Source organism: Ligilactobacillus sp. MP3 (assembly GCF_024436335.1).
GTDB lineage: Bacteria > Bacillota > Bacilli > Lactobacillales > Lactobacillaceae > Ligilactobacillus > Ligilactobacillus salivarius.
The window spans coordinates 57,672-173,014 of record NZ_JANFQI010000002.1 but is presented as its reverse complement, the minus strand read 5'-3'; the positions used below and the strand labels follow the sequence as shown (position 1 = coordinate 173,014).

The 115,343-nt window shown below is 31.6% G+C and carries 125 protein-coding genes, 2 tRNA genes and 1 other annotated feature (2 of these 128 cut by a window edge); of the genes, 10 read left to right on the top strand and 117 right to left on the bottom strand.

Features of this window, described 5'->3' with window-relative positions:
* The 29 genes from pknB to NOU10_RS02355 form a co-directional block, all read right to left on the bottom strand.
* Window positions 1–932: the 5' portion of a Stk1 family PASTA domain-containing Ser/Thr kinase gene (gene pknB / locus NOU10_RS02495; RefSeq protein ID WP_255905905.1), read on the bottom strand. The gene continues 772 nt to the left of window position 1, outside the view; 932 of the gene's 1,704 nt are visible here — the first part of the coding sequence; its start codon is at window positions 930–932; the stop codon falls past the left edge of the window.
* Window positions 932–1,675, bottom strand: a complete 744-nt coding sequence (locus NOU10_RS02490; RefSeq protein WP_003705984.1) for a Stp1/IreP family PP2C-type Ser/Thr phosphatase — start codon at window positions 1,673–1,675, stop codon at window positions 932–934. Before NOU10_RS02490 ends, pknB begins: the two co-directional genes overlap by 1 nt.
* A 12-nt stretch (window positions 1,676–1,687) precedes the next feature.
* On the bottom strand, window positions 1,688–3,025 hold the full coding sequence (gene rsmB / locus NOU10_RS02485; RefSeq protein WP_255905904.1) for a 16S rRNA (cytosine(967)-C(5))-methyltransferase RsmB: 1,338 nt from the start codon (window positions 3,023–3,025) through the stop codon (window positions 1,688–1,690).
* Window positions 3,015–3,971, bottom strand: a complete 957-nt coding sequence (gene fmt / locus NOU10_RS02480; RefSeq protein WP_255905903.1) for a methionyl-tRNA formyltransferase — start codon at window positions 3,969–3,971, stop codon at window positions 3,015–3,017. Before fmt ends, rsmB begins: the two co-directional genes overlap by 11 nt.
* Before the next feature lie 17 nt (window positions 3,972–3,988).
* Entirely contained in the window at window positions 3,989–6,409 is a 2,421-nt protein-coding gene (priA, locus tag NOU10_RS02475) for a primosomal protein N' (protein WP_255905942.1), read from the bottom strand.
* A gap of 6 nt (window positions 6,410–6,415) precedes the next feature.
* Entirely contained in the window at window positions 6,416–7,615 is a 1,200-nt protein-coding gene (gene coaBC, locus NOU10_RS02470) for a bifunctional phosphopantothenoylcysteine decarboxylase/phosphopantothenate--cysteine ligase CoaBC (RefSeq protein ID WP_255905902.1), read from the bottom strand.
* Between the two features lie 144 nt (window positions 7,616–7,759).
* A complete protein-coding gene (rpoZ, locus tag NOU10_RS02465; protein ID WP_003699958.1) occupies window positions 7,760–7,957 on the bottom strand; it encodes a DNA-directed RNA polymerase subunit omega in 198 nt (65 codons plus the stop codon).
* Between the two features lies 1 nt (window position 7,958).
* Window positions 7,959–8,576 (bottom strand): guanylate kinase, encoded by a 618-nt coding sequence (gene gmk, locus NOU10_RS02460; protein ID WP_003699957.1) that lies wholly within the window; start codon window positions 8,574–8,576, stop codon window positions 7,959–7,961.
* Between the two features lie 121 nt (window positions 8,577–8,697).
* A complete protein-coding gene (locus tag NOU10_RS02455) occupies window positions 8,698–9,552 on the bottom strand; it encodes a phosphotransferase (protein WP_255905901.1) in 855 nt (284 codons plus the stop codon).
* Between the two features lie 155 nt (window positions 9,553–9,707).
* Window positions 9,708–10,061, bottom strand: a complete 354-nt coding sequence (locus tag NOU10_RS02450) for a Spx/MgsR family RNA polymerase-binding regulatory protein (RefSeq protein ID WP_003701717.1) — start codon at window positions 10,059–10,061, stop codon at window positions 9,708–9,710.
* Window positions 10,062–10,085: 24 nt separating this feature from the next.
* Complete coding sequence (locus tag NOU10_RS02445; RefSeq protein WP_003699953.1) at window positions 10,086–11,288, bottom strand: FtsW/RodA/SpoVE family cell cycle protein; 1,203 nt, start codon at window positions 11,286–11,288, stop codon at window positions 10,086–10,088.
* A gap of 71 nt (window positions 11,289–11,359) precedes the next feature.
* On the bottom strand, window positions 11,360–11,581 hold the full coding sequence (locus NOU10_RS02440; RefSeq protein ID WP_003699952.1) for a DUF2969 domain-containing protein: 222 nt from the start codon (window positions 11,579–11,581) through the stop codon (window positions 11,360–11,362).
* Window positions 11,582–11,592: 11 nt separating this feature from the next.
* Window positions 11,593–11,856 (bottom strand): membrane protein insertion efficiency factor YidD, encoded by a 264-nt coding sequence (gene yidD, locus NOU10_RS02435; protein ID WP_034983417.1) that lies wholly within the window; start codon window positions 11,854–11,856, stop codon window positions 11,593–11,595.
* Entirely contained in the window at window positions 11,831–12,817 is a 987-nt protein-coding gene (locus NOU10_RS02430; protein ID WP_003701754.1) for a rod shape-determining protein, read from the bottom strand. The genes yidD and NOU10_RS02430 overlap by 26 nt, the downstream gene beginning before the upstream one ends.
* Window positions 12,818–12,974: 157 nt before the next feature.
* Window positions 12,975–14,300, bottom strand: a complete 1,326-nt coding sequence (murA, locus tag NOU10_RS02425) for a UDP-N-acetylglucosamine 1-carboxyvinyltransferase (RefSeq protein WP_255905900.1) — start codon at window positions 14,298–14,300, stop codon at window positions 12,975–12,977.
* A 19-nt stretch (window positions 14,301–14,319) separates the two neighbouring features.
* The gene (locus tag NOU10_RS02420) at window positions 14,320–14,535 is read right to left on the bottom strand and encodes a DUF1146 family protein (protein ID WP_223656965.1); all 216 of its coding nucleotides are present in this window, start codon (window positions 14,533–14,535) and stop codon (window positions 14,320–14,322) included.
* A 151-nt stretch (window positions 14,536–14,686) separates the two neighbouring features.
* A complete protein-coding gene (locus tag NOU10_RS02415) occupies window positions 14,687–15,106 on the bottom strand; it encodes a F0F1 ATP synthase subunit epsilon (RefSeq protein WP_003699947.1) in 420 nt (139 codons plus the stop codon).
* Window positions 15,107–15,120: 14 nt separating this feature from the next.
* Entirely contained in the window at window positions 15,121–16,527 is a 1,407-nt protein-coding gene (gene atpD / locus NOU10_RS02410; protein WP_003699945.1) for a F0F1 ATP synthase subunit beta, read from the bottom strand.
* Window positions 16,528–16,551: 24 nt separating this feature from the next.
* Window positions 16,552–17,481 (bottom strand): F0F1 ATP synthase subunit gamma, encoded by a 930-nt coding sequence (locus NOU10_RS02405; protein WP_003699944.1) that lies wholly within the window; start codon window positions 17,479–17,481, stop codon window positions 16,552–16,554.
* 19 nt (window positions 17,482–17,500) lie between these two features.
* Window positions 17,501–19,012, bottom strand: a complete 1,512-nt coding sequence (gene atpA / locus NOU10_RS02400; RefSeq protein ID WP_255905899.1) for a F0F1 ATP synthase subunit alpha — start codon at window positions 19,010–19,012, stop codon at window positions 17,501–17,503.
* Between the two features lie 20 nt (window positions 19,013–19,032).
* Entirely contained in the window at window positions 19,033–19,575 is a 543-nt protein-coding gene (atpH, locus tag NOU10_RS02395; protein WP_003705975.1) for an ATP synthase F1 subunit delta, read from the bottom strand.
* Window positions 19,562–20,089 carry a F0F1 ATP synthase subunit B gene (atpF, locus tag NOU10_RS02390; protein ID WP_003699938.1) on the bottom strand — a complete coding sequence of 176 codons (528 nt, stop codon included), beginning with the start codon at window positions 20,087–20,089 and terminating at the stop codon, window positions 19,562–19,564. Before atpF ends, atpH begins: the two co-directional genes overlap by 14 nt.
* Before the next feature lie 52 nt (window positions 20,090–20,141).
* On the bottom strand, window positions 20,142–20,366 hold the full coding sequence (atpE, locus tag NOU10_RS02385; RefSeq protein ID WP_049165030.1) for a F0F1 ATP synthase subunit C: 225 nt from the start codon (window positions 20,364–20,366) through the stop codon (window positions 20,142–20,144).
* Between the two features lie 18 nt (window positions 20,367–20,384).
* On the bottom strand, window positions 20,385–21,098 hold the full coding sequence (gene atpB / locus NOU10_RS02380) for a F0F1 ATP synthase subunit A (RefSeq protein WP_003705974.1): 714 nt from the start codon (window positions 21,096–21,098) through the stop codon (window positions 20,385–20,387).
* A gap of 230 nt (window positions 21,099–21,328) precedes the next feature.
* A complete protein-coding gene (upp, locus tag NOU10_RS02375; RefSeq protein ID WP_003699935.1) occupies window positions 21,329–21,958 on the bottom strand; it encodes a uracil phosphoribosyltransferase in 630 nt (209 codons plus the stop codon).
* 93 nt (window positions 21,959–22,051) lie between these two features.
* Complete coding sequence (locus NOU10_RS02370) at window positions 22,052–23,062, bottom strand: L-threonylcarbamoyladenylate synthase (protein WP_034983413.1); 1,011 nt, start codon at window positions 23,060–23,062, stop codon at window positions 22,052–22,054.
* Window positions 23,063–23,079: 17 nt separating this feature from the next.
* On the bottom strand, window positions 23,080–23,919 hold the full coding sequence (gene prmC, locus NOU10_RS02365; protein ID WP_255905898.1) for a peptide chain release factor N(5)-glutamine methyltransferase: 840 nt from the start codon (window positions 23,917–23,919) through the stop codon (window positions 23,080–23,082).
* Window positions 23,912–24,994: a peptide chain release factor 1 gene (prfA, locus tag NOU10_RS02360; protein ID WP_003699930.1), complete on the bottom strand. Its 1,083-nt coding sequence runs from the start codon at window positions 24,992–24,994 to the stop codon at window positions 23,912–23,914. The genes prmC and prfA overlap by 8 nt, the downstream gene beginning before the upstream one ends.
* Entirely contained in the window at window positions 24,987–25,592 is a 606-nt protein-coding gene (locus NOU10_RS02355; RefSeq protein ID WP_003699928.1) for a thymidine kinase, read from the bottom strand. Before NOU10_RS02355 ends, prfA begins: the two co-directional genes overlap by 8 nt.
* A 272-nt stretch (window positions 25,593–25,864) precedes the next feature.
* On the opposite strand from NOU10_RS02355, the gene NOU10_RS02350 reads away from it, so the two are divergent.
* Together NOU10_RS02350 and NOU10_RS02345 are read left to right on the top strand one after the other, a co-directional pair.
* Window positions 25,865–27,214, top strand: a complete 1,350-nt coding sequence (locus NOU10_RS02350) for a Mur ligase family protein (protein ID WP_255905897.1) — start codon at window positions 25,865–25,867, stop codon at window positions 27,212–27,214.
* A gap of 2 nt (window positions 27,215–27,216) precedes the next feature.
* Complete coding sequence (locus tag NOU10_RS02345; RefSeq protein ID WP_255905896.1) at window positions 27,217–27,921, top strand: type 1 glutamine amidotransferase; 705 nt, start codon at window positions 27,217–27,219, stop codon at window positions 27,919–27,921.
* A gap of 53 nt (window positions 27,922–27,974) precedes the next feature.
* Here NOU10_RS02345 and NOU10_RS02340 read toward each other — a convergent pair whose 3' ends face one another.
* Window positions 27,975–28,976, bottom strand: a complete 1,002-nt coding sequence (locus NOU10_RS02340) for a serine hydrolase domain-containing protein (RefSeq protein WP_161022101.1) — start codon at window positions 28,974–28,976, stop codon at window positions 27,975–27,977.
* Between the two features lie 92 nt (window positions 28,977–29,068).
* On the opposite strand from NOU10_RS02340, the gene NOU10_RS02335 reads away from it, so the two are divergent.
* Window positions 29,069–29,398, top strand: coding sequence for a hypothetical protein (locus NOU10_RS02335; protein ID WP_250200943.1), 330 nt, complete (start codon window positions 29,069–29,071; stop codon window positions 29,396–29,398).
* A gap of 80 nt (window positions 29,399–29,478) precedes the next feature.
* On the opposite strand, the gene NOU10_RS02330 is transcribed toward NOU10_RS02335, so the two are convergent.
* From NOU10_RS02330 to miaA, 29 genes are all read right to left on the bottom strand, one after another.
* Entirely contained in the window at window positions 29,479–30,219 is a 741-nt protein-coding gene (locus NOU10_RS02330) for an amino acid ABC transporter ATP-binding protein (RefSeq protein WP_003699922.1), read from the bottom strand.
* Window positions 30,219–31,676 carry an amino acid ABC transporter substrate-binding protein/permease gene (locus NOU10_RS02325; protein WP_255905895.1) on the bottom strand — a complete coding sequence of 486 codons (1,458 nt, stop codon included), beginning with the start codon at window positions 31,674–31,676 and terminating at the stop codon, window positions 30,219–30,221. The genes NOU10_RS02330 and NOU10_RS02325 overlap by 1 nt, the downstream gene beginning before the upstream one ends.
* 363 nt (window positions 31,677–32,039) lie before the next feature.
* Window positions 32,040–32,112 (bottom strand) — tRNA-Gln (locus NOU10_RS02320).
* A gap of 170 nt (window positions 32,113–32,282) precedes the next feature.
* A complete protein-coding gene (gene lepA, locus NOU10_RS02315; RefSeq protein WP_255905894.1) occupies window positions 32,283–34,112 on the bottom strand; it encodes a translation elongation factor 4 in 1,830 nt (609 codons plus the stop codon).
* 144 nt (window positions 34,113–34,256) lie between these two features.
* Window positions 34,257–35,390, bottom strand: a complete 1,134-nt coding sequence (dnaJ, locus tag NOU10_RS02310) for a molecular chaperone DnaJ (protein ID WP_003705966.1) — start codon at window positions 35,388–35,390, stop codon at window positions 34,257–34,259.
* Between the two features lie 140 nt (window positions 35,391–35,530).
* Window positions 35,531–37,378: a molecular chaperone DnaK gene (gene dnaK, locus NOU10_RS02305; protein ID WP_003703157.1), complete on the bottom strand. Its 1,848-nt coding sequence runs from the start codon at window positions 37,376–37,378 to the stop codon at window positions 35,531–35,533.
* Window positions 37,379–37,420: 42 nt separating this feature from the next.
* Entirely contained in the window at window positions 37,421–37,993 is a 573-nt protein-coding gene (grpE, locus tag NOU10_RS02300; protein WP_069469454.1) for a nucleotide exchange factor GrpE, read from the bottom strand.
* A 20-nt stretch (window positions 37,994–38,013) separates the two neighbouring features.
* Window positions 38,014–39,066: a heat-inducible transcriptional repressor HrcA gene (hrcA, locus tag NOU10_RS02295; protein ID WP_250200941.1), complete on the bottom strand. Its 1,053-nt coding sequence runs from the start codon at window positions 39,064–39,066 to the stop codon at window positions 38,014–38,016.
* Between the two features lie 120 nt (window positions 39,067–39,186).
* On the bottom strand, window positions 39,187–40,143 hold the full coding sequence (gene ribF, locus NOU10_RS02290) for a riboflavin biosynthesis protein RibF (RefSeq protein ID WP_255905893.1): 957 nt from the start codon (window positions 40,141–40,143) through the stop codon (window positions 39,187–39,189).
* A gap of 12 nt (window positions 40,144–40,155) precedes the next feature.
* Window positions 40,156–41,064: a tRNA pseudouridine(55) synthase TruB gene (gene truB, locus NOU10_RS02285; RefSeq protein ID WP_255905892.1), complete on the bottom strand. Its 909-nt coding sequence runs from the start codon at window positions 41,062–41,064 to the stop codon at window positions 40,156–40,158.
* Window positions 41,065–41,134: 70 nt separating this feature from the next.
* Window positions 41,135–41,494, bottom strand: a complete 360-nt coding sequence (gene rbfA, locus NOU10_RS02280; RefSeq protein ID WP_255905891.1) for a 30S ribosome-binding factor RbfA — start codon at window positions 41,492–41,494, stop codon at window positions 41,135–41,137.
* A 23-nt stretch (window positions 41,495–41,517) separates the two neighbouring features.
* The gene (gene infB / locus NOU10_RS02275) at window positions 41,518–43,731 is read right to left on the bottom strand and encodes a translation initiation factor IF-2 (RefSeq protein ID WP_255905890.1); all 2,214 of its coding nucleotides are present in this window, start codon (window positions 43,729–43,731) and stop codon (window positions 41,518–41,520) included.
* A 71-nt stretch (window positions 43,732–43,802) separates the two neighbouring features.
* Entirely contained in the window at window positions 43,803–44,108 is a 306-nt protein-coding gene (locus NOU10_RS02270; protein ID WP_255905941.1) for a ribosomal L7Ae/L30e/S12e/Gadd45 family protein, read from the bottom strand.
* Window positions 44,098–44,397, bottom strand: coding sequence for an RNase P modulator RnpM (rnpM, locus tag NOU10_RS02265; RefSeq protein ID WP_003699903.1), 300 nt, complete (start codon window positions 44,395–44,397; stop codon window positions 44,098–44,100). Before rnpM ends, NOU10_RS02270 begins: the two co-directional genes overlap by 11 nt.
* Window positions 44,398–44,399: 2 nt before the next feature.
* Window positions 44,400–45,527 carry a transcription termination factor NusA gene (gene nusA, locus NOU10_RS02260; protein WP_003705956.1) on the bottom strand — a complete coding sequence of 376 codons (1,128 nt, stop codon included), beginning with the start codon at window positions 45,525–45,527 and terminating at the stop codon, window positions 44,400–44,402.
* Between the two features lie 22 nt (window positions 45,528–45,549).
* On the bottom strand, window positions 45,550–46,023 hold the full coding sequence (gene rimP, locus NOU10_RS02255; protein WP_003699900.1) for a ribosome maturation factor RimP: 474 nt from the start codon (window positions 46,021–46,023) through the stop codon (window positions 45,550–45,552).
* 208 nt (window positions 46,024–46,231) lie between these two features.
* Window positions 46,232–50,566, bottom strand: coding sequence for a PolC-type DNA polymerase III (locus NOU10_RS02250; RefSeq protein ID WP_255905889.1), 4,335 nt, complete (start codon window positions 50,564–50,566; stop codon window positions 46,232–46,234).
* A gap of 97 nt (window positions 50,567–50,663) precedes the next feature.
* A complete protein-coding gene (locus NOU10_RS02245) occupies window positions 50,664–52,379 on the bottom strand; it encodes a proline--tRNA ligase (protein ID WP_255905888.1) in 1,716 nt (571 codons plus the stop codon).
* Between the two features lie 48 nt (window positions 52,380–52,427).
* Window positions 52,428–53,705, bottom strand: a complete 1,278-nt coding sequence (rseP, locus tag NOU10_RS02240; RefSeq protein WP_255905887.1) for an RIP metalloprotease RseP — start codon at window positions 53,703–53,705, stop codon at window positions 52,428–52,430.
* Window positions 53,706–53,729: 24 nt separating this feature from the next.
* On the bottom strand, window positions 53,730–54,518 hold the full coding sequence (locus NOU10_RS02235) for a phosphatidate cytidylyltransferase (protein WP_003705952.1): 789 nt from the start codon (window positions 54,516–54,518) through the stop codon (window positions 53,730–53,732).
* Between the two features lie 2 nt (window positions 54,519–54,520).
* On the bottom strand, window positions 54,521–55,303 hold the full coding sequence (locus tag NOU10_RS02230; protein ID WP_160944565.1) for an isoprenyl transferase: 783 nt from the start codon (window positions 55,301–55,303) through the stop codon (window positions 54,521–54,523).
* A 134-nt stretch (window positions 55,304–55,437) separates the two neighbouring features.
* Window positions 55,438–56,001 (bottom strand): ribosome recycling factor, encoded by a 564-nt coding sequence (gene frr / locus NOU10_RS02225; RefSeq protein ID WP_003705950.1) that lies wholly within the window; start codon window positions 55,999–56,001, stop codon window positions 55,438–55,440.
* 2 nt (window positions 56,002–56,003) lie between these two features.
* Entirely contained in the window at window positions 56,004–56,726 is a 723-nt protein-coding gene (gene pyrH / locus NOU10_RS02220) for a UMP kinase (RefSeq protein WP_003703168.1), read from the bottom strand.
* Window positions 56,727–56,838: 112 nt separating this feature from the next.
* Window positions 56,839–57,216 carry a DUF956 family protein gene (locus tag NOU10_RS02215; RefSeq protein ID WP_255905886.1) on the bottom strand — a complete coding sequence of 126 codons (378 nt, stop codon included), beginning with the start codon at window positions 57,214–57,216 and terminating at the stop codon, window positions 56,839–56,841.
* Between the two features lie 86 nt (window positions 57,217–57,302).
* Window positions 57,303–57,764 (bottom strand): methylated-DNA--[protein]-cysteine S-methyltransferase, encoded by a 462-nt coding sequence (locus tag NOU10_RS02210; RefSeq protein ID WP_003705947.1) that lies wholly within the window; start codon window positions 57,762–57,764, stop codon window positions 57,303–57,305.
* Window positions 57,765–58,177: 413 nt separating this feature from the next.
* Window positions 58,178–59,521, bottom strand: a complete 1,344-nt coding sequence (gene glnA / locus NOU10_RS02205; RefSeq protein ID WP_255905885.1) for a type I glutamate--ammonia ligase — start codon at window positions 59,519–59,521, stop codon at window positions 58,178–58,180.
* Between the two features lie 29 nt (window positions 59,522–59,550).
* On the bottom strand, window positions 59,551–59,937 hold the full coding sequence (locus tag NOU10_RS02200) for a MerR family transcriptional regulator (protein WP_003699881.1): 387 nt from the start codon (window positions 59,935–59,937) through the stop codon (window positions 59,551–59,553).
* A 90-nt stretch (window positions 59,938–60,027) separates the two neighbouring features.
* Window positions 60,028–61,290: a methionine gamma-lyase family protein gene (locus NOU10_RS02195; protein WP_003705944.1), complete on the bottom strand. Its 1,263-nt coding sequence runs from the start codon at window positions 61,288–61,290 to the stop codon at window positions 60,028–60,030.
* 21 nt (window positions 61,291–61,311) lie between these two features.
* Entirely contained in the window at window positions 61,312–62,235 is a 924-nt protein-coding gene (gene miaA, locus NOU10_RS02190; RefSeq protein ID WP_014568273.1) for a tRNA (adenosine(37)-N6)-dimethylallyltransferase MiaA, read from the bottom strand.
* Between the two features lie 131 nt (window positions 62,236–62,366).
* Between miaA and NOU10_RS02185 the strand changes: the two genes are divergently transcribed.
* Window positions 62,367–62,543, top strand: a complete 177-nt coding sequence (locus NOU10_RS02185) for a DUF3042 family protein (protein ID WP_003705942.1) — start codon at window positions 62,367–62,369, stop codon at window positions 62,541–62,543.
* Between the two features lie 69 nt (window positions 62,544–62,612).
* Here NOU10_RS02185 and NOU10_RS02180 read toward each other — a convergent pair whose 3' ends face one another.
* The 12 genes from NOU10_RS02180 to NOU10_RS02125 form a co-directional block, all read right to left on the bottom strand.
* Window positions 62,613–63,026: a rhodanese-like domain-containing protein gene (locus NOU10_RS02180; RefSeq protein ID WP_003705941.1), complete on the bottom strand. Its 414-nt coding sequence runs from the start codon at window positions 63,024–63,026 to the stop codon at window positions 62,613–62,615.
* Between the two features lie 42 nt (window positions 63,027–63,068).
* A complete protein-coding gene (locus NOU10_RS02175) occupies window positions 63,069–64,031 on the bottom strand; it encodes an ROK family glucokinase (RefSeq protein ID WP_081540676.1) in 963 nt (320 codons plus the stop codon).
* Window positions 64,028–64,267: a YqgQ family protein gene (locus NOU10_RS02170; protein ID WP_003699873.1), complete on the bottom strand. Its 240-nt coding sequence runs from the start codon at window positions 64,265–64,267 to the stop codon at window positions 64,028–64,030. Before NOU10_RS02170 ends, NOU10_RS02175 begins: the two co-directional genes overlap by 4 nt.
* A 39-nt stretch (window positions 64,268–64,306) precedes the next feature.
* A complete protein-coding gene (locus tag NOU10_RS02165; protein WP_255905884.1) occupies window positions 64,307–64,969 on the bottom strand; it encodes a rhomboid family intramembrane serine protease in 663 nt (220 codons plus the stop codon).
* A gap of 13 nt (window positions 64,970–64,982) precedes the next feature.
* On the bottom strand, window positions 64,983–65,531 hold the full coding sequence (locus NOU10_RS02160) for a 5-formyltetrahydrofolate cyclo-ligase (RefSeq protein WP_255905883.1): 549 nt from the start codon (window positions 65,529–65,531) through the stop codon (window positions 64,983–64,985).
* A 54-nt stretch (window positions 65,532–65,585) separates the two neighbouring features.
* Window positions 65,586–65,735: a 50S ribosomal protein L33 gene (gene rpmG / locus NOU10_RS02155; RefSeq protein WP_003699868.1), complete on the bottom strand. Its 150-nt coding sequence runs from the start codon at window positions 65,733–65,735 to the stop codon at window positions 65,586–65,588.
* 147 nt (window positions 65,736–65,882) lie between these two features.
* Window positions 65,883–68,021 carry an SEC10/PgrA surface exclusion domain-containing protein gene (locus tag NOU10_RS02150; protein WP_255905882.1) on the bottom strand — a complete coding sequence of 713 codons (2,139 nt, stop codon included), beginning with the start codon at window positions 68,019–68,021 and terminating at the stop codon, window positions 65,883–65,885.
* Between the two features lie 156 nt (window positions 68,022–68,177).
* On the bottom strand, window positions 68,178–69,992 hold the full coding sequence (locus NOU10_RS02145) for a DUF2207 domain-containing protein (RefSeq protein WP_255905881.1): 1,815 nt from the start codon (window positions 69,990–69,992) through the stop codon (window positions 68,178–68,180).
* A gap of 105 nt (window positions 69,993–70,097) precedes the next feature.
* Window positions 70,098–70,397, bottom strand: a complete 300-nt coding sequence (locus NOU10_RS02140; RefSeq protein ID WP_255905880.1) for a nucleoside triphosphate pyrophosphohydrolase family protein — start codon at window positions 70,395–70,397, stop codon at window positions 70,098–70,100.
* A 17-nt stretch (window positions 70,398–70,414) separates the two neighbouring features.
* Complete coding sequence (gene yihA / locus NOU10_RS02135; RefSeq protein WP_003699861.1) at window positions 70,415–71,005, bottom strand: ribosome biogenesis GTP-binding protein YihA/YsxC; 591 nt, start codon at window positions 71,003–71,005, stop codon at window positions 70,415–70,417.
* An 82-nt stretch (window positions 71,006–71,087) separates the two neighbouring features.
* Complete coding sequence (locus NOU10_RS02130; protein ID WP_003705934.1) at window positions 71,088–71,312, bottom strand: YneF family protein; 225 nt, start codon at window positions 71,310–71,312, stop codon at window positions 71,088–71,090.
* A gap of 126 nt (window positions 71,313–71,438) precedes the next feature.
* On the bottom strand, window positions 71,439–71,729 hold the full coding sequence (locus tag NOU10_RS02125) for a DUF896 domain-containing protein (protein WP_003699858.1): 291 nt from the start codon (window positions 71,727–71,729) through the stop codon (window positions 71,439–71,441).
* A gap of 110 nt (window positions 71,730–71,839) precedes the next feature.
* On the opposite strand from NOU10_RS02125, the gene lexA reads away from it, so the two are divergent.
* On the top strand, window positions 71,840–72,460 hold the full coding sequence (lexA, locus tag NOU10_RS02120; RefSeq protein ID WP_003705933.1) for a transcriptional repressor LexA: 621 nt from the start codon (window positions 71,840–71,842) through the stop codon (window positions 72,458–72,460).
* Between the two features lie 63 nt (window positions 72,461–72,523).
* Here lexA and recN read toward each other — a convergent pair whose 3' ends face one another.
* The 14 genes from recN to NOU10_RS02050 all read right to left on the bottom strand — a co-directional run bounded on the left by recN (window position 72,524) and on the right by NOU10_RS02050 (window position 84,114).
* On the bottom strand, window positions 72,524–74,191 hold the full coding sequence (recN, locus tag NOU10_RS02115) for a DNA repair protein RecN (RefSeq protein WP_255905879.1): 1,668 nt from the start codon (window positions 74,189–74,191) through the stop codon (window positions 72,524–72,526).
* 4 nt (window positions 74,192–74,195) lie between these two features.
* Window positions 74,196–74,654, bottom strand: coding sequence for an arginine repressor (locus tag NOU10_RS02110; RefSeq protein WP_003699854.1), 459 nt, complete (start codon window positions 74,652–74,654; stop codon window positions 74,196–74,198).
* Between the two features lie 24 nt (window positions 74,655–74,678).
* Window positions 74,679–75,506, bottom strand: coding sequence for a TlyA family rRNA (cytidine-2'-O)-methyltransferase (locus tag NOU10_RS02105; protein ID WP_003704070.1), 828 nt, complete (start codon window positions 75,504–75,506; stop codon window positions 74,679–74,681).
* Window positions 75,507–75,508: 2 nt separating this feature from the next.
* Entirely contained in the window at window positions 75,509–76,426 is a 918-nt protein-coding gene (locus NOU10_RS02100; RefSeq protein WP_370687287.1) for a polyprenyl synthetase family protein, read from the bottom strand.
* Window positions 76,392–76,619 (bottom strand): exodeoxyribonuclease VII small subunit, encoded by a 228-nt coding sequence (locus NOU10_RS02095; RefSeq protein WP_255905876.1) that lies wholly within the window; start codon window positions 76,617–76,619, stop codon window positions 76,392–76,394. The genes NOU10_RS02100 and NOU10_RS02095 overlap by 35 nt, the downstream gene beginning before the upstream one ends.
* A complete protein-coding gene (xseA, locus tag NOU10_RS02090; RefSeq protein ID WP_255905875.1) occupies window positions 76,619–77,959 on the bottom strand; it encodes an exodeoxyribonuclease VII large subunit in 1,341 nt (446 codons plus the stop codon). Before xseA ends, NOU10_RS02095 begins: the two co-directional genes overlap by 1 nt.
* Window positions 77,952–78,809, bottom strand: coding sequence for a bifunctional methylenetetrahydrofolate dehydrogenase/methenyltetrahydrofolate cyclohydrolase FolD (gene folD / locus NOU10_RS02085; RefSeq protein ID WP_003705927.1), 858 nt, complete (start codon window positions 78,807–78,809; stop codon window positions 77,952–77,954). Before folD ends, xseA begins: the two co-directional genes overlap by 8 nt.
* Window positions 78,810–78,953: 144 nt before the next feature.
* Window positions 78,954–79,349, bottom strand: coding sequence for a transcription antitermination factor NusB (nusB, locus tag NOU10_RS02080; RefSeq protein WP_003704084.1), 396 nt, complete (start codon window positions 79,347–79,349; stop codon window positions 78,954–78,956).
* Window positions 79,349–79,771: an Asp23/Gls24 family envelope stress response protein gene (locus NOU10_RS02075; RefSeq protein ID WP_003699841.1), complete on the bottom strand. Its 423-nt coding sequence runs from the start codon at window positions 79,769–79,771 to the stop codon at window positions 79,349–79,351. Before NOU10_RS02075 ends, nusB begins: the two co-directional genes overlap by 1 nt.
* Window positions 79,772–79,787: 16 nt before the next feature.
* On the bottom strand, window positions 79,788–80,345 hold the full coding sequence (efp, locus tag NOU10_RS02070) for an elongation factor P (RefSeq protein WP_003699839.1): 558 nt from the start codon (window positions 80,343–80,345) through the stop codon (window positions 79,788–79,790).
* Between the two features lie 133 nt (window positions 80,346–80,478).
* The gene (locus NOU10_RS02065) at window positions 80,479–80,931 is read right to left on the bottom strand and encodes a dUTPase (protein WP_250200930.1); all 453 of its coding nucleotides are present in this window, start codon (window positions 80,929–80,931) and stop codon (window positions 80,479–80,481) included.
* A 30-nt stretch (window positions 80,932–80,961) separates the two neighbouring features.
* The gene (locus NOU10_RS02060) at window positions 80,962–81,957 is read right to left on the bottom strand and encodes a hypothetical protein (RefSeq protein WP_003704088.1); all 996 of its coding nucleotides are present in this window, start codon (window positions 81,955–81,957) and stop codon (window positions 80,962–80,964) included.
* A gap of 1 nt (window position 81,958) precedes the next feature.
* Complete coding sequence (locus tag NOU10_RS02055; RefSeq protein WP_003699835.1) at window positions 81,959–82,840, bottom strand: hypothetical protein; 882 nt, start codon at window positions 82,838–82,840, stop codon at window positions 81,959–81,961.
* 110 nt (window positions 82,841–82,950) lie between these two features.
* Complete coding sequence (locus NOU10_RS02050; RefSeq protein ID WP_081537889.1) at window positions 82,951–84,114, bottom strand: hydroxymethylglutaryl-CoA synthase; 1,164 nt, start codon at window positions 84,112–84,114, stop codon at window positions 82,951–82,953.
* 111 nt (window positions 84,115–84,225) lie between these two features.
* On the opposite strand from NOU10_RS02050, the gene NOU10_RS02045 reads away from it, so the two are divergent.
* The gene (locus NOU10_RS02045) at window positions 84,226–84,498 is read left to right on the top strand and encodes an acylphosphatase (protein WP_109241649.1); all 273 of its coding nucleotides are present in this window, start codon (window positions 84,226–84,228) and stop codon (window positions 84,496–84,498) included.
* Between the two features lie 106 nt (window positions 84,499–84,604).
* Window positions 84,605–85,531, top strand: coding sequence for a membrane protein insertase YidC (yidC, locus tag NOU10_RS02040; protein WP_160944579.1), 927 nt, complete (start codon window positions 84,605–84,607; stop codon window positions 85,529–85,531).
* A 200-nt stretch (window positions 85,532–85,731) separates the two neighbouring features.
* On the opposite strand, the gene NOU10_RS02035 is transcribed toward yidC, so the two are convergent.
* A complete protein-coding gene (locus tag NOU10_RS02035; protein WP_161022081.1) occupies window positions 85,732–87,222 on the bottom strand; it encodes a HAMP domain-containing histidine kinase in 1,491 nt (496 codons plus the stop codon).
* 19 nt (window positions 87,223–87,241) lie between these two features.
* Window positions 87,242–87,928: a response regulator transcription factor gene (locus NOU10_RS02030; RefSeq protein ID WP_003699827.1), complete on the bottom strand. Its 687-nt coding sequence runs from the start codon at window positions 87,926–87,928 to the stop codon at window positions 87,242–87,244.
* 232 nt (window positions 87,929–88,160) lie between these two features.
* On the opposite strand from NOU10_RS02030, the gene NOU10_RS02025 reads away from it, so the two are divergent.
* Window positions 88,161–88,234: transfer RNA gene (locus NOU10_RS02025), tRNA-Arg, on the top strand.
* A 79-nt stretch (window positions 88,235–88,313) separates the two neighbouring features.
* Here NOU10_RS02025 and NOU10_RS02020 read toward each other — a convergent pair.
* The 4 genes from NOU10_RS02020 to purE form a co-directional block, all read right to left on the bottom strand.
* Window positions 88,314–89,291: a choloylglycine hydrolase family protein gene (locus tag NOU10_RS02020; protein WP_161022080.1), complete on the bottom strand. Its 978-nt coding sequence runs from the start codon at window positions 89,289–89,291 to the stop codon at window positions 88,314–88,316.
* A 113-nt stretch (window positions 89,292–89,404) separates the two neighbouring features.
* Window positions 89,405–90,700 (bottom strand): adenylosuccinate lyase, encoded by a 1,296-nt coding sequence (purB, locus tag NOU10_RS02015; protein WP_003708065.1) that lies wholly within the window; start codon window positions 90,698–90,700, stop codon window positions 89,405–89,407.
* Between the two features lie 11 nt (window positions 90,701–90,711).
* On the bottom strand, window positions 90,712–91,824 hold the full coding sequence (gene purK, locus NOU10_RS02010; protein WP_255905940.1) for a 5-(carboxyamino)imidazole ribonucleotide synthase: 1,113 nt from the start codon (window positions 91,822–91,824) through the stop codon (window positions 90,712–90,714).
* A 1-nt stretch (window position 91,825) separates the two neighbouring features.
* Window positions 91,826–92,314, bottom strand: a complete 489-nt coding sequence (gene purE, locus NOU10_RS02005; RefSeq protein ID WP_003708069.1) for a 5-(carboxyamino)imidazole ribonucleotide mutase — start codon at window positions 92,312–92,314, stop codon at window positions 91,826–91,828.
* A gap of 204 nt (window positions 92,315–92,518) precedes the next feature.
* Here purE and NOU10_RS02000 point away from each other — a divergent pair, with 204 nt between their 5' ends.
* Window positions 92,519–93,241 (top strand): deoxynucleoside kinase, encoded by a 723-nt coding sequence (locus tag NOU10_RS02000; RefSeq protein ID WP_255905874.1) that lies wholly within the window; start codon window positions 92,519–92,521, stop codon window positions 93,239–93,241.
* 63 nt (window positions 93,242–93,304) lie between these two features.
* On the opposite strand, the gene NOU10_RS01995 is transcribed toward NOU10_RS02000, so the two are convergent.
* The 5 genes from NOU10_RS01995 to NOU10_RS01975 form a co-directional block, all read right to left on the bottom strand.
* Window positions 93,305–93,625 (bottom strand): hypothetical protein, encoded by a 321-nt coding sequence (locus NOU10_RS01995; protein WP_003699818.1) that lies wholly within the window; start codon window positions 93,623–93,625, stop codon window positions 93,305–93,307.
* A 281-nt stretch (window positions 93,626–93,906) separates the two neighbouring features.
* Window positions 93,907–94,782: a translation elongation factor Ts gene (gene tsf / locus NOU10_RS01990; RefSeq protein WP_003699817.1), complete on the bottom strand. Its 876-nt coding sequence runs from the start codon at window positions 94,780–94,782 to the stop codon at window positions 93,907–93,909.
* A 93-nt stretch (window positions 94,783–94,875) separates the two neighbouring features.
* Window positions 94,876–95,673 carry a 30S ribosomal protein S2 gene (gene rpsB / locus NOU10_RS01985; protein ID WP_255905873.1) on the bottom strand — a complete coding sequence of 266 codons (798 nt, stop codon included), beginning with the start codon at window positions 95,671–95,673 and terminating at the stop codon, window positions 94,876–94,878.
* Between the two features lie 163 nt (window positions 95,674–95,836).
* Complete coding sequence (locus tag NOU10_RS01980) at window positions 95,837–96,124, bottom strand: GIY-YIG nuclease family protein (RefSeq protein ID WP_003699814.1); 288 nt, start codon at window positions 96,122–96,124, stop codon at window positions 95,837–95,839.
* The gene (locus tag NOU10_RS01975) at window positions 96,108–96,866 is read right to left on the bottom strand and encodes a tRNA1(Val) (adenine(37)-N6)-methyltransferase (RefSeq protein ID WP_003699813.1); all 759 of its coding nucleotides are present in this window, start codon (window positions 96,864–96,866) and stop codon (window positions 96,108–96,110) included. The genes NOU10_RS01980 and NOU10_RS01975 overlap by 17 nt, the downstream gene beginning before the upstream one ends.
* Before the next feature lie 89 nt (window positions 96,867–96,955).
* Here NOU10_RS01975 and NOU10_RS01970 point away from each other — a divergent pair, with 89 nt between their 5' ends.
* Window positions 96,956–97,579: a 1-acyl-sn-glycerol-3-phosphate acyltransferase gene (locus NOU10_RS01970; protein ID WP_255905872.1), complete on the top strand. Its 624-nt coding sequence runs from the start codon at window positions 96,956–96,958 to the stop codon at window positions 97,577–97,579.
* 159 nt (window positions 97,580–97,738) lie between these two features.
* Here NOU10_RS01970 and rpmF read toward each other — a convergent pair whose 3' ends face one another.
* From rpmF to NOU10_RS01865, 21 genes are all read right to left on the bottom strand, one after another.
* Window positions 97,739–97,915, bottom strand: coding sequence for a 50S ribosomal protein L32 (gene rpmF, locus NOU10_RS01965; RefSeq protein ID WP_003699811.1), 177 nt, complete (start codon window positions 97,913–97,915; stop codon window positions 97,739–97,741).
* An 82-nt stretch (window positions 97,916–97,997) separates the two neighbouring features.
* Window positions 97,998–98,543 (bottom strand): DUF177 domain-containing protein, encoded by a 546-nt coding sequence (locus NOU10_RS01960; protein ID WP_069469474.1) that lies wholly within the window; start codon window positions 98,541–98,543, stop codon window positions 97,998–98,000.
* A 76-nt stretch (window positions 98,544–98,619) separates the two neighbouring features.
* Window positions 98,620–99,762 (bottom strand): nucleotidyltransferase, encoded by a 1,143-nt coding sequence (locus NOU10_RS01955; protein WP_255905871.1) that lies wholly within the window; start codon window positions 99,760–99,762, stop codon window positions 98,620–98,622.
* 15 nt (window positions 99,763–99,777) lie between these two features.
* On the bottom strand, window positions 99,778–100,512 hold the full coding sequence (locus NOU10_RS01950) for a class I SAM-dependent methyltransferase (protein ID WP_255905870.1): 735 nt from the start codon (window positions 100,510–100,512) through the stop codon (window positions 99,778–99,780).
* A 1-nt stretch (window position 100,513) separates the two neighbouring features.
* Window positions 100,514–100,867: a ribosome silencing factor gene (gene rsfS, locus NOU10_RS01945; protein WP_255905869.1), complete on the bottom strand. Its 354-nt coding sequence runs from the start codon at window positions 100,865–100,867 to the stop codon at window positions 100,514–100,516.
* A 22-nt stretch (window positions 100,868–100,889) separates the two neighbouring features.
* Window positions 100,890–101,489: a bis(5'-nucleosyl)-tetraphosphatase (symmetrical) YqeK gene (gene yqeK, locus NOU10_RS01940; protein ID WP_081325473.1), complete on the bottom strand. Its 600-nt coding sequence runs from the start codon at window positions 101,487–101,489 to the stop codon at window positions 100,890–100,892.
* Window positions 101,482–102,114, bottom strand: a complete 633-nt coding sequence (locus tag NOU10_RS01935) for a nicotinate-nucleotide adenylyltransferase (RefSeq protein ID WP_003699801.1) — start codon at window positions 102,112–102,114, stop codon at window positions 101,482–101,484. Before NOU10_RS01935 ends, yqeK begins: the two co-directional genes overlap by 8 nt.
* An 18-nt stretch (window positions 102,115–102,132) precedes the next feature.
* Window positions 102,133–102,444: a ribosome assembly RNA-binding protein YhbY gene (gene yhbY / locus NOU10_RS01930; RefSeq protein ID WP_003699799.1), complete on the bottom strand. Its 312-nt coding sequence runs from the start codon at window positions 102,442–102,444 to the stop codon at window positions 102,133–102,135.
* A 21-nt stretch (window positions 102,445–102,465) separates the two neighbouring features.
* Window positions 102,466–103,587, bottom strand: coding sequence for a ribosome biogenesis GTPase YqeH (gene yqeH, locus NOU10_RS01925; RefSeq protein ID WP_003709843.1), 1,122 nt, complete (start codon window positions 103,585–103,587; stop codon window positions 102,466–102,468).
* Window positions 103,574–104,113, bottom strand: coding sequence for a YqeG family HAD IIIA-type phosphatase (locus NOU10_RS01920; RefSeq protein WP_255905868.1), 540 nt, complete (start codon window positions 104,111–104,113; stop codon window positions 103,574–103,576). The genes yqeH and NOU10_RS01920 overlap by 14 nt, the downstream gene beginning before the upstream one ends.
* A 142-nt stretch (window positions 104,114–104,255) precedes the next feature.
* Window positions 104,256–104,618, bottom strand: a complete 363-nt coding sequence (gene rplT, locus NOU10_RS01915; RefSeq protein WP_003699795.1) for a 50S ribosomal protein L20 — start codon at window positions 104,616–104,618, stop codon at window positions 104,256–104,258.
* 92 nt (window positions 104,619–104,710) lie between these two features.
* The gene (gene rpmI / locus NOU10_RS01910) at window positions 104,711–104,911 is read right to left on the bottom strand and encodes a 50S ribosomal protein L35 (RefSeq protein WP_003699793.1); all 201 of its coding nucleotides are present in this window, start codon (window positions 104,909–104,911) and stop codon (window positions 104,711–104,713) included.
* A 36-nt stretch (window positions 104,912–104,947) separates the two neighbouring features.
* Window positions 104,948–105,448, bottom strand: coding sequence for a translation initiation factor IF-3 (gene infC, locus NOU10_RS01905; RefSeq protein ID WP_003705897.1), 501 nt, complete (start codon window positions 105,446–105,448; stop codon window positions 104,948–104,950).
* A 43-nt stretch (window positions 105,449–105,491) separates the two neighbouring features.
* Window positions 105,492–105,627 (bottom strand) — a sequence feature (ribosomal protein L20 leader region).
* Window positions 105,628–105,680: 53 nt separating this feature from the next.
* Window positions 105,681–107,630, bottom strand: a complete 1,950-nt coding sequence (gene thrS, locus NOU10_RS01900; RefSeq protein WP_255905867.1) for a threonine--tRNA ligase — start codon at window positions 107,628–107,630, stop codon at window positions 105,681–105,683.
* 307 nt (window positions 107,631–107,937) lie between these two features.
* Complete coding sequence (dnaI, locus tag NOU10_RS01895; RefSeq protein ID WP_255905866.1) at window positions 107,938–108,867, bottom strand: primosomal protein DnaI; 930 nt, start codon at window positions 108,865–108,867, stop codon at window positions 107,938–107,940.
* Between the two features lie 9 nt (window positions 108,868–108,876).
* Window positions 108,877–110,223 (bottom strand): DnaD domain protein, encoded by a 1,347-nt coding sequence (locus tag NOU10_RS01890; protein WP_255905865.1) that lies wholly within the window; start codon window positions 110,221–110,223, stop codon window positions 108,877–108,879.
* Window positions 110,224–110,232: 9 nt separating this feature from the next.
* Window positions 110,233–110,706: a transcriptional regulator NrdR gene (nrdR, locus tag NOU10_RS01885; protein WP_003699785.1), complete on the bottom strand. Its 474-nt coding sequence runs from the start codon at window positions 110,704–110,706 to the stop codon at window positions 110,233–110,235.
* A gap of 14 nt (window positions 110,707–110,720) precedes the next feature.
* Window positions 110,721–111,326 carry a dephospho-CoA kinase gene (gene coaE, locus NOU10_RS01880; RefSeq protein WP_003705892.1) on the bottom strand — a complete coding sequence of 202 codons (606 nt, stop codon included), beginning with the start codon at window positions 111,324–111,326 and terminating at the stop codon, window positions 110,721–110,723.
* Window positions 111,323–112,153: a DNA-formamidopyrimidine glycosylase gene (mutM, locus tag NOU10_RS01875; RefSeq protein WP_069468567.1), complete on the bottom strand. Its 831-nt coding sequence runs from the start codon at window positions 112,151–112,153 to the stop codon at window positions 111,323–111,325. The genes coaE and mutM overlap by 4 nt, the downstream gene beginning before the upstream one ends.
* Window positions 112,154–112,165: 12 nt before the next feature.
* Window positions 112,166–114,844 carry a DNA polymerase I gene (gene polA / locus NOU10_RS01870; RefSeq protein ID WP_255905864.1) on the bottom strand — a complete coding sequence of 893 codons (2,679 nt, stop codon included), beginning with the start codon at window positions 114,842–114,844 and terminating at the stop codon, window positions 112,166–112,168.
* Between the two features lie 120 nt (window positions 114,845–114,964).
* Window positions 114,965–115,343: the 3' portion of a Bax inhibitor-1/YccA family protein gene (locus tag NOU10_RS01865; RefSeq protein ID WP_255905863.1), read on the bottom strand. 323 nt of this gene lie beyond the right edge of the window; 379 of the gene's 702 nt are visible here — the last part of the coding sequence; the start codon falls outside the window, past its right edge — the gene reads right to left on this strand; its stop codon occupies window positions 114,965–114,967.

Sequence of the window (115,343 nt, the reverse complement as noted above, 5' to 3'; positions counted from 1 at the left end):
TTAGTTTCATCTAAATTTTCGTCAATAAAACTGTCTTTTATTTGAGGTAATATCTTTGTTTCTTCATCAACAAAATTTTGCGGTCTCCATACTTTTTCGTTTTTTCTATCTTCATCTAAAACTGTTCTTAAATCATCCGCCATTTCTGCCACTGTTTTATATCGGTCATTTAAATTTTTAGCAGTCGCATGCAATATGACATTCTCTAGGGATTGTGGAATATTATTATCATAATTACGAACAGATGGCATATCATTACGATAATGCTTTAAAGCTACAGAGATAGCTGTCTCTCCTTGGTACGGAACTTCACCAGTTAACATTTCAAACAAAATTATTCCTAAAGAATAAATATCGGATTGCTTAGTTACCATACTTCCTCTTGCTTGTTCAGGTGAAATATAATGTACTGAACCAACTAATGTATTAGTCTGAGTCATTGTAAATTCCGCAACTGCAACAGCAATTCCAAAATCAGTAATCTTAACTGTCCCATTCTTATCAATTAAAATATTTTTCGGCTTTAAATCTCTATGAATTATATTGTGTGCATGCGCATCCTCTACAGCCGATAAGATTTGCTCCATAATTTCTATTACACGTTCGTATGGAAGTTTATGATTTTTCTTTATGTATGCTTTTAAATCCATACCATCTACATATTCCATAACTAGATACTGCATACCATCATCTGTTTGATCAATGTCATAAATGTTAACTATATTAGGATTAGTTAATTCTGTTAATGACATCGCTTCTCTATGAAATCTCCTCAAAGAAGCAGGATCATTTTGTAAATCTAGTCTTAAAACTTTCACCGTAACTGGTCGATTTAAAATTAAATCATCAGCTAAATAAACATTAGCCATTCCACCTTCACCTAGAACACGTCGAATCTTATAACGGCCATTCAAAACGTATCCTGGTCCCATTAATATTTCACCTCTTCATCAAACGACACAAGTAATACAGAAATATTATCATTTCCTCCTGCTCTATTAGCCTCATCAACCAATCTTTGACATTTATCAGGTAAAGATTCAGATATATTTAATAAACGTTCTAACTTCGTATCTTCAACCATATTAGTTAAGCCATCTGTACATAACATCAAAATGCTATTTTTAGTAATTTGAAAAAATTCTTCATCTAATTCTGAATTTTCCGATATTCCTAAAGATCGTGTGATGATATTCTTTTTAGGATGATGCTCAGCCTCTTCTGGACTTAATTCACCCTCTTTTATTAATTCATTGACTAGAGAATGATCTTCTGTAACCCTAGTAAGATTTCCTTTTTCTAAAATATATCCCCTACTGTCACCTATATGTGCTAGTAAAAATTCTTGTTCAAATATGATAGCTACTACTAATGTTGTTCCCATACCACGTAAATCTTTATAATGAAGAGAATTTTTTAAAATTAAACTATTTTCTTCATCTACTTTTTTAGAAAGCCAAGTACTTGCTTGAGAAATAGAAAAAAAACTTGTTTCACTAAAGTAATAGCCTAGATGGGATACTGCCATTTCTGAAGCTACTTCTCCCCCGTTATGGCCACCTAATCCATCAGCCACAATTACCATTACTGCTCCAGCTTTATTGACAAATTTTCCAACATAGTCTTCATTATTTTTTCTCATTTTTCCTAAATCACTTAAATATGCAATCTCCATACTCATCAACTCCTATTTTTTACGTAGCGTTGCTATAAAGAAACCATCCGACATGTAATCATCTGGATATATGGTTAAAGAAAGTGTATCTCTTTCATCTTTTAATTTATTTTTTGTATAAGTCTTTTCTTGAACAAACTCTGGATGCTTTTTAAGAAAATCATCAATAACTTTTTGATTTTCAATATTTAAAATTGTACATGTACTATAAGTCAAGTATCCACCTTTTTTTAATAAAGGTGCTATTTTTTCTAAAATATTAACTTGAATATCATGTAGACTATATGAGTCAGCCAACTTTTTTTCATATTTTACTTCTGGTTTTCTTCTCATTAAGCCTAATCCAGAACAAGGTGCATCTACTAAAATTTTATCAAATTTTTCCGAATCAAATTCTGTTATCGCCTTTCTCGCATCTAATTGTTTAGCTGATACTTTAGATATTAATCCTAATTTATTAGCATTTTCTTCTATCAATTTCACCTTATGTTTGTGAATATCTAAAGCCCAAACTTTTCCTTCACCTGTCATTAATTTTTCAGCTATTTGTGTTGTTTTACCACCAGGAGCAGCACAAGCATCTAGAACTATATCATCTTCTTGAATATCCATACTTTCAACAGCTAACATTGCACTTTCATCTTGAATTATCATCTTTCCATTTCGAAATTCTGAACTCTTTGGTAAGAAACCCCCATCTACTATTAAAGCATCTGGTGTAACTTCACTTTCTCTAATCGTATAGCCATCATTCTTTAGTTCATTTACTAAAATTTGCTTGTTAACTTTATGAGTATTGATTCTTACACTATGCTTTGGAGAAGTATTTATTGTATCTAATATCGACTCGACTTTAGTAATTCCTAATTCCTTAATTAATTCTTCCACTAGCCACTCAGGGGTACTAGTCCCTATACTCAACCTTGTAATATCGTTATCAATTTCATTAACTTCTCTCAAACCATTTCTTCTGATTGAATGCAGCACACCTGTAACAAATTTTCTAATACCGGTATGTCCCTTGATTTTTGCTATTTCAATAGATTCATTAAATACAGCTCGGTCTGGAATTTTATCTAAATAAACTATTTGATACAATGATACTAATAATAATTCCTTAACCCATAATTGTAACCTATTTGCCTTCTTAATAAATGGTTCTAACCAATATTCTAAAGTTAACTTATGTTGTATTACTCCATAAACAATTGTTGTTAATAATTTTGTATCTTTAACAGAAAGGTTATTTTCTTCTATCACTTTATTTAATGCTAGATTTGAATATGTACCTTGACTTTCAACTCTAGTTAGTAATTCAACTGCTAGTAATCTAACTGTCTTATTCTTCATCTTCAATTATCCTTTGTCCAATTTTTAATCCTTGTCCAACTCCATTTAAATATGAAGTTATATCCATTTTTTGTTTACCTGCCGGTTGTAATTCAATAATTGAATAAACAGTCCCATTATATGCAGATACTTTTAACTCATGCTTATCAACATTCACAACATATCCTGGAGCGAATTCTGTTTTTTCTTCAAGTGGTTTAATACCCCATAACTTCGTTCTCTTTCCTTTGAAATTTTTAAAATAAGCTCCAGGTGCTGGGCGTAATGCTCTCGTCTTCCAATCAATTTCTTTAGCTTCTAAATTTAAGTGTAAAATTTCTTCTTCTGGTTTGATATTAGGTGAAAAAACAACTTTATTTTCATCTTGTTTTACAGCTTCAACATTACCAGAAATAATTTTAGGTAATGTTTCTAGAAGCACATCTCTTCCTAAAATACTCATTTTTTCAAAAATAGTTCCAGTATCATCTGTAGATTCTATTTTTAATTCAGCTTGAGCTAGCATATCCCCAGCATCCATTTTCTTAACCATATAAATAATAGTTACACCTGTCTTATCATCACCATTCATAATTGAATATTGTACAGGAGCACCGCCTCTATATTTAGGCAATAATGATCCATGAACATTAATTGCAGCAATTTTTGCACTTTCAATTAATTTTGTTGGTAAAAATTGACCGTATGCTGCTGTTACTATTAAATCTGGTTGTAAGTCTATTATTTCCTGCATTTCATCACTGCCACTTAATTTTACCGGTTGAAATACTTTTATACCGTACTTCAAAGCAACTTCTTTTACAGGTGAGGCATGTAGTACTCTCTTTCTTCCAACAGGTCTATCAGGTTGTGTGACCACAGCTAAAACATTATAACCATTTTCAATAATTCCTTCTAAAATTGGTGCAGCAAAAGCTGGTGTTCCCATAAATACAATATTTGTCATAATATCACGTCCTTAACTTAGTTAAATTTCAATGGTTCTCTATCTATCACAATTTGTATACCTTCTCTTTCAATTCTTTGACTTGAAAGAAGTAAATCTTGTAAATAGTTAATTAATTTTGTTTCTTTTTTATATTTAATAACAATTTGATAATAATAACGATTATTTATTTTAGTAACCGTCTGTGGAGTTGGACCCAATATAATAGTTCCTTTAGAGACATTCATCCTTACTTCATTGTTTATTTTAAAAATAGTTCTAGCCGTCAATGACTCTGAATTAGAACTTACTGTTATCTTTAATGTATAGTAATACGGTGGATAATTTAAATTATGTCTAAGTTCCATTTCTTTATAGAAAAAATTTTCATAATCGTGATTCTGAGCTAGTCTTATAGCATAATGATCAGGATTAAAAGTTTGAATAATAACCTCTCCATCTTTATCAGCACGTCCAGCACGTCCACTAACTTGTGTTAAAAGTTGAAAAGTTCTCTCACTTGCTCTAAAATCCGATATCCCAAGTGATGTATCTGCATTTAAAACTCCAACAAAAGTCACATTTGGAAAATCTAGTCCTTTAGCTATCATTTGCGTTCCAAGTAAAATATCAGCCTTTCCATCTCCAAATGTTCTTAATAGTTTCTCATGTGCTCCTTTTTTTCTAGTTGTATCTACATCCATTCTTAAAATTCGGGCTTGTGGAAATAGACCTTTTAGCTCTTTTTCAATTTTTTGTGTCCCAGTACCATAATATCTTATTTTTTTGCTACTACAACTAGGACATTCATATGGTATTCTCGTTTCATATCCACAATAATGACACTTTAAAGATCTGCTATCTAAATGAACTGTCAAAGAAATATCACAGTTAGGACACTTTATTACATAACCACACTCTCTACACATCATAAACGTCGAATACCCTCTACGATTTAATAGAAGCACTATTTGTTCCTTTTTATCTAGTTTTTCCTGAATTGAATTAACCATTTTAAGAGAAAAATCTGGAATTGGAGAGGTTTTTACTGCCTCTCTCATATCAACAATTTGTACTTTAGGTAGCTTTTGATCGTTAACTCTTTTAGTTAATCTTAACCAATCATATACTCCTTTTTGTGCCCTAGCTCTAGACTCTAGTGATGGGGTTGCACTCCCGAAAATAACAGGACATGAGTGATATATTCCACGCCATTTAGCAACATCTTTTGCATTATATCTAGGCATTTCATCTTGCTTGTAACTAGATTCATGTTCCTCATCCACTATTATGACTCCTAAATTTTTCAAAGGAGCAAAAATAGCAGATCGCGCTCCTACAACTACCTGTGCTTCTTCTCTCTCTATTCTTCTCCATTCATCGTATTTTTCTCCTATAGAAAGCCCACTATGCAAAACTGCAACTTTGGTGCCAAACCTAGCTCTAAATCTTTTTACCATTTGCGGTGTTAACGATATTTCAGGAACCAATACAATAGCTGTTTTCCCTTGATTAAGAGCAGTATCTATTACTTGTAAATATACCTCTGTTTTTCCACTTCCTGTTACCCCTTGAAGCAAAGATACTCGCGCTTTATCGTTTTCGATATCATTATCTAATTTTTTCACAACTTTACTTTGTTCTTGTGTAAGCTTATGCTTTTTTTCATAATAACTCTTATAGTTAGCAAATGGATCGCGATATTTTTCAACTTTTACTACATCTATCCATCCTTTTTCACTAGCATTTTTTATATCAGCATTAGTAAAATTGTATTTTTCCCTCAATTCACTTTGCCGTATTTTTGACCCCACAGGAAACTCTTTTAATGTATTTAGTAACTTTTTTTGTTTGCTGGCATTAGGGGAAATACTTCCTAACTCATTCTCATACTCTTGTAAAGATAATTTTGTCTTAACCACTGAAACTAACTTTGCTTTAGCCTTATTTTTTACAATGTAGTCTACTTTTATTTTTCCTTGCTTTCTTAACTGTAATAATTTATTTATCGTACTAGAATTTACTTTTTTATCACTATCTAATAAATCAGATTTGCCTGAAAATAGCTCTTTAACTTTTTCATCTTGCTCTCCAATATAAGTAAACTTTCGCTCATATTTAGCTTTCATAATACTTGGAAGCATTACTTGAAGGCACCTAATTTTGAATGAAAAAGTATACTTTGACAACCAATCTGCAATTTCCAACATTTCTTCATTCAATACAGGTTCCAAATCTAATACACTATCAATTTCTTTTATATTATCTATATTTTCACTACTAGACTTAAAATTTATAATAAATCCCTGAATCAATCTATTTCCCTTTCCAAAGGGAACTACTACCCTCATTCCTTTTTCTAGTTGTCCCTGCAAATTTTCAGGTATTTTATAAGTAAATGGTTTATTAGTTTGCATTGTAGGTACATCTACAATAACTTCAGCAAAATTTTTTAAAATTTTAAATCACTCCTTAGACATAAGTTTTTCAACAATTACATCCAAAATTTTATGACTTAATTCTTTTTTATTAGTCTTAAGTAACTTAATAGGACTATTTTTCAAAGTAAATAGTGTTACTTCATTATCATCATTTCCAAATCCTATATCTTTTCTAGATACGTCATTTCCAACAATCATGTCCGCATGTTTGGAAAGTAACTTATTTTGAGCATTTTCATATAAATTATTCGTCTCAGCAGCAAATCCTACTAATATTTGTTTTTCCTTAACTGAGCCCAGTTCTTTTAAAATATCAGGATTTTGTACCAATTCTAATGTTAACTTTTCTCCAGTTTTTTTAATCTTGTTATTTGCTACTTTAGCAACATGATAGTCAGAAACAGCTGCTGCCATTATTGCAATATCAGCAGTTTTAAATTCTTCATTCATTTTTCTTTCTAATTCTTTAGTTGTTTTAATTCTGTTGATTTTTACACCTGGAGTTGCCAATAAATTAGTAGGACCACTTACTAATGTAACGCTTGCTCCACGTTCGAATGCTGCTTCCGCTAAAGCGTAGCCCATTTTCCCACTCGAATAGTTAGATATATACCTGACAGGATCAATTGGTTCGATTGTACTTCCAGCAGAAATAACGACTTTTTTACCAACTAAATCTTTCTTTGAATTTATTTTACTAATAATCCACTCAATGATCTCTTCTTCTTTAGGCAATCTTCCCTTACCAGTATATCCTTCAGCTAACATACCTGTATCTGGAGACATTATTTTTACACCATCATTTATCAAAGTTTGCATATTTCTTTTGGTAGCATTGTTCAATAACATTTTCTCATTCATCGCTGGAACAACAAATTTCGGCATATCTATTGCTAACAGTGTCGTAGTAATAAAATCATCAGCTATACCATTAGCCATTTTTGCTATTATGTTTGCTGTAGCTGGTATAATCAAAGCAAAATCAGCCCAATCAGCTAATTCAATATGTGGTATTGGGTTATCATCCGTTATCTCAAATAAATCAGTATAGACTTTTTCATGTGTTAAAGCTTGGAATGTATATGGAGTTATAAATTTTTGAGAAGCTTCACTCATAGCTACTTTTACTTTAAATCCTTTTTTAATTAAGCCTCTAACAACATTTGCTGCTTTATAAACAGCAATTCCACCTGTTAAAAATACAGCAATATTTTTTCTCTCCATAAAGACTTCATCCCTTCAAATTTCTATCAATATCATAGAATAAATCTCATATACTATATTATACCAAGTGACATACAATTTCATTATAAAAAAGCCGTGGAGAACAATCTCTACGGCTTTAATATAGCTACTAATTATATATAATTAGTCTTCCTTAATTTTAACTTTACCAGCTGCTATTTCTTCTAATGCATGTCCAATATTTTTTGGTGATTCATAGTTGGATAATAATTCTGGGGAACCAGCATCTAAATCGTGTGCACGCTTAGCAGCTAACATAATTAAAGAATATCTAGAATCAACTTGTTCTAATAAATCATCTACTGATGGGTATAAAATCATTTTAATTCAACTCTCCTAACTGTTTTCGATAGTCTGGCAAGAAACGCTTTACTCTCCAGCGCTCTGCTCTAATTATTGTTTTAATTTTTTCGGCTGCCTTCTCAACTTCGTCATTTACAACAGCATAATCATAATTTTGCATCATTTCTATCTCATCTACTGCTTTTTTCATACGTTTATTAATAGTATCAATATCATCAGTACCTCGATTAATAATGCGCTGTCTCAACTCCATCAAATCTGGTGGTGTAAGGAAAATAAATAAGCCATCAGGAGCCTTTTCTCTAACTTGCATAGCACCTTTAACTTCAATCTCTAAAAATACATCCTTACCACTATCAAGCATCTCATTAACATACTTCAATGGAGTACCATAATAATTATCTACGTATTGTGCATACTCTAGCATTTGTCCAGCAGCAATTTCTTGTTCAAATTCTTCCTTTGATACAAAATAGTAATCTTTACCGTTTACTTCTCCAGGACGCATTTCTCTTGTTGTCATAGAAACAGAATAATGAAACTTATTACCTGGTTGTGAAAATATCTCTTTTCTGACAGTTCCTTTTCCAACACCTGAAGGGCCAGAAAGAACAATCAACATACCTCTTTTAGCCATGAATTAAAAAACTCCTATTTAATATGTACTAAAATTAATAATGCACTATCTTCATTATAAATGCAAGTAAACTTATCAAATTTTTATTAATATATAAATTACCAGTCATAAAGTAGCCGTATTACAATTCTAAAAAGCTCTTATCTTCCTTAATAGCTACTAACATATCATCAGCCATTCTCCCAAATTTTTTCTCAGGATGTGATAGATGAAAATTCAATATCTCTAATGCTGTTTTAAATAATAATACACTTTGAAGAGTTTCACTAGGAATTTCAAATGGTCTATTTTCTCTATAGCCCTTCAAGAAAGCATTTCTTAAATTCAAATCTTTTACTTCATTAAAAAAGAACTTCACAAAATCTTGATATGCTACTCCAATACGAGAACGTTCGAAATCAATTAATATCACTTGATCTTGATATTTTTTTATATTTCTAATACTAAAGTCACCATGCAACACTACTCTTGGTAATAATTCATACTCCAATTGTGCTTTTTCAAGACGTTCTTTAATAATTTTATTTACATCATTAATATTATCTATATATTCTGTGTTTTGCAGCGTTTTTACTAAAGTATCTATTTGTTCACCTAATGAACTTTTATCTTCATAAACAGATACATTTCCTGTTAATTTATTATGGAAATCTGCTAATAAATTACCATATAAATAGGCTTGTTCTTTAGAGATTTTTTTCTTATCCGTGTCCTCTAATTGTCTATCCTTAAGAACTACTACATAATTATCTTCAAAAATCACACTATCTAGATAAATCTCAGGATAATATACTTGATTTACATGTTGTTCAGCGTAAAACATATCTTTATTACTAAAAATCTTAACAAATAAGTCTTTTTTATATAATTCACTATATCCAGATAAATGGACATTACCAGCAATATCATGAATATTTTTTAATTTTGCCTTATAATAATCATTTAAAAATTCTATCAAAAAATCTATTCCATCCATCGTGCCTACCTCCCCATAATTTCCTTCTGTCATTATTGTATTAAAAATTAGATTGCACCACAAGTAAATTATCATATTAATCTAATAAAAAAATTCGAACCATAATTATTAGATTAATAAATTATAGTTCGAATTTTCAATTTTAGAATTACTTTTTATAAAAATTCTTTGTACTTTTCTTCTTTAAAGCCGCAAAGCACACTACCATCGTCTTTTATTACTAAAGGTCTTTTGATTAACATTCCATTGTCAGCTAACAATTTTGCTTTTTCTTCAATTGATAACTCCTTCAATTTATCTTTTAGATTCATTGTTCTATATAAGTTACCACTAGTATTAAAGAAATATGTTGCCTTTTTTTCTGTATCTTGTAACCATAATTTGAATAAATCTTCCTGAGGTCTTTCTTCAGTAATCTCATAATATTTATAATCAATACTATGATTATCTAGCCATTTAATTGCTTTTTTACATGTACTACATTTTTTATAACAATAAACCTTTAACATAATTTATTCTCACCTCAGTATGTATTAACGAAATTCCTTACTGCTGCTAAACATATAGCTCTTATTATGGTATCTCATGGACATTATTAATCCTATACCTATCATGTTTGCAATTAAAGCAGATCCACCTTGGCTTATAAATGGTAGAGGAATACCTGTTAATGGTAATAATCCAATACTCATACCAATATTTTCAAAAACGTGGAATAAGATCATCATAATAACACCTGTAGAAATATACGCATAAAATTCATTTCTAGTATCAAAGGTAACCTGAATCATTTGGAAAATAAGTAATAGATATATAAAAATCAAAATGCATCCACCAATGAATCCAAAATTTTCACCTATAACAGAAAATATCATATCCGATTCTCTAACAGGAACATATACATTAGAATGATTAAATCCAGTACCAAATAACTGTCCTGATCCAATAGCTTTCATACTTTGCCATAATTGATAACTATTACCCGTAGTGGATGCAGATGGGTTTAACCAAGCTTCAATTCTAGCAAATTGATAAGCTTTAAAACCTATTGCCATTAATAAATTTCTCCCATAAACAGCTAATAAAATACCAGCGGTTCCTAAGAAAGCAGCACCTCCAAAAAGAGGTGCTAGTATCTTCCAAGAAACACCTGAAACTAAAATCACACCACTAAGAATAGCAAAGAAAACTAACATTGTACCGAAGTCATTTTGTAATTTCAACAATACAGCAACCGGTAATGTCCATAGAGCCAACTTTCCTATCAAATTCCAATCTGTTTTAATAGTATGCTCATAAAACTCTGCATTATGCTGTGCAACCACCCTACCTAACATTAAAATATAGGCAGGTTTCATCACTTCAGACGGTTGAAAAGTCAAAGGTCCAAAAGCTAACCAACTCTTAGCCCCAGTCTTTAAAGCATACGCTCTACTATAAAAAATCAAAACCAAAACTAACAAAGTAATACCTAAACCATACGCAATAGGAGCTACTTTCCACAATTGTTCAGCATCAAACTGCATAATAAATATAATTGCACCTATCCCTATTGCATACCACATAGCTTGAGAAATAAGTGTTCTTGGTACACTCATTGTACTAGTGTCATGACTTGCAGCAACATAAATTGAAAGCATTCCTATTATTGCAAGAACCATAACAGATAGAATGATTCCCCAATCTATTCGTGCGTCTTCTTCTTCACGACGTTCTCGCGACTGTCTATCCTGCACTACTATCCTTCTCCTTTGTCTAACAAATTAGTTATATTGGTACACTATTAACTTTTACTGTTCGTAGCTTATTATCTATGTAAATGATATTCTCTTAATAAAATTTCCATTGCTTCAGCTTGTGAACTGACTCTAAAAGTTTCACCATTTTTCAATTCTGCAATATATCTTTTCCCATCTTGCAAAATTCTACCGATCACTTCTTGATCCTTAGTAGTTAGTTCTGTAATTGTATTATTATCAACAATTTTTTCGACTTCAAGTATTTCAATATTCTTTTCTCGTTTCGACACAAAAAATCCTCCTACTTATCATCATTTCTAAAAATTGTAAACTTCTCCGGAACAACATCTACTCCACCCTCTACAAATGGATTACATCTCAAAATCCTAAAAATCCCCATTATAATTCCTTTAACAACACCATGCTTTTTTATTGCATCTATTGCGTAGTTAGAACAAGTTGGATAATATCTACACGTTGGTGGAAACATAGGAGAAATATACTTTTGATAACATCTTATTAAGAATATTATTCCCTTATTAATTTGATTTTTCAATATGGTCAAGTAATTTTCCTGTTCCTAAAGCAACATCATCCAATGGAGTTTCTGAAATCATAACTGGTACCTTCAAATGCTCTGAGAACAACATGTCTATTCCATCTAACAACGCACCACCACCAGTAATAACAATTCCTCTATCAATGATATCTGAAGCTAATTCTGGAGGAGTCGTACTTAATAGATCCTTAGCAGCAGAAATCATAGCTTGCATCGTATCATGCATTGCTTCTTCCGTTTCATCAGAAGTCATCGTAATAGTCTTAGGTAATCCATCAACTACATTTCTACCACGTACACTAAATGTTTCATCTCTGTGTCCTTTTAGTACAGAACCTATTTCCATTTTTACTTTTTCAGCAGTTCTTTCACCTATAATTAAGTTATGTTTATTTCTTACGTAATTTGCGATATCACTATTTAATTTATCTCCAGCTGCACGTAATGAACGACTTACAACAATATCTCCTAGTGATAGTACTGCTATATCACTAGTCCCACCACCGATATCAATTACCATATTTCCATGTGGTTGGAAAACATCTAAACCTGCACCAATTGCTGCAACTTTAGGTTCTTCTTCCAAGTATACCTTACTACCACCACCAGATTTTTCTGCTGCTTGTCTAATTGCTTTTCTTTCAATATCTGTAGTGTTAGTAGGACAACAAATTAAAATGTTAGGACGAGACATGAAACCTTTAACGTTTAATTTTTTTATAAAGTAGGACAACATTTGCTCAGTCATATCAAAATCAGCAATTACTCCATCTTTTAAAGGACGAATTGCACGAATATTACTAGGTGTTCTACCAACCATTTGATATGCTTCAGATCCAACAGAAAGAACCCTGCCACTCTTAGTATCTATAGCAACAACTGATGGCTCATTAAGGACAATACCTCTACCTTTAACATTTATTAAAACATTAGCAGTACCCAAGTCGATACCTATATCCTTCACCATAAGAGAAATCTCCTTTTACTAAATTTTATTTATCAAATTAATAATATATCTAGCTTATTATACCATAGACAAGATTAAATTTTAATTTTAATTCCTATTTAAAAACACTAAAATACCGTTAAACCATCTTATTTGATTTAACGGATTAAGAACTTAGTTATTGTAAGTTATTGACGTTTTTTAATTTTTCCTTTTTTATTTCAAATGATCTATCAGTAATATCATCAATTCTCTTAATATCAGCACCTAAAGAAGCTAATTTTTGATGGAAATGATAATATCCTCTATCAAGATACTTTAGATTAGTAACTTGAGTAATATTTTTCGCAACTAATCCTGCCAAAACTAACGCAGCTGCAGCTCTTAAATCAGTAGCAGCTACCTCGGCACCATTGAAATCAGTTGGCCCATGAAGAACCACCGAATTTCCTTCTACTTTAAAATCAGCATTCATTCTTCTTAATTCTTCTAAATGCATGAATCTATTTTCAAACACAGTTTCAGTTAAAATACTTGTTCCCTCAGCAGCTAGTTGCAAAATTGAAATTTGTGGTTGCATATCCGTAGGAAAACCCGGATGAGGTAAAGTTTTAACTGTAGTTGGTTTTAATTTTTCAGGTCCTATTATTCGAATGCCTTCATTTTCTTCGATAACTTTTACACCCATTTCCTCTAGTTTAGAAATCAATGGGATATTATGTTCTGCAATTGCTTCTTTAATTAAAACATTTCCTTGGGTTAAAGCACTAGCAACCATAAATGTTCCAGCTTCTATTCTATCTTGAATAATAGCATGTTCAGTTCCGTGTAAACTTTCTACACCTATAATTTTGATTTTTTCAGTACCCGCTCCGTAAACTTTAGCTCCCATCTTATTTAAAACATTAGCTAAATCTACAATTTCTGGCTCTCTTGCAACATTTTCAATAATAGTTGTGCCCTTAGCTAGAGTAGCAGCCATCATAATATTTTGAGTAGCACCAACACTTGGAAAATCTAAATAAATATTTGCTCCCACCAATCTTCCATCGGTATGTGCATCTATGTAACCATTATGTTGCTCAATTTTAGCTCCTAACAATTCTAATCCTTTTAAATGTAAGTCTATTGGACGAGAACCTATAGCACATCCTCCAGGCATTGCTACTCTAGCTTTGCCTAATCGTGCTAATAATGGTCCTAACACAACAATCGATGCTCTCATTTTAGAAACATACTTGAATGGTGCATCATATGATAATTTACCAGTTGCGTCTATTTCAACTGATTTTTCATTTTCATCAAAGCCAACCTTAACGTTTAAAAATCTGATTACATTATTCATAGTATATACATCAGATAGAATTGGAACATTAGTTAGAATCGTTCTTCCTTCGCTGGGCAAGATTGCTGCAGCTAAGATAGGAAGAACTGCATTTTTAGCTCCTTCAATTTCTACTTCTCCTTCTAACTTATTTCCACCACGAACTACAATTTTTTCCATTACAATTCCTCACTCTGCATTACTTAATTAAAAATAGCAAATTGCGAATACTATCGATAAAACTTAAGAAGAATTCACTTGCTAAATACCCGATAGCTACAGAAAAAAGTACAAGTGCTAATCGGAATTTTCCTTGTTTTTCCTTACTAAAAAAATAATCTAGTCTTAATCCCTGAAAACTTATAAAAACGAGTGTTATGAAGAAAAAATGACTAATAATTGTAACTACTGCCATTAATCCTAAATACATATTAATATTATTCCTTTCTAAACTAATCGAACTCATAATAGCATAATTTATAAATTAAGTCATGATTTTTATAAAATTTTAAATTTTTCTACATAAAAAAAGACAGTATCCAAAAAATACTGTCTTTCTATTATGCTTAGTGTTTTGAAATGTTCAATCGATTTATAGCTCTACGTAGGGAAACTTCAGCTCTACGTAAATCAATGTCATTATTTTCGTTCTTAGCTTCTTCAATACGCTTTTCAGCACGTTGCTTAGCACGTTCCGCACGAGAAACATCAATAGTTTCTTTTCTTTCGGCAGCTGAAGCAACAACAGATAAAGTATTGTCTGAAAATTCCACAAATCCGCCACTAACAGCAATTTCATCAAAATTTTCATCATCAACTTTTACTCGAACTTCATCAATAGCTAAAGAAGCCAGCAATGGTAAGTGATTAGGCATTATACCTATTTCACCTACAGTAGTTTTACAAATAACTAAATCCGTAGTATTTTCATAAACACTTCCATCAGGAGTAACGACATTTATCGTCAATATAGATTTTTCATCCATCAGACGTTACCTCCTTAATTATTGCCAGCAAGTTTCTTAGCTTTTTCAACTACATCTTCGATTCCACCAACTAATCTGAAGGCTTCTTCAGGGAGATTATCATACTTACCTTCTAAAATTTCTTTAAATCCTTTTACTGTTTCTTCAACAGGAACATAAGAACCAGGGTTACCTGTAAATTGTTCAGCAACATGGAAATTTTGTGATAAGAAGAATTGTATACGACGTGCACGTGCAACAATAATCTTTTCTTCATCAGATAATTCATCCATACCTAAAATAGAAATGATATCTTGTAATTCACGATAACGTTGTAATACATGTTGCACTTCTGTAGCAACCTCATAATGTTCTTCACCAACAATTTCAGGTGTTAAAGCACTTGAAGTAGATGCCAATGGATCCACAGCCGGATAAATACCTTGTTGTGTTAAAGAACGTTCCAAGTTAGTTGTAGCATCCAAGTGAGCAAATGTTGTTGCAGGTGCAGGGTCAGTATAGTCATCAGCTGGAACATAAACAGCTTGAATAGAAGTTACAGAACCTTTCTTAGTAGAAGTAATACGTTCTTGTAATTGACCCATTTCAGTTGCAAGTGTTGGTTGATAACCAACGGCAGAAGGTATACGTCCCAACAAAGCTGAAACTTCAGAACCAGCTTGTGTGAAGCGGAAAATGTTATCAATAAATAATAACACATCTTGACCTTCAACATCACGGAAATATTCAGCTAATGTTAACCCTGTAAGAGCCACACGCATACGAGCTCCAGGTGGCTCATTCATTTGTCCGAATACCATGGCTGTTTTTTCCAAAACGCCAGATTCTTTCATTTCAAAGTATAAATCGTTACCTTCACGAGTACGTTCACCAACACCAGTAAATACTGAAATACCGTTATGTTCTTGAGCAATATTATGAATTAACTCTTGAATCAAAACAGTCTTACCAACACCGGCACCACCGAACAAACCAATTTTACCACCTTTAATATAAGGTGCTAAAAGGTCAATAACTTTTATACCTGTTTCAAGGATTTCAATCCCTGTACTCAATTGATCATATTTAGGAGCATCACGATGAATAGGATTACGTGGATGATCCTCATCAAATTCAGGCCCATTATCAATGGTATTTCCTAAAACGTTAAATACACGTCCAAGTGTATCTTTACCAACAGGAACACTAATAGATGCCCCTGTACCTTCAACTTCAGCTCCACGCTTTAAACCATCAGTGGAGTCCATAGCAACAGTACGCATAATACCGTCACCAAGCTCAAGTGCAACTTCGATAACTAATTCTGTACCGTCTTCACGTTTCACTTTCAAAGCATCGTCAATATCTGGTAATGATTCACTTAGAGGAAATTGAACATCAACAACGGGTCCGATAACTTGAACTACTTTACCAGAACTCATTAGTTTATTCCTCCCAATTTTTTACTATTCTAAGGCAGCCTGAGCACCTGTAATTTCTGTGATTTCAGTAGTAATAGCACTTTGACGAGCACGATTATACTGCAATTCTAATGAAGAAATAATATCCTTAGCATTATCAGATGCAGATTTCATTGCAGTAGAACTTGATGCATGTTCAGATGTTTTAGCATCAAGAATTGCACCATATACCAAAGATTCAGCATACTGTGGCAAAACTACTTCTAATATTGCATCTTCAGAAGGCTCAGTTTCGTATTCAATACTGTAGCCTTCATCGTTACTTGTTAAGTCATCATGTCCCATGTTTTCAGCTGAAACTGGCAACATTTTTTCAGCTCTAAATTCTGATGTTAATGTATTTACAAAATGACTGTAACAAACGAATAATTCATCATATACTTCTTTATCATACATACTTACAATTGCCTCTACTAAAGGTCTAGCATCTTTGTAAGTAGGAATATCACTTATTCCTCGGTACTCATAAGCAACGTTATAACCTCTCTTCTTAAAGAAATCTGCTCCAGTACCTCCAATAGCTATAATAGCTACATCTTCAGTACTATGATGATTATTTTCTATAAGTTCGAGAGTTTCTTTAATAACATTACTATTGTAACTTCCAACTAAACCACGGTCAGAAGTAATGACAACAATCCCTGTAGTTTTTACTGGACGCTGCCTTAACATTCCTAGAGTGTTTACCTTTCCATCACTATTTTTACTAGTAGTATTTACTGAATCTAGTAAATGTGATTTAGAAAGATGTGTTATAACACTGCGAATTTTGGTGGCATAAACTTGATAACTAGTCGCATGCTTTTGAATTTGACTAAGCTTAGCAGTTGAAACCATCTGCATCGCACTGGTAATTTGACTAGTTTTTTTAGTCGATTCAATTCGACGTTTAACTTCTTGTAGAGAAGCTGGCATTAGTTTTCACCAACCTTTCTTATTTTTCGCTAGCTTGGAATGTAGCTGCATATTCTTTGATTGCAGCATCTAATTTTTCAGTTTCAGGTAGTTTACCTGTATTTGCTATTTCGTCAAGTAAATCTTTATGATTTGCATCAAAATAATCAAATAACCCATCTTGATATGGTAAAATATCATCAACTTTAACTGGATCTAAGAATCCGTGTGTTAATGCGTATAATATCAATACTTGTTTTTCAACAGGAAGTGGTTTATGAAGTGGTTGTTTTAGTACTTCAACTGTACGACGTCCACGATTCAATTTTGCTTGTGTTGCTTCATCTAAATCAGAACCAAATTGAGCAAATGACTCTAATTCACTATAAGATGCCAAGTCTGTACGTAAAGTACCAGCAACTTTCTTCATAGCTTTAACTTGTGCGTTACCACCAACACGTGAAACAGATGTACCAGCATCAATAGCTGGACGAATACCTGAATAGAAACGATCACTGTCTAAGAAAATCTGACCATCTGTGATAGAAATAACATTAGTTGGAATATAAGCAGAAACGTCCCCTGCTTTTGTTTCAATAAACGGCAATGCCGTCATTGATCCTCCACCTAATTCGTCACTTAACTTAGCAGCACGCTCTAATAAACGTGAATGTAAGTAGAAAACATCACCAGGATAAGCTTCACGACCAGGTGGTCTTCTTAGAATCAAAGATAATTCACGGTAAGCATCAGCTTGCTTTGAAAGATCATCATATACTATCAAAACATGCTTACCATTGAACATAAATTCTTCACCCATAGCAGCACCAGCATAAGGAGCTAGGTACAATAATGGTGCTGGTGATGATGGACCAGCAGAAACAACAATTGTATAATCCATAGCACCAAATTTACGTAAAGTTTCTACAGACGTACGAACTGTTGAGTCCTTTTGACCAATAGCTACATAAATACAGATCATATCTTGATCTTTTTGATTTATGATTGTATCGATAGCAACTGATGTCTTACCAGTCTTTCTATCACCAATAACTAATTCACGTTGTCCACGACCAATTGGAACTAATGCATCAATAGCTTTCAAACCTGTTTGTAATGGTTCTGTAACTGATTGACGTTCCATAACACCTGGAGCTTTTCTTTCAACTGGACGTGTTTTACTTGTTTTAATTTCACCTAAACCATCAATAGGTTGTCCTAATGGGTTTACAACTCGACCAATTAGCTCTTCACCAACTGGAACTTCCATGATTCGACCTGTACGTTTAACAGTATCTCCTTCACGAATTCCCTTAAAAGAACCTAAAATAATGATACCTACATCATTAGATTCAAGGTTTTGAGCCATACCGTAAGTACCATCATCAAATTCAACCAATTCGCCAGCAAGCGCATTGTCTAAACCATTAGCACGAGCAATTCCGTCACCAACATAAGTAACAGTACCAACTTCATCAACAGTAAGCTCATCTTGATAATTTGCTAATTGTTGTTTAATCAGAGCACTGATTTCCTCAGCCTTAATGCTCATAAAAGTCTCACCTCTTTAAATCATTTTAATAATAGACGTTTAATGCGTGCAATTTTTGTTTTAATAGATCCATCATAGATATAGCTTTCAGATTTTAAAATAACTCCACCTATAATCCCAGGATCGACAATAGGGTCAATAATGACTTTTTTTGCACCAACAACATTAGCAAATGAAGATGCTAGTTTTTGTTTGCGTTCTTCATCTAATTCGATAGCAGTTATGACTGATGCACGCACTGTCTTTTCGAATTCGTCATTTAATCTGTCAAATTCATCAATAATGCCTTCTAAATTAGTAATTCTACCATAGTCATAGAGCATATCTAAAAGATTAGTCATTAATTTTGAAGAATCTTTCTTCAGAATTTCCATAATCTTCAATTTAGCTTCAGGACTAATTTGATTACTACTCATAAAGACTTTTAACTGTGGTTCATTCTGGAGTACCTTCTTATATTCTTGCAATTCAGAATGAAATTCATTTCTTATTTTCATTTCTTCAGCAAGCTCAAATAAGGCTTTTCCATAACGATGTACTATCGTTTCATTATCTAGTTTCATTTTGCTTTCCCAACCCTTCGATATATGAATCAACTAAGGCCTTTTGGTCATCAGCAGTTAGTTCTTTACGAATAATCTTCGAAGCAATTTCAATAGATAACTCTGCCACATCATTTTTTACACTATCTAATGCTTCTTGGCGTTCTTGTTGAATATCCTTCTTAGCATTAGCTTTCATTGTCTGAACTTCTTCATGTGCTGAACTTACAATATTAGCCTTTTGTTGTTCTCCATTTTTCTTTGCACGATCAATAATTTGAGAAGCTTCTGAACGAGAGTTTTTCAAAGCAAGATCTCGTTTTTCAACTAACTCTTCTGCTTTTTGACGCGCTTGTTCAGCAGAATCAATATCATTAGAGATTTTTGTTGCACGTTTTTCCATCATATCCGTGATAGGAGTCCATGCAAACTTTTTAACTAGAGCAAGCAAAATCAAGAACGTTACAATGTAGAAAATAAAATCTCCCCATGCAACACCTTGTTCAGTAGCACTTAGTAAAAATGTTGTGTTCATTACTATTGACACCTCCTCAATCCAATATTTGTTAAATTAATTAAATTGAGAATTATCCTTTTGCAACAAGCAAGAAAGAAACAACAATAGCTAAGATAGGTGTAGCTTCAACCAAACCAATACCAATGAACATATTACTACGTAATTGATTTGAAAGTTCTGGTTGACGAGCCATACCTTCCAACATTTTAGAAATAACAAGACCGTTACCAATAGCACCACCAATAGCAGCACCTGCAGCAGCTAAACCTGCACCAATTAATGCTAAAGCACTCATAATTAAAATCCTCCTCGATTACTCTTTTTCAACTTTTTGAGAGATGTATACCATTGTCAATGTGACAAAGACATAGGCTTGGATACTTCCGATAAAGACAGAGAATCCCTGCCATATAATTTCCAATGGAATTGCAGGTATATATGTTAATACACCTTTAGAGTTTGCCATATTGTAAATTAATTTTAGCAAAACTTCACCGGCATAAATATTACCATATAAACGCAATGCCAATGTTATAAAATTAGTAAATTGTTCAAAAATACTAATAGGTAATAATGCTGGCATTGGACTAAGGAATGTATTTTTAAAATATCCCTTAAAACCAAATTTCTTTACTCCTAAATAATGGGATAACACTAGTATCATAAATGCTAGAGTTAACGTTGTTAATGGAGAAGATGTGGGACTTTTCACATATTCAACTCCATTAAACGTAAGCTCTATTATTAATCCCAACTGATTAGAGATAAAGATGAAAACAAATAAGGTAAAGGCTAACAAACCAAACTGCTTTCCTTCTTCATCTGGTAAAGCATTCTTTATAATACCATTTGTAAAATCTACAACCCATTCTAAAACATTTTGTCTACCAACAGGTTTCATTTGAATTTTACGAGATAACCAAAATAATACTAAGAATACTATTACCGCTGAAACTAATCCAGAAACAATATTACCAACATTAAAAGGAATTCCAAAAAACTCTACAATTTGAGTTCCTTCATTCACCAAGTCTCACCTCTTTTCAAATTTTGTCCAGTGAGCTTAAAACAACTGGTATGCATTCAAAGACGGGATAAATCTTCGAATACTAAAAAGATAATACCACCATTTTGATAAAATTACAAAAGTCAATTTGAGAAAAATAATACAAAAATGATGATTTATCGCATTTAAATTCAATAAATCATCATTTTAAAAGTAATTATTAATAATTAAAATACTAACAAACTAATTATTTACTTAGTACCAAATAATCTATCACCTGCGTCACCTAATCCAGGAACAATATATCCGTCTTCATTTAGATATTCATCTAATGAAGCTGAATAAATATCTACATCTGGATGTGCTTCGCGAAATGCTTTAACACCTTCTGGAGCAGCAACTAAGCAAACAAATTTTATAGATTTTGCACCACGCTTTTTGAGTGCATCAACAGCCATGATTGCTGAACCACCAGTTGCTAACATTGGATCAACAATTATCATTTCACGATTTTCTAAGTCATCTGGCATTTTCACAAAATATTCATGTGGTTGTAGTGTCTCTTCATCACGATACATGCCTATATGACCTACTTTAGCAGCTGGGATTAATTCCAAGATACCATCTACCATTCCAATACCAGCACGTAAAATTGGAACTACTACCACTTTTTTACCAGCTAGTCGTTTAGTAGTTGCTTTTGTAATTGGTGTTTCTACTTCTACATCTTCTAAAGGCATATCTCTAGAAACTTCATAAACCATTAATTCAGCTATTTCATTTACACATTGTCTAAATTCTCTTGTTCCACAATTTTTATCTCTAATAATTGATAATTTGTGTTGAATTAATGGATGATCTAATACTTGAAATTTTCCCATGTTTAACGCTCCCTTGATTTAATTAATATAATTTTCTCTACTAATTTTATATGATATCACATCTAATTTCTACCATATTAATAAATAATTACTCTATTTATTATAAAATTGATTACCGGCTGATTTTTTTAAACGATTCATATATGCTAAACCGACACCTTCTTCAGGAAACGCTTCGGCTAAAATATACTTAATCTGATTGTCATCATCAAAATATCTAAGCCCTGCAAAAAGATTCTTAGCTGCACTTTCTACATTTTTTCCCAATGAATAAGTTTTATTTTCTAAGGCTTTACTCAATACTTCATCATCAGCTAATATTCCTACTTGATTTTTATTTTCATTTGCCCACTGTAGTGCACTATTCCAATTATCTTTATTAACTATTAACACTTGTGCTGATGGAGCATAGTGCTTATATTTCATTCCCGGAGCTTTAGGTATTTCATTTTCTTTAACTTTATGTTTATCACTATATACTTCTTTACCTATGACTTTTTCAATTTCTTCTGCTGTTACTGCTCCTGGTCTTAAAATTGTTGGTATTTCTGTACTCATATCAATAATTGTTGACTCTACACCGACATCAGTAGGTCCATCATCTAAAATACCTGCAATTCTTCCCTCTAAATCATGATAAACGTGCTGAGCAGTCGTGGGACTTGGCTTTCCCGAAGAATTTGCTGAAGGGCCTACAATAGGATTACCTAATGCTGTTATCAAGTTTAATGTAGTTTCATTTTTAGGCATTCTAAACGCAGCAGTTTTCAAACCACCTGTTACTGTCTTAGATAAACTACCATCTTTTATTTTTAGTACAATTGTCAATGAACCCGGCCAGAATTTTTCTATTATCTTTTCTACCTCTTTACTTAACGATGGAACAAATCTTTTTACCATCTCTAGTGATGATACAGTCACAATCAAAGGATTATCTGATGGTCTTCCTTTAGCCAAATAAACCCTCTTTACTGCTTGCTCATTAGTAGCATCTGCTCCTAATCCATATACTGTTTCTGTTGGAAAAGCTACAAGTTCTCCTAGACGTAATTCTTTTGCAGCTTCATTAAACTCACTTGGTTTATAAATTTTTGTGATTAACAAAAAATCTCCTTCTTCCTCTAAATTTTTACACAGATCATTCTATCATTACCATTGATATCTTTCTTTAAAGTAATTTCCGAATTTGGAAAACTATCTTTAAAGATTTTTTTTACTGCCTTTCCCTGTAAAAATCCTATCTCCATATAGATTTTGCTACCTTGTTTAAGAAGTTTACCACTTTCATTTGCAATTCTTTCATATATTTCTAGTCCATTATTTTTTGCAAATAAAGCTTGATGAGGTTCATAATTCAAAACACTCTTGTCCATATAAATTTTTTCGTTTTCCGAAATATATGGTGGATTAGAAACAATGATATCTTTTTTTCCTTCAATTTTTTCAAATAAATCACTTGTAGAAAATGATACATCTAAATTTAAATTTTGAGCATTCTCTTTAGCTACTTTTAATGCAGGTTCAGAAATGTCAGATAAAAAAATATTCCAGTTACTTCGTATAGATTTTAGTGCTAATCCTATCGCTCCAGTTCCTGTACCAACATCTAAGACATCGTAGTTCTCATTTTTTGAATTATCATTTAAAATCCAATCCACAAGTTCTTCAGTTTCTGGGCGTGGTATTAATGTATCCTTCGTAACTTTTAGTCTCAAACCATAAAAATCCTGATAACCTATTAAATACTGTAGGGGATAATCTTGATTATACAATTCTATCTTTTCTTGTAGTTCTTGGTAATTTTTATCATCAATACGTATTCGGTAATTCATCAATAATTGTGTTTTATTCCAACCCATTTGACCACATATTAAGTAATCTACATCTTCTAATGTACCACCATTTCCCTTTATACAAGAAAAAGCCCATTTCTGGACTTCAAAAAATGTTGGATTATTCATTTTCCAACTTCTCCATTGCTTTAGTTTGCTCAAATAAAATTAAAGCATCAATAACATCCTCTAACTCACCATTCATGATGCGGTCTAATTTATTTAATGATAAACCTATACGATGATCTGTAACTCTATTTTGAGGATAGTTATAAGTTCTAATTCTTTCAGATCTATCCCCTGTACCAACTGCAGATTTACGATTTGCATCATATTCACTTTGTTCTTGTTGAGCGTAGTAGTCGTATACACGAGCCTTTAATATTTTCATTGCTTTTTCTCTGTTTTGTTGTTGAGAACGTTGATCTTGCATAGCAACAACTATACCTGTAGGTAAGTGAGTCATACGTACAGCAGAAGATGTTTTATTAATATGCTGTCCACCAGCACCAGATGAACGATAAACATCTACTCGGATATCTTTAGGATCTAGCTCAATTTCTACATCTTCTTCTTCAGGCATAACAACAACTGTCGCAGTTGATGTATGTACTCGTCCTGCAGATTCTGTTACTGGTATTCTTTGAACTCGGTGGGCACCACTCTCATATTTTAACTTAGACCATACACTATTACCGTTAATTATAAGTGCTATTTCCTTAAAGCCACCAACTTCTGTTACATTCTTATCAATAACTTCAATTGACCATCCTTGACGTTCAGCATACTTGCTATACATAGAAAATAAATCTGCAGCAAATAAACTAGCTTCGTCGCCACCAGCAGCACCTCTAATTTCCATAATAATATTCTTGTCATCATTAGGATCTTTAGGTAGTAATAAAATTTTAATTTCTTCCTCTAGCTTTACCTTCTCATCCTTAGCATTTGACAATTCTTCTTTCACTAAAGATGCCATTTCATCATCTAATCCATCACTTAGCATCTCTTCATCATCAGAAATTTGTTGTGTTACTTCTTTATATTTATTATATTTTTCAACAGTTTCTCTTAAGTCAGCCATTTCTTTAGATAACTTTGTAAAACGCTTTGTATCTGAAATTACATCGGGATCTGATAGAAGTTCACCTAATTCTTCATATCTATCTTCTAACATCTGCAATCTATCAAATAACTTATCCATTTATTTCTCCTTCATCTTTTTCTAAATTATTAATAGGTGGATTAAAATAATGTTTTCTACATACTGGATAATAAGATTCATTACCACCAATCATTATCTGTTCACCACTATATACCGGTTTAGAATCATGCATTCTTAAATTCATAATAGCCTTTTTATTACAAAACCAACAAATGGTCTTCATTTCTTCTATTTTGTCAGCATATAATAAAAGATATTTAGATCCTTCAAACAACTCATTCATAAAATCATTTTTTAACCCAAAAGTCATTACAGGAATATTCAGTTCATCTACAATCTGAGTTAATTCCAATACATGATGTTTTTCTAAAAATTGTGCCTCATCAACTAAAATACAGGCAGGCTCTAAAGAAGATTGTTCTACTAGATCTTTAATATTAGTTTCACTAACAACTGGAATAGCTTTTCTTTTCAAACCTATACGACTAGAAACATAACCATAACCATCGCGATTATCCAAACCACTTGTCATGATAATAACATTTTTCCCTTGTTCTTCATAATTATGTGCAACTTTAAGGATTTCGATTGTCTTACCACTATTCATCGCTCCATAGCGAAAAAAAAGTTGAGCCACAAAAAATCACTCCATTGAATAAAATTTCCTAGTCTAGTATAGATTATTTCATAGACTAAAAACAAGCCTATATCATGCTTTTTTATAATTAATAATTATGATCAACAACACTTTTTAATTTTAAACTTTCAACATTCTTTAAATTTACAATATCTCTGCCTTTCAATATAGTCCTTTTGATATGCACAACCACAAATTTATGCTATCATATCTTTTAGTATTATTAAATTCTTATGTTTTTTTATCAAACATATATCTGGAGGAACTTTAAAATGAGTTTGAAAAGTTCAGTTGCCATTACGGCAGGAAAAACTTCACATTGGTTTTTACACAAATTTACAAATGGTGGTACTTCTTTACCTGGAAAGATTACTTTAGCTATTGATCCTGATGTTTTAAAAAGTCTAGCAAAAGATTATGAAATAGTTATCATCACAGGTACTAATGGCAAGACGTTAACTACTGCTTTAACTGTTAAAGTTTTAGGTGAAAAATACTCCAACATTTTAACTAACCCTAGTGGATCTAATATGAAACAAGGTATTGTATCCGCCTTTTTAACCGCTCAAAAAACAAAGAGTGGAAAAAAACTTGCAGTATTAGAAACTGATGAAGCCAATGTTCCAATTATATCTCAATATATATCCCCTTCTATCTATGTCATGACAAACTTATTCCGTGATCAAATGGATAGATATGGTGAAATATATACCACTTACGATAAAATATTAAAAGGTATTAATATGCATCCCGATGCACTCGTTATTGCTAACGGTGACGCTCCTATCTTCAATAGTAGAGAATTAAAAAATAAAGTTATTTATTACGGATTTGATGATGAAGCAGATAGAGAACAAATGGCACCGGCTAACACAGACAGTTTATTATGTCCTAAATGCCAACATATTCTACACTATAAGAATAGAAGTTACAGTAATTTGGGGAAATATTATTGTCCTAACTGCGATTTCAAACGTCCAAAACTTTCTTATCAAATGAACCGTATTCTAAGTCAAAGTCCTCAAAGCTCGACTTTTGAAATCGATAATACTAACATCTCACTTCATATAGGTGGAACATATAATATTTATAATGCTTTAGCAGCATATGCTGTCGGAAATGAATTAGGCGTTTCACCTCAACAGATAGCACATGCTTTAAGCAGTAACGATGAAAAAGTCTTTGGAAGACAAGAAGTTATCAAGATAGGTGATAAAGAACTAACATTGGTCTTGATTAAAAATCCAGTTGGTCTAGATCAAGTACTTGATATGATAAAAACCGATACAGAACCATTTTCTTTAGCAGTGTTATTAAATGCTAACTATGCTGACGGTATCGATACTAGCTGGATTTGGGATGGAAGTTTTGAATCTCTTCCATTTGATAAGATACCAGCTATTTTAACTGGTGGTGAAAGATACCGCGATATTACTTTTAGATTGAGAGTCGCTGGTGTACCTGAAGAAAATTTCTCTCAAGAAGAAAAACTTCCTGACGTGCTTGAAAATATTAAAAAAATGCCAACTAAGCATGTTTATGTTTTAGCAACTTATACCGCTGTGTTACAGTTACGTAAATTATTGTCTGAACAAGGTTATATTAAAGGAGGCATGGATTAATTATGAAATATTCACTAAATTTAGCCCATCTATACGGTGACTTATTGAATACTTATGGTGATATCGGAAATATCCTTGCTTTACGCTATTATGCTAAACAAATGGACACTGATTTAAAAGTTGATATTATCTCCTTAAATCAAGAATTTAATCCTAAAAAGTATGATATTGCCTTTTTTGGTGGTGGCCAAGATTACGAGCAGATGATTGTTTCAAAAGATATTCAATCAAAAAAAGAAGCATTGACTAAATATATACATGATGGCGGGCCAATGCTTGCTATTTGTGGTGGGTATCAATTACTAGGTCAATACTATATTGGGGCTGACGGTCAAAAAATTAAAGGTATTCATGCCTTAGACCATTATACTGAAAGTCAAGATAATAATCGTTTCATCGGAGATATTGTTATTAAGAACGAAGAAACCAACCAAGAATATCATGGTTTCGAAAATCATAATGGTGTCACATATTTAGGAAAAAATGAGCGACCTCTAGGTACTGTTGTAAGTGGACATGGAAATAATGGAAAAGACAAAACTGAAGGTGCTATTTTTAAAAATACGTATTGTTCTTACTTCCATGGACCTATCTTAGCTAGAAATGGTGAATTAGCTAAACGTATATTAATTACTGCTTTACAAAGAAAATATCCAGATGCTGATTTATCAAAGCAACAAGCTCTAGAAATAAAACCTACCTACTAAAAGCAAATAGAGTGAGAAAATAGTTTCTACTATTACCTCACTCTATTATTTTTTTAATTAATAATTTCATCAAGAAAAGTAGATATAATTATATCTCTTCTATCTAAAAAGATTTGATTATTAGAACTTGGATGAACCCTATTACTCAATACTATTAATCCACATCCACTATCTCTATCTATTAAAATGAATGTACCAGTATATCCTGTATGATAAATACATGGAACTCCATCATTTCTATATCTTAAATCCCAGCCTAGCGATCGCCCCAAAGTTCCATTAGGAGTCCAATCATTAAACAATTTAGATATTGTCTTGTCTTTTAATACTCTATTTTTTGAATTATGTATAATCCAATTAGAAAACTTAATCAAATCATTTAGCGACATAAATAGACCAGCTGATCCACAATATTTACCTAAAATTCTAGCTTTAGGATCATGTACAATTCCTTTCAAGACTTTACCATTTTTTTGAACTTCAGTAGGTACACACAATCCCGGATCTGGATTAAACGTACTTTCAAATAACTGCAATGGTTTCAACACTTCTTGCGTTATAACTGTCTGTACAGGTTTATTGTATATTTTTTGAATTATTTCTCCTAATAATATTAATCCTGTATCTGTATATACCACTTTTTTTCCTAACCAGTCTCCCACTTTTAGAGTATACATTGCCTCAATTAATTCTTGTGCATTTAACTCATTTCGATGCGGTATATACCCATTCAATGCTGAAGTATGGGTTAATAAATGTCTAATTGTAACTCTATCATCTTTAAATAAAGGTAAATAATCCTTCACTTTGTCATCAATTAATATCTTATTATCTTCAACTAACTTTAAAATTACTGTCGTAGTTCCTACAACTTTAGTTAAAGAAGCCATATCATATAACATGCCTGCTTTTAGTTTTTCTACTTTAGGAATCAACTGACTATTCCCTATAACTTTAGTTAATACTTCTCCAGGCTTTATTACAGCATATGATACACCAGGAACAATGTTGTCTTTATATAAATTTTCTATTAAATCACAAGTTCTTTCAAACATCCTATTCTCTCTTTTCTTTATTTTATATACTAAGTGTACTCTAAAAATGATACAATGAATATTAAATGATTGTGTAAAGGAGTTTTTGTGTTTTGGCAAGTAATTCAGATTCTCTATTCTTCATCTTATCTTATATTAAAAGACATCCTGATGATTTAGTAAAGGCCATTCCCGCTTACGATAATGTTATTAGATTATTTATTTCTGATAAAGTTAAGGTTTCAGATGCAGAAATATATTTCCCTGATAATAGCCTTATGGTTAATAGATTAAAGCTTGACTTCATTTCTCAACATGGAAAATTATTAGACGATTTCTTTCAAATGACTGGTCGCCAATTACGTGGATACAATGAAGTTTGGGCTAGTACGGCTCATTTAACTGATAGAAATGTATATCTTGTCGAATTATCTTATGAATAATAAAATAAAAATCGCTAAAGATCGCCATTATTAAAATAATGCAATCTTTAGCGATTATTTAATTCCAATCTTTTTATACTCTAGACATTAATTACTTTGTCTAAAAATGCTTTAGTTCTTTCATTTTGAGGATTATCAAATACCTCTTCAGGAGTACCCTCTTCCATCACATGGCCATCAGCCATAAAAACAACTCTATCTGCAACTTCTTTAGCAAATCCCATTTCATGTGTTACAACAACCATAGTCATTCCATCTTTAGCTAATTCTTTCATTACTTCAAGAACATCTCCAACCATTTCAGGGTCTAGAGCCGAAGTGGGTTCATCAAATAGCATAATATCTGGTTTCATTGCTAATGCTCTTGCTATAGCAACTCTTTGCTTTTGACCACCAGACAATGAAGCAGGCATTGCATCATATTTATCAGCTAAGCCTACTGTTTCTAGTAAATTCTTAGCTACAAATTCAGCTTGTTCCTTTTCTAACTTTCCAAGCTCTACTGGTGCCAAAGTAATATTTTCACCTACTGTTAAGTTATTAAATAGATTAAAGTGTTGGAAAACCATACCTATATTTTCACGTGCTTTATCTATATCAGTCTTAGGATCACTTATATCATGTCCGTCAATGATAATTGAACCACTCGTAGGTTCTTCTAATTTATTTAGACATCTCAACAACGTACTTTTCCCTGAACCAGATGGTCCAATTAAAACTACAACTTCATTATTTTTTACTTTAAAATTGATTCCCTTTAATACATGATTACTACCATAATTCTTTTTTAAATCTGTAACATCTACTTTTAAATCTGTCATTAGTTATTTATCCTCCGTTCAATCCATTTGGATAATAAAGTTAAAATTGTAATTATTAACAGGTACATTATTGCTATAATGCCCCAAATTCTAAAACCTTCTAAGTTTCTAGCAATAATGATTTTACCAGTTTGAGTTAATTCTAATATACCTATAATAGATAAAATTGAAGTATCCTTTAATGTAATTATAAACTGATTAATGAAAGATGGAATCATAATTTTAACACCTTGAGGTAAGATAACTTTTCTCATGGATTTGCCAAACGAAAGTCCCAAACTTCTAGCTGCTTCCATTTGACCTTTATCTACGGCCTCGATTCCACCCTTCACAAAGGCTGCAGTATATGCACCTTCGTTTAAAGTTAATGTAATAATTCCGGCGATAAATGCTGGAATTTTTGATCCTGTTAAACTAGGAATACCATTGTAAATAAACAAAGCTAGAACTAATAATGGAAGTCCTCTAAAAATATAAATTATTGTTGTAGAAATACCTTGAGCAAATTTGTTTGGCACAACACCTAACATTCCTATTAGAATCCCAAAAATAGTTGCACCTATAATTCCAACTACTGTCAATTTTAAAGTTTCTACTATTCCGTCTAAAAAGGCCTTTTTATTTTGTTTTAATAGTCCTAAGACAGTATGACTATCTTTACTTTTCTTTTCATTAGCCTCTTTAGTAGCTGAAATTGCACTTTTACCTGTATATTTTTCAATTATCTTTTGGTATTTTCCATTTTTCTTAAGTTTATCTAAACCATCATTGAATTTATTCATCAATTCCTGGTGTGTTCCTTTTTTTACAGCAAAACCAAAATTACCAGAATTAGCTGGTTTAGTTACTATTTTTAATCCTAAACCTGTGCTAATACCATATTCTAAAACAGCACTATCTTCAAAGCATGCAACAGAATTACCATTTTTTACATCATTATACATATTATCTGAATCATCAAAAGTTACAGTCTTGAATCCATATTTATCTTTTATAGAATTAGCATAATCCGCACCTGAAGTCCCCGTTTTTATAGCTACTTTCTTTCCGCGTAGCTGTTTCAAACTTTTAATACTACTGTCAGGTTTTACAGCCATAACAATACCAGATGAATAATATGGTTTCGAAAAATCAAATTTTTGCTTACGTTCATCTGTAATTGTCATTCCTGCGATCATTCCATCAACTTGTCCAGCACTAACGGATTGCAAAGCAGCGTTAAAACCAATTGGCTTCAGGTCCACTTTAAATCCTTCTTCTTTAGCTATAGCATTCATCAAGTCAATATCAATGCCGACATATTTATTACTATCATTTGCATATTCAAATGGTGGAAATGTTACATCAGTAGCTATTGTATATGTTTTTTCATCCGCATGAACTAACTGTGGTTTAATAAAAAATGAAATAAAGATTAAACTACTAATAATACTTAAAAATGTAATAAACTTTTTCATGTTCGTTCTCCTTATTCTGATTTATGAAAATATTATACCACAATATTGTCACAAAATGATACATGATATTTTATTTCATAGATAAATTCAATATAAAAACATTAAAATTATATATTATTTCGTGAACACCCAAATTTAATGTTATATAAAGTAACAATAGATATTGATAAACTATGAACTAATCTAACTGTTATATTAGAAATATATTCCTATTTTTCTCATTGCTTTGTGTACGTTACTTTTAAATATTACATGTAACTTATTAATTTCCAATCTATTTATAAACTTATTTTCAATAAAAAATAAAAGGATAAACCTATGTAAGATTTATCCTTAAAATATAGTATTCAATTAACAAAAAGATTGGGCATACAGGGTTCGAACCTGTAAATTATGGATTCAGAGTCCACTGCCTTACCAATTTGGCGAATGCCCAAAATTATTCAACTATTATATTTTAGTTCTCCATTTTTTCTTTGTCAAGAGTATTCAAAAATATATTTAATATAAATTATATATTACCTACTTCATAACTTAATATAATTTTTCTATAAAAAAGAGTACTGGAATTGTTATTAACTCATCCAGTACTCTAAAAAAATATATTTACTTTATTTCTTCATCTGTCTTCAATACAGCCATAAATGCAGCTTGAGGTACATCTACTGTACCTACTGCTTTCATTCTCTTTTTACCACGTTTTTGTTTATCTAGTAATTTAGCACGTCTATCTGGATCACCAGTATGAATTCTTGCTGTTACATCTTTACGATAAGCTTTTATATTAGTTCTAGCTATTATTTTAGCTCCAATAGCAGCTTGAATAGGAATTTCAAAGTTTTGACGTGGTATGATAGTCTTAAGTTTATCAACTATTACTCTACCTCTCGCTTGAGCAAATTGTCTATGAGAAATAAAACTTAGAGCATCTACTTTATCACCATTAAGAAGTATGTCTATTTTCACCAAATCACTTGGTCTAGTTCCATCTAACTCGTAATCTAATGACGCATAACCACGTGTGCTAGATTTCAACTTGTCAAAAAAGTCAAAAATTATTTCAGATAATGGTATTTCATAAATAACATTAACACGATAATCGTCTAGATAATCCATAGTTACAAAAGTACCACGTTTTCGTTGGCATAACTCCATTACAGCGCCAACATAGTCATTTGGTACCATTATCTCTGCTTTAACGTATGGTTCATTAATTTGCTTGATTAGTGGTGTTTCTGGCATTTCAGATGGGTTAGATACATTAATATGTGTACCATCTGTTAATTCAACATCATATGTTACAGAAGGAGCCGTTGTTATTAAGTCCATATTAAATTCTCGCTCTAATCTTTCTTGAACAACATCCATATGCAACAAACCTAAAAAACCACATCTGAAACCAAAGCCTAAAGCTTGTGAAGTTTCTGGTTCAAACTCTAAAGCAGCATCATTTAATTGCAATTTTTCTAACGCTTCTCGTAAATCATTATATTTAGCGTTATCTGTTGGGTACAATCCTGAATATACCATAGGATTCATTTCACGATATCCCTCGAGTGGCTTTGCTGTCGGATTATTAGCATTTGTTACAGTATCACCTACTCGTGTATCTTGAATATCTTTTATACTTGCAGTAAGATATCCCACGTCTCCAGCCATTAAAAAATCTCTCTTTAATGGTTTAGGTGAATTCACACCAACTTCAACTACTTCATATTCGGCGCCACTATTCATCAAACGAATTTTATCACCAGGCTTTACAGTTCCTTCAACAACTCTAATACTTAGAACTACACCTCGATAATCATCATAAACAGAATCAAAAATTAAAGCTTTCAACGGTGCCTCTAAATCCCCGTCAGGAGCGGGAACATTCTGCACTATTTGTTCTAACATTTCTTCAATTCCAATTCCCTTTTTAGCACTAGCCAAAACAGCTTCAGAAGCATCTAGTCCTATCACATCCTCAATTTCTTGACAAACACGTTCTGGATCTGCTGAAGGTAAATCTATCTTATTAATAACCGGTACAATCTCTAAATCATCATCTAAAGCTAGATATACATTTGCTAAAGTCTGCGCTTCTACCCCTTGTGCAGCGTCAACAACTAATACAGCTCCTTCGCAAGCTGCTAAAGATCTAGAAACTTCATATGAAAAATCAACATGTCCCGGTGTATCAATCAAGTGAAAAATATACGTCTCGCCGTCTTTTGCATGATAATGCAATTCAACAGCATTTAATTTAATTGTAATGCCTCGTTCTCTCTCTAATTCCATTGAATCTAAAAGTTGATCTTGCATCTCTCTTTTGGTTACTGTATCAGTCATTTCTAAAATTCGATCAGCTAGAGTTGATTTTCCGTGATCAATATGTGCCACAATGGAAAAATTCCGAATATGCTTCTGACGAACTTTCATTTGTTCTAAATCCATGAGAACACTCCTACCTTTTCTAAATATCTAATTACTAATTATACCTTTTTTTTACATATAGGGTCAATTCATTTAATAATTCACCTTTAAACAAATATACCTTTGACTAACGAAGTCAAAGGTATATTTTATCAATTTATCTAATTATTTTTTTCGTTTAGTTTTCTTATTCTTAGACCAACGTTCAAAGAAACTGTCATCCCCACTAGGATCTTCACCCATAGAGTCAGCAAAAGCCTTTAATGCCTCTCTTTGTTTCTTATTTAAATTCTTAGGTGTTTCTATTTTGACTGTAACACGTTGATCACCGTTTCCACCAGCTCTTAAATGAGGTGCACCTTTCCCACGAAGTCTAAATGTTGTTCCTGTTTGAGTTCCAGCTGGAATTTTCATTTTAACCTTACCATGAACTGTATCCACTTCAACTTCATCACCAAGTGCAGCTTGGACAAAACTAATAGGCAAACTCAAGTATATATCTGCCCCATCACGTTTAAACTTATCACTAGGTGCAACTGAGAAATAAATATATAAATCACCATATGGCCCACCATTAACTCCGGCTTCACCTTGGCCACTCAAACGCATCTGATTACCATCTTCAACACCAGCAGGCACTGTAACTTCGATAGCATGTTGTTCATTTACATGTCCACTTCCGTGACAAGTGGAGCATTTTTCTTTTATCTCTTTACCAGTACCGTGGCACACATCACATTCTTGTTGAGACATCATTCTACCCAAAGGTGTTTGTCGTTGAACCTGAATAAATCCTCTACCATGACATTTAGAACATGTTACTGGCGATGTTCCTGGCTTAGCACCTGTCCCACTACAAGTTTTACAATTTTCTTCTCTGGTATATTTAATTTCTGTCTTCTTTCCAAAGATTGCTTCTTCAAAAGTTAGATGCATTTCATATTGAAGATCTCTCCCTTGACGAGGGCCATTATTATTTCTGCTTTGACCACCACCAAAGAATGAACTGAATATGTCTTCAAAGCCGCCTGCTCCAGATCCACCAAAATCAAAGCCACCAAAACCTTGGCCACCACCGAAGCCTTGTTGTCCACCTGTTGTACCAAATTGATCATATTGTGCCTTTTTTTGAGGATCACTTAAAATTTCATATGCTTCATTTACTTCTTTGAATTTTTCTTCAGCACCAGGTTCATGATTTAAATCTGGATGATATTTTTTTGATAACTTACGATATGCACGTTTTATTTCTTGATCAGAAGCATCTTTAGAAACTCCTAAAACATCATATGGATTCATTTTTTTCTCTCCAATTTCCAAAGTACAAAATGACTTTCATTTTGCCAAATTTACACAACTAATTATAACTTAAATAGTTAATAAAGATAAAGCCACATGCATAAAAGCATATGGCTCAATCCTATTTTACAAGATAGACACTACTTATTTTCATCAGGATCTACTTCTTTAAAGTCTCCATCAACCGTATTATCATCGTTTGTAGAGTTATTAGCTGAAGTATCACCTTGTGCACCACTAGCTTGTTGAGCCTGTTGTGCTTGTTGATACAATTTTACAGACATATCTTGAATTAACTTAGTTAACTCATCTTTCTTAGCTTTCATTTCATTGATATCATTTTGTTCTTGAGCTTTCTTTAGAGCATCACGTGCATCTTCAACACTCTTAACTTCATCTGCAGAAACTTTATCTTTAACTTCTTTCAAAGTCTTGTCTGTTTGGAATAATAATTGATCTACTTCATTACGCAAGTCAACTTCTTCCTTGCGTTTCTTATCAGCTGCTTCATTTTCTTTAGCTTCCTTAACCATACGATCAATTTCTTCGTCAGACAAACCAGATGAACTCTTAATAGTAATCTTTTGTTCTTTATTTGTTCCTAAGTCCTTAGCAGAAACATTAACAATACCATTTTTATCAATATCAAACTTAACTTCAATTTGTGGCACACCACGAGGAGCAGCAGGAATATCTGTTAATTGGAAACGACCCAATGTCTTATTATCTGCAGCCATTGGACGTTCACCTTGAAGAACATGAATATCCACTGCTGGTTGATTATCAGCTGCTGTAGAAAATACTTGAGACTTAGATGTTGGAATAGTTGTATTACGATCAATTAACTTAGTAAATACACCACCCATTGTTTCAATACCTAATGATAGAGGTGTAACGTCTAATAAAACAACATCCTTAACATCACCTGTAATAACACCACCTTGAATTGCAGCACCCAAAGCAACAGCTTCATCTGGGTTAACTGATTCATTAGGAGTATGTCCTGTTTCAGCCTTAACAGCTTCCTTAACTGCAGGAATACGTGTGGAACCACCAACTAAAATAACTTCATCAATATCAGCATTTGTTAATCCTGCATCAGCTAAAGCGTTACGTACAGGAATCTTTGTTCTTTCAACCAAATCTTCAGTTAATTCATTAAACTTAGCACGTGATAATGATGTTTCTAAGTGTAAAGGACCAGCTTCACCAGCAGCAATAAATGGTAGTGAAATTTGTGCTTCTGTTGTACCAGACAAGTCCTTCTTAGCCTTTTCAGCAGCATCTTTCAAACGTTGCATAGCCATTTTATCTTGAGATAGATCAATTCCATTGTCAGCTTTAAAGTTTTCAACTAACCAATCAATGATCTTATTATCAAAATCATCACCACCAAGATGTGTATCACCATTAGTTGATAGAACTTCAAATACCCCATCACCTAATTCAAGGATAGAAACGTCAAAAGTACCACCACCAAGGTCAAATACTAAAATACGTTCATCTTTATCTAATTTATCAAGACCATAAGCTAAAGCTGCAGCTGTAGGTTCATTAACAATTCTTTCAACTTTCAAACCAGCAATCTTACCTGCGTCTTTAGTTGCTTGACGTTGTGAATCGTTAAAGTATGCAGGAACTGTAATAACAGCTTGTGACACTTCTTCACCTAAGTAGCTTTCAGCATAATCTTTAATGTATTGTAAAATCATTGCTGAAATTTCTTGTGGAGTATATTCTTTATCTTCAATCTTTACCTTATAGTTTGCATCTCCCATATGACGCTTTATAGAAGATACTGTATTTGGATTTGTAATAGCTTGACGCTTAGCTACTTCACCAACTTGTGTCTCACCATTTTTGAATGATACAACTGATGGAGTTGTTCTATTACCTTCTGGATTTGTTATAATTTTAGGATCTTTACCTTCTAGTACAGCAACAGCTGAGTTTGTTGTACCTAAATCAATACCAATGATTTTTGACATAAATGTATTACCTCTTTTATAAATATATTAATTAAATACTACTTATTGAGCTACAACAACCATCGCTGGTCGTAATACTCTATCTTTTAGCATGTATCCGTCTTGGAAAACTTGTACTATAGTTTCTGGTTCTTGTCCTTCTTCAACAGGAACTGTCTTTACAGCTTGGTGTAAAGTAGGGTCAAACACCTTTCCTAAAGAATCTATTTTAGTAACATTATTGTTTTTCAAGGCTTTTTCCATATCACGAGCAACCATTTCTATACCCTTTTTCAGTTGCTGTGATGCATCATTATCTACTTCAATTTCTAAAGCACGGTTTAAATTATCAATAACTGGTAAAATATCACGAGCTAAATCTTGACCCTCATATTTCAACAACATTTCTTGTTCTTTTTTAAAACGTTGTGTCATGTTAGCCATTTCAGCCTCAGCTCGTAAATACTTATCCTCAATATCATCGTACTTCTTTTGAAGTTCATCTAATGCTTTTGAAGAATCATCTGTCTCCTCTACTGATTTTTCGTTCTCAACAGATGAAGCTTTATCATCTTCTTTAATTTCTTTTTCACTGTCATCATTTTGCTCAGAAACTTTTACTTCTTCTTCAGACACATCGCCACCCCTTTCAATTATCACTCATCAAAATTTCGGTAATAATCAATTAATTTTTTAGTTAGCTCTTTTTGGAAAACTTCAACCAATCCTATCATCTTAGAATAAGGCATGTTAGTAGGTCCTAAAATAGCAATCATGCCACGACCATGACTCCCAACATTGTAAGTCGCCGATACGAGACTGTAATCTAACAATAACCTATCAGACATCTCATCACCTATTTTAATCGAAATTCCATGATGATCATGTGGATTAGTCGTATTATCTACTAACCCACCAATCTTATCTGATTCATCATCAATTAATGAATACAGGGATTTGATCTGTTCTAAATTATTACCATTAGCAAAATTTAACAAATTTCGCCTTCCACCAATATAAAACTGCTCTTTGATAGCTTTATCTAAGATTCCACCAAATACATCGATAAATCCATCAGATTTTTCAATATATTTAGTAAGTAACGGCTGCAATTCTTGTAGTTTAGAAGTGACTTCACTAAGGGAAGAACCTACCAATTTATCATTAATTAACCTAATAACAGCTTCTAGAGACTCTCCATCTATGTTATTAGGTAAATTATAAATTTGGCTTTCAACTGATCCATCACTGGCAACGAGAATAACCATTACTTGGCCATTTCCTAATGGTACCATCCTGAATCCTTCGAGTTTTAAATCACTAGCTTCTGGTCTCAAAGTTATCGCCGTATAATTAGTTAAATCAGACAATATCTTTGCAGACATTTCTATTATTTCATCAACTCTACGATATTCATTTCCAAATAGAGATTGAATACTTCTTACAGATTTAGAATCTATTTTAACGGGTTTAACTAAATTATCAACATAATAACGATATCCCTTAAGGGAAGGAATTCGACCAGAACTAGAGTGCTCTTTAGTTATAAAACCTTGTTTTTCAAGAACTGCCATTTCATTTCGAATAGTAGCTGAACTAACACGTATAGGTAATTGTTCTTGCAAAGTTTTAGAACCAATAGGCTGTCCTAAATCAGTATAATCTCGGATTATTGTTTCCAAAATCAACAACTGTCTTTCAGTTAGCAAACCAACCACCTCTTTTAGCACTTAACACATTAGAGTGCTAAGTCAATTATTAATATAACCTAGTTAATGGGATTAGTCAAGAGTTTTAGCCAAAAAATTAGCAGAGTAACCCTATAAGTGCTAATTTTTTTTCAAGTCTTCAAAAAAGACCTCAGTATCTCTTTTATCTTTATTTAATTGATCTATTAGTTCCTCAACACTATCAAATTTCACCATTTCTCTTAAAAATTTATACCATTTAACAATAACTTTTTCTCCATAAACACTTTTATCAAAATTAAATAAGTTTATCTCAACTGTTTTTTCTAAATCATCACCAAATGTTTCATTATGCCCTATAGATGCCATTCCTTCATACCATGAATTATCTTTACCTACTCTCACTTTAACAGCATATACACCTTCGCATAAAATACGTTCATTCTTAGGGATAGAAACATTTAAAGTTGGGAATCCTATTTTTCTTCCCCTCTTAAAACCATGTTCAACAGTTCCATGATTTTCATATTGGTATCCTAATAGTAAGTTAGCAGCTTCTACATTCCCACTATCTAAGTCTTTTCTTATCTGAGTAGAACTAATTTTTTGATCATTGCGTTGTAAGTGATCTACAGTTATTATTTCAAATCTTCCTTTTGCAAAATTCGAAATAGTATCCATATTAGCAATGTCATGTTTTCCATAAGTGTAGTCTTGGCCTGCAACAACACATATTGCGTGTAATCCCACTACATACTTATCTATAAAATCTTGTGGTGAAAGATAAGCTAAATTTTCATCAAACTTAACAACATAAGCTATATCTACACCTAAATTCTTAAAATGTTCCAGTTTTTCATCCAACATTGTTAAATATTTAAACTTTTCACCATCAATATTTTGAAAGATGATTTTTGGATGTCTGTCAAAAGTCATTACTGCAACTTTTACACCTAAACTTTTTCCTTTTTCTATAGCTCTTTTTATTACTTCTTGATGTCCACGATGAACTCCATCAAAAAAACCTAAAGCCAATACAATTGGGGAATCAACAATTGCATTTTTATCATAAGGTTCCTTCAATTTTACGATTTTCATCTATATCCCTTCCTAACTTAAATCTATCATTCTCTCAGATTGATATCTATTTTTCTCTTCATTATACTGATAAATACATCTAATTCTATCGTCATAGAAAAGATTAACCCTATCATAATTTTCTTTAAAAGTACTTACAGATAAAAAGCCTCCATTTTTCACTATCTTCCATTGTTCTAATTTCAAATCATATCTTGGTAAATCTTTAACCGCATAGTCAATAGGATATAATGATTCAGACAATTTATTTTCATGTGCTAATTTTTCTAATTGTGACAATGATTTAGCCATTCCTATTTGAAAGCCACCACTTTTAAGCCTTGTCAAATCACTCATAACAGCTGGTACACCTAATTTTTTCCCAACATCTACTGCTAAAGTTCTAACATATGTACCTTTACCACAACCGACTTCAAAATATATAGTTTGCTGTCCTTTTTCTTTATCAAATTTTGAAGGAAAAATTTGTTTAAAATATTCTATATGAACTCTTCTTTCTGGAATATCTACTTTTTCACCAGCTCTAGCATACTCATATAATTTTTTACCGTTAACTTTTATAGCAGAATATATAGGCGGAACCTGTATTATATCACCAATAAAACTAGACAAAATTTCATTTATTTTCTCATCTGAAAAAGGTTTAGAAAGTTTGGTTTCTGAAATTACTTCACCTTCTAAATCTTCAGTAGTAGTAGCAAACCCCAATGTTATTTCGCCTTTATATACTTTACCTGAATCCATTAAATAATTAACTACTTTTGTAGCTTTTCCTACACAAATCGGTAAAACACCATCGACTTCAGGATCTAAAGTTCCACTATGTCCTATTTTTCTAGTCTTAAAAATTTTTCTACATTTTATGACAGCATCATTACTAGTCATTCCACGTTCTTTATACAAAGGTAGAATTCCATCCATTAAAAAAATCCCTCCAAAAAAAAGAGTACGATTTGACAACCATACCCTCTTAAATACTTTCTTAAAAATACTAAAATTTATCTGTACTGTGAAGTTTTCTAAGAAGCTCATCGATATGATCTCCATATTGAACAGATTTATCACGTTCAAATTTAATTTCAGGAGTTACATAAATACTTAAACGATGACCAAGTTCGCCTCTAATTAAACTAGTTGCTTTATTCAAACCAGTTTGCACTTTTTTCTCATCAGAAGCCTTATCTGATAAAATACTATAATAGATAGTAGCATGTTGTAAATCACCAGAAACTTCTACACCTGTAATAGTTACATCTTTAACTCTTGGATCTCGCACTCGTTTAAGTAAGATATCATTTACTTCTCGTTGAATTTCTTGAGATAATCTTCCTACACGAAAATGTTGTGCCATAATTTCCTCCTGTATAATAAAGATTAATCAACTGGAACTTCTTCCATAATGTATGCTTCAATTTGATCTCCAACTTTTATGTCATTATATTTTTCAATCATCAATCCACATTCATATCCTTGTTTAACTTCTTTAACGTCATCCTTGAAGCGTTTCAAAGAAGCTAATTTACCTTCATAAATAACAATTCCATCACGAATTACACGTACACCACTATCGCGGCGAATATACCCATCAATAACATATCCACCACCAATTGTACCTAATTTTGAAACTTTGTATGTTTGGCGTATCTCTACTTGTCCTGTAATCTTTTCTTGATATTCAGGTTCTAACATACCTTTCATAGCTGTTTCAATTTCATCAATAGCTTTATAAATAACTCGGTGTAAACGTATATCAACATTATCTGATTCTGCTTGTTGTTTAGCTAATGGTGTAGGACGTACATTAAAACCAACAATGATAGCGTTAGATGCTTCTGCTAATGTAACATCACTTTCATTTATGGCACCTACTGCTTGGTGAATAATATTTACACGTACACCTTCAACATCAATCTTCTTAAAACTTTGTGCTAAAGCTTCAACAGATCCTTGAACATCAGCTTTTATAATAACTCCAACTTCTTTTAATTCTCCTTCTTTAAGAGTATCAAATAAGTTATCTAGAGTAACATGATTTGTTTGACTACGTTCTTTCAATAAAGCTCTTTCGGCACGTTTTTCACCTGCAGCTCTAGCGGTCTTTTCATCCTCAAATGTAATAAATCTATCACCAGAATCCGGTACTTCATTCAACCCTGTAATTTCTACAGGTGTCGCTGGTGTAGCTTTTTTAATATCATGTCCACGAGCATCCACCATTGTACGTACACGTCCAAATGTATTACCCACAACAATTGGATCACCAACATGTAACGTACCTTGTTGAACTAACAATGAAGCTACTGAACCTTTCCCTTTATCCAAACGGGCTTCAATAACAGAACCTGCCCCTCTTTGATTTGGATTAGCATGTAATTCTAACATTTCTGCTTCTAAAAGAATCATATCTAATAATTCATCTAAGTTCTTACCAAATTTTGCAGATATCTCTACAAAAATTGTGTCTCCACCCCAGCTTTCAGGAATTAATTCATATTCCGTCAATTGTTCCATTACATGGTTAGGATTTGCACCTGGTTTATCAATCTTGTTAACAGCTACAATTATAGGTACACCTGCAGCTTTAGCATGATTAATAGCTTCAATAGTTTGAGGCATAACACCATCATCAGCAGCTACAACTAAAACAGTAATATCTGTAATATCAGCACCTCTAGCACGCATATTAGTAAATGCAGCATGTCCTGGTGTATCTAAGAAAGTTATAATCTTATCATCATGTCTTACTTGATAAGCACCAATATGTTGTGTAATACCACCAGCTTCGCCTTCAGTAACATGCGTATGACGTAATTTATCAAGTAAAGTTGTCTTACCATGGTCAACATGTCCCATAATAGTAACTACTGGAGGACGTTTTTCTAAATGCTCAGTGTTGTTTTGTTCTTCTTCAAAGAACTTATCAATATCAGACACATCCACTTCAACTTTTTCTTCTGCATTAATACCATAATCAGCAGCTAAAAGTTCAATTGTATCTTTATCTAGGGATTGGTTCTGGTTTACCATTACCCCCATCATAAATAGCTTCTTAATAATTTCTGCAGGTTCTCTATGAATTTTTTTAGCAATATCAGCTACATTCATCCCTACAGTATAAACCAATGTTTCTGGCAATGGCTTATTTTTTCTTGGTGGAACAGGATTTCCCTTCTTAAAATTATTATTACGTTTATTATTGTTATTATGTTTATTTTTAAATTTATTATTAGAACGATTATTTCTATTATTACGTTGTCCGTTCTTTGCATTATTATTTTCTTTCATACTACTACCAGATCGCTTTCTATTATTTTTATGCACATTCTTATGATTATTTTCGTCTTTACTCCCTGTACTACTTTTTTGTACCTTTTTGGAATGAAAATTATCTTTATTTTTATTATGTTGTATGTGCTCTTTTTTCTTTGCTTTTAGACTTATACTTCCACGAATTTTATTCTGTTCATTTTCATCTAATGCTGACATATGGTTTGTAACTTTAAAATCATATTTTTTAGCAATTTCTATTACTCTCTCACTACTTATACCTAACTCTTTAGCCAATTCATAAATACGTTTTTTTACCATATTATCACGCTCCTAATTTAGTACCCTAACTTCAGAAGCCCTATCGCATTAAAATAAGAATGAACAATAAATTAATCAGATAATAGTTCTTTCATTCTATTTGCAAACCCAATATCATTTACAGCAATAACGGAACGTTTTTGTCCAATAGCTGAACTTAACTCTTCTTTTGTGAAAGACTTACATAAAAATACATTGTAACTCTTACACTTATCAGTAAATTTTTTCAATGAATTTTTTCCGCTATCACTAGCAACAAAAACAATACTAACTTTGTTGCTTCTAATTCGCGATAAGACTAATTCTTGCCCTGTTACTAATTTACTAGCTCTTCTAGCTAAACCTAATAAATTTAATACCTTTATCCTATTTTCCATTACCAAATAATTTTGCTCTTTCTACTTGATGATCTACATATGCAATCAATTCATCATAAAAATCATCAGAAATACTAATCCCAAAAGTTTTATCAAAAGTCTTATCAACTTTTGCCTTTTTTGCTACATCAACATTTAGATGGATATATGCACCTCTACCAGATTTTTTCCCAGAAGGGTCTATGCTTACCTCGCCTTCCTTATTTTTAACAACACGGACTAATTCCTTTTTAGGTACCATCTCACCTGTAACAATGTCTTTTCTCATAGGAATTTTACGTTGTGCCATAATTATTCCTCCTCAATCATATTGGAAGAAGAGTCTGACATCAATTGATCTTCATCATCAATATCATTATTATCAGCTTCCACGTTACTTAAATCAGCAGCATCGCTTTCTGATTTAATATCAATTTTATAACCTGTCAATCTTGCAGCTAATCTTGCATTTTGTCCACGTTTACCAATTGCTAAAGACAATTGATCATCTGGTACAACAACTGTACAAGCATGCTCGTTTTCATCATCAAAACGAACGTCTAATACTTTAGCAGGATTCAAAGCATTAGCAATATATTCAGCTGGATCTTCACGCCATTCAACAATATCCATGTTTTCACCTTTTAGTTCATTTACGATAGCCTGTACACGTTCACCTCTTGGTCCTACACATGTTCCAACAGGATCTACACCATCTTCATTAGAACGAACAGCTACTTTAGCACGGTCACCGGCTTCTCTAGAAATTGAAACTATTTCTACAGTACCATCAAAAATTTCTGGAATTTCTTGTTCAAATAAACGTCTTAACAAATCCGGATGAGAACGGCTTACAAATACTTGAGGTCCTTTTGATGTGTTTTCAACTTTATAAATGTACACCTTAATTTTATCATGTGACTTGTATTCTTCACCTGGAATTTGATCTTGACGTGATAAAACAGCTTCAATTCTACCTAAATTAACGTAAACAAATTTATTATCTCTACGCTCTACTTCACCTGTAACAATTTCTTGTTCATATTGAACATATTCATTATAAATAACTTCTCTTTCTTCTTTACGAACACGTTGCATGATTACTTGTTTAGCAGTTTGCGCTGCTATACGTCCAAAATCTTTTGGTGTAACTTCCTCACGGATAGTATCACCAATTTCATAAGCTCTATTAATTTCAAGAGCAGATTTCAAACTAATTTCTAACTGAGAATCATACACTTCATTTACTACTTCTTTAACAGCATAAACATGGATATTACCTGCAATCTTATCAAATTCAACTTCCACATTTTGAGCTTGACCATAATTACGCTTATAAGCTGAGACCAAAGCTGCTTCTAATGCTTCAATCACAATTTCTTTCTTTACACCTTTTTCAACTTCTAAGGCATTTAATGCGTTTAGTAATTCCTTACTCATTGTTCTATCTCCTTAATAATTATTAAAATTTAATTGCCAAACGAGCTTTTGCGATTTTATTTCGATCAAAAGTCTTAGTTACTGTTCTTGTTTTTACTCTATATTCCAATGTCAAAGTTTCTTTGTTTAAATCAACCATAGTACCTTCATAAACTTTTTGTCCATCAATAGCTTGATAAAGAGAAATATGAATATACTTATTTAATGCACGTTCATAGTCTTTCTCTTTCTTTAAAGGCCTTTCAGCACCTGGTGATGAAACTTCTAGATAATAAGCTTGTGGTATTGGATCTGGGTCACAACTATCTAATTTTTCACTGAGTTTATCACTCACCAAGGCACATTCTTCAATGTTAATTCCATTAGGTTTATCAATATAAACTCTTAAATACCAACTTTTTCCTTCTTTTACAAATTCTACATCAACTAATTCAAAATGATTTTCATCTAGAATAGGGGTTACCAGATTAGTTACTGTTTCAACAACACTACTCACTTATGAGCCTCCTTCAACTAAATTAAAGCAATACTTCAGCAGAAATAGAACCAAAGTAAACTATTCCAACAAAAAGAGTGAGCATTTCTGCTCACTCTTTACGAGTTATCTAATATAACTTAGTTTAACATAGCTAAAATTAGAATACAAGAATTAACATTGCTCTGTTTTTCTTATTATACTGAGAATTTCTAAGTTTATTTAGTAGTTAAAATAAGCTTAATTGATTTTCATCTGGTAAATCATCCAACACATGATTTTCTGTCATAAAATCAATCAATGATTGAGATACTTTTCCCCTCTTACTTAGATCTTCTTTTGAAATAAATTCTTGTTCCTCTCTTGCCGCAACAATTTGCTTAGCTACGTTTAATCCTAAACCAGGGATTGCTGTGAAAGGTGCCAATAATGTTCTTCCGTCTTCTTGAATAGTCCAGTTCTGAGCATCAGACTTATTAATATCTACCATACTAAAATCGAAACCTCTTTCTATCATTTCGTTAGCAATTTCTAATACTGTTAAAAGATTTTTCTCTTTAGTTGTTGCTTCATTTCCTTTTGAATTTATGAGTCCCATTGCATTTTTTACAGCTTCTTTTCCTCTAGACATTGAAACTAAATCAAAATCATCTGCACGTACTGAGAAATATGCTGCATAATAAACAAGGGGATAATAAACTTTAAAATATGCAATTCTTAGTGCCATCAAGACATACGCAGCAGCATGGGCTTTCGGAAACATATACTTAATTTTTAAACATGCTCCGATATACCACTCAGGAACATCTGCTGCTCTCATATCAGCTTGCCATTCATCTGGTATTCCTCTGCCCTTTCGTACATGTTCCATAATCTTGAATGCTTTATCAGACTCAACACCCATATGAATTAGATCCATCATAATATCGTCACGACATCCTATAACGTCTGGCATTGTTACAGTTCCATTTTTTATTAATTCTTCTGCATTCCCCAACCAGACATCTGTACCATGTGATAGTCCTGAAATTTTTAATAACTCTGCAAATGTTTTTGGATGGGTCTCTTCTAACATTCCTCTAACAAAGCGAGTACCAAATTCCGGAACACCTAATGTCCCTGTCGAAGATTGAATCTCTTCAGGAGTTACACCCAAAATATCTGTTCCTGAGAATAATGCCATAACTCCAGGATCATCTGTAGGAATAGTTTTAGGATCTATTCCAGACAAATCTTGTAACATTCTTATCATCGTAGGATCATCATGACCTAAAATATCTAATTTCAAGATGTTATCATGAATCGAATGAAAATCAAAGTGAGTTGTACGCCAAGCAGCTGTTAGGTCATCTGCTGGATATTGTATTGGAGTAAAGTCATAAATGTCCATATAATCAGGAACAACCAGAATTCCTGCAGGATGTTGCCCAGTAGTTCGCTTTACTCCAGTAGCTCCCTTAGCTAGTCTATCTATTTCAGCACCTCTGAAATTTTGTTCAGTATCTCTCTCATAGGCCTTAACATATCCATAAGCTGTTTTATCAGCTACTGTACCAATTGTTCCAGCACGATAAACATTATTCTCACCAAATAGAACTTTTGTATAATTGTGTGCAATAGGTTGATAATCCCCAGAGAAATTTAAATCTATATCTGGAACTTTATTTCCCTTAAAACCTAAGAAAGTTTCAAAAGGTATATCTTGTCCATCTTTTATTAATTCTGTACCACAATTAGGACAGTCTTTATCTGGTAAGTCGTAACCAGAACCATACTCACCTTTTTCATAAAAATGCGTCCACTTGCATTTGGGGCATCGGTAATGTGGTGGCAATGGATTAACCTCTGTAATACCTGTCATTGTTGCAACTAAGCTTGACCCAACAGATCCTCGAGAACCTACTAAATATCCATCTTTATTAGATTTATACACTAATTTTTGTGAAATTAGATAAATTACCGAAAATCCATTACCAATAACAGATTTCAATTCCTTATCCAACCTCTTTTGAACTATTTCTGGTAAAGTATCACCATACCAGGCATGTGCTCTATTCATAGTAAGATCATGTATGTCTTGCTCTGCACCTTCCATTTTAGGTGTATAAAGTTTATCTTTAACAGGTGTGATTTCTGAAATTTCATCTACTAACTTATTAGGATTGGTTACCACGATTTCTTTTGCTATATCTTCTCCTAAAAAGCTGAATTCTTCTAACATTTCATCTGTAGTTCTAAAATGTGCATCTGGTAATTTTTTTAATCTATTTAATGGGTTAGCCCCTGCTTGAGAATGAATTAATATCTTTCGATAAATTGCATCCTCTTTATTCATAAAATGAACATCTCCAGTAGCAACTATTGGTTTATCTAGTTCGTGGGCTAATTTAACCATATTTGTAATAATTTCTTCAAGATTATCATTATCTTTAACTAATTCTTGTTCCAATAATGGTTCATACAATGGCTTTGGTTGAACTTCTAAATAGTCATAAAATTCTGCTTTTTGCTTAGCAATTGTATATCCCTTCTGCATCATTGCTGTAAATACTTCACCATCAGCACAAGCAGACCCTACTATAAGTCCTTCACGATATTTTTCTAAAATTGAACGTGGTACTCTTGGAACTCTATAGAAATACTTAACCATAGATTCTGAAGTTAATTTAAAGAGATTTTTTAGGCCTTCTTGTGTTTTTGCTAAAATTATTGCATGCGATGGATGCTCGTGTTTATACGCATCATTTTCTCCAACATGCTTATTAAAATCATCATGATATAATATTTGTTTTTCTTCAGCATCTTTTAACATAGCATAATATATAAAACCAGTAGCTTCAGCATCATATATAGCTCGATGATGATGCTCTAATTTTATATTCAATTTTTTAGCTAATGTATTAAGCCTAAATCCTTTCATTTCAGGATATAAATATCTTGCTAACGGTAATGTATCAATCCAAGGTTCCTGTATCATTTCCATATTATGACGTTCGTATCCTGTATTCATGAAATCTACGTCAAAAGTAGCATTGTGTCCTACAATAATGCAATCTTTACAAAATTCTTTGAATAACCTAAAAACTTCTTCCTCGCTTTTAGAACCTCTTACCATGTCATCAGTAATACTTGTTAAATTAATTGTAGTCTGTGAAAGAGAATGACCGGGATCAATAAATTCTTCAAACGTATCAATAACATTTCCCTTTTCCATTTTTACAGCAGCAAGTTCTATTACTTTATCATATTGTGCTGACAAACCTGTTGTTTCAGTATCAAAAATAACATATGTTGCATCTCTCAAGTTTTTGTGTTGCTCATTATACGCAATAGGAACCCCATCATCTACAATATTTGCCTCAACACCATAGAGAATCTTGACATTATTTTTTTGCCCAGCAGCATGTGCTTCAGGAAATGCCTGTAATGTCCCATGGTCTGTAATTGCAATAGCTTTATGTCCCCACTCCGCAGCTTTAGATACGTATTCTGTAATGCTATTAGTAGCATCCATCATACTCATATTAGAGTGAAGGTGTAATTCAACTCGCTTTTCATTTTCAGGGGCCGTATCTTTTCTACTCTCATGTTTTATTTCATTCAAATCATATGCATTAATAACTAGGTCCCTCATATAATTATCTTCTTGAACACTTCCACGCACCTTAATCCAGACACCAGAATTTATAGCATCGAACATCGCTTCATCTTCTTCAGTTCGCGAAAACTTCTTAACGACAAATGATGAGGTGTAATCTGTAACTTCCAGGATTAATAATTTTCTACCTGAACGTAACTCTCTAACTTCTTTGTTGAAGACATAGCCTTGAACTGTAACTGAACGTTCTTCTTCAGTTATATTAATCATTTGCGTAATTTCTTGATCAGATGAAATTTTCTTTCCTAGTTGGACCGGTCCTTCTATACTAGGAACTTCTGCTTTAGATTTTTCTCTTTGTTCACTTTGTTTCTTTATGGCTTCTACAGCTTTTTGAGCCAATTCGGCATCGCTCTTAGCTTTCTGTTCTTTAATATTCTCAATTATCTCCTGAGCCTTAGTTTCATCAACTAGAGTATTAACTGAAAATTTAGGAAACCCTATCTTGTGATATGTTGATTCTAATGGTCCTAAAGCTTGATCTACTAAAAAACGTTTTACAATTTCATTTTCTGCCAGTAAAATTACTCTATTATTATCTAAATATGGTACTTTACTTCTGGAAAGTTCTTGTATAAATGATGATTGAATACCACTATTAAACACAACCCATTTCCAATAATCTCCTAACTTTTGATTCGTTATAATGGGATTTTTTGTATGCAAAGTGATGTCAACTTTGGCAATATCTTTAAACGCTAACTGTAGTTGCTGATAAAATTGGTAAAATACTTCATATGGCAGTATATCTTCTATTTGCAAATGAAAATTCCAAACTTTACTCTCTACATGGACTTCAACTTTTTGAATTTCTGCATTCGTAAATACCTCTTCAAACCCATGTTTATTTTCCCAATTAATCTGTCTTAATAATTTCTTAAATAGATCTTGTTTATTGGTTTCCAAAGAAGTAGCTCCTTTCCCCAAATTCTTCATTTCAAAAAAAATAGTAACTGAGAAAAATCTAACACTTAATCTCAGTCACTTCAAATAAAAATATTAACTAATCAGTAATTGTTTCATTAAAAAGTATTTTTACAGAGTTTAATAACTCTTCTAACTTAACTTCAATCTTTTCTCCATTTTGACGAAGTTTAATTTCAACAATTCCTTCATCTGCTTTCTTACCAACAGTTATACGAATTGGAAGTCCAATTAGATCTGAATCTGCAAATTTTACTCCTGCGCGTTCTTTTCTATCATCAACTAACACTTGATATCCTGCATCTTCTAACATTGCAGTAACTTTTTCACTTAGTTCTCTTTGTGTATCATTTTTTACATTAACAGGAACAACGTGAATATCGAATGGAGCAATTTCGCGAGGCCAAGCAATACCATTTTCATCATTATGTTGTTCAACTATTGCTGATAATAAGCGTGAAACACCAATTCCATAGCAACCCATTCTCATAGGAACTTGACGTCCATTTTCATCTAATACATCTGCACCCAAACTCTCAGAATAACGAGTTCCTAATTGGAAAATATGACCAATTTCAATTCCACGTGTAAATTTCAATACACCTTCGCCATCTGGTGATAGTTCTCCTTCTCTAACTTCACGCAAATCTAAAAATTCATCAACATGATAATCTCTATCAATATTAACGTTTATATAGTGGTAACCATCTTCATTGGCACCTACACTAGCATTTATCATTCCTTCAACATCTAAATCTGCTAATACTTTTAGATTTTCATCAATTCCTACAGGTCCTAGAGAGCCGAAGTTTGCACCTAAGAATTTTACAGCTTCTTCTTCTTCAGCTGGACGTAAATCAATAGCTCCTAAATGATTTTTTAATTTAACTTCGTTTACTTCGTCAATACCTCTCATTAAAACAACAACAGGTTCGTCATCAGCTACAAATAATAGAGTCTTAATTTCATTTTGAGTATCTGTTCCCAAAAACTCAGCTACTTCAACAATTGTTTTGGCATTAGGTGTAGCAACTTTTTCCAAATCTTTTGGAGTTTCATGAGATTGTTTAGGTATTCTCAAATTCTTTGCCATCTCAATATTAGCTGCATAATCCGACGAATCAGAATATGCAATTGTATCTTCTCCAACTTCAGCGATGGCTTGGAATTCTTTTGATCTATTTCCTCCCATTGCGCCTGAATCAGCAATAATTCCTCTAAAATCTAGCCCACAACGTTCAAAAATTCTTTGATATGCTTTGTCAGTATCATTAAAAACTTTTTCCATACTTGTATCATCAACATGGAATGAATAACCATCTAACATCAAAAATTCACGACCACGTAATAAACCAAATCTAGGTCTATTTTCATCGCGATACTTCATTTGAATTTGATATAAATATAGTGGCAATTTTTTGTAAGATTTTATTGCATCTCTTACAATTGTTGTGAAAGTTTCTTCATGAGTTGGTCCTAAAATAAAATCTCGTTCATGACGATCTTTTAATTTAAACAAAGTAGGACCGTAAGTTTCATAACGTCCTGACTCTTGCCATAACTCTGCTGGTACAACTGCAGGGACTAGCATTTCTACTGCATCAATCCTATCCATTTCTTCACGAATAATATTTTCGATTTTCTTCATTACTCGATATGCAAGAGGTAAATAAGCATACATACCTGCTGTTATTTGTTTGATATATCCCCCTCTTAGCATCAATTGATGACTGACAACTTCAGCATCACTTGGAATTTCTTTTAATGTTGGAATTAACATTTGTGATTGTTTCATTTTTTTACTCCTCTCTGAGAACAATACTCATCTTAAACCATTAATTATCTAATGTAAAAAATATCTTTGAATATCATTCCAGGTTACTAAAATCATTAAAATCATTAAAAAACCAAACCCTATCAAAGTAATTATACCCTCTTTTTCCGGATCTAAAGGCTTTCTTCTGATTGCTTCTACTATATTTAATAACAATTTTCCACCATCTAACGCGGGTATTGGTAATAAATTGACAATACCTAAATTTATAGACAAAACTGCCATTAAATTCATAATACTCAAGATACCATAATGAGCAGCTTCACTCGTATAAGAGTACATTGCTACAGGTCCACCCAAATCATTCAAACTGAATCCCTGTGTAAACATTTTACCTAAAACTCCTATGATACTTGTTATTATATACCAGGTTTGAGTAAATCCATATGACAAAATTGCAACAATTGACTTATCATAATGGACTTTTGCCATAACTCCTATCATTCCAACTTTTTTACCATTCTCGATTTGAACTTTAGGTGTTATCCTTATTTTAATAATTTTATTTTTTCTATCAATTTTTAAAATAATTTTTTTATTCCCATTTTTTTGGATTTGAGTGGAAGCTTCTTGCCAAGTAGTGGTCTTTATATTATCAACAGCTATTATTCGATCATTGGGCTTTATTCCTGCTTTCTGTGCAACCGAATTTTCTTGAACCTTTCCTATTTGATTATCTGTAAAAGCTACTCCACCTTGCACAAGTGCGATCACTAAAAAAGCTACAATTGCTAAAATAAAATTATTCATAGGACCTGCAAAGTTTGTAAGCATTCTTTGAATAATTTTAGCTGATTGAAATTGAACATCTTTAGGTGCAATTTGTACTTCCGTTCCATCATTTTCAATTATGCATGCATCATGATCTACTTCATATACTTTTAGTTCTGAATCATCGCCATTCTCGTATCCTTCGATCCACAGCTTATCTTCCAAATCCCAATCAGAAATTTGAACAGGAACACCTGAAATTAAAGTTTTTTTGTTACTTGTATTAATTTTTACTACTTTATTTTCATCATTTATTAACAGATTAACTGTCATTCCCTTTTTCAAGGGAACATCGTCTTCCTCAGCACCTGCCATACGCACATATCCACCTATAGGCAATAGTCTGATTGTATATGTAGTACTATTCTTTCGATAGAACCATAGTTTAGGCCCCATGCCAATGGAAAATTCTCTTACTAAAATTCCTGCCTTTTTTGCAAAAAAGTAATGTCCAAATTCATGTACAAAAACGAGGACTCCAAAAACAATAATAAATGCAATTATTGTGATAATCATTTAACCATCCTCTCTTAAACCTTACTAAATTAAACCAACGAAATGCATTAAAGGTAAAACTAACAAAATTGAATCAAATCTATCTAATATTCCACCGTGTCCTGGTAAAATTTTTCCAGAATCTTTTACTCCATAATGTCTCTTAAATGCTGATTCAATTAAATCACCAAATTGAGCACCAATTGATAGAAATACTGTTATTCCCAACATAGTTAAAAAGCCATATGGAAAAGCACTTTGCTTAAAGAAAAGATAAATTCCTACGATAATGACAGCACTCACTGTACCCCCAATTGATCCTTCCCATGTTTTGTTAGGACTAATATGAGGAGCTAACTTAGTACGCCCAATTTGACGCCCGATTAAGTATGCGCCACTATCTGTAATCCAAGTAATCAAGAATGCGTATAAAATCATCCATAAACTTTCTTGGCGAGCATAAATCATATAGTGAAATCCTAATCCTGAATAAATAGCTCCTAAAATTATAGCTCCCACATCATCAAAGGAAAATCTATTACGACTAACAACTGTATATCCTAGTAATACTAGCGTGAAGAAATAGAATCCACTATAAAAAATTCCATTTGGGAAAAAATTGATCCAATTACTTGGTACCAATAGGCAAGCCACTGCCATAAAAGCTATTATTGCCTCAGGTGAAATTAAAAGTTTTCTTTTCATAGTTAAGAATTCTGACATTCCCACTAATCCCATTGCTACTACTAATATACTAAATAAATTTCCTCCCACTACTAGTAAAGGAATAAAAATCAGCAATGCTACGACTGCTGTAATAACTCTTTGTTTCATCTTTATTTTTTCTCCTCTTTTAATCCGCCAAATCTTCTATCTCTTGTTTGAAAAGCATAAATATTAGCCAATAAATCTTCTTCTGAATAATCTGGCCATAATGTATCAGTAAATACAAATTCACTGTATGCCAATTGCCATAATAGAAAATTTGATATTCTTTCTTCTCCACTCGTTCTAATTAATAAGTCAGGATCATTGTATGGAGCAAGCTTCCCAGTCATTAAATTAGCATCTACTACTTTTTCAGTTATCTTTTCTATCTCTAATTTATTTTCACTTACTTCACTAGCAATACTTTGAATAGCAGATACTAATTCAGCACGACCACCATAATTTAACGCAAAATTTAAGATCATTCCTGTACAATTTGAAGTTTGTTTAATTGCATCATAAACAGCTTTTTGAGTTTTTTTCGGTAGCATATCTATATATCCCATAACATTTACTCTTACATTATTTTCAATTAATTCAGGAACAAAAGTATTGAAAAACTTGACCGGTAAATCCATAAGAAAATCCACTTCTTTATCAGGACGTTTCCAATTTTCTGTAGAAAAAGCATATAACGTTAGGACTTTAACACCTAAATTACTCGCTACCTTAGTTATATTTTTTACAGTTTCCATTCCTTGTTTATGTCCTGCTATTCGCGGTAAGTGTCTTTTCTTAGCCCAACGTCCATTTCCATCCATGATAATAGCTATATGATTAGGAATTAATTCTCTTTTTAATTTATTCCTTTTTTCATCCATATTTTCTTTTTTATTAAAAAAATCCAACATCCAAATTCACCTCCATAATGGAAATACGCCTCTAAATTACTATAGCAGCTTTTTTTTAAACAATAAAGTTAATATACAATAAAAAAAGGGTAAAGTAACAAATCTTTACCCTCGTGATACAATAGTTTATTGCATTATCCTTCGAGAACTTCTTTTTCTTTGTCCTCTGTAATTTTATCAATATTTTTAATAGATTCATCTGTCACTTTTTGTGCTTGATTTTCTAAATCTCTTAAATCATCTTCTGTTAAGTCACCATTCTTTTGAGCTTTCTTCAAAGCATCCATCATATCACGACGAATGTTTCTAACAGCAACTTTTCCAGTTTCAGAAACAGCCTTTACTTGCTTTGCTAGCTCTTTACGACGTTCTTCAGTTAATTGTGGAATAACTAAACGAATTGCCGTTCCATCATTCATTGGTGCAATTCCTAAATCTGATGCCATAATAGCATGTTCAATGTTCTTTAAAGAGGTCTTATCATATGGTGTGACCAATAATACACGTGCTTCAGGAACTGAAATTTGTGCCATTTGATTTAAAGGAGTAGGAGCCCCATAGTATTCTACATTAATTCTATTCAATAAACTGGCATTAGCACGTCCTGCACGAATATTCCCTAATTCTCTTCGTAAAGAATCTTCTGCCTTCGTCATTTTTTCTTGTGCTTCTTTAATAATAGGTTCTGTTATTTTCATAATTATTTTCCTTCCACTGTTGTACCAATTTCTTCGCCTTCAACAACCTTCTTAATATTTCCTCGGTTGTTCATGTTGAAGACTACTAAAGCAATATTGTTGTCCATTGATAATGATGAAGCTGTAGTATCCATAACACGTAATCCCTTATTAATAATATCCATATGTGTTAACTTAGTATACTTTTTAGCTGTAGGATCAACTTTAGGATCCGCGTTGTAAATTCCATCTACTCCATTTTTAGCCATTAAGATTACTTCTGCATTAAGCTCGGATGCTCTTAATGCAGCTGTAGTATCTGTTGAGAAATATGGAGAGCCTGTACCTGCTGCAAAAATAACAATTCTTCCTTTTTCTAGATGACGAATTGCTTTTCTACGAATATATGGTTCCGCTACTTGTCTCATTTCAATAGCTGTTTGAACTCTTGTAGGAACTCCAACTGACTCTAGACTATCTTGAAGTGCTAAAGCGTTCATAACGGTTCCTAACATACCTATGTAATCGGCTTGTGCTCTTTCCATTCCTATTTCAGCACCAGCTTCACCACGCCACATATTTCCGCCACCTACAACGATAGCAATTTGTACACCTAAATCATGAACTTCTTTTATTTCTTCTGCAACTTTTAAAATTTCGGGCGGATTAATTCCTTTTCCTTGATCACCAGCAAGTGCTTCACCACTCAACTTTAGTAATACACGTTTATACTTGATGTCAGACATGTAAAATTCCTCCCAATATTTATCATAATTCATTCTATAAAATTTTATCTCTTCTAAAATTTCATTTTACCATATTTATCATGATGATAGTAGGTCCAAAAATAATTGCTAATTATTTTTTATTTTTAAATAAGTTCTTTAAATTTCTTTTTATAACCTGGAAGAAAGTTAATGAACGAACCATTCTATCTGCAGGGACATGTTCTCTAATTGCTCGCAATACTTCTTTAGAATTTTTAGCAGAAAAAGTAAACATACCATTTTTTTTAGTTCTTAAAGCAAAGCGTGGTATCCATTTTCCTTTAAACATCACAGAAGCTATAACTACATCCACTTCTTCCCATGGAATTTGGATATATTTTCTAACATCTCTATCATTAAAAAATTCAAATCCCTTATCACCTATCATTATCTTTCCATAATCAGATAATCCCATATAAGACGTACCTGCCATTGTTAAATCTACTTTTGTATTAATTGACTGAACCATAATTAAATTCAACTCCACTTTTTACATTATTGTATTTATTATATCAGAAAACACCTCGTAAATGCTTACAATAATGGAATTATTACTTATTTTTCATGATCCAACAAATATTTCTTTCTATCTATTCCTCCAGCATACCCCACTAAATCTCCTCTACTACCTATCACTCTGTGACATGGAACTATTACTAATAATTTATTTTTTGAAACTGCTCTTCCAATTGCTTGTGACGAAAGATTCTTTTCACCAAAAATTATTTTGCCTAATTCTTTATATGATATGGTAGATCCATAGGGTATTTTTAATAATTCATTCCATACTTTCAATTGAAATTCAGTCCCTTTAAATTTAATTGGTAGATCTTTAATTAATGGCTTATTTCCTTTAAAGTAGTCATCCAACCATTGTACTGTTTCTTCTAACACCACATTACCAATATTTTTTTCTTCATTTTCTTTCTCATCACTAAAATAACATTCTACTAAAGAATATCCATCAGATTTTAAAACTATATTTCCGATTGGTGAATCATAATTCATTTTATACATGCATATCACTCCTAAAAAAAGCAACACTAGTTGGCGATAAGATAGCTACCTATACTATCTTATTATCCGCTTAGTGTTGCTAAAACTATTATTATAAATAAACACCTATTTACTTAATTTTAATTACTGGCTTATGCTTCTTTTTTCTATCTATACTTAATTTATCAATTACCGGTTTATTATTTACTATAGTAACTTCTACTGTATCTTTTTTTATTGAAATCATAGGCTTACTCCTCTCTTTCATATAAAAAACTAGCTTACTAACTGTAAATATATAGTACTCAATAAATTAGACTATTTTATTAAGCAAATATTAAGAAATGATTAATTTTTCAATCCTACACTAATTTAAATAACATATATAAAAAAGATGAATAAGTCCACAAATGACTTATTCATCTTAAAGTTCACTAATACATTTCTAAATATTGATCTCTTTCCCACTGTGAAACTTCTTGACGATAAGCATCCCATTCTAAACGCTTTGCTTCTAAGAAGTTTTGATATAAATGTGGTCCCATAGCATCTTGAACAACCTTATCTGTCTTCAATGCCTTTAATGCATTATGCAATGTTGATGGTAAATCTTGAATGTTATTTGCCTCACGTTCTTCATCATCCATTGCATAAATATTTCTATCAACAGGAGCTGCTGGTTTAATTTTATTACGTAATCCATCTAAACCTGCTTCTAGTAATGCAGCTACTGCTAAATATGGATTAGCAGATGGATCTACTGAACGTAATTCTAAACGAGTTGAATTTCCTCTTGCAATTGGAACACGAACCAGTGGTGAACGATTATGTCCTGACCAAGCCACATAAACAGGAGCTTCATATCCAGGTACTAAACGTTTATAAGAATTTACAGTAGGATTCATAATAGCAGTAAAGTTACGTGCATGTTTTAATACGCCACCCAAGAAGTAGTATGCATCTTGTGATAACTGTTCTTCACCTTTAGTATCAAAGAATGCATTACCATCTTTATGGAACAATGACATATTCAAATGCATACCTGAACCGTTAATTCTATCTAATGGTTTTGGCATAAATGTTGCATGTAATCCATATTTACGTGCAACAGTCTTTACAACAAGTTTAAATGTTTGAATATTATCACATGCATGCAAAGCATCCGCATACTTAAAATCAACTTCATGTTGTCCAGGAGCTACTTCATGATGGGAAGCTTCTACATCAAATCCCATATTTTCCAACTCTAACACAATATCACGACGACAATTTTCACCTAAATCAACAGGAGCTAAATCGAAATAACTTCCCTTATCATTTAAGTGGATTGTTGGACGTCCAGTTTTTTCATCTAATTTGAATAAAAAGAATTCAGGTTCAGGCCCAATATTAAATTCCGTAAAGCCCATTTCCTTCATTTCATCAAGTACTCTAATTAAATTATTACGAGGATCTCCTAAAAATGGTGTGCGATCTGCATTATATACCTCACAAATTAAACGAGCAACTTTTCCATGTTCTCCACCCCATGGAAAAATCATCCATGTTGATAGATCTGGATATAACCACATATCACTTTCTTCAATACGTACAAAGCCATCAATGGATGAACCATCAAACATCATCTTATTATCTAAAACTTTATCTAACTGACTAATTGGAACTTCAACATTTTTAATTGTTCCATATAAATCAGTAAACATTAAACGTAAGAAACGTACATTTTCTTCCTTTGCAATGCGTCGAATGTCATCTTTTGTGTAGTCGAATTTTACCATCTTTTATTGCTCCTTGTCGGGTTGTTAATTTAAAGTGAACGGTTATTACGCAAAGAAAAATCATTATCTTTCATAAAACCACCAGCAGATACAAACTCATCACGTAAAATGCGTCGAACATCAGCATCTGTTAATGTATTATGTTTATCAGCTTTTTCTTGTTCTTTTTTAGCCTTTTCTTCATAAATATGCTTAATTCCCGCCATATTTATTCCTTCACCTAAAAAATCTTTAATTTCTAAAAGCTTATCTATGTCATTCAAGGAATACATTCGCCTATTTCCCGCATTACGTTCAGGTATAACCAATTCTTGTTCTTCATAGTATCTAATCTGGCGTGCAGTAAGATTTGTTAGTTTCATAACAGTTCCCATAGGTAAAACTGCAAGTGAACGTCTAAGCTCTTTTTCTCGCATAATCCAACCCTCCTTTAAATTACGTGTTAATGATATCAATAAGACAGACAAATGTCAATATCCCATGTAATATTTTCTTACACGATTTTTTTATTTATAAAATGTTTCTAGCACCGCTTTAGTTATAGCAATTTTTACATGTGCATAAGTTAATCCACCTTGAATATATAATGTATATGGTTCTCTTAAAGGACCATCACTTGATAATTCTATTGTGGACCCTTCTGTAAAACTTCCAGATGCCATAATAATTTTATCTTCATATCCATCCATATAACTTGGAACTGGTTCAACATATGCATTCATAGGAGAATTATGTTGTATTGCTGCACAAAATTTGACCATTGCATCAGGATTACCAAAATTAACCGTTTGAACCAAATCTGTCCTAGGCGCATCCCAGCTAGGTGATACATCCATTCCCATTTCTTCTAGTAATGCTGCTGTATAAATCGATCCTTTAATCGCCTCTCCTGTCACATTAGGAGCCAAGAAGAAACCTTCGTAAAAATCTCTCATAAATGGATATGTGGCACCTTCATTCTTTCCTGCTCCTGGAACAATGAGCCTTGCACCGCATCTATCAATAAGATCTTTATTCCCAACTAAAAATGCACCTGTTTTTGCAATTCCACCACCAGCATTTTTGTATAGGGAGCCAGCCATCAAATCAGCTCCATAAAATGTTGGTTCTTCAGTCTCTGTAAATTCTCCATAACAATTATCAATAAAAATTATCGCTTGAGGGGCATATTTTTTTACAAATTTTATCATCTCAGCTATTTCAGAAACAACGAAACTATCTCTTGAAGAATAACCTCGCGAACGTTGTATAGCTACCATTTTTATCGAAGAATCTTTTTGTAAATCTTCCTTCGCTCTTTTATAATCTACTTTTCCATTATCTAAAAGTGGTGTGTAAGAAAAATTAATTAGATGTTCTTCCAAAGTTCCTGGATTATCTCCAGCTACACCTATAACTTCTTGAATAGTATCATATGGCATTCCTGTTAAATAATGCAATGTATCATGTGGACGCAACACTCCAAAAAATGCAGTTGAAATGGCATGGGTACCAGATGTCAATTGCGGTCTAACCATAGCATCTTCAGTTTTAAAATAATCAGCAAACATAGCATCAAGTTTATCTCTACCTATGTCATCATAACCATATCCTGTTGAACCAACTAAGTCTTCCTCAGCAACATGATGCTTCCTAAATAACTCTAATACTCTTCGCTGATTATTTAATACTATTTCTGTTATATCCTCTAATTTTGAAGATATTTTCTCATCTACTATCTCTATTTTATTTTGTAAATCTTTAGGTAAATCTTCTGACCATTTACTCATTATCACTTCACTCCTTAATATTTATATCCAATCATCAATTAGTTTATATATTTTCTTTATATCTTCAGGGTTATTAACTAAATCAAACCAAACTACATTCATTTTATTCCTAAACCATGTCAATTGTCGTTTAGCATATCTACGTGAATTTCTTTTTACTAGTTCAATAGCTTCATCTTTAGATATTTCACCATCAAAATAAGGATAAAATTCTTTATAACCTATTCCTTTACCAGCAGGTAGTGTAGCTCCGCCTAAATCATATAGGTACTTTGCTTCCTCAATCAATCCAGTTTGAATCATTATATCTACTCTTTTATTAATTCTTTCATATAAGGTACTTCTTTGAGTATTCAATCCTATTAATAATGGCTCAAATTCCTCATTACTTTCATCATGTTGTTCAGAAAAAAGGCGTCCAGTTTGTTCAATAACCTCCAAAGCTCTTATCACTCTTCTAGAATTATTGATTGGAATTTTCCTAGCAGCTACTATATCTAATTTTGCTAGTTCTTCCCACAATCTTTCTTTTCCATTTTTTTCCATAAAAAGTTGCCACTTTTTTCTTCTTTCAATACTCAATTGATCAAAAGTATCTCCACCTAAACTATAACCATCTAAAAGTGCTTGCAAATAAAAGCCTGTCCCACCAACGATGATAGGTATATTATCATCATTAGCTATTTCTTTTATATCTTTACGGCAGTTATCTATAAAGTCAGCAACAGAAAATCTTTGCTGAACTTGTAAGATATCTATCATATAGTGCTTTATATCTTCCATTTCATCAGGTGTTATCTTTGCTGTTCCTATATCCAAATTTTTATAAACTTGCATTGAATCGCCTGAAATAATTTGTCCTTTATATTTCTTAGCAATATCAATTGATAAGGCTGTCTTTCCTACTGCTGTTGGGCCAACAATCACAATAACTTTTTGTGTCATACTATCTTCCCTTAATTATCTTTTTATAAAATTAGTATATCATTATTACTTAAATTATAACTATTTTCCTGGATATTTTTATCAATATCATTCATAATGTATATAGAACCACTTCGAAGGAGGTATTCAATATGAAAAAATTTAATTTAGGTTTCTTACTAGGTGTTACAACAACATTAGGCGCTTTAGCAGGTGCTGTTTTTACTTTTAAGAAGAATGTCGTTGAACCAATTGAAGAAAAAGAAGCTATTTTAGAAGAACATCGTCGTCGTGCTTTACGTAAGAGTCGTTCTGCACATCAAGGATAAAAAATAGTAATTGTCTTATATCAAAATAGCAGCAAGCTAGATTTATTAGCCTTGCTGCTATTTTTATTATTAATATTTGCTCTTCTTCTTTTTTCCATCCCAACGATCATAGCCTGATTTTAATATATATAAATCTCTAAAACCGTCTTTGTACAATTGAACAGCTGCTCTTGTAGCAATTGTTCTTCCAGTTTCGTATAAATATACTGGCATATCCTTACGGAGACTTGATTTATAGATTTTAAATTGGCTATATGGCATATTACGTGCTCCTAAAATATGTCCCGCATTAAAAGTATCAGGTTCACGCAAATCTATAACTTGAGCTTTTTTCATTCCCTTTTTAAACTCTTCATTATCAAGCATGGTAGATACTCTCTTTCCAGAAATGTAGGTATATAACTGCATTCCTAGAAGATAAGCTACTAATAAAATTAGAATAATGTTTACCCATGCCCATACAGAAATATCAGCCAAAAACATTGTACTAAGACCTCCTTAGCTGTAATTATTAAAAAATATTAACTACTTATTAAATTTTAAAGCTAGTGAAGCTGCACCTATAACTCCAGCTTCATTTCCTAATTCAGCAAGTTTTAAAGTAGTTGATTTTTTAACTGAAGGGAAGGCAAATTCTTTAAAGTAACTATCAACTTGATCTAATAAGAACTTACCCGCTGCAGAAACGCCACCACCAATTACAATATATGATGGATTGATAAGACTACCAATATTAGCACAAGCAAATCCTAGATAGTAGCAAACACGATCAACAACACGTTCAGCTAAAATATCGCCATCTTTCGCTAAATCAAATACTATCTTAGAACTAATATCTTGCCCATCATCTAACATTTTCTTTAAATCAGATTTTCCAGCAAACTCTTCAGCCATATCACGTGCAACACGTACAACACCTGTTGCAGAAGCATAAGTTTCCAAGCAACCATGATTTCCACAAGTACATAAATAGCCATTTGGCTGTACATTTATATGACCAATTTCACCACCAGCACCAGCTCCGTGAACCATTTCGCCATTAGTGATGACACCACCACCAACACCTGTACCTAATGTAACAAATGTTACTTCATCATCATTTTCTCCGGCACCTTTCCAGCGTTCACCCAATGCTGCTACATTAGCATCGTTATCTACAGCAAACTTCATACTGGTGCCTTTTTCAATTTCTTCTTTTAGATTTTGCTTTTCTTTCCAGTTCAAGTTAAATGCTGCTTCAACTGTACCATTTTCAATATCTACTGTTCCCGGTGTACCCATTCCGATTCCAACAAATTGTTCTGGTTTCATATCGTATAAATCTAAATGATGATTAATTGATTCAACAATATCAGGAACAATATGCTTACCATCATCTAAAATATTAGTTTCAACACTCCATTTTTGTTGAATTTCACCATCTAGTGTCAAGATAGCAAATTTAATTGTTGTACCGCCTAAATCAACGCCAATTAACTTTTTATTCATTCCTCATTCTCCTTAATAGTAAATTTTACAGGTGACTTAGCTCTTTTTTCTTCAACACCATGTTCTCGATTAAGAACTAACTTTGCTGATAAAAAAGTTTGCTTGTCAATTACTCCTGCTTTATATAAATGATCAAGTTCTAGAGCCATTAACTCAATGTCCCACATACGTTTACCAACATATACAAAAATACCAAAATTTTTTAATAATTGCTGTACATCATATAACGTTTTCATGCTCTATCACCTCAACATTTAATTATACTTGAATTGTACTTAACTTGTAAAACCAAAATTTAAGATTATCAAATTTATAAAAAGTAAAATCATAAAACTTACAATTCTTTTAACTTTAGGGACCCTACCTAAATTAGGGACACCAACGACATAACCTAAAAGAAAACCACTTACTAATCCACCTAAATGTCCTGTCAAATCCGAATTTCCAAACATACCAAAGAATATATTCAATATTACTAATAGAAAAAATTGACGAGACATAGTTTGTAAATATGGATTTCTTCTGAAAGATTCCCCCAACATCAAAAAAGAACCGAACATACCAAACAATGCTGTACTAGCACCTGCAGAAATACTACTAAAATTAAATGCAAAACTTGCTATATTCCCACAAATTCCACTTACCAAATAAATTATTAAGAACCTTGTCTTTCCAAAAATATTTTCTAATAAAGTTCCTAAAAAATATAAAGTTATCATATTGATAAGTAAATGTTGTAATCCTATATGAATAAACATAGGAGTTATCAAGCGCCAATACTGACCATTGATAATATAAGGGGAATACTTTGCTCCAAAACGCACTAAATTAGCAATATTTTCTGTTCCACCAAATAATGTCATTACTATATACATTACTATATTAAGAATAATTAACGTATAAGTGATACTAGGCTTATTTTTTAAATATTGCAACATAAACCGCACCTCTTTATATTCTTATTTGATTAGTAATGTAAATATCAAAACTATCAACATTCCACTGAGGTTCTTGGAAATATCTACTTCTATCAACAAGTGCTACCTTATTTCCACGATAATCACTTAAATACTTATCGTAAAATCCTCCACCGAATCCTAACCTTGCTCCATTTTCAGCAAATGCCAAGCCTGGAACAATGATTAAATCGATATTTTCTTTATTAACATAATTCTCACTTTCAGGTTCCAAAACACCAAATTTAGTTCTTACTATTTTGACATCAGGAGTTAATTCAACAAACTCCATCATTCTATTTGGCAAAGTCTTAGGTACTAAAACTTTTTTATTTTGTTGCTGAGCAGTTGAAATTATAGGAAAAGTATCTAACTCAAAATCTTCACTCAATGTAATTGCCACATTATCAGCTTTTTCCCACTCAGTAGTTTTAAATAACTCTTTATACAGATTTAGTTCATCTAACTTTTTTTCCCAAGTTTTACTTAATTTCTGTAATTTTTGAATTTGGTTTTTTCTAAATTCTTTCTTATTCATTGACATTGCATCACCTCATGTCATACATAAAGAAAAAAACAACAGGATTTTTTCCTGTTGTTATTTTGTTTCACGATGTAAAGTAACTTTGTGATCACGTGGGCAATATTTTTTCAATTCGATGCGATCAGGATTGTTACGTTTATTCTTGCTTGTAAGATATGTTTGTTCATGACATTCTGTACATTCTAAAGTAATATTTACACGCATGTTTTAAACCTCCAAACATGTTTTAGATTTCAAAAAGACATAACTTTATCTTCGACGTTTAATATAATACCATTTTTTCAAACCTATTTCCAGTTTTTTTTATTATTTGTTAAGGAAATTAACTTGACACTATTAACTCAAGTTAGACTATTCACTTAATTCTTTTTCTTTATATTCTAATATATTTTGATATGATTGAACTTTGACAACTAAATCATTATATACGACAGTTATCTTTGCTACATCTTTTTCATTATTAATAAGCTTTTCCTTTAATTCTTCAATCTTTTGATCAATTCCATTATATTCTTTTAAATCATCTAATATAGTCTGTATATTTTCTTGAATAGTTTCATAGTTTACTTTCAAAATATTTAATTGTTCACTATTTTCTAACTCTGATTTATTATATTTTTCTACTTGTTTTTTTTTCTGACTTAAATCAATTTTAATAGAATTCAATTCAATTTCAGTTGCAGTAATAGCTGCTTTGCTTGCTTCAAATTTATTTTCTTCTCTTCTTAGAAGCCCTTTATTCTTTATCCACTCTTCACGTACCAATTCTGATAAATTGTTTTTCCCTCTTAATCTATCTTGTAGTACACTAATATTTTTATTCAAGGAATCTATATTATCTTCCAATTTCGTAATTCCAGTCATATCAGGTCCCTTTTTGGCATTTTGTAACTCTTCTTTCAACGCCATTTTATTCTTATTTTCATTTTCCAATTGACTATTAAGATCACTTAATTTTATTAATTTTCCAGCTTGCTCAGCCTTTAATTCGTTGATCTTTGCTTCTATATTTTTCTTTCCAAAATCAGATATGACATATGAACCATTAGCTTTTATATTGTTATACGCGAATTCAAAGTGAATAGCTAAATTGTTATCGATTCCCACAGCCATATAGTGTGTACTATAGTCTTTGCTTTTATTTAAACCAAGCAATGTTTCTAAATGGCCAAAATTATTTTTAGTGTCATTAAATAGAAAATCAACTAATACTCTATAAATCACAGTCTTTAAATCAGCCATTGTCATTTCATTATCACTAAATTCATTAAAATACTCTTCACCATTAGCCAATTCTTCATCCTTGCTATCATAATCCTCAAAAACACTTGGAGTTTGGTTCCATAGATCTGACAAACCTTCAATATCATGACCTAAACCTAATTTATTACTTTTCTGACTGTAAAAAGTTTGCCAATTATCCTGATTATACCTATCTACCACTGCTTGTGTGAACTGTATAGAATCTGGAGTAACCTCTATTAACCTACTTCCCATCTTTTCTCGTAATGGATTTAATAGACTTACTACAAATGTTGAGATTTCTATTAATTCTTGCAGTGTAAGCTTTGTTACATCTGAAATTTTATTCTTATCATCAATTTCTGAAAAATTCAACTTCTTATTATTAAGTTCTAGGCCTGGAGATATTATATCTGCTACTTCTTCACGAGAAATTTTTCCATAATTAAAATTTTCAAAGAGCACTTGTGTGTAGTCTTGAGGTATCCTAATTTGCGGCAATAAGTCTATTTTATTTTTTTCTTTTTCTATTGCAATCGCTAATTTAGATAATATAGATTGTAATTCATTCCTTTGCTTTTGAACTGTATCTATATTTTCCAAATTCTTATCTATTTTTTTCTGTACTTCTTTGACTAACTCATCCGTAGTTGGTAACTTATCTTTTTCCTTTTCTAACTGCTTCTTCTTACTAGAAATATCATCCTTACACCGAGCTATATCTTTTTCTGTACTCTCTATTTCTTTTTTCTTACGCATCCAATCTTCATAAGAAATCTTTACTTTTCTATCAGCACGTTCTACATCTCTTTTTATTATTTCTGAACTATCTTTAGCATTAACTTGCTTTTTTTCGATGTTGCTAACTTCTTCTTTTACATCATTTAAATCTTCTTTAGCTTGAATCAACTTTTTGTGGTTATTATTCCACTGTAATTCCGTCTCGTGTAAAGATTTCTCTACTCTTTCTAGAGATTTTTTATTTCTCTCTAACTCTTCTTTTTGACTCTCTTCACCTTCATTTAAAATTTTTTCTTTTATATTAACTAACTTTGCATATTCATTTTGTAATGTTATTTGTAAATTTAATAAGTTATCTAACTCAGACTCTTTTTCATTTTTTAATTCTGTAAATTTAACTATATCTTTGTTTAAATTTTTGATTTCATCTTTTAAATTTTGTTGAGGTTTTTGGACCTTATCTTGTGCGTCTGCTATGTCGTTCTGTACTATTCCTTTATTGTCCATTACACATCCGCCTCTTTCTTCCCAGCAAACTAAAATATACTACCCTTATTATAATAAAAATATTGCTCTTAATATAGTTACTTTTTAATTTTTTATCATATTTAAAATATTTAATAAAAATACCAGTAAATTCCCACATTTACCAGTATTTATAGTTTATTTTTTTATATTCAACGTTTCACTATTTAAATCTAATCTAATAAAAATTTCACCTATTTTTTCAGCAAAATCTCCTATATATAGTATAGAATCTTTCATAAAGATATTTGATTCACTATATAACTGGTATAGTTTTCGATTTGTTCTTTCTCCCATATTTAAAGCTATTGCATATGGTAATAATTTTTCCCAAAAATTTTCATCACCAACATCATTCAATTCTAGCTTTTCTATATTGCGTAAACTTCGATATAAAATCTTTAATCTTCTCAGTTCTATAAATATTTCAGGTTCATATTTATAAACATTAATAAATATATATATCAAACTTATATCATTAACAATAAGGATTGTAGCTATAATTATCCCTAACCACTTAGATACAATAAAAAATAAAATTACTCCTGCTAGATTGAATAGTGTCCAGAATATTAACCATTTTTTAGTAAAATAACCTTTTAAATTACGTTTATGTTCCAGTTTAAATAGATTATCCACTTCTTCTTTAATTTTCCCTTGCCATTGCTTATAAGTTTCAGTAACTTCTGAAATCTTCATAAGATTGACAGTTTCTTCTATTTCAGATAACTTAATTTTATTGTCAGAAGTAAGATTACTAAATAATAATGTATTCAATCCATTATTTTCTATAAATTGTTCATCTTTAACTTGCAATTCGTAGTCATATATAGTCTGATAATTTTCAGTTCTTAGTGGATTTAATACTAGATCACCCTTATTTATTAAGTCTACTATATATGCTGCATAAACATTTCTGTTTGGCTTTCGTTTAGGAAATAAAATCGATCTAACATATTTAACCGATATGTTAGGAATATCAAATGAATATTTTGTAAACTTAAGATAATTTGATAAAACTAAATTTTTAGATAACACTCTCCAACTGAATATTCCCATAATTGTCATAACAATTAATAATATTGTTATAGAAATATACTTTCCAGTATATTTTAGTCTACTATTCCTCTTTACTTTATCACTATTTTTATATTCATATCTTGCAATACTACTTTCTGTTGGTATAGGGGTTTTAAACATATTGTTAGTATTATAAGCAAATAGATCTTTAGAACATATTAGTCTTAAATGTAAACTCTTATTTTCGGGAAGCCTATTCAACTTAAAATTCACTTTTCCATTTTTCTTACTAGTCGTTATTTTACCATCGGTTGTTCCTCTCACCCACGCTCGTAAAATTTGTGGATTTTTTTCAGGTAAATCAAATGTTATATCAATATTGCTAAACTTATGTCCCCAATTACTCAGTATATTCCAATTTAATTCTGCAATATTACTATTGCCATAATTTATAACCGCATTTGGTACATTATATGTTAGTTTGTATGTAACTCTCTCATTTTCAACTGGTTGATATATTCTTACTTTTACTTTAGTATTTGTTTCTGCTAAATCAGAAGTGACAAAATATTTACCAGCATTCATCTTGGCCTCTTTAGATATATCTGCATTAGTCCCTTTTTTTAATAAGACTTGCTTGTTATTTTTAATTTCATACACTTCCACATTATTAATCGTATCCACATCTTTTGGTAATGCTTGCGGAATAACTAATAAGTCATACTTACCATGAATATTATATTGTACACGTGTCGATACTCCTATAGAGCCATCATTCTTTAATTGAATATTAGAATTATAGTCTTCGATATCGTAGTGTCTTTTGTTAATATTTTTAATAACTAAAATTATACTCAATACTAATATTACTAATAAGCAATATTTCCAATTCTTTTTGAAAAGACTTATAACTTTTTTTTTCAAATTCGACACCCCTATCATAAGAATTATGACAAAGTTTCAACCTGTTGTCTACTTTAAAAAAAATATTTCTTAATAAAAAAGTCATTATGTTTCATAAAACACAATGACTTTTGATTAATTTGCTGGATTAAATCCATTAGGGTAACGTTTATTTAACGTTTCGATGTTTTCTTGCGCTACTTCATTAAAGGATATATCTGCCCATTCTGCAATTTGTGATAAATACCAAAGTACATCCCCAAGTTCATGTACTAATTTTTCTTTATCTAAATCTTTTCCTTTAAAAGTATACGCCTTAACTAAATCAACAACTTGTCCTGTTTCCCCAGCTAATCCTAATGCACAATTTGTAAGAACTTGCTCATTTCCATATAATGTTCGATTAGCCGCTTCTTGATATTCATTAAATTCCATAATATTCCTCACAATTATTAATTAACTTTGGTAATATCTTCAATCCAATCCCAAACTTCATCTTTACCTGTTTTATCAACAGCAGAGAATAAAATTAGTCTATCATTTTTTGTCAATTGTAGTTTTTTTCTAATTTGACTTTCACTTTTATTCCTTTTGCTTTTAGGAATTTTATCTATTTTCGTTCCTACAACTAATACAGGTATATTGTAATAATGCAAAAATTCTATCATTTGACAATCTAATTCTGAAGGTTCATGGCGAGCATCTACTAAACTGATAGCTCCCTTTAGCTCTTGTCGAGTAGAAAAATATGTTTCTATCATTCTAGCCCATTTTTCTCTTTCTTTTTGTGAAACTTTAGCATATCCGTAACCTGGTACATCAACGAAATATAATAAATCCTCGATATTGTAAAAATTCAGAGTTTGCGTTTTTCCGGGTTGACTTGACGTACGGGCATAATTTCTTCTATTAATTAATGTGTTAATTAATGAAGACTTTCCAACATTGGATCGACCAGCAAGTGCTACTTCTGGCAATTTAGCATCTGGATATTGTTCTGGTCTTACGGCACTAATTGTTAAATTGACATTATGTACTTGCATTAAATAATACCACCTTGATCTAAATTATAATAATAAATAAGGAAGTGACTGACTTACATCTACTCACTCCCTCAAAACCTAATTACTTCTTACCATAATTATTCTTCATTGCATTCATCATTTGATGCAATTTCTTTTCAGATGGTTTTTGTCCCATTTGAATCATCATAGTACGCATCATTTGTTCATTAATAGGTGGATTCTTCTTTAAATAGTCTTCCATATACTTTCGAGCAGCAAAAAAGCCACCAACAAATCCTAGCACAGCAACAATAATGACAATAAGCACCCAAATACCTGTACTCATTTATAAGTTCTCCTTCCTCTAATAAGATTAACCTATCTAATAATTTAAAAAATTAATCTTACTTTTTAACGCTTATTATATTATATCATTTGTAATATTACCTATCAACGCTTACACTAAGATAAATTAATCATCTCTTAGACCACGTTCTCTTTGAATCTTTTTTACCTTTTCAGGTGTTACTTCTTTACCATTTTTATCATATACTTGTAGCATTTCAATATGGCTTCTAAAATTTTCTCTAAATAAAGAAAGATAGGTTTCTCGTAATTCTTTTTGTTCGGCTAACTCTTCAGATGTTAGGCCTTCTTCTTTTTTCTTTTTAGAAAGTTCATTTATTCTATCTATTAACTCTTGTGGAATTCCTTTATTATCAGCCAATCGTCTCACTCCTTTGTGATTTACTCTATTTGACATATTATCAAAAAGCTTACAAAAAGACAAGTTATAAACACGAACGTTAGTTTGACGCTCTTAATAATTCTATGCTATAATTAGATTATTATATTAATATTGGAGTGTCTAGAATGACAAAATCAGAGAAACGTCAACATGATATTCTTCGTTATATATTTTCACATGTATCTGATAGTGGCTATCCACCTACTGTTCGTGAAATTTGTAACGCTGTTGGTTTATCATCTACTTCAACCGTTCATGGACATCTTTCTAAGCTTGAAAGTAAGGGCCTCATTAAACGCGATCCTACTAAACCTCGCGCCATTGAAATTACTTTAGCAGGCTTAGAAATGTTGGATGAGTTACCTAACAAAACTCAAATTCCCATTGTAGGTACTGTTACTGCTGGTGAACCTATTTTAGCAGTCGAAGAAAATAGAGATTATTTTCCTCTGCCACCTCACTTTGAATCTGCTGATGATCTTTTCATGTTATCTATTCGCGGCGAGAGTATGATAAATGCTGGTATCTTAGATGGTGATCAAGTTATTGTTCGTAAGCAATCTTCTGCGAATAATGGAGAAATAGTTATTGCTATGACTGAAGAAAATGAAGCAACTTGCAAGCGTTTCTTCAAAGAAGATGGATATTACCGATTACAACCCGAAAATGATACAATGGATCCTATTATCTTAGAAAATGTAACTATTTTAGGAAAAGTTGTTGGACTATATCGTGATCTTATTTAAAAAGCTAGGATGTATTGTTTTTATACCAATATATGGTGTTACACAATACCAAGCCCTAGCTTTTTATTTTGACATTTTAATTAATTCTTCTGCATGTTTCAACGTTAATTCTGTAATTTCAGATCCAGATAACATTCTTGCTATCTCTCTAATTTTTTGTTTTTCATCTAATTCTTCTAATGAAGTTTCTGTTCTACCATCGTTAACAGATTTTGAAATATAATAATGATTGTCTGCAATTGCTGCAACTTGCGGTAAGTGAGTAATGCATAAAACTTGTGAATTATTTGAAATTTGGCTTATTTTTTCAGCAATCGCTTGAGCTACACGACCGCTAACACCAGTATCAACCTCATCAAAGATAATACTTGTGACACCCATCTTTTGAGAAAAAATTGTTTTTAAAGCTAACATTATTCGTGAAAGTTCACCACCTGAAGCTATCTTAGCTAATGGTCCCATTTCTTCACCTGGATTAGTTTGAATATAAAATTCAACTTTATCAATACCTTTAGAATACAATTTAGAATTATTTAAAAATTTAACTTCAAATACGGCTTTGTCCATATATAATGCACTTAATTGTTCATGAATCATTTTTTCTAATTTTTTAGCGCTTTTCTTCCGCTGTTTCGAAAGTTTTATTGCCAATTCTTTTACTTTTTCTAATGCCTCAGATAATTGTCTCTCTTGCTTTTCTGAATTTTGTTCCGCATTCTCCATTTCTCTTAATTCTTTTACAATTCTACTATGATAATGCAAAATATCCTCTATCGTATCACCATATTTTCTTTTCAATTGATGAATCAACTCTAGTCTTTCCTCTATTTCGTTTAACCTTTCTCCATTCCACTCCATCGAATCAAGTTCATCTGAAATATCACGAGCGATATCTTCTAGACTATAAAAAGCATCTGAAATTTTAGTATTGATCTCTTGAAGATTTTCTGATAAATCTGAAACATCGCTTAACTCATTCATTGCATTTCCTAAATTTCCAACTACATCTATTTTTTCACCAGATAAAATTTGATAACTCAATTCTAAAGCATCATGTATTGCTTGAAAATTATCCAATTTATTTTTTTCTTCTACTAGTTCATCTTCTTCATTAATTTTTAAACCAGCTTCTCCAATTTCTTTGACTTGGAAATTTAGCATATCTAGTCTTTGGGCCCAGGCCTTCTCATCAGCTTCTTTTTTTTCCATTGATAATTTTAGCTTACGATAATTTTGATACACAACTTGATATTGATTTCTTAATTCAGATGTTTTTTTATCATATTCATCTAACAAATCTATATGATTTTCTGGCTTCATCAATTCTTGGTGCTCATTCTGCCCATGAATATCTATTAATGTTTCTCCTACCTTTCGTAAAGTTGCTAAATTTACCATCATTCCATTGATGCGACAAATATTTCTTCCGCCTCGATATAAATCTCTTTGCAAGATTATTTGTCCATCTTCAGAATCTATTCCGTATTCTTCCAAAATGTTGTAAGTATTAGCTTCTCTAGGTAATGTAAATAACCCCTGAATAACAGCTTTTTTCTCACCCTTACGAATAAATTCAGTAGAACCTCTGCCTCCTGCTAGTAAGCCCAGAGCATCAATAATAATTGATTTACCAGCACCTGTCTCACCCGTCAATACTGTCATCTTAGGTTGAAATGATATTTGTATTTCATCTATAATGGCGAAATCCTTTATTGATAATTCTTGTAACATATAATCACCCTATATTTATCAGATTTAACAACTTATTCTCCATTTTTATTGCATCTTCTTCTGAGTAAGCAAATATCATGACTGTAGCATCATCTCCTAAAGTCGCAAAAACTTCCGGATATTTTGCTTGTTCAATCAGATTAGCAACTGCAGGTCCACTACCAGGTAAAACTTTAAATACACATAGTTCTCTATTTTGTGCTGAAGAAACATATGATTCACTTAATGTATCACTCAATTTCTTTTCTACATTAATTTCTTTTAGCGTAGGCATACTATACCTATAACTACCAGTTTGTGTTGGCAATTTAACTAGTTGCATTTCTTTTACATCGCGAGAAATAGTTGCTTGCGTTACATTTATTCCACGAGCATTTAACTTTTCTACAATATCTTCTTGCTTATATATAACATTTTCTTGGAGGATTTCCTTGATAAGTTTCTGTCTGACTTGCTTTCTCATTCAGTTCATCCCTCTCTCATATAATTATGCTTTCTTTTTAATATCTAATGTAGCATGAGCTTGTTTCACAATTAACTCAGGATTTACACTAGGCGAAATATTTCCAACACTTTCCTTAGATACCAGATGAACTAAAAATTCAATATTTCCTTCCCCACCAGTGATAGGTGAAAAATCTAATTCAACAACATCGTAATTTTCTTCAGCTGCAAAACTTATGATTTTATTTAGTACTTCTAGATGAACCTTTGGATCTCTTACAATTCCATGTTTTCCAACTTTTTCTTTTCCAGCTTCAAATTGGGGCTTAATTAAAGCTATTACATCACCATTATTTTGAATAATCTCATGTAAAGTTGGTAATATTAACTGTAAAGAAATAAAAGAAACATCTATTGTAGCTAAATCTGGTTGTCCTTTAGTAAAATCTTCTAATTTACTGTATCTGAAATTTGTATTCTCCATAACAACAACTCTGTCATCTTGACGCAACTTCCAAGCTAATTGATTAGTTCCTACATCTAAAGCATAGCTTAATTTGGCCCCTTTTTGTAGAGCTACATCTGTAAATCCTCCAGTAGACGATCCTATATCTAACATAGTTTTATTTTTTGCATCAACTTTAAATACCTTAAGTGCTTTTTCAAGTTTTAAACCGCCTCTACTTACATAAGGCATTTTTGTCCCCTTAAAATGTAACTCAGTATCTACAGAAATTTTCATTCCGGGTTTATCTAATCTTTCTTCGTTCTCTCCTAAAATTTCGCCAGCCATTACAGCCCTTTTAGCTTGTTCTCTTGTAGAAAATAATCCCTGTTTAACTAATAGTACATCTACACGTTCTTTTTTCATAATTACTTCCTTACTTTAAAATAATCTAACAATTGCTCAAATAGGTCTATTGCAATATCATTATTCGCCATTTCTTTTAATAAATTCTCAGTATTATTTAAAACTTCAACTAAAGCTTCCTTGGTCCCCTGTACTCCTAAAAGAATTGGATAAGTATTTTTATTTTCTATCTCATCTTTATGAACATTTTTGCCTAATGATTTAGCATCACCAATCACATCTAATAAGTCATCATAAATTTGAAATGCTAAGCCAAAATTCTCACCATATTTTCTTAGTAACTCTAATTGCTTATCAGAAGCATCACTCAAAATTCCTCCAGCAATACAAGCATATCTTAACAATGCACCTGTCTTACCAGCATGAAGATGTTTCAATTCTTCCAAATTGTATTTTTTATTTTCTCCTAAAATATCATCAGTTTGACCCCTTACCATCCCTTGTGGCCCAGCAGCCAAAGCTAATTGTGAGATTAATTTTATTTTTTTATCATTATCAATATCAGTAAGAGCTAACCATTCAAATGAAGTTGTTAACAAACCATCTCCTGCTAAAACTGCTATTGCTTGCCCAAATTTTTTATGGCTAGTTGGCTTTCCTCTTCTTAATTCATCATTATCCATTTCTGGTAAATCATCATGAATTAATGAGTAAGTATGCAGAAGTTCCAAACTACCTGCTACTTGATAATCACTTTTTGAAATTTTCTTACCTAAAGAATACGCTGAAATTAATACCAATAAAGGCCTTATTCTTTTTCCACCAGCATCAACTGAATACCTCATAGCTTCTTTCAAAATTTGATTACTATTCAAAGAATTTAAATAAAGATCCATCTCATTCTCTAATTTTGGGAGTGAGATTTTTTCAAATTCCGTTAAATTACTAATCCTCATTTTCTCTTTCAAATAATTGTTCATCTCCATTATCATCTATTACTTTAGTCAATGTTTCTTCTGCTTGTAGAAGTGTATTTTGTAATTTTTTACTCAAATCTATCCCTTGTTTAAATTTTTCAACTGCTTCTTCTAATGGAATGTCTCCTTGCTCAAGTTTTTTTACTATTTCTTCAAGGTTCTTCATATCTTGTTCAAAAGTTACTTTTTCTACCATTATTCTTTTTCCTCTCTAATTTTTGTTATTCTAGCTTCAGCACTACCACTTTCAAAATAAAGTGTTACGTCATCGTTTGGTTGTAATGATTTAACATTTCTTACTGTTTTACCATCTTTTAAAATATAACTATATCCTCTATTCATAACTTTTAATGGACTCAACATATCTAAAGATGATATTAATTTTTCTAATTTATAACTTTTGTCATTAAAAACGCCTAACATCCCTAGATGCATTTTTTCTAATAACTGTTGTAAATTATTTTTTTCATCTTTAATTCTAATGTTTGGATTATTATATTGTAAATTACTTTCTAATAACTGTAATTGTTTTTTATTTTGATAAACTAAATTTTTAAAAGCTTGATTTTTTCTATTAATCAATGAATCTAAATTTTGCACATATCCTGTATATAATCTATCTGGTTGTTGTAAAATATATGAACTGCATACCTTATCTAAAATTTGTTGATAACTGGATACTTTATTTTTTAGAACTTGTATTATTCTTAAACGATACTGCTTAATCTTCACTATTTCTTCGCTCAATACAGGTGTTGCTAATTCGGCAGCTGCTGTAGGTGTAGCAGCTCTAACATCTGCTACTAAATCTGCAATTGTTGTATCAGTTTCATGACCTACAGAAGATATAACTGGGATCTTGCTATCACTAATTGCCCTAGCGACCTTTTCTTCATTAAAAGGCCATAAATCCTCTATTGATCCTCCACCTCTACCAATAATTATTGTATCAAAATTTCCATCTTCGTTTACTTGTTTTAATCTTCCAACTAAAGAATCAGCAGCATCATCCCCTTGAACAACTGCTGGGAATAAAACTAATTGTGCAATTGGATAGCGTCTACGTGTTGTAGTAATAATATCCCTAATAACTGCACCAGATGGGCTGGTAATAACAGCAATTCTTTTGGGATATTTAACCAAAGGCTTCTTTAATTCTTCATTAAACAATCCTTCTATTCGTAATTTTTTTACTAATTGTTCATATGCTTGATATAATGCCCCTACTCCATCAGGTTGCATTGTATCAATAATTATTTGATATCTTCCGGATTTTTCATATAAATCAACTCTCCCAGAGACCAGAACTTTCATTCCTTCCTCTGGTTCAAACTTTATTTTTGAAAAGGCACTTTGGAACATCATTACACTTATCACAGCATTATCATCTTTTAAACTAAAGTACTGATGTGTAGCTCTACGTCTAAAATTAGATATTTCACCTGTTAAATATACCCTTCTTAAATAAGGATCACGAGTAAATTTAGTATGCAAATATTTTGTCAGAGCACTTACCGTTAAATATTCTTTACTCACCAGCAACACTTCTTTCTGCTAATTCTACTGTTTGTTTCATCAACATTGCAATTGTCATTGGCCCTACACCACCAGGAACTGGGGTTATATAGCTGGCTACTTTGCTCACACTTTCCATATTAACATCGCCAACTAATTTTCCATCATTATTTCTGTTCATACCCACGTCTATCACAACAGCTCCTTTCTTTACATAATTTTCATCTATAAACTCACCTTTACCAATAGCAACAATCAAAATATCAGCTTGCTTTGTCACTTCAGCTAAATTCTTAGTCTTACTATGTGCTATTGTCACAGTAGCATCACTATTTACCAGCAATGCAGCCATTGGTCTACCTACAATATTACTTCTGCCGACAATTACAACTCTTTTTCCTGAAACAGGAATATCATATTCCTTGAAAAATTCCATAATTCCTCTTGGGGTACAAGGTAATGGTCCAGGTATATTCATAAATAGTTTTCCGATATTTAAAGGATGAAATCCATCTACATCTTTTTCGGGTATAATTCTATGGGTTACTTTATTTTCATTTATATGTTTTGGTAACGGCAATTGCACTAAAATACCATGAACAGTTCTGTCACTATTTAATTCATCAATTAACCTAATTAATTCATCTTCTTCAACATTTTCAGGCAATCTAATATCTACAGCCTCTATACCTAACGCATGTGCAGTCCTTCTTTTATTTCTTACGTAAACTTGACTAGCAGGATCTTCACCTACTAAGATTACTACTAATTTTGGAGTTATCCCTTCTTGTTTTAATAAGCTAACTTTTTTAGATACGTCAGTTCTTATTTTTTTAGATAACATTCGCCCATCTAATATTGTTGCTACCATAAAAATTCTCCCTTTAAACATTAATTCATAAAATAAATTTTACCATAAATGATCTATCTAATGCGCACGTTCTCAAAATAATTAAAAAAACTAATTATATAATCAAAAATACAGCTATATCAGTGATATAACTGTATTTCATTTTTATATTAAGTTTTGTAAAATAGCATTTACAAATTTATATGACTTATCATCACTGAATTCCTTTGCCAATTCAACAGCTTCATTAACAGCAATTTTACTAGCAACATCACTATACTTAATTTCAAATATAGCTATTCTCAAGATAATCAAATCAGTTTTATTAAGTCGACCAATATTCCAATTTTTTCTCAAATATTTAGTAATTTCCATATCAATTTCACTTTGATGATCTAGAACACCATCTACAAGTTCGTTTAAATATGATAAATCAGAATCATTGTTATCTTCATCTAGTAATTCTCGATAAATGTCTTCACTATTTGCATCTGGATTACTTCCTAATGCAAACAAAGTTTGAAATGCTATTTTTCTAATATCGTGTCTACTCAAGCTCATTATTCGTCACCATTTTCTTCAAATAGGTTGTTAGGATCAACTGTAGGTTCTTCTTTTTCTGGAACCATACCTTGAATATGAACATTAACTGCCGCTAATTCTATCCCAGTCATAAACAATACTTGTTGTCGTACTTTTTCTTGAATTTCATTAGCTACTTTAGGAACAGAGACACCGTAATTAAGGAAAGTATATACATCAACAGCTAAATCTGTATCTGTATTACTTAGTTTTACACCTTTACCACGATTTTGACGACCAAGAAGTGCAGAAATATTATTAGCCAATGATCCTCTCATTGAATAAACTCCATCAACCTTAGCAGCTGCAATTCCAATAATAATTTCCAAAACTTCAGGTGCCATCTCTATTCTACCTAAATCATTTGTTTCTTCGTTTTTTAAGACGATATTATCTGCCATTAAAAACACCTCTTAACTAAGCACGTGAAATGTAAGTACCGTCACTTGTATTAATAGTTAAAACGTCTCCTTCACTAACAAAGAAAGGAACTTGTACTACTAAGCCAGTTTCCATTGTAGCTGGTTTAGAACCACCTGAAGATGTATCACCTTTGATGCCAGGTTCTGTTTCTTTAACTTCCAAGTCAACTGTATTAGGTAATTCAACACCTAATGTTTCTGTACCAAACATGATGATACTTACTACCATGTTTTCTTTCATATATTTAAGTTCTTCTTCGATTTGTGAACCTGGTAATTCAAGCTGTTCGTAAGTATTTGTATCCATAAATACATAGTTATCACCATCAGCATATAGATATTGCATCTTTTTACGATCTATTTGTGCTTGATTTACTTTTTCACCCGCACGGAATGTTTTTTCTTGTACAGCACCTGTACGTAAATTCTTTAATTTAGAACGTACAAATGCAGAACCCTTACCTGGCTTAACATGTTGAAATTCAACAACACGCCATAGTTCACCATCTACTTCAATAGTTAAACCATTTTTAAATTCGTTAACTGAAATCATTGTTTATCCTCCTAAAATTATGTTAGCGAAATACATTAAATAAAAGACATAAGTATTCCCATCAATTAGCTACCTATAAATAGTATCAAGAATGAATACTCTTTTGCAAGCTTATTTCAAATTATTCTTAGTTTTATTGATTAAAATAATCTTCTATCTCTTCTGGACTTATCCCTAATTCTACCAAGCCAAATTTTATTAACATATGCCACGCATGTACAAATTCTGTACTTTGATGACTAAAATAGCACTTATTTATCTGTTGTTGAATAATTAAATAAACACTATTATATGATTTACTATGCCATTTAGACTTAAAATTTGATATTTGTTCTTCATTTAATAATAATAGGTAGAGCCATTTCTTTTCATTAGCAATACTTATAAAATATACCATTGTCTCACAAAAATATTCTATAAGTTCTTTTCTATTCTCATTACGAACATTCTCCATTATCTTTGCCAAATAAATATTTAAACCTACATAGAGTCCAGCTACTCTTTCTTCTGGATTTAAAACTTTTGTTGGTAAAAACAACTTAATTTCTCTTCCTCTAACTTTTTTAGCTATTTCATTAATATCCATATAAATTAGACCCTCAGCAAAAATTTATAATTAGAAATATAAAGGATTAGATTGTATTTCTAAACTACTTAAATTATCTAAGTACCATGTACGAATGAAATCATATTGGAACAGTAAATCAAACCAAGATACTTTATGATCATCATCTGTAACAACTAATCCCCACTTATTTAATGTAGCACTACTATCTTCTATTGATTTATCATAAATTGTAACTTCAACACCATTATCCAGTTTCAAAATAGCTTCATTATGCAAGCCTGTTACTAACATAAAGTTTTCTCTCGCAGCTTGAATAAATAATTTATCTAGAGCTGCTTGAGGAATACCTGTATTACCAAATTGATAGAATGTACTATTGGAAGGATCCATAATGTTAAAGTCCACATCAAATCCATAATCTTTTTTGAAATATTCTCCTAAAGCCATTAAATACATCTCAAACTTCTTCACAGTTTCATAATTGTATGTCTTGCTATAATCAACAACTAATAAGTTAGTGATAGCTCTACTATTGAAATGTAAAATTCTTCTTTGGAAGTTAAGATAGAACAAAATTTCACCTGTATTTTTTTCAGTATAGTAAGCCCCACCTTCTTCTGTATTATCTATTCTAAAAGTGAAGTAGCCATTTTGATTTATCCCTGGAAATTCATGATACAATTCATCATTTCTATCGGATGACTGTAGTATAACCTGTTCGTTTTGATGTAACTGTAATAATCTATTTAAAAAGATCAAATAATAATCAGATTGACTATATTGTTGAGGAAAAACTAAATAAGCCGTATCTAGTTGAAATAAAGTCAGTTCCATTGCAGCTCTTAATAAATTTTGGGAATCCGTAGTTTCTATAAGTTCATCCAATAACTCTGTGAACTTCAATCCATTATGTAAACTATCTTTTAGTTGATTGTTATATGAAAGAAGTCTTCCTTTAGTACTTAAAGAGTGTACATCTTCCTCACTATTTTCATAGTTATTAGGGTAAAAGGTAACAGTACCATTGCTATTATTTTTTTCCATACTAATCTACTCTCCCTTTTCTTGCAATTAAATCAGCAATATAATCACGATATAGAGAATTATTATGGTCAATAAAGTTTTCAAATGTACCAAACTTTGTAATAATACTTTGCTTTTCATAGCCTAATAATGTATCTTCTTTCGATAAATTCAAAACTTTTTCTTCATTTTCACGAATTTTTTGATACGCATTATTTGCTGCTTCATCTAAATCAGTTAGTTTTGATAACTCCGACATTAACTTTTGTCTTTGTTCCTTTTGTTTAGATTGCTCCCAGAAACTTACTTTTTCCTGAGATTGTCTCTTCAATTCTTTTCTTATTTCATCTTTACGTTGATCACGACTATCTTGTCCGTCTATTAACTCTTGTAAAGAATCTGTCTCTTCAGAAATTTTATTAATTTCATCTGTATTATATCTTTTATTCTCTACTTCTAATTCAAATGCTCGAGATAACTTTTCGTATTCTTCAGCATTAAATTTGAACTCGACATTCAATACATCTAATTCACCAAATAAGCGTCGTCCCCACCAATTTCCAAAATAAAATTGAAAACGCCCTACACCTATCTCTTCAAAATAAAAGAAAGGATACATTTCACGTAAATAAGTAATTAACTTTTTACTCAAAAAAGCACTTATTTTATCATGAACATCTAAAATTAAACTTTCATTTTCTATATCTGCTACGCTATGTTTTGCTTTTAAAATTTCTTTGGAGTAGCGTTGACCGTCTATTAATTGATAAACTAATCGGTCGTCTTGCTCGTCAATAGCATCGTTTAAGACCTTTAAATATTCTATTTTGCTTATCAATGAGTTAGATAACTCTTTTGTCGCATAGTCATGGTCTGATAAATTAAATTGGTTTGAATCCGCCATTTGAACTCTCCTTAATAATCATTAATTTTTAAATAAAACTATAATCTTATTTTACCAAATATTCCTTTAGTTCTAAAGCTTGACATAATTAAGATTAGAATAAAAATTATTTAAATTCTATTTTTATATTGTCTTTGATTTTCCTTTATGCCTGTTAAAACAAATTGAGCATCATCCATATCTAAATCTAATTCACTATTATTTTCATAATGTAAGCTCCTTAAATAAATTTTTTCGTACTCTTCGACAGAAATACGTGTTCTTTTTTGTAGAAACTCATTTGTTGTATTCATTAAATATTTACGATAGTCCTTTCTCAAAAGCATAGCAAAGAATTCTCCCTGTGCTCCAGAACCATAACTAAATAGACCTAATCTGTCACCAGATTTTAAATCATCATTGTTTTCTAATAATGATAATAGGCTTAAATATAAGGAACCCGTATACAAATTGCCTACTTGTCGATTGTACAAGCGTGAATCTTCAAATCTATGAGCTAATTTAGCTGATACTTTAGCATCTGCATCTTTTTGTGCTTCTCGTAATGCTTTTAATCCCATTTTAGTATATGGCAAATGAAATAAAAGAGCTTCAAAATTATCAATAGTAAATCCAGTCTTATCTTTATAATTACTATAAACATTATTAAAAAAGTCTAAATATACGTTTGATGAATATTTTCCATCAACTAAAGCCTCGCTATGTCCAAGAGGTCTCCAAAAGTCCATTATATTACGTGATAGATATGTTGAACCTCCTTCGAATGACAATAATTTAGGATTAGCACTAACTAACATTGCAACTGCTCCACCACCTTGTGTTACTTCACCAGGAGTATTCAATCCGTATTTAGCAATATCTGCACCTATAATTAACGCTTTACTATCAGGATTTAATGCAACTTGTGCTTTAGCCATTTGTAACGCAGCTGTCGCACCATAACATGCTTGTTTTATTTCAAAAGTTCTAATATCATCTCTTAAGCCTAACAAATCAGCAATATAAGCAGCTGCTGATTTAGAATTATCTATTCCTGATTCTGTCCCTACAATTACCAAATCAATGCTTTCTTTATCTTCATCCGTGAGTATAGATTCTGCAGCATTCGCACCCATTGTAACTATATCTTGAGTAGGTGGGATTACTGCCATTTTACTTTGACCTATACCTATAAGATATTTATCTGGATCTTCATTTCTAGTAATTGCTAGTTCAGTCATGTCTACGTATAAATTAGAAGTAAAAAAATTAATTTTATCAATTCCTATATCCATCAATATACACTCTACTTTCAATTAGTTATCTAACTTATGTTATCACGTTTTTAAAGGTTATTAAACGTTCAGTCTTATTTTTTAGTATAATGATAACAGGTGGTGATAAGTTTGAAAAATTATAAGATTATTGTTTTCGGTATCGTCCAGGGTGTTGGATTCCGTTATACAACTAAAGCTATCGCTGATAATATGGGTATTAAAGGAATCGTACGTAACCAAAACGATGGAACTGTTTATATTGAAGCACAAGGAAATAGTTTATTACTATCACAATTCATATCTGCTATAAAAGCTCCCAAAAATCCATTTGCTAAAGTTGCAAAAATTGAAGTTTCAGAAATTCCTGTAAAAAAATATAATGATTTTTCTGTAATTTATTAGTCGTCTAGACAAGCGTTACATTATATACGCTTGTTTATTTTTATATTGAAAAAAAACGTTTAATCAAGTATAGTATTCTACAGAATAAATATGAAAGGAATTATCAATGACTAAAAATAAAAAAAAATATATATTACTATCTTCACTTCTCACAGCAACACTTTTATTAAGTGGCTGTGTACGAAGAACAAGTGATGGAAAACCATATGGAATTGTTTATGAAAAACTAGCTATTCCAACTCAACACTTACTGGAATGGTTATCTGGTGTTTTAGGTGGTAGTTATGGTTGGTCAATTATTGTTATCACTTTTATCGTTCGATTAGTAATGATGCCTATTATGATTAATCAATCTAAAAAAGCAACAATTCAACAAGAAAAAATCGCAATGATTAGACCACAACTTGCTAAAATTCAAGAACAGCAAAAAAATGCTAAGACTCCTGAAGAAAGAAATGCTGCTAGTCAAGCTATGATGAAACTTTACCAAGAAAATAATATTTCTATGGTTGGTGGAATTGGTTGTCTTCCATTGCTTATACAAATGCCTATCTTTGCTGCTTTATATGCGGCAATACAATATTCTCCTGAGTTATCTAAAACAACTTTTATGGGGATCAACTTAGGTCATAGAAGTTTTACTTTTGTTGTACTAACATTTGTTATTTATGCTTTACAAGGTTGGTTATCTACATTAGGACTACCTGAAGAACAAAAAAAGCAAATGCAATCAATGATTATTGTATCTCCAGTAATGCTAACCGGAATGACATACATTTCCCCTGCTGGTTTAGGATTATATTTCTTTATTGGTGGTATTTTTGCTTGCATCCAAACTCTAATTATTAATTTCATGCGTCCTAGAATTCGTAAGGATATTAAAAAAGAGCTGAAAAATAAACCAATTAAAGAAGTTACCGTTGAATCACCTGCAAAGAAAACTGATGATGAAAAGAAAGTAACCTCAGTTTCTAACGATATGCATGAAAAAAATCGCAAGAGAAACGCTGGTAAGCAAAATCGTAAGAAATGATCAAATATAACTTTTTATATCGAGACTAGAAAAAGCCGCTAGAAATCGCGTTACTAAAAACGTTGATTCCTAGCGGCTTTTAATATAAATATTTTCTAAAATTCATCTAAAAATATGGTTTTCCCCTAGCCTCTTTTTTAACCAATTTCATTCTTAAAGCTATATAAAAAATAAGAAGTATGACTTACTTGCCATACTTCCTATTTTTTATTATCTAAGTCTACCAATGGTAAAGAAATTCTAAATAAGGAACCCTGTCCTTCGACACTCTCAACAGACATAGATCCATGATAGCCTTCAACTAACTTTCTAGCAATTGACAATCCAAGTCCATTACCACCTTTATCTCGGCTACGTGCCTTGTCAACTCGATAAAACCTATCAAAAATCTTATCTATATTTTCCTGTGAAATTCCAACCCCAAAATCTTGAACAACAAATTCAACTAACTTACTATTCTTTGAAATTGACATATGAACTTCTTTTCTATCTTGAGAATACTTTACTGCATTATCCATTAGAATAATTAACACTTGTTCCAAATGATTCCTATAAATTTTTACTGGTGTATTATTTTTTAAATCATTGTCCAAAACAAACGTAAAATCTGGATGTATCATCTTAAAATTATTGAATACTTGTAATCCTACTTCTCTTGCATCGCTAACTTCATTACCAAATTGCAACTCTACTTGTTCTGCTCTCGATAAATCTAACATTTCTTGAACTAAACTTTTCATTCTTGTTATTTCCTGTAATGATGCTGAAATAGATTCTTCCAATATCTGTGGATCATCCTTGCCCCATCTACTTAATAAGTCCAAATGTCCTTGAATAATTGCCACAGGTGTCCTCAATTCATGCGATACATCTTCTACAAATTGTTGTTGTTGTTGAATGTATCTTTCCATTCTATCAAGCATATCATTAAATAAATTACTTAATTCTGATAGTTCATCATTTTGATTTAAAATCGGAACTCTAACGTTAGCTAAGGAGTCTCTTTCATCATCTGTATTTATTTTACCAATAGTTTCATTTATAAGTTCTATTGGCCTTAATAACCATGCTGAAAGTACATATCCAACTAAAGCACTAGCTAACCCAGCAGTTACACCAAAAACAATAAATATTAATATTAACTTATGTCTAGTGGCATCGTAATCTGCTAATTTATTAGTGACTTGTACATATCCAATTAATTTATTACTTTTATTAGAATAAACAGGTCTTCTAACTATATATACAGTTTGTCCATTGATTTTCGCAATTTTTTGTTTATTTTTGCTAGAAAAATCTACTAATACTCCTCTAGAAGCAAATAGCAATTCTTTATTAACACTATAAACACTAATTCCTATATTTTTTCCTGAAGTTGCAGTCAAAACAGAATCAGAATATATTGCTGCTTGTTTCCTATTCTGAATATCATCATTCCAAGAAGAGCTAAGAATATCCCTTACACCAGTATCTGTAAGTGTACTATTAGATTGCGCTAACCTTAAAGTTACAGCATTCATTGCCTCTTCTGAATGTCCCTTTTCTTGTCTTATTAAAAGACTGGAAAAACTTTGAAATAAAAGTGTTGCAAAAACAGCAAAAATTATAACAACACCTAGACCTGTTCCCAACGACCATTTTAAGTTAATCGAAAAAAACTTTTTCTTTTTCTTTTCATTTGTCGTTTCCATATTATCAACACCTTAATTTTTAGGAACGCATTACATATCCAGTACCACGAACTGTTTGGATATAGCTGTCTTCTCCAGGACGATCAATCTTATTACGTAAATAACGGATATAAACATCCACAACATTTGTTTCTATTTGTGTTTCATATCCCCATACTTTCTTCAAAAGTGTGTCTCTAGCTAAAACAACATTTATATTTTCCATCAACGTTAGTAGTAGTTCATACTCTCTCTTAGTTAACTCTATGATTTCATCTCCACGTCTTACAACTCTATTTTCCTTTTCAATAGTTAAGTCGCGATATGTTAGTGTTGTTTGTTTATTTCCGTTTTGTTCATTTTCTAGCTCTACACGGCGCAAAACGGCTCTTAATCTTGCTAGTAATTCTTCGATAGCAAATGGTTTTACAATATAGTCATCTGCTCCATGATCTAGACCTGAAACTCTGTCGATAACTGAATCTCTTGCAGTCATCATGATAATTGGTGTATTCTTCACTTGACGAACACGACGACAAACTTCCAAACCATTTAACTCAGGTAACATTAAATCTAATAAAATGGCATCCCAATCTTCGTCCAGTGCCAACTCTAAACCTTGTCGTCCATTTTTACATACTTCTGTCTCGTATCCTTCATGTTGTAATTCAAGTTCAACAAAACGAGATAAATTTTTTTCGTCCTCAATTATTAAAATTCTGCTCATATACGACACTCCTATATAATAATGACAAATAAATTATATCTTAAATTCTACTCATTGCAATTTTAACATTTTACCACAAAAATGCCTATCATTAAAGTTATACTTAAAACTATTTATAGCAATCAATTCTAATATCATTAGAAAAATATTCTTCTAACAAAAAAATATTATTATTTAAAAAAAATCAATTGACATTTATAAGTATATACCATATAATAATTTTTGTTGTGATGGTCTGGTAGCTCAGCTGGATAGAGCATTCGCCTTCTAAGCGAACGGTCGTGAGTTCGAATCTCACCCGGATCATTTCATAATTATTAGATCAGGATTTTATCCTGATTTTTTTTATTTTTAGTTGCAGATCTTGAAGTCTGCAACTTTTTTATTAACTTAACATTTGTGGATTCCATATATTCGATACATTAAATACTATTGGTTCTGTATTTTGCATTAGCTCTTCATCTAATTTAATTCCACTAACTGTAGCTTGCCCATTTGCTTGATAATAATAAGTCCTATCCTCTGATACCGTAACTGCTCTATAAACTGTATACGTCGGTCTATGTGCTTTACTCTTAGGAATTGAGACTGTATCTAATATACCAAACGCTAACGATGCGGCTTCATCGCGTGTTTTAGGCTTATCAACAAGTTCCTTTAAATAAGATGCACGAATAAATCTTTGGCTTGGAGAGTAAGATCCCGGTGGTGTCTTCTTGCCACCCAGTTTTCCAGTAGTTACATGAAATTTTCCATATTTAATCGAATTTTCTTTAAATTCATCAGTAAATTCCATATAATTTTCTAATTTTGCCAACTGACGCTCAAATTTAGGCATATTAGTTACTACCCCTAAAGGATTATCAATTATTCTCATTGGGTGCTGACTAGGTTCAACTACAATATTTCGTCCACTCTCATCTGAAAGACTAAAATGTAACTCTGATCCACCATGTTTTGTATTATTAATTACATTACTCATAAGTTCGATTTTCTCTATATTTTCTTCTACTTCAGTTACTGAAGAAAAATTTCCAAGTATATAAGTAACAAATTCATATGCTTCAAGTTGGATTTTATCATCATGCTTATCATCAACCAATTGTGCTCCATTAGAAAATGTCAATTTTTGGGCCATCAACCCACATTCATTAACTCCATCACTTAAATCAATATAATTATTATCTTGAAAACCTCCACCAACTATAGCATATTTGTTTGTATATTTTTTATTATCAAATGCTGATTTCCACTGATATTCCCTAGGAATATACATAGGTTTCACATAAAGATCATACCAATCCATTGTTCTTCCCATCACATGTGTTCCATCTTCAGAAATAACACTAACACTTGTACACATTTCATCACTTCCTTCAAATTACTTTTATCATATAATTATCTCAAAATACAAGTATTTTAAACCAAAAAAACAGAAGCATATTATAAAATACACTTCTGTTAATATATATTTTATTATTCTAATCCCACACGTTTAAAAATGTCATCTACATGACGTAAATGCCAATGATAATCAAACGCATCATCTAAATCTTCTTTGGATAAACGCTTAGAAATTTCTTCATCTTGCTCTAACAAAGGACGGAATGGAACTTGCTTATCCCAAGATTCAGCAGTTTTTGGTTGAATTAAGTCGTATGCCTCTTCTCTACTCATTCCTGTATCGATTAATTTCAAAAGTACACGTCCACTATAAATCAATCCGAATGTTCTATCCATATTACGTTTCATGTTTTCAGGGAAAACTGTTAAATTCTCAACAATCTTTCCAAAACGATGTAACATGTAATCAATCAAAATTGTAGTATCAGGTAAAATTATTCTTTCTGCTGATGAATGAGAGATATCACGTTCATGCCATAAAGAAACATTTTCAAAGGCAGTTACCATATGTCCTCGGCAAACTCTAGCTAATCCGCAGATATTTTCAGAACCAATAGGATTACGCTTATGTGGCATTGCAGAAGATCCCTTTTGACCCTTTGCAAAATATTCTTCTACTTCACGTGTTTCAGATTTTTGCAATCCTCTAATTTCAGTTGCAAATTCTTCCAAACTTGTAGCAATTAAAGCCAATGCAGATAAGTATTCAGCATGTAAATCTCTTGGTAAAACTTGACTAGAAATTTCTTGTGCTCTAATTCCTAATTTATCACATACATATTTTTCAACAAACGGATCAATATTTGCAAATGTACCAACAGCACCACTAATTTTACCAGCTTCTACACCCTTAGCAGCATGTTCAAAACGTTCAATATCACGATTAATCTCAGAATACCATCTTGCTAATTTCAAGCCAAATGTAGTAGGTTCCGCATGGACTCCATGAGTGCGTCCCATCATAACAGTATTCTTATACTTTTTAGCTTTACGAGCAACAATTTCTTTAAATTCTTGTAAATCTTTACGTAAAATATCATTTACTTGCTTTAATTGATAACCATAGGCAGTATCAACGACATCTGTACTCGTCAATCCATAATGAACCCATTTCTTTTCATCACCTAATGTTTCAGACAAAGCACGCGTAAATGCAATAACATCATGATGTGTTACTTCTTCTATTTCTGCAATACGATCTACATTTATCTTTGCATTTTTCTTTAATTTTTCAACATCTTCATCAGGAATATGACCAAGCTTTGCCCAAGCTTCATCCGCAGCTAACTCAACTGCTAACCAACATTCGTATTTTTTTTCATCATTCCAAATTGCTGCCATTTCTGGACGTGTATAACGTGAAATCATTTTACTCTCCTTTAATCCCATACATGAGTTGATGCAATCTCATCAAGTGTTTTATTTATATCATCTGTTAATATTGTAACATGTCCCATTTTTCTATCAACACGAATTTCACCTTTACTGTAATCATGGAATTGCCATGTAGGTTTTTTTGATATCAATTCTTGTGTTTTCTCAACATGTTGTCCTAAAACATTCACCATCACTACTGGCTTTAATAGCTCAATTTTAGGTAATGGCCAATTACATATAGCTCTATTATGAATATCAAACTGTGAAAAATTACATGCTTCTATTGAGTAATGTCCTGAATTATGTGGTCTAGGTGCCAATTCATTTATGTAAATCTCATTATCCTCACCTATAAACATTTCAATTCCTAAGATTCCACACAAATTCAAGCTTTCAGCTACTTTTACCGCTGTTTCTTTTGCTTTTTCTTGTAATTCACTCGAAATTCTAGCTGGTACAATACTTTCGTGTAATATCTGGTTACGATGGATATTTTCGCTTACTGGAAATGCAGTAATTTCACCTCTAAGATTTCTTCCTACCATGACCGAACATTCCATTTGAAAGTTTATTTTTCCTTCTAAAATACATTGTCCTAACTTTATAATTTCATCAGCTGCAACTAAATCTTTTTCTGAATTGAGAACTAATTGTCCTTTACCATCATACCCTCCTTCGCATGTTTTTAAGATTGCTGGATAACCTATTTCATTTATCTCTTTTTCTAAATCTGAAAATTTATTTATCTCAGCAAATGGGGCTACTTTTAACCCACTTTTTTGCAAAAAAGTTTTTTCTCTTATTCTATCCTTAGTAATTCTTAATAATTCCGTACCTTGAGGGATTTCTACTTTGCTACTAACATTCTCTAATGCGTTAAGATCAACATTTTCAAATTCATAGGTTAATACATCGGCCTTATCAGCTAGTTCCTCTATTGCGTCTATATCATCATAAGGTGCTACAATCTGTTCATCTGAAACTTGTCCCGCTGAGCAATCTGGATTAGGATCCAAGATTATAACTCTCATTCCAGCTTTTTTTGCAGAAAATGACAACATTTGCCCTAACTGTCCTCCACCGATAATTCCAATTGTTTTTCCTTGCATTATCATACTATCCAAGTTGCTCACCGCTCTTTTCTGCATCATCATGCTGTTTTTTTCTAAATAAAACTAATTTTTCAGCTATTTCTTCATCATTAATTCCCAAAATTTGCAACGCCAATAATGCTGCATTCTTAGCACCTGAAGCACCAATTGCTGTAGTAGCTACTGGAATTCCAGCTGGCATTTGTACAATCGACAATAATGAATCCATTCCATTTAATGCACGAGATTTAACTGGGACTCCAATAACAGGTAGTATAGTGTTAGCTGCTACCATTCCCGGAAGATGTGCAGCACCACCAGCTCCAGCTATAATTACTTTTAACCCTTTATCCTTTGCGGTTTCAGAAAAGGCGAACATTTCTTTTGGCATTCTATGAGCTGAAATAACTTTTTTATCATAGTTTACTCCAAAATTTTCTAAAATTTCAGCTGCCTCTTTCATAGTATTCCAATCAGAAATACTACCCATTACAATTGCTACTTCTCTTTTCAAAATTATCCCTCCTAGACAAACATAGAATAGCAAAATGCGCCTTAGATGTCAAAGTAAAATTCGAATTTTATTTTTAAACACGTGGTGAAAAGTGCACTTATATCACCAAAATACGAACTTTATCACTAAATAATAATATTTTGGAATTATTGCTTCACTTAAGGTAAAATTAAATGTAAGTTTATTTTAACGGAGGAATTACTTTTGATAACTTTAGCTGGAATTATTGGTTCTGGAAAGTCTAGTTTAACAAAATTATTATCTCAAGAATTAAATACTACACCTTTCTTTGAACCAGTTACTGATAATCCTGTTTTACCACTATTTTATAAAGGAAATGAATTGGCAGCAAAAAAAAGAGCTTCTGGTGCTACCGATGTAACCAATCCTTATACTTACCTTTTACAAACTTTCTTCTTAAATCGTCGTTTCAAAATGATAAAAGAAGCTATGCGTGGGGATAATAATATATTAGATAGATCTATCTATGAAGACGCTATGTTCATGAGAATGAATACAGAATTAGGTAATGCAACCCAAATAGAGTATCAAATTTATCAAGAATTATTAAAAAATATGCTAGATGAAATTAAATTAGCAACCCCTAAAAATCATAAAGACTTGATGATTCTAATTAAAGTTTCTTATCCTACAATGATCAAGCGTATTGAAAAACGAGGACGTGAATATGAACAGGTTACAAATGATCCTTCTTTAGTAGATTACTATAAACGATTATTAGAATTCTACGACGAATGGGAACGTACTTATGATAAATCCCCATTACTAGTAATAGACGGCGATAAATACGATTTTGTAGAAAATAAATCAGATCGTCAATTTGTTCTCAATACTATTGCTGATACTCTTTTAGACATGGGAAAAATATCTAGAGATGAACATTTAAAACTATATACTGAAAATTAAAAAATCCGTTCAAGAATTTTAATAAGTTCTTGAACGGATTTTTATTTAATTATAGTTCATTTACTATTTACTACGTTTTTTATTTGATATTTCTTTACCTTTTACATATCTCTTAGAATGTTTCTTTAAATATTGTAACAACTGTGCCTCATTTCTGAATTCACGCGGATGTTGCTGTCCATGTAAACGTAAGGAAATCTTATTAATCTTAATTCTTCCAGTCCATGTATACGTATATTCAACGATAAAACGATTATTCATTGTTTTTTCATCGATTCCAAATTTTAATACATAAACTCTCTCAGGAACCATTAGTGGATTAACATGTTCTTTTTCGTAGTAAACTCCATTGGCCTTCAAAAAATTCTTTGTTTTCCTCAGCATGTCCAACCCTCCTTTGATAATTTCCTACAAAATTCTTTCACCTGTAATTATACCATACATTTGCTATAAAGAATCTTAATTTTAAAATTGATCACTATATTTATACAAAATTTTATTATAACATAATATTATTCTTTTACAAGTGCTGAATTGTTATTTTATTTAATATTAACTAAGTAATATTCCCTATACAATAATCGACATAAATAATTTATTAATACTATATAAAAAAGTTGCTATAAACGTTGATAAACCAATATTTACAGCAACTAAATTAAATATTATTTAATTTGAGACATTACTTCTTCAGCAAAGTTTTCTTCTTTCTTTTCAATACCTTCGCCAACTTCATAACGGACAAAAGATTTTACCTTACCATTCTTAGAAGCAACATATTTTGCAACTGTTAAATCAGGATCCTTAACAAAGTCTTGATCATCCAATGCAACTTCTGCAAAGAACTTGTTCAAGCGACCAGCAACCATTTTTTCAATGATTTTTTCTGGCTTACCTTCATTCTTAGCTTCTTCTGTAAGAACTTCCTTTTCATGTGCAACTTCAGCTTCTGGAACTTCATCACGGTTTACATATTTAGGATTAATAGCAGCAACGTGCATAGCAACATCCTTAGCTGTAGCTTCATCAGCACCTTCTACTACTGACAATACAGCAATACGTCCACCATCGTGTAAGTATGCACCAAAGTTGTCAGCGTCTGCCTTTTCAACAACTTCAAAACGACGTAAACTAATCTTTTCACCAATAACTTGTGTAGCTTCAATTAATTCATCGTTAAGAGTACCTTTATCTGTCTTTAATTGTAAAGCAGCTTCTACATCAGCAGGTGTGTTTTCAGCAATAACGTCTGCAATATGCTTTACTAATGCTTTAAATTGATCATTTTGTGCAACAAAGTCTGTTTCAGCGTTAACTTCAACAATAACAGCCTTATTACCATTTACAGCAACGTTTGCTAAACCTTCAGCAGCAACACGATCACTCTTCTTAGCAGCTTTTGCCATACCTTTTTCACGTAAGAAATCAATAGCTTTTTCCATGTCACCTTCTACAGCAACTAAAGCTTTTTTAGCGTCCATCATACCAACGCCTGTTTTATCACGTAACTCTTTTACTTGAGCAGCAGAAATCTTTGCCATCTTAATTGGCCTCCTTAAAATTAAAATTACTAAAAAAGCTGTCTCAAACTGAGGCTATTTGCCCACAAATTCGAGACAGCCTAAGTTAACTAACTATTCAGCATCTGTGCTATCATTGTTGCCTTCTACAGCTTCAACGATATCTTCGATTGAATCAACTTGATCATCTGTATTTTCAAATGTATCTTCAGTAACAGGTGCATCATCTTCACCTTGACGACCTTCAATGATAGCATCTGCCATCTTAGAAGTGATTAAACGAACTGCACGAATTGCATCGTCGTTTGATGGAATCTTAACATCAATTTCATCAGGATCTGCGTTTGTATCAACCATAGCAACAATAGGAATGTTCAATTTTTGAGCTTCCTTAACAGCGATACGTTCTTTACGAGGATCAACGATGAACAATACATCAGGAATACGTGGCATATCTTCAATACCACCAAGGAATTTTTCTAAACGATCTCTTTGTTTAATTAACAAAGCAACTTCCTTCTTAGGTAAGCGATCAAAAGTACCATCTTCAGCCATTGCCTTGATTTCTTTTAACTTCTTAATACGCTTTTGAATTGTATTCCAGTTAGTCAAAGTACCACCTAACCAACGATGGTTAACATAGTATTGACCTGCACGCTTTGCTTCTTCTTCGATAGCTTCTTGTGCTTGCTTCTTTGTACCAACAAATAATACTACGCCGTCATCACTTGCAGCATCTTTAATGAAGTCATATGCATCATCAATTAACTTAACTGTTTTTTGTAAGTCAATGATATAGATACCGTTACGTTCTGTAAAGATATACTTCTTCATCTTAGGGTTCCAACGACGTGTTTGGTGACCAAAATGTACACCAGCTTCTAGTAATTGTTTCATGGTAATAACTGCCATTACAATTTACCTCCAAATAATTTGTTTTTTTATCCTCCCACATGTTCAATTGTTAAAAAACTCTGACGAGCAACTTTTTAACTATCGCATGCAGTGTGAATTGTGTCTTACACACTTAGAAAATTATACTTTATTATTGTATGAATTGCAATGATTTTATTAATCATTCAATTAAATTTCTATCTACACCATGTTCAACTAAATATTTATTTTTCTTTTCTCTAGATTGATGCTTAAATGCATATTCTTTTTTTAAAGCCATACTTTTGGAACTAAATTTTTCATGATAAATCATTTCAACTGGTCTACGTTTTTTTAATCTTGTGTATTTAGCACCTACTCCATCATTATGTTGATTTAATCTCCTAATTAAATCAGTCGTAAATCCTCCATATAAAGTATTGTCTGCACACAATAATACATAGAAATAATAGCTATTTTCCTTTACCATATAAAAGTTCCTCTATAACATTAGTATATTTTCCATTATCTTCAGACACAATTATAGGTGGAAGGTAACGAATCCCACCATCTTTTCCTGCTTTTATACCTTGAACTAATACAATATTAGCTTCCTTATCTTTTTTTGGATATACTAATTGAATTTTTTTTGGAGCAATATTGTGTTTTCTCATCAAATCTAACATTTCAAGTAGCCTATCAGGTCTATATACAAAATTAGCCTTCCCACCAAATTTCAAAAGTCCACTTGTAACTTCTATGACTTGTTCTAGAGTTACCTTAATTTCATGTCTTGCAATAGCATAGTACTGATTAGGATTTTTTTTACTTGTTTCCAAATTAGCGAAATACGGAGGATTACATACCACCATATCAACCGAATCTTTTGATATCAAACCTTGTAAATTATTTAAATCCTCATTTAAGATTGTAATTTTATCTTCTAAATTATTCAGTAATATACTTCTTCTAGCCATATCAGCTAATCTTTTTTGAATCTCTACTTGGATTATTTTTCCATTCACTTTCTGACTCAAAAAAAGACCTACTGCACCATTTCCTGCACATAGATCCACTATCTTAGAATTCTTTTTCTTCAATGAGTCTGCAAAGTCAGCCAATAAAACAGCATCTATTGAAAAAGAAAAAACTTCGCTACTTTGAATAATTTTTATCTTTGATGAATACAATTGATCAATTCGTTCATTAGATAGTAATATATCCTCATGCATTATAAAACCTCATTTTTTACTTGCAACTTAAAAATTTTTTTCATACTATATGATAGTAGTATAACAAATTATAGAAAGGTTGTCGCTCAATGTTTTATTCTTTCATTCGTGTGATAGTTCGTATTATAGTTTACATTGTTAATGGAAAACCTACATATTTAAATAAAGAAAAACTTCCAACTGGAAATTATATTTTAGTCGGCCCACATAGGACTTGGTTCGATCCTTTATATTTTGCATTAGCTGCTTCTCCAAAGAAATTCTCTTTTATGGCTAAAGAAGAATTATTCAAAAATCCTATATTACGATTCATTCTTGTACACGCCAATGCTTTTCCTGTTAATCGAGAAAATCCTGGACCTTCAGTTATTAAAACTCCTGTTAAATGGTTAAAAAAGAAAGATTTATCACTTATCATGTTTCCATCTGGAACTAGACATTCTCAAAAACTAAAAGGTGGAGTAATTTTAATTGCTAAACTTTCAGGAGTTCCTATTGTTCCTGCTGTGTATCAAGGGCCATTAACCTTTAAAGGACTTTTAACTAGAAAAAAAACTACAGTTGCTTTTGGAGATCCAATCTATTTAGATAGGAAAATGAAAATTAACGATGAAAATCAGAAAATTATTATTGAAAAAATGGAACAGCAATTCAATAGTTTAGATAAATCTATTAATCCTGATTTTAAGTACATTGATATGTCAAAAAAATAATCCAGTTTTCAAAAAAGTACGATAAAATTATTATCTCAAAATTTTATCGTACTTTTTATTTAGTAAATATTAAAATAACGCTTTTCTTTCTGAATAAAGAAAAGCGTTATCCAAGTTATTAAAGGGCCATGGTCCCTTTAATCTTAATTAATATTTCGATTACTTAGTTTTTACAACTTCCTTGTCACCATAGTATCCACAACTTGGGCATACATGATGTGCTTTACGTAATTCACCACAATTTGGGCAAGCACTCATACCAGGTACTTGTAACTTGTAATGTGTGCGACGTAATCTCTTGCGAGTTTTAGATGTTCTACGTGCTGGTACAGCCATTATTAGACACCTCCTTAAAACAATAAATAAATCTACCAAGAAAGATTCTACTTGTTATTCACAAAATTTGCAATAGCTATTACTATTTATCTTCATCAAAGAAATTCTTTAACTTAGCTAATCTTGGATCAATATTATCTTTCTTATGATTGTTTTTCTGCAACTGTTCCTCACGAACGACACTCCAGTCATCACCAGACGGCATAACCGCGTCATCTCGTTTCTCATCTACAGATAAAACCTGCATAGGAATTTGTAACAATATATTGTCTTCTATAACATCTGCAAGATTCAGTATATCATCTTTTAATACAATAACGACATCCGTATCTTCAAAACTTGATAAATCCGGATTATAATGACTTAAATAATGCTCTGTTACATCAAAATTAAGTTCTAAATCGACTGGTTGAAATGAACGACTAGAAGGTAAGGTTACTGTACAGTTAACCTTCATATAGCCTAAAACTCCTAATTCGTCAACAGAAAACATCCCATCAACATGTACTGTTGAAACTTTTATAATATCAGATCTTCTAGATTTTAATGCTTCATTCAAATCTAAATTCTCTGTAAAATGGATTGGAGCTTCACTTGCTTGATTTAGCTCTTTTAAAGACCATTTCATGTTATATTCCTCCCAATGCAACAAATTTGATTATAACTTTCATTTAAACCTTTGTCAATGTTTTTTCCTTGACACCTCAAAATATCAATGGTGCTCTTTTTAAATCTTGCTCTTTATAATTTTGAGATTGATAAATTTTCCCAGCTCTATAATCAACATGATAAAAGTTGTCTTTATCTTGTTGGGATATTTTAGCCAGTAATGGTATTTCACTATTTTTCTTCATTATATTCAAAGCTTTCTGTCCATTTTTCGTAAATCCTAATAAATGCACATAAGGAAATTTATTATACAAACTAACATCATTAACTTTCATTCCTACTAAAGTAGCAACTGATAATCTTGTTAGCCTAGTGTATGTGAATCTTTTTGATTTAACAGCTTTTAGCCATTCATCAAATGTCGCTTCCGTCTTTAGTTCTAAAGCTTTCTTTTTCATTCTATATTGAATTCCTTCAGCCATCCCATAAATATTAGCTAACTCATCAATATCACTAGATATTAGTTTATATCTTAGAAATGGCCAAAAATCATCCCAAGAAATATATTTTTCATCCTTTAAATCTTGGTAGGAAGGAATATACTTATCAACTAAATTATGATCTTTAGAAAACAAAACTTTTCTGATTGCTGTAGCACTTGCGATATTACTATCAGGAGACAAAGACTTATCATGATAACCTGCAACATTTCTAGAGATTGGATTTAACTTTAACTTTTTTCCAAATTTCAAATTTGCCTTAGCATATGCCAAGCCTAAGACATCATTAGGTGAATCTATATTATGTCCTATTTTTGCCGCAACGGCTTCTTGGAATGCTTCAGCATAAGATATATTTTTTTTTGAAAATTCAGTACTATCTAAATTTTGAACCAACTGTGCATATGTCATAAAATCATACTCAGCATGTTCAGCACCAAAGAAAAGTTCTTCACATCCCATATTACTTAATATTCGTACCCCATTCTCAGCAAATCTATCGGCAGGTTGTACGCATCCAGCAATCGGTATCTCTACAACTACATCTACACCATTCAACAGTGCTTGTCTTGCTCTTACCCACTTATCAACAATTGCAGGCTCCCCTCTTTGTAGAAAATTACCACTCATAGCAACAATTATGATTGATTCCGGATAAATCTCTTTAACTTTTTCTATTTGATATAGATGACCATTATGAAATGGATTATATTCTGCTATAATACCAATAATTTTCATTACTATCACCACTTATTAAATACTACATTTAAAGAACCAACGTTCAGTTTGTTTTTCTATATCTTCACGTCCAAATTCGGCACTTACTTCTATCTGATTAAAGCCAGCTTCTTTCAGCAATTCAATATAATCTCTTAATTCGTAAGTTCTTTCTTTATGAAGTTCATTAACTTTTTTATATGCATTAATGCTTTCATCAAAAATGAAAAAAGTTAAATCATGTTCAACACTATGTTCATATTCTCCTAAGTATGTTGTCCATACAAAAGTTTGCTCATCATCACTGTAATTATACATATATCCTGGATATATTTTATCAGTCTTATATGGCGTTATTACATCAAACAAAAAAACACCATCTTTTTTTAAATGTTGTTTCACTTCTCTAAATGCATTCTTTAATATTCTTTTATTAGGTAAATAACATAAAGAATCAGCAAAACAAGTTACAACATTATATTTTTCTAGACCTGATAAATCTTGCATATCACCAGCAACTAATGTTAATTCTATGTTTTCTTCATATAAATGCTGATATGCTAATGACAACATTTCTTCAGATAAATCAAATCCGGTTACATCATAGCCCTTCTTTGCAATTTCCACTGCAAATCTTCCAGAACCACATGCTAAATCTAAAATATTACTATTTTTTTCAAATTCATATCTATCAAAATAAGACACCCAATCCTTATACATTTGCGGATCCATTAATTTGTCGTACAATTGGGCGAACGTTGTATATATCATATTATTTTATCCAATCAGCAATATTTACTAATGGTGCATCAGACCATAGTTTTTCTAAATTATAAAACTGTCTAGTTTCTGTCTTGAAAACATGAACTACTACATCGCCTAAGTCTAATAATATCCAGTTTGCTCCATCTTTTCCTTCAATATCTTTAACATCAGCACCAGCTTCATAAACTTGTTCTTTAACTGCATCAGCAATAGCCTTTACTTGTCGTTCAGAATTAGCTTGTGTAATTACAAAATAATCTGCTAAAATACTAATTCCTTGAACATTTAATGCTACTGTATCCTCTGCTCTCTTACTATCAGCAGCTTTTACAACTATTTCTAAAAGTTTCTTACTATCCATTAATCAAAATCCTTTCAAATAATTACTCTGCTACCCATTTATTATAAGTTAATATAGCTTTAGGGTAGATAACTTTATCCTGACTTAACAAAAATTCTAAAACATGTTTAGTTTCATAACTAACAGCATCGTCTAAATTTGCTTTAGCAATTGTTCTAGCTAGCTTTACTCCTGGAAAACTGCGTCCCTCTTCAATGTAATCGGCAACATATATAATCTTATCCAAAGTTGTCATCTCAACATCACCTACAGTATGTCGTCTAACAGCATTTAAAATTTCTTCATTTTTAATTTGCAATTCATTTTTAATGATTTCTGCACCAACTACACCATGCCAAATAAAATTATTCCAATTTAGCAAATCTTTAGACAATTTTTCATCTAAAATTGTTTTTTTAAATTCTTCTGGTGTTCTTTCCTTAGCATAATCATGTACTAGAGCAGCAATACTTGCTTTTTCTGTACTATAATCATTTTTCTTAGCTAATTCGATTGCTGATTTTTCTACACCAAGTATATGTTTAAATCTTGACTCTTTTACTGATTCTTTTACTTTTTTTATCAATTCTTCTCGCGTTCCGGGAAAAATTCCCTCTGTATATTCTAAATCTAGATTATTCACGATACAAACCTTCTTCATGTATATAGTTTTCCACTTCTGGTGTCACTAAATATTTTATAGAACATCCTTGCTTTACATTTCGTCTAACTAAAGTTGAACTAATATCTGTCATTGGAACATCTACCCACATAATTGGATATTTACTTTCCTTTCTATATCCAGGTCTACCAACACCAACAAATTTTACTAATTTAATTAATTCTTCTATTCTATGCCATTTTGGTAGATACTCAACCATATCTCCACCAATTATAAAATAATAGTCTACTTCTGGATTCTTCAATTTCAATTCCTTAATTGTGTCTATTGTATAACTTACACCTTTACGTCGTAACTCTATATCACTAACTTTAAATCCAGGCTCATCCATCGTACTAAGTTTCACCATTTTCAGTCGTTTTTCAGCAGAAATAGCTGTTTTTTTATCAATATGAGGTGGTTGGTAATCGGGGATAAACATTACTTCATCTAAATTTAATTGGCTTTTTACTTGTTCTGCAATAATTAAATGTCCTAGATGTGGCGGATTAAAAGTACCACCTAATATTCCTACCCTCTTATGTTTCATATTCGTTATTAATTCAGCCATGACTTTTATTTCAGGAATTGTTATTGTTTTAACCATTATATATCCCTCTAATTTTTATAATTCTGCAACTTTTACTGAAATTTTTTGGTTTTCAGCCTTACCAGACTTTTTAAACAGAACTAACACATTACCTATTGTTTGAATAACTTGTGCATCACTATTATTCTCTATAAATTCTTTAACCTCTTCAACTTCCACTAGTGAATTTTGCAAAATATTAACTTTTAATAGTTCTCTTTTATCTAATGCTTTTAAAACTTCATCTAACCATACTTCACTCAACCCATCTTTACCAATTTGAAAAATAGGTTTTAAATGATGAGCTTCACTACGTAAATATCGTTTTTGTTTTCCTCTAAGTTTCATATTACACATCTCTTTCTATACTTAAATCATTGCTTTTCTTATTAATACTCCTACACCTTCTGGAGCCCAACCAGCAACAATTGTATTCGGACTTAAACTTATCCAACCTAATCCTGAAAATACTAAGTCACTTTTTTCACTTATCTTAAATTCAAATCTGGTTAGTTTAGGCATTTTTTCCAATTCTTCTCTAGTAGGTGGTTGTAATAATTCTCCTGCATGTTTTTCATAAAATTTATCAGCATTTTGTAACTTTGTGCGATGTAATGGTAAATTATTATCAAAATATGCAATTACACTTGTGCGTCCGCCAGAAATATAATCAAATCTTGCTAAAGACCCTAAGAAAATGGTTTGTCCTTCATTTAATTGATAAACTTTAGGCTTGATTTCTTTTTGAGGAGAAGCAAACTTTAACGATTTTCCTGTTAAATAATGAGCCATTTGTTGCTTGTGAATAATTCCCGGTGTATCTATCAAATTTTTACCATCATCAAATGGTATTTCAATTTTATCTAATGTTGTCCCTGGAAAACGCGAAGTTGTGATCAACTCAGAAATACCTGTTTGTTGCTTAATTATACGGTTAATAAGTGTGGACTTACCAACATTAGTAACACCTACTACATATACATCTCTGCCTTTACGATACTTATCAATTAATTCTAATAAATTATCAATTTCATACCCTTTACTTGCACTAGTTAGTGCTACATCTACAGGTCTCAAACCTTGTTTATTAGCTTCTTGACGTAACCAGTCTTTAATCCGTGAACGTTTTAAAGACTTAGGTAACAAATCAGATTTATTACCTACTAACAAAACGTCATTCTTACCAACAAATCTATGTAGTCCTGGGATAACTGATCCATTAAAATCAAATATATCTACAACATTAACAATCAATGAATCTGATTCACCAATTTGATTTAGTAATCTTAAAAAATCATCATCTGTCAAACTTACATCTGCTATTTCATTATAGTGTCTCAATCTAAAACAACGTTGACAATACAACTCTTCTGTCTCTAACCCTTTTTTTACAGCAGATTCTGGTGTATATCCTAGTTCATTTGGATTTTTAGATTGAATTTTAGCTCCACACCCAATACAATATAAAATTTCATTATTAGTTTCTGTCATCTAAGGAATGCCTCCATGATTTTTCCATTTTATTATTTTTTATTAAATTATTTTTTATGATTTTTTCTAACATCCTATTTGGCCTAGTATTCCATGCATCACTTTTAACTAAAGGTTTAACTAAAATACTCCTAATACCAGCATTATTAGCAGCAGCAATATCTGTCATTAATTGGTCTCCGACCAAAACAACTTCGTTACTCTTTAAATTATATCTCTTCTTAGCAATATTTATTCCTCTAACAAATGGCTTTAATGCCCTTGAGACAAATGGAAGTTCAAAACGTTCTACCGCTCTTTTTATACGCCTATGATTATTATTTGATACAACTATAACTGGTATAGATTCCTCTCTCATAACTTTTAACCAATTTCTGAGTTCTGGTGTACCATCTGGATTATTCCAAGCAATTAATGTATTATCTAAATCCGTTAAAATTGCTTTAATTCCATGATTTTTAACTTCTTGTGGTGTTAAATCATAAATAGATTCAATCTTCCAAGTCGGTATAAATCTTTTAAACATTGAAAATTCTCCTAATATTTTATCAATTTAAATTATATCATATTTTCCCTGAGCAATCTGTTTATACAAAATTATAAGTAATTTTAAGGATATAAAAAAAGCAAGAAGGTAAAATACCTTCTCACTTAATTAAAAAACTAAATTATTCAGCAGCTAAAGCTTTCTTTGCTTCATCAACAAGTGCTGTAAATGCAGCTGCATCTGTAATAGCTAAATCAGCTAACATCTTACGGTTAACTTCAACATTAGCTAACTTCAAACCATGCATTAACTTGCTGTAGCTAATGTCATTTTGACGAGCAGCAGCATTAATACGAGCAATCCATAACTTACGGAAGTTAGACTTTGTCTTACGACGATCACGGAATGCATATTGGTATGACTTCATAACTTGTTGCTTAGCAACTTTGAATTGAATATGCTTTGCTCCGCGATAACCTTTAGCTAATTTGATAATTTTCTTACGACGTTGGCGTGTAACAGATCCACCTTTAACACGTGGCATGACAATTCCTCCTTAAAAATTCAACCTTTATACTAGGTATAGTTACATAATTAAGTAACTTTTCTTCTTTATAATATTTATCTTAGATATTCTTATTTCATTTGAGAAAGCATTTGCTTGATACGTTTCATATCTGAAGCAGATACCATTGAAGCTTTACGTAATTGACGACGTTGCTTCTTTGTTTTACCGTGGAAACGATGTGATGTGTAGGCGTTTGAACGTTTCAAACCACCATTTCCTGTACGCTTAAAGCGTTTTGCTGATGCACGGTGTGTTTTTTGTTTTGGCATGATTATAAATCCTCCTAAAATAAATAAATTGTTTTATTATTTTTCAGTTTTTGGTGCAAGCATTAAGAACATGCTACGACCATCCATTTTTGCTTTAGACTCTACAGTTGCAACGTCTTCAGTTGCTTCTGCAAAACGATTAAGGACATCACGACCAATATCCTTATGAGTAATTGCACGTCCCTTAAAACGAATAGAAACTTTAACCTTGTCTCCTTTAGATAAGAACTTACGTGCATTCTTCATCTTAGTATTAAAGTCATTCGTATCAATAGTTGGACTTAAACGAACTTCTTTGATGTTAACAACTTTTTGCTTTTTACGAGCTTCTCTTTGTTTCTTTTGAAGTTCAAAACGATATTTACCGTAATCCATGATTTTTGCAACAGGTGGCTTAGCTTTAGGAGCAACTAAAACCAGGTCAAGATTTGCATCTTCAGCCATTTTTAGAGCTTCTTGCTTAGTCTTTACACCTAATTGGTCACCATTATCGCTAATCAATCTTAATTCTCGAGCACGAATGCCTTCATTAACCATTTTATCGACTGCTATGATATTCACCTCCAAAAATAATTCAGAGAGAAAATGCAGAAAACGGACATCCAAAAAATCAGAATGCCCGTCTTAATAATCCGTTTTAATTAGAATTAATATCATAATTTCTGCCCGGAAACCTACATTTCCTAGGCGAGAAGCGGGTGCCTCTGCTTTTTTCTCAACTTTATAAGTATATCAACTACACTTAAAAGCGTCAAGACTATAATAGAAATTATTTTTCTCTACTATAATTTTCTATATCTTCAAACAAAAGATTCTTAAATTCAGCTTTTGTCATAGTGTTAGTCTTTTCTTCACCATATTTACGAACTGTCACTGTTCCGTTTGAAACTTCTTCATCACCAATAACAAGTGTATAAGGTATCTTGTTTACTTGGGCTTGACGAATCTTATATCCCATTTTTTCATTTCTATCATCAACAGTAACACGAATGCCATGTGCTCTTAATTTACTGCTTAAATCATTTACATAATCCATATGTAAATCATTCTTAACAGGAATAATATCTACTTGGTGTGGAGCTAACCAAGTTGGAAATGCACCCTTATACATTTCAGTTAAGTAAGCTGTAAAACGTTCCATAGTTGAAACAATTCCACGGTGAACCATAACTGGTCTATGTTCCTCACCGTCAGCACCAATGTACTTCAAATCAAATCTTTCTGGCAATAAGAAGTCTAATTGGATAGTTGATAATGTTTCTTCTCCACCTAAAGCTGTCTTAGTTTGGACATCAATCTTAGGACCATAGAATGCAGCTTCGCCTTCAGCTTCAAAATATTCTAGACCCATATCATCCATAGCAGCTTTTAACTTACTTTGAGATTTTTCCCACATTTCATCATCATCAAAGTATTTTTCTGTATTCTTAGGATCTCTATAACTTAAGCGGAAACGATAATCTGTAATATCAAAATCATTATAAACTTCCGTCATCAATTTAATTAAAGTCTTAATTTCATCTTCAATATGATCTGGTTCAATAAAGTCATGACCATCATTCAAAGTCATTTCACGAACACGAGACAATCCTGTTAATGCTCCAGACTTTTCGTATCTATGCATCATACCTAATTCAGCGATACGTAATGGCAATTCACGATATGAACGCTTGTGATGATTGTAAACTTGAATATGGGATGGACAGTTCATCGGACGTAATTCCAACATTTCACCATCACCCATATCCATTGGTGGAAACATATCTTCACGATAGTGATCCCAATGACCAGATTGCTTATACAAGTTTAAGTTTGCTAGAACTGGAGTATAGACATGTTGGAATCCCCATGCAACTTCCTTATCAATTATATATCGTTCAATTACACGACGAATTGTTGCACCATTTGGCATCCAATATGGTAATCCTGCACCAACTTTAGGATCAACAAAGAATAAATCTAATTCATTTCCAATTACACGATGATCTCTTTCACGAGCTTCTTTTTGACGTTGTAATTCAGCATCCAAATCTTTTTGCTTATAAAAAGCTGTACCATAGATACGTTGCAACATTGGATTGCTTGAAGCACCTTTCCAGTATGCACCAGCAACAGATAATAGTTTAAAAATCTTTACTTCACCAGTTGAAGATAAAACTACTCCATCAGTAATATCAATAAAATCACCTTGCTTATAAGCAACTACTTTACCATTATTTTTATTAGCTACATCTCTAACTAATTCTTCTTGATATTCGTCACCTGATACTAAATTCAAAGCTTCTTCTTCTGAAAACTCAACTCGTTCTATAGGTAAGTTTGCCTTTATTATTTCAGACATTTTTTGAGAAATCTTTTCAAAATCTGTTTCTGCAACTTGGCCTTCAGAATTATCAGTATCAAAATAGAATCCATGCTCTGTAACATCACCCAAACCAAATTTCATATTTGGGTATAATTCATGTAATGCATTAGCTAAAACTTGTGCTGCTGTTCTCCACAATACAACTAATCCATCATTAGAATCTTTTGTAATAATTTCAATAGATCCATCTTCTTTTAATGGTTGATTTAAATCAACAAAATTACCATCAACTTTTCCTGCAACAGCTTTTTTAGCCAAACTGATACTAATTGATTTAGCAATTTCAGCTGTTGTTACACCAGCATCAAATTCCTTTACTGAATTATCTGGAAATGTAATTTTTATACTAGACATTAGTTCTACCTCCTGAATTCTCTATGAAACAAATAACGTCCCTAACACACCAACATTGATGTATTAAGGACGCTATTAACGTGGTTCCACCTTTAATTTTTAGCTTTAAACAAACTACTCATTGTGCTGTTAACGGTCGCACCGGTCTAACTTTTCATTAAACAATACATGAAAGTGGTAAGAATACTACATTATTGAAAGTTTTCAGTCAAGCCTTTCATCCCTGAATCATAGTAATCCGTTTGTCTTTCACGAAATCTACAGTCTTATTTAACCATTATCTTGAAAATTATTCAAGGGTTTTTCGTTATTTATTTCTTCTATTTTCACCATTAATAACTACTTCATCAACTAAAAATCTAATTCTTTCCATAATTCTTTTTGCTTTCAAGGGTTCTAACTCACCTCTCGTATTCTGTGTTAAGTAGAATTCTTCTAAATCATCTAAAGCAATATTTGAACTAAAGAAAGTTGGTAATTCTTCTTGCATACGATATTGTAAAATCACACCTAGAACATCATCTCTAAACCAACTACTTAGTTGATCAGCACCTATATCATCTATCATTAATACAGGAGCTTTTTTCAAAGCATCAACTTTTTCCATAGTGGTATTTTTACCAATAGAATTTTTTATTTCTACAGCAAAAGATGGCATGTGAACTAAAGTTACTTTTATCCCCTTTTCTGCTAATTTATTAGCAATCGCTCCCAGTAAATATGTTTTTCCTACTCCAAACGATCCAGATAAATATAGTCCTTTATGAAAGATATTAGGCGTTTCAGTATAGTTCGCAACAAATTCTATAGCTTTTTTTAAAGCTATCATTCTTCCATCATCATCTCTATAATAATTTTCTAGTGTTGCTTTACGAATACTTTTAGGAAGATTGACAATATTAATTCTATTATTTATTTCTCTTAGTCGTCTCTTTTCTATCAATTTTTTAGTAGGTACATAGGTTACTTCAATATGATGATCACTAATAGTTAATTGTGGCGAATACCCTGGGGCAAAAACTTCTTTTCCTTCTGCTATTTTTTGCTTTAAGTCAACAAATTCATATAACTTACTTGCACCCTTTAATATTTCTTGATGACTTAGTCTATCTTTGTTTTCACGTAAAAACAATTGCACATCATCATCTTTTAAACTTTTTTCAATTATTTCTTTATACTTTTTTTCCCACTTATTTTCTACTAGCCTTTTACTAAGTTCCTTTCCCATATCTTCCACATAGCTCACCTACTTTCCATTTATTTTTTTCAATAGCTCGTCAATTTCTTTATTTTCTTTCTTTCCAACGTCTGTTAGCTTATTCTTTCCCTTTTCTTTAGCCCACTCAGGTAATTTTTCTTTAACAATTACATTGCTTTTACGGCCTTTTGAATCTTTTTTTGTCATTTTGCGTTGTAGTGATTTTTCTCGAGTGAAACTTTTAACGTAAGTCATCGCTTCTTGAGCGTTTCTTATTTTTTTCTTTGCCCAATCAGCAGCAATTCTTTCAAATGTTCCTTTTAAGATGGTAGAACTATCTTGAACAACTAACAAATAATGAATTAAAACATTAATAACTTCATTTGGTAACATCTGCTTTTCTACCAATGTTTTTACAGCATACCTTTCATTAGCAGTGACAAAACTTCCTAACTCATTTTTTAGGATCTCTAAAAATTCTAATGGAACATAGGCTTTAAAAGCATTAACTAAAGGATCAATATTCTTATCTTTTTCGTCATCTTTAGCTTTAGCCGTTTCTACTATCTTGTTTTCCTTAAAGTTTCTTCGAATTCTGCTATCAAAATTTTTTTGAGCTAATTTTTTAAATTCATTATAATCAATCTTATTATTTGTTACATTAATTGCTTTTTCTAAAAGTTTTACTAATTGAAATTCATCTATACCATAAACTAATTTGACACTTTTAATAATATCTAAGTGATCCATAACATCATCTGAACTTATATATGAGTTCTTTATGAAATCACTAAAAACTGTCATGTCTAATGATACCTTTTGGCGATTAATAAGAGATTCATCATTTGAAATCTTACTATTATTTAATTGAGCTTGTAAAACAATATTATCTTTATTTAAATTAAATACATCAAAAAATTGCTTTGTAACTTCTTTTTTATCATGATAATTATTATCAAATTTATTCCATAAAGATAATTTTTTAAATTTTTCATTTCCAACCATTTCTAATAACGCCGTGCTTAATAAATCATCTGTAAAAAATTTCACTTCGTTTAATGGTTTTTGAAGTTCATAGATATGATACTTACCTAATTTATCTTCACCTTCAAATGTTTTTATAAGCCCCGTAGCCTCAAGTTTCAAACGTGCATCATATAACCCAGGAATACTTATCCCTAAGCCATCTATAATATTCTTATTCAGTTTTCTCTCACTTAATATTAATTTAGGGTCAATTTCAAAACGTAAATATGAATATAATGCTACTGCTACAATACCTATTATTGGCTGATACAGCACTTGAACAATTTCAATATCATGATTATCTATATAGGTAGATGCAGATACCAAATATCCATCTTTTGGTGATAGTTTATTCAATGCGCTATCCATAAACTCATCCTAATCTTTCGAATTATTTTCTTCACGATCCATTAATTCCCTTAATTCATCAGCAAAGGCGTGCATATCTTTAAATTCCCTATAAACACTCGCATATCTAATATAGGCAACTTCATCAACATCAGCCAATATTTTCATTACATATTCCCCAATTAATTGGCTTGAGACTTCGGTTCCTCCAACAGAGCGTAGTTTATTTTCAACTTTATCAACTATTTCTGTAATTTCATCTATTCCTACAGGACGTTTTTCAGCAGCTCTTACAATTCCCCTTAGCAATTTTTCTCTTTGAAATTCTTCCCTTGTTCCGTTCTTCTTAATAACTAATAAAGGGGTTACTTCGACTCTCTCAAATGTTGTGAATCGATATCCACACTGCTCACATTCTCGGCGTCTTCTAATGGCATGTCCATTATCCGCTGGTCTACTATCTACAACTCTAGAACCGTTTTTATGACAATTTGGGCATTTCATAGTTGTAGCTCACCTCATTTCTCTAACATTAAATTATTTCTCTCTAGCCATTCTATCACTTGATTATGAGTATCTTCAATACTTCTTGAATTATCAATGACAATATCAGCTTTGGAATTTCTTTCTGCACTATCTAATTGAGCAGATATTCTTTTTAACGCTTTATCCCTAGTTAGTCCATCTCTTTGTATCAATCTTTCTATTTGTAATTCTTTGGGAATATATATGACCATTGTAAAATCACACATCTTATCATATCCACCTTCAAATAACAAAGGAATATCTAAGATTAATACATCTGCACCTTGCTTTTTATAATATTCAATTTGATTAATTATTTCTGTGCGTATTTTTTTACTCAATATTTTATTAAGTAACTCTCTTTTGTCCTTGTTTTCAAAAACTATTTCACCTAATTTTTTTCTATTTAAACTTCCATCAGATTGTAAAATATCATTCCCAAAAAAATGACTAATTTCTTTTAAACCTTCTGTATGTGGCTCCACAACTTTACGAGAAACTTTATCAGCGTCAATAATTGGATATCCCATCTCTTTTAAATATGTGCTAACAGTTGTCTTTCCTGAAGCTATTCCGCCAGTTAATCCTAAAATTTTCATAATTTTACCACCTGACACTTAGGACAAAAATGTGTTCCTCTCTGACCTACAACAATTCTTTGAATTGGTGTTCCGCATCTCTCACAAGGATCTCCTGTTCTTTGATAAGCATGTAAGCTAAACTGAAATCCTCCAGAATGTCTAAATGCATCTGTATATGATCTAATTGTAGTTCCTCCGGCTTCGGTAGCTAACGCTAGTTCTTTAATAATATTATCTCGTAAAACTTCAATTTCCTCTTCAGTTAATTTATTTGCCGGTGTTTCAGGATGAATTTTACTCATCCACAACACTTCATCTGCATAAATATTTCCCAAACCTGCCACTATCGTTTGATCTAATAAAGCATTTTTTATAGCTTTTTTTCTCCTTTTCAAATTTTTAGAAAAATCTTCAACTATAAAGGTTTCCTCTTTAGGTTCTGGTCCTAATTTGGCTAAACCAGCTGTTTGCATTTCCATTCCTGTTTTAACCAATTGCATCCTGCCAAACTTTCTAACATCGTTATATCTAAGTGATGTCCCATCTGTAAAATCAAATACTACGTGGGTATGTTTTTCAACTTCTTTTGTACTTGGTTCAACGAAATATTTCCCTTCCATTCTCAAATGGGAAATCATTGTCAAATCACTACTAAATCTAAATAATAGATATTTCCCACGTCTATCAATTTTTTTAATAGTTTTATTTGTTAGTTTTTCTATGAATTCTGTCTCTTCATTAATTATAGTTTTAGAATACAACACTCTAATATCTTTTACTTTTTTATTTAAGACTAGTTTCTCTAGTCCTCTACGTACTGTTTCAACTTCTGGTAATTCAGGCATTATCTCACCTTCCTACTTCGTATCAAACCAAGTTTGTCCATGCTTACTTTCAACTTTTAACGGTACATCCAGCTTAACTGCTGAATCCATAACTTTTGGAACTATATCCTCTAATAATGGAATTTCTTCTGTTGGTGCTTCAAAGATTAATTCGTCATGTACTTGAAGTAGCATTTTTGCTTGCAAATTCTTTTCTTTTAACATTTCTTGCATATTAATCATCGCAACCTTAATAATATCAGCTGCACTACCCTGAATTGGTGAATTCATAGCTGTTCTTTCAGCAAAAGAGCGTAAATTAAAATTACGACTCTTTATATCAGGTAGATATCGTCTTCTGTTAAAAATAGTTTCTACATATCCATTTTCTTTAGCAAATTCAACAATTTTTTCCATATAATCTTTTACACCAGAAAATGTATCTAAATAAGTATCTATAAATTGTTTAGCCTGTTTTCTTGATATTCCTATATTTTGTGATAAACCATAATCGCTAATACCATATACAATTCCAAAATTAACAGCTTTAGCTTGTCTTCTCATATTAGGAGTTACTTCATCTGGACTATCTACATTAAAAATTCTCATCGCTGTACTTGCGTGAATATCCATGCCTTCCTTAAAAGCCTCTTGCATATTTTTGTCTTTTGAAATATGTGCTAATACACGTAATTCAATCTGTGAATAATCAGAAGAAAATATTTCCCATCCTGGATGACTTGGAACAAAAGCTTGACGTATTTTTCTACCTTCTTCTAAACGAACAGGAATGTTTTGTAGATTTGGATCAACTGAAGATAGTCTTCCTGTTGAAGTTAAGGTTTGAGTATATCTTGTATGAGCCTTTCCGTCTGTCTTAGAAACCACTTTTAACAATCCCTCAATATATGTAGATTGTATTTTAGCTAATTGACGATATTGTAAGATATTATCAACAATTGGGGACATACCTCTAAGTTGCTCTAATACACCTACTGCTGTTGAATATCCTGTTTTTGTCTTTTTAATAACTGGTAACTTTAATTTTTCAAACAATATAACACCTAATTGTTTTGGTGAATTTAAGTTAAATTCTTCTCCAGCTTCATTATATATTTCCTGCTCTAGTTCACTTAATCGTTCTTTCAATTCGCTTTGCATAGTTTCTAGTCTATTACTATCCACTTTTACGCCCGCAATTTCCATATTTGCTAATACAATCGACAACGGACGTTCTATTTTTGTATATAGATCTAGTTGTTGATTTTCTTCTAACTCATTAAATAATTTTTCTTTTAAATTATTTATCGCTTTTACTTTTCTCACTAAATGTTCAAATAAAACTTCTTTATCTTCTGGCACAGCATGTTTAGCACCTTTACCATATATTTGCTCATCAGATTCTACATCATAATATTCGTGCTGTTGTGCCAACAAACCTAGATCATTACTATTTTCACTATTATCTAGCAAGTATGATACAAGTAACAAATCAAAATTAATTTTCGATAAAGTAACACCTAATCTATTTAAGCCAACATATTGTCTTTTGCCATCAAATAAATCTACTTCAACTTCATCTGATTCCAACAAATTCTTGATTTGTTTTTTCTTTAGTAAATCTATATCATCCGACACTAAATATTTATCACCTATTTTAATAGAGAAACCAATAATTTCAGCTGTATGATAATTTTCTCCATCTATTTCTAAATTAAATACTATTTCATCATTATCACTAACATTTATATCATCTAAATTTTCTTCTGTTAATTCAGTAAACTCTATATTACTTTTAGATTCAAAAATATCTAATTGTTCACTACTTTCATCCTTTAATTGTGATAAAAACTTTCGAAAATCTAATTTTTGATATAACGTTACTAGTTTCTCAATATCTTTTCCAGTCCATTCAGTTTCTTCTAAAGATATTTCAACTGGAGCGTCTTTTCTAATTTCTGCTAAATCTTGGCATAAATAAGCAATTTCCTTTTCTCTGATTAAATTTTCTTTCATCTTAGACTTTTTCATTTCATCTATATTTTTATAGATTCCATCTAAAGTACCATATTGTTTCAACAATTTAATTGCTGTCTTCTCACCAATTTTTGTAACCCCAGGATAATTATCAGAAGTATCACCCACCAAGGCCTTCATATCAACAATTTGTTCGGGGATCAAACCTATTTTTTCTTCAACATGACTTGGAGTATATTCTTCAATCTCACTAACACCCTTAACTGTTACAGCAACCGTTGTTTTATCAGTTGTTAATTGCGTCAGATCCCTATCTCCTGTAACAACTACAACATCATAGTTTTTCTTTTCGGCTTTTGCAGCTAATGTTCCGATAATATCATCAGCCTCATAGTTTTTTAGCTCATAAGTTTTTATTCCATATCCTTCTAGTAAATTTTTTATTTCTGGAAATTGCTCTGATAATTCTGAAGGAGTTTTAGCTCTCCCACCTTTATAATTAGTAAATTTTTCAGTTCTAAAAGTAGTTTTACCAGCATCAAAAGCTACTAATATATGTGTAGGGTTAACCTTAGTTAAGATGCTATCTAACATATTCTTAAATCCATAAATTGCGTTAGTATGTAATCCTTCATGATTTACAAATCTACTTAAAGAATTGTGTAAAGCAAAAAAAGCTCTAAATGTAACACTATTTCCATCTATTAATAATAATTTATTTTTTTCTTCTACCATAATACATTTAGCTGGAAGTCCAACTATATACTCCCTTCGTTTTCTTCTAATCTTATTGTACCAATAAACTATATTCTATTAAATAAAAAAAGACCTGAGAAAAATCTCAAGTCTAAAATATTAATCTTTATTTCCGCCTAGACCAGTGAAAATATTTAATAACTGTATAAATAAATTTACGAAGTCTAAATATAATTGTAATGCGCCCATAATTGCTAAATTTGTTGCATTAACTTGATTTCCATATTGAATGTACATTTGACGGAATCTTTGTGAATCCCAAGCGATTAAAGCTGCAAAGATAATAACACCGATAAATGAAAATGCTAGAGTTATAATTGAACTTTTTAGGAAAATATTAATTATCATTACAATAATTAAAGCTATCAAAGCAGCCATTGCTTGACGACCTATTCCTGACAAATCTTTCTTAGTATTTGTTCCCATCAAAGCTAAAACTATAAACATAACTGTTGCTGAAACAAATGCCATAGTTACA

What these genes read in the sequence shown, in the direction of transcription:
- NOU10_RS02490 (WP_003705984.1), bottom strand. Translation starts at nt 1,675, where the DNA reads ATGGAGATTGCATATTTAAGTGATTTAGGAAAAATGAGAAAAAATAAT.
- rsmB (WP_255905904.1), bottom strand. Translation starts at nt 3,025, where the DNA reads ATGAAGAATAAGACAGTTAGATTACTAGCAGTTGAATTACTAACTAGA.
- fmt (WP_255905903.1), bottom strand. Translation starts at nt 3,971, where the DNA reads ATGACAAATATTGTATTTATGGGAACACCAGCTTTTGCTGCACCAATT.
- coaBC (WP_255905902.1), bottom strand. Translation starts at nt 7,615, where the DNA reads ATGGAGAGAAAAAATATTGCTGTATTTTTAACAGGTGGAATTGCTGTT.
- rpoZ (WP_003699958.1), bottom strand. Translation starts at nt 7,957, where the DNA reads ATGATTTTATACCCATCAGTAGATGATTTATTAGAACAAGTTGATTCT.
- gmk (WP_003699957.1), bottom strand. Translation starts at nt 8,576, where the DNA reads ATGGCTAAAAGAGGTATGTTGATTGTTCTTTCTGGCCCTTCAGGTGTT.
- NOU10_RS02455 (WP_255905901.1), bottom strand. Translation starts at nt 9,552, where the DNA reads ATGGATGGAATAGATTTTTTGATAGAATTTTTAAATGATTATTATAAG.
- NOU10_RS02450 (WP_003701717.1), bottom strand. Translation starts at nt 10,061, where the DNA reads ATGTTAAAGGTTTATTGTTATAAAAAATGTAGTACATGTAAAAAAGCA.
- NOU10_RS02430 (WP_003701754.1), bottom strand. Translation starts at nt 12,817, where the DNA reads ATGGTGAAGGATATAGGTATCGACTTGGGTACTGCTAATGTTTTAATA.
- murA (WP_255905900.1), bottom strand. Translation starts at nt 14,300, where the DNA reads ATGGAAAAAATTGTAGTTCGTGGTGGAAATAAGTTAGAAGGAGAAGTA.
- NOU10_RS02420 (WP_223656965.1), bottom strand. Translation starts at nt 14,535, where the DNA reads ATGGCAGTAGTTACAATTATTAGTCATTTTTTCTTCATAACACTCGTT.
- NOU10_RS02415 (WP_003699947.1), bottom strand. Translation starts at nt 15,106, where the DNA reads ATGGATGAAAAATCTATATTGACGATAAATGTCGTTACTCCTGATGGA.
- atpD (WP_003699945.1), bottom strand. Translation starts at nt 16,527, where the DNA reads ATGAGTTCTGGTAAAGTAGTTCAAGTTATCGGACCCGTTGTTGATGTT.
- NOU10_RS02405 (WP_003699944.1), bottom strand. Translation starts at nt 17,481, where the DNA reads ATGCCAGCTTCTCTACAAGAAGTTAAACGTCGAATTGAATCGACTAAA.
- atpA (WP_255905899.1), bottom strand. Translation starts at nt 19,012, where the DNA reads ATGAGCATTAAGGCTGAGGAAATCAGTGCTCTGATTAAACAACAATTA.
- atpH (WP_003705975.1), bottom strand. Translation starts at nt 19,575, where the DNA reads ATGAAACTAGATAATGAAACGATAGTACATCGTTATGGAAAAGCCTTA.
- atpF (WP_003699938.1), bottom strand. Translation starts at nt 20,089, where the DNA reads ATGAACACAACATTTTTACTAAGTGCTACTGAACAAGGTGTTGCATGG.
- atpE (WP_049165030.1), bottom strand. Translation starts at nt 20,366, where the DNA reads ATGAGTGCTTTAGCATTAATTGGTGCAGGTTTAGCTGCTGCAGGTGCT.
- upp (WP_003699935.1), bottom strand. Translation starts at nt 21,958, where the DNA reads ATGGGAAAATTTCAAGTATTAGATCATCCATTAATTCAACACAAATTA.
- prmC (WP_255905898.1), bottom strand. Translation starts at nt 23,919, where the DNA reads ATGAATAATCCAACATTTTTTGAAGTCCAGAAATGGGCTTTTTCTTGT.
- prfA (WP_003699930.1), bottom strand. Translation starts at nt 24,994, where the DNA reads ATGGATAAGTTATTTGATAGATTGCAGATGTTAGAAGATAGATATGAA.
- NOU10_RS02350 (WP_255905897.1), top strand. Translation starts at nt 25,865, where the DNA reads ATGAGTTTGAAAAGTTCAGTTGCCATTACGGCAGGAAAAACTTCACAT.
- NOU10_RS02345 (WP_255905896.1), top strand. Translation starts at nt 27,217, where the DNA reads ATGAAATATTCACTAAATTTAGCCCATCTATACGGTGACTTATTGAAT.
- NOU10_RS02340 (WP_161022101.1), bottom strand. Translation starts at nt 28,976, where the DNA reads ATGTTTGAAAGAACTTGTGATTTAATAGAAAATTTATATAAAGACAAC.
- NOU10_RS02330 (WP_003699922.1), bottom strand. Translation starts at nt 30,219, where the DNA reads ATGACAGATTTAAAAGTAGATGTTACAGATTTAAAAAAGAATTATGGT.
- NOU10_RS02325 (WP_255905895.1), bottom strand. Translation starts at nt 31,676, where the DNA reads ATGAAAAAGTTTATTACATTTTTAAGTATTATTAGTAGTTTAATCTTT.
- lepA (WP_255905894.1), bottom strand. Translation starts at nt 34,112, where the DNA reads ATGGATTTAGAACAAATGAAAGTTCGTCAGAAGCATATTCGGAATTTT.
- dnaJ (WP_003705966.1), bottom strand. Translation starts at nt 35,390, where the DNA reads ATGAATCCATATGATGTTTTAGGAGTTTCTAAAGATGCTTCTGATCAA.
- dnaK (WP_003703157.1), bottom strand. Translation starts at nt 37,378, where the DNA reads ATGTCAAAAATCATTGGTATTGATTTAGGTACAACAAACTCAGCTGTT.
- ribF (WP_255905893.1), bottom strand. Translation starts at nt 40,143, where the DNA reads ATGAAAATCGTAAAATTGAAGGAACCTTATGATAAAAATGCAATTGTT.
- truB (WP_255905892.1), bottom strand. Translation starts at nt 41,064, where the DNA reads ATGGATGGAATTCTACCTTTGTATAAAGAACGTGGAATGACTAGTAAT.
- rbfA (WP_255905891.1), bottom strand. Translation starts at nt 41,494, where the DNA reads ATGGCACAACATTTTCGTGTAGGAAGATTATCTCAAGAAATTCAACGA.
- infB (WP_255905890.1), bottom strand. Translation starts at nt 43,731, where the DNA reads ATGGTAAAAAAACGTATTTATGAATTGGCTAAAGAGTTAGGTATAAGT.
- NOU10_RS02270 (WP_255905941.1), bottom strand. Translation starts at nt 44,108, where the DNA reads ATGGAAAATAGGATAAAGGTATTAAATTTATTAGGTTTAGCTAGAAGA.
- rnpM (WP_003699903.1), bottom strand. Translation starts at nt 44,397, where the DNA reads ATGGCACAACGTAAAATTCCTATGAGAAAAGACATTGTTACAGGTGAG.
- nusA (WP_003705956.1), bottom strand. Translation starts at nt 45,527, where the DNA reads ATGAGTAAGGAATTACTAAACGCATTAAATGCCTTAGAAGTTGAAAAA.
- NOU10_RS02245 (WP_255905888.1), bottom strand. Translation starts at nt 52,379, where the DNA reads ATGAAACAATCACAAATGTTAATTCCAACATTAAAAGAAATTCCAAGT.
- rseP (WP_255905887.1), bottom strand. Translation starts at nt 53,705, where the DNA reads ATGATTATCACAATAATTGCATTTATTATTGTTTTTGGAGTCCTCGTT.
- NOU10_RS02235 (WP_003705952.1), bottom strand. Translation starts at nt 54,518, where the DNA reads ATGAAACAAAGAGTTATTACAGCAGTCGTAGCATTGCTGATTTTTATT.
- NOU10_RS02230 (WP_160944565.1), bottom strand. Translation starts at nt 55,303, where the DNA reads ATGTTGGATTTTTTTAATAAAAAAGAAAATATGGATGAAAAAAGGAAT.
- frr (WP_003705950.1), bottom strand. Translation starts at nt 56,001, where the DNA reads ATGAAAATAACAGAACCTATTATTAAAGAAGCACAAGAAAAAATGACG.
- pyrH (WP_003703168.1), bottom strand. Translation starts at nt 56,726, where the DNA reads ATGTCTGACATCAAGTATAAACGTGTATTACTAAAGTTGAGTGGTGAA.
- NOU10_RS02215 (WP_255905886.1), bottom strand. Translation starts at nt 57,216, where the DNA reads ATGGTTCAGTCAATTAATACAAAAGTAGATTTAACAATGGCAGGTACG.
- NOU10_RS02210 (WP_003705947.1), bottom strand. Translation starts at nt 57,764, where the DNA reads ATGTATAAAATGAATTATGATTCACCAATCGGAAATATAGTTTTAAAA.
- glnA (WP_255905885.1), bottom strand. Translation starts at nt 59,521, where the DNA reads ATGGTAAAATTCGACTACACAAAAGATGACATTCGACGCATTGCAAAG.
- NOU10_RS02200 (WP_003699881.1), bottom strand. Translation starts at nt 59,937, where the DNA reads ATGCGAGAAAAAGAGCTTAGACGTTCACTTGCAGTTTTACCTATGGGA.
- NOU10_RS02195 (WP_003705944.1), bottom strand. Translation starts at nt 61,290, where the DNA reads ATGAGTAAATGGTCAGAAGATTTACCTAAAGATTTACAAAATAAAATA.
- miaA (WP_014568273.1), bottom strand. Translation starts at nt 62,235, where the DNA reads ATGACACAAAAAGTTATTGTGATTGTTGGCCCAACAGCAGTAGGAAAG.
- NOU10_RS02185 (WP_003705942.1), top strand. Translation starts at nt 62,367, where the DNA reads ATGAAAAAATTTAATTTAGGTTTCTTACTAGGTGTTACAACAACATTA.
- NOU10_RS02180 (WP_003705941.1), bottom strand. Translation starts at nt 63,026, where the DNA reads ATGTTTTTGGCTGATATTTCTGTATGGGCATGGGTAAACATTATTCTA.
- NOU10_RS02175 (WP_081540676.1), bottom strand. Translation starts at nt 64,031, where the DNA reads ATGAATAAAAAGTTAATTGGCGTTGATTTAGGCGGTACAACAATTAAA.
- NOU10_RS02170 (WP_003699873.1), bottom strand. Translation starts at nt 64,267, where the DNA reads ATGAAAACGTTATATGATGTACAGCAATTATTAAAAAATTTTGGTATT.
- NOU10_RS02165 (WP_255905884.1), bottom strand. Translation starts at nt 64,969, where the DNA reads ATGTTGCAATATTTAAAAAATAAGCCTAGTATCACTTATACGTTAATT.
- NOU10_RS02160 (WP_255905883.1), bottom strand. Translation starts at nt 65,531, where the DNA reads ATGTCAATGAATAAGAAAGAATTTAGAAAAAACCAAATTCAAAAATTA.
- rpmG (WP_003699868.1), bottom strand. Translation starts at nt 65,735, where the DNA reads ATGCGTGTAAATATTACTTTAGAATGTACAGAATGTCATGAACAAACA.
- NOU10_RS02150 (WP_255905882.1), bottom strand. Translation starts at nt 68,021, where the DNA reads ATGGACAATAAAGGAATAGTACAGAACGACATAGCAGACGCACAAGAT.
- NOU10_RS02140 (WP_255905880.1), bottom strand. Translation starts at nt 70,397, where the DNA reads ATGGAATTTAATGAATATCAAGAAGCGGCTAATCGAACATTATATGGA.
- yihA (WP_003699861.1), bottom strand. Translation starts at nt 71,005, where the DNA reads ATGCAAGTACATAATGTCAATTTAACAATTAGTGCCGTAAGACCAGAA.
- NOU10_RS02130 (WP_003705934.1), bottom strand. Translation starts at nt 71,312, where the DNA reads ATGAGTACAGGTATTTGGGTGCTTATTGTCATTATTGTTGCTGTGCTA.
- NOU10_RS02125 (WP_003699858.1), bottom strand. Translation starts at nt 71,729, where the DNA reads ATGTCAAATAGAGTAAATCACAAAGGAGTGAGACGATTGGCTGATAAT.
- lexA (WP_003705933.1), top strand. Translation starts at nt 71,840, where the DNA reads ATGACAAAATCAGAGAAACGTCAACATGATATTCTTCGTTATATATTT.
- recN (WP_255905879.1), bottom strand. Translation starts at nt 74,191, where the DNA reads ATGTTACAAGAATTATCAATAAAGGATTTCGCCATTATAGATGAAATA.
- NOU10_RS02110 (WP_003699854.1), bottom strand. Translation starts at nt 74,654, where the DNA reads ATGAGAAAGCAAGTCAGACAGAAACTTATCAAGGAAATCCTCCAAGAA.
- NOU10_RS02105 (WP_003704070.1), bottom strand. Translation starts at nt 75,506, where the DNA reads ATGAAAAAAGAACGTGTAGATGTACTATTAGTTAAACAGGGATTATTT.
- NOU10_RS02100 (WP_370687287.1), bottom strand. Translation starts at nt 76,426, where the DNA reads ATGAACAATTATTTGAAAGAGAAAATGAGGATTAGTAATTTAACGGAA.
- NOU10_RS02095 (WP_255905876.1), bottom strand. Translation starts at nt 76,619, where the DNA reads ATGGTAGAAAAAGTAACTTTTGAACAAGATATGAAGAACCTTGAAGAA.
- folD (WP_003705927.1), bottom strand. Translation starts at nt 78,809, where the DNA reads ATGGTAGCAACAATATTAGATGGGCGAATGTTATCTAAAAAAATAAGA.
- nusB (WP_003704084.1), bottom strand. Translation starts at nt 79,349, where the DNA reads ATGAGCTTGAGTAGACACGATATTAGAAAAATAGCATTTCAAACTTTG.
- NOU10_RS02075 (WP_003699841.1), bottom strand. Translation starts at nt 79,771, where the DNA reads ATGGCAGATAATATCGTCTTAAAAAACGAAGAAACAAATGATTTAGGT.
- efp (WP_003699839.1), bottom strand. Translation starts at nt 80,345, where the DNA reads ATGATTTCAGTTAACGAATTTAAAAATGGTTTAACTATTGAAGTAGAT.
- NOU10_RS02065 (WP_250200930.1), bottom strand. Translation starts at nt 80,931, where the DNA reads ATGGATATTAATGAAATAGCTAAAAAAGTTAGAGGAAGAGAAATTAAG.
- NOU10_RS02060 (WP_003704088.1), bottom strand. Translation starts at nt 81,957, where the DNA reads ATGGAAAAAAATAATAGCAATGGTACTGTTACCTTTTACCCTAATAAC.
- NOU10_RS02055 (WP_003699835.1), bottom strand. Translation starts at nt 82,840, where the DNA reads ATGGCGGATTCAAACCAATTTAATTTATCAGACCATGACTATGCGACA.
- NOU10_RS02050 (WP_081537889.1), bottom strand. Translation starts at nt 84,114, where the DNA reads ATGGATATAGGAATTGATAAAATTAATTTTTTTACTTCTAATTTATAC.
- yidC (WP_160944579.1), top strand. Translation starts at nt 84,605, where the DNA reads ATGACTAAAAATAAAAAAAAATATATATTACTATCTTCACTTCTCACA.
- NOU10_RS02035 (WP_161022081.1), bottom strand. Translation starts at nt 87,222, where the DNA reads ATGGAAACGACAAATGAAAAGAAAAAGAAAAAGTTTTTTTCGATTAAC.
- NOU10_RS02030 (WP_003699827.1), bottom strand. Translation starts at nt 87,928, where the DNA reads ATGAGCAGAATTTTAATAATTGAGGACGAAAAAAATTTATCTCGTTTT.
- NOU10_RS02020 (WP_161022080.1), bottom strand. Translation starts at nt 89,291, where the DNA reads ATGTGTACAAGTGTTAGTGTTATTTCTGAAGATGGAACACATGTGATG.
- purB (WP_003708065.1), bottom strand. Translation starts at nt 90,700, where the DNA reads ATGATTTCACGTTATACACGTCCAGAAATGGCAGCAATTTGGAATGAT.
- purK (WP_255905940.1), bottom strand. Translation starts at nt 91,824, where the DNA reads ATGATAATGCAAGGAAAAACAATTGGAATTATCGGTGGAGGACAGTTA.
- NOU10_RS01995 (WP_003699818.1), bottom strand. Translation starts at nt 93,625, where the DNA reads ATGCTGAGGAAAACAAAGAATTTTTTGAAGGCCAATGGAGTTTACTAC.
- tsf (WP_003699817.1), bottom strand. Translation starts at nt 94,782, where the DNA reads ATGGCAAAGATTTCTGCTGCTCAAGTAAAAGAGTTACGTGATAAAACA.
- rpsB (WP_255905873.1), bottom strand. Translation starts at nt 95,673, where the DNA reads ATGGCAGTTATTACCATGAAACAATTACTAGAAGCTGGTGTACATTTT.
- NOU10_RS01980 (WP_003699814.1), bottom strand. Translation starts at nt 96,124, where the DNA reads ATGGTAAAGGAAAATAGCTATTATTTCTATGTATTATTGTGTGCAGAC.
- NOU10_RS01975 (WP_003699813.1), bottom strand. Translation starts at nt 96,866, where the DNA reads ATGCATGAGGATATATTACTATCTAATGAACGAATTGATCAATTGTAT.
- NOU10_RS01970 (WP_255905872.1), top strand. Translation starts at nt 96,956, where the DNA reads ATGTTTTATTCTTTCATTCGTGTGATAGTTCGTATTATAGTTTACATT.
- rpmF (WP_003699811.1), bottom strand. Translation starts at nt 97,915, where the DNA reads ATGGCTGTACCAGCACGTAGAACATCTAAAACTCGCAAGAGATTACGT.
- NOU10_RS01960 (WP_069469474.1), bottom strand. Translation starts at nt 98,543, where the DNA reads ATGAAATGGTCTTTAAAAGAGCTAAATCAAGCAAGTGAAGCTCCAATC.
- NOU10_RS01955 (WP_255905871.1), bottom strand. Translation starts at nt 99,762, where the DNA reads ATGAAAATTATTGGTATTATAGCAGAATATAATCCATTTCATAATGGT.
- NOU10_RS01950 (WP_255905870.1), bottom strand. Translation starts at nt 100,512, where the DNA reads ATGATATATACAACGTTCGCCCAATTGTACGACAAATTAATGGATCCG.
- rsfS (WP_255905869.1), bottom strand. Translation starts at nt 100,867, where the DNA reads ATGGATAGTAAGAAACTTTTAGAAATAGTTGTAAAAGCTGCTGATAGT.
- NOU10_RS01935 (WP_003699801.1), bottom strand. Translation starts at nt 102,114, where the DNA reads ATGGTTAAAACAATAACAATTCCTGAAATAAAAGTCATGGCTGAATTA.
- yhbY (WP_003699799.1), bottom strand. Translation starts at nt 102,444, where the DNA reads ATGAAACTTAGAGGAAAACAAAAACGATATTTACGTAGTGAAGCTCAT.
- yqeH (WP_003709843.1), bottom strand. Translation starts at nt 103,587, where the DNA reads ATGACAGAAACTAATAATGAAATTTTATATTGTATTGGGTGTGGAGCT.
- NOU10_RS01920 (WP_255905868.1), bottom strand. Translation starts at nt 104,113, where the DNA reads ATGTTTAAAAGATTTATACCGACTTGGAAGATTGAATCTATTTATGAT.
- rplT (WP_003699795.1), bottom strand. Translation starts at nt 104,618, where the DNA reads ATGCCACGTGTTAAAGGTGGATCTGTTACACGCCAACGTCGTAAGAAA.
- rpmI (WP_003699793.1), bottom strand. Translation starts at nt 104,911, where the DNA reads ATGCCAAAACAAAAAACACACCGTGCATCAGCAAAACGCTTTAAGCGT.
- infC (WP_003705897.1), bottom strand. Translation starts at nt 105,448, where the DNA reads ATGGTTAATGAAGGCATTCGTGCTCGAGAATTAAGATTGATTAGCGAT.
- thrS (WP_255905867.1), bottom strand. Translation starts at nt 107,630, where the DNA reads ATGTCTAGTATAAAAATTACATTTCCAGATAATTCAGTAAAGGAATTT.
- NOU10_RS01890 (WP_255905865.1), bottom strand. Translation starts at nt 110,223, where the DNA reads ATGGATAGCGCATTGAATAAACTATCACCAAAAGATGGATATTTGGTA.
- nrdR (WP_003699785.1), bottom strand. Translation starts at nt 110,706, where the DNA reads ATGAAATGCCCAAATTGTCATAAAAACGGTTCTAGAGTTGTAGATAGT.
- coaE (WP_003705892.1), bottom strand. Translation starts at nt 111,326, where the DNA reads ATGAAAATTTTAGGATTAACTGGCGGAATAGCTTCAGGAAAGACAACT.
- mutM (WP_069468567.1), bottom strand. Translation starts at nt 112,153, where the DNA reads ATGCCTGAATTACCAGAAGTTGAAACAGTACGTAGAGGACTAGAGAAA.
- polA (WP_255905864.1), bottom strand. Translation starts at nt 114,844, where the DNA reads ATGGTAGAAGAAAAAAATAAATTATTATTAATAGATGGAAATAGTGTT.